General features: G+C 71.0%; 99 protein-coding genes and 1 pseudogene (1 of these 100 only partly in view). 40 read left to right on the plus strand and 60 right to left on the minus strand.

The genetic code is table 11. The features are described 5' to 3' along the window. Positions 1-194: 194 nt before the first annotated feature. The 9 genes from ACIBEI_RS38800 to ACIBEI_RS38840 form a co-directional block, all read right to left on the minus strand. Positions 195-1,298 carry a Zn-dependent alcohol dehydrogenase gene (locus tag ACIBEI_RS38800; RefSeq protein ID WP_398895257.1) on the minus strand — a complete coding sequence of 368 codons (1,104 nt, stop codon included), beginning with the start codon at positions 1,296-1,298 and terminating at the stop codon, positions 195-197. 20 nt (positions 1,299-1,318) lie between these two features. After that, a complete protein-coding gene (locus ACIBEI_RS38805) occupies positions 1,319-2,707 on the minus strand; it encodes an aldehyde dehydrogenase family protein (protein ID WP_398895259.1) in 1,389 nt (462 codons plus the stop codon). 183 nt (positions 2,708-2,890) lie between these two features. Then, positions 2,891-3,388, minus strand: coding sequence for a DUF3574 domain-containing protein (locus tag ACIBEI_RS38810; RefSeq protein ID WP_398895261.1), 498 nt, complete (start codon positions 3,386-3,388; stop codon positions 2,891-2,893). A 20-nt stretch (positions 3,389-3,408) separates the two neighbouring features. Beyond that, positions 3,409-4,755, minus strand: a complete 1,347-nt coding sequence (locus tag ACIBEI_RS38815) for an ABC transporter ATP-binding protein (protein ID WP_398895262.1) — start codon at positions 4,753-4,755, stop codon at positions 3,409-3,411. Between the two features lie 202 nt (positions 4,756-4,957). Continuing rightward, entirely contained in the window at positions 4,958-6,193 is a 1,236-nt protein-coding gene (locus ACIBEI_RS38820; protein WP_398895263.1) for an MFS transporter, read from the minus strand. A gap of 107 nt (positions 6,194-6,300) precedes the next feature. Then, entirely contained in the window at positions 6,301-7,761 is a 1,461-nt protein-coding gene (locus ACIBEI_RS38825; RefSeq protein WP_398895265.1) for a CitMHS family transporter, read from the minus strand. A 122-nt stretch (positions 7,762-7,883) separates the two neighbouring features. Then, positions 7,884-10,139, minus strand: coding sequence for a molybdopterin oxidoreductase family protein (locus ACIBEI_RS38830; RefSeq protein WP_398895267.1), 2,256 nt, complete (start codon positions 10,137-10,139; stop codon positions 7,884-7,886). Between the two features lie 215 nt (positions 10,140-10,354). Next, positions 10,355-10,975 carry a TetR family transcriptional regulator gene (locus tag ACIBEI_RS38835; RefSeq protein WP_398895269.1) on the minus strand — a complete coding sequence of 207 codons (621 nt, stop codon included), beginning with the start codon at positions 10,973-10,975 and terminating at the stop codon, positions 10,355-10,357. Between the two features lie 64 nt (positions 10,976-11,039). Further along, positions 11,040-11,609, minus strand: coding sequence for a hypothetical protein (locus tag ACIBEI_RS38840; RefSeq protein ID WP_398895271.1), 570 nt, complete (start codon positions 11,607-11,609; stop codon positions 11,040-11,042). Positions 11,610-11,787: 178 nt separating this feature from the next. On the opposite strand from ACIBEI_RS38840, the gene hmgA reads away from it, so the two are divergent. The 3 genes from hmgA to ACIBEI_RS38855 all read left to right on the plus strand — a co-directional run bounded on the left by hmgA (position 11,788) and on the right by ACIBEI_RS38855 (position 15,209). Continuing rightward, a complete protein-coding gene (gene hmgA / locus ACIBEI_RS38845; RefSeq protein ID WP_398895273.1) occupies positions 11,788-13,155 on the plus strand; it encodes a homogentisate 1,2-dioxygenase in 1,368 nt (455 codons plus the stop codon). Positions 13,156-13,218: 63 nt separating this feature from the next. Next, positions 13,219-13,968 carry a GntR family transcriptional regulator gene (locus ACIBEI_RS38850; protein WP_398895275.1) on the plus strand — a complete coding sequence of 250 codons (750 nt, stop codon included), beginning with the start codon at positions 13,219-13,221 and terminating at the stop codon, positions 13,966-13,968. Between the two features lie 41 nt (positions 13,969-14,009). Next, positions 14,010-15,209, plus strand: a complete 1,200-nt coding sequence (locus tag ACIBEI_RS38855) for a type ISP restriction/modification enzyme (protein ID WP_398895276.1) — start codon at positions 14,010-14,012, stop codon at positions 15,207-15,209. A 174-nt stretch (positions 15,210-15,383) separates the two neighbouring features. Here ACIBEI_RS38855 and ACIBEI_RS38860 read toward each other — a convergent pair whose 3' ends face one another. After that, positions 15,384-16,103, minus strand: a complete 720-nt coding sequence (locus tag ACIBEI_RS38860) for a TetR/AcrR family transcriptional regulator C-terminal domain-containing protein (RefSeq protein WP_398895420.1) — start codon at positions 16,101-16,103, stop codon at positions 15,384-15,386. A gap of 84 nt (positions 16,104-16,187) precedes the next feature. Here ACIBEI_RS38860 and ACIBEI_RS38865 point away from each other — a divergent pair, with 84 nt between their 5' ends. The 3 genes from ACIBEI_RS38865 (at position 16,188) to ACIBEI_RS38875 (ending at position 19,265) form a co-directional block, all read left to right on the plus strand. Further along, complete coding sequence (locus tag ACIBEI_RS38865) at positions 16,188-17,192, plus strand: ATP-binding cassette domain-containing protein (protein WP_398895278.1); 1,005 nt, start codon at positions 16,188-16,190, stop codon at positions 17,190-17,192. Continuing rightward, positions 17,189-17,971 (plus strand): ABC transporter permease, encoded by a 783-nt coding sequence (locus tag ACIBEI_RS38870; RefSeq protein WP_398895279.1) that lies wholly within the window; start codon positions 17,189-17,191, stop codon positions 17,969-17,971. The genes ACIBEI_RS38865 and ACIBEI_RS38870 overlap by 4 nt, the downstream gene beginning before the upstream one ends. An 85-nt stretch (positions 17,972-18,056) precedes the next feature. Beyond that, entirely contained in the window at positions 18,057-19,265 is a 1,209-nt protein-coding gene (locus ACIBEI_RS38875; protein ID WP_398895281.1) for a CaiB/BaiF CoA transferase family protein, read from the plus strand. A 53-nt stretch (positions 19,266-19,318) separates the two neighbouring features. Here the strand turns inward: ACIBEI_RS38875 and ACIBEI_RS38880 are convergent, their stop codons facing one another. The 3 genes from ACIBEI_RS38880 to ACIBEI_RS38890 form a co-directional block, all read right to left on the minus strand. Then, entirely contained in the window at positions 19,319-19,588 is a 270-nt protein-coding gene (locus ACIBEI_RS38880) for a hypothetical protein (RefSeq protein WP_055616858.1), read from the minus strand. A 115-nt stretch (positions 19,589-19,703) separates the two neighbouring features. Further along, the gene (locus ACIBEI_RS38885) at positions 19,704-20,504 is read right to left on the minus strand and encodes an anti-sigma factor domain-containing protein (RefSeq protein WP_398895282.1); all 801 of its coding nucleotides are present in this window, start codon (positions 20,502-20,504) and stop codon (positions 19,704-19,706) included. Then, positions 20,501-21,043, minus strand: coding sequence for a sigma-70 family RNA polymerase sigma factor (locus ACIBEI_RS38890; protein ID WP_055616860.1), 543 nt, complete (start codon positions 21,041-21,043; stop codon positions 20,501-20,503). The genes ACIBEI_RS38885 and ACIBEI_RS38890 overlap by 4 nt, the downstream gene beginning before the upstream one ends. Before the next feature lie 260 nt (positions 21,044-21,303). On the opposite strand from ACIBEI_RS38890, the gene ACIBEI_RS38895 reads away from it, so the two are divergent. From ACIBEI_RS38895 to ACIBEI_RS38910, 4 genes are all read left to right on the plus strand, one after another. After that, entirely contained in the window at positions 21,304-22,845 is a 1,542-nt protein-coding gene (locus ACIBEI_RS38895) for a DUF4331 domain-containing protein (protein ID WP_398895284.1), read from the plus strand. A 107-nt stretch (positions 22,846-22,952) separates the two neighbouring features. Then, positions 22,953-24,419 (plus strand): tetratricopeptide repeat protein, encoded by a 1,467-nt coding sequence (locus tag ACIBEI_RS38900; protein WP_398895285.1) that lies wholly within the window; start codon positions 22,953-22,955, stop codon positions 24,417-24,419. 44 nt (positions 24,420-24,463) lie between these two features. Continuing rightward, on the plus strand, positions 24,464-26,191 hold the full coding sequence (locus tag ACIBEI_RS38905; protein ID WP_398895421.1) for a sulfite exporter TauE/SafE family protein: 1,728 nt from the start codon (positions 24,464-24,466) through the stop codon (positions 26,189-26,191). Between the two features lie 44 nt (positions 26,192-26,235). Next, positions 26,236-27,936 carry a serine/threonine-protein kinase gene (locus ACIBEI_RS38910; protein WP_398895286.1) on the plus strand — a complete coding sequence of 567 codons (1,701 nt, stop codon included), beginning with the start codon at positions 26,236-26,238 and terminating at the stop codon, positions 27,934-27,936. Here the strand turns inward: ACIBEI_RS38910 and ACIBEI_RS38915 are convergent, their stop codons facing one another. After that, positions 27,937-28,746 carry an SGNH/GDSL hydrolase family protein gene (locus ACIBEI_RS38915; protein ID WP_398895287.1) on the minus strand — a complete coding sequence of 270 codons (810 nt, stop codon included), beginning with the start codon at positions 28,744-28,746 and terminating at the stop codon, positions 27,937-27,939. Positions 28,747-29,061: 315 nt separating this feature from the next. On the opposite strand from ACIBEI_RS38915, the gene ACIBEI_RS38920 reads away from it, so the two are divergent. The 7 genes from ACIBEI_RS38920 to ACIBEI_RS38950 all read left to right on the plus strand — a co-directional run bounded on the left by ACIBEI_RS38920 (position 29,062) and on the right by ACIBEI_RS38950 (position 38,955). Then, positions 29,062-30,270 carry a S8 family peptidase gene (locus ACIBEI_RS38920; protein ID WP_398895288.1) on the plus strand — a complete coding sequence of 403 codons (1,209 nt, stop codon included), beginning with the start codon at positions 29,062-29,064 and terminating at the stop codon, positions 30,268-30,270. Positions 30,271-30,499: 229 nt separating this feature from the next. Then, a complete protein-coding gene (locus tag ACIBEI_RS38925; protein WP_260694999.1) occupies positions 30,500-30,877 on the plus strand; it encodes a hypothetical protein in 378 nt (125 codons plus the stop codon). A gap of 1 nt (position 30,878) precedes the next feature. Then, positions 30,879-31,973, plus strand: a complete 1,095-nt coding sequence (locus tag ACIBEI_RS38930) for a GNAT family N-acetyltransferase (protein ID WP_398895289.1) — start codon at positions 30,879-30,881, stop codon at positions 31,971-31,973. A gap of 365 nt (positions 31,974-32,338) precedes the next feature. Beyond that, positions 32,339-33,157, plus strand: a complete 819-nt coding sequence (locus ACIBEI_RS38935) for a glycosyltransferase family 2 protein (protein WP_398895291.1) — start codon at positions 32,339-32,341, stop codon at positions 33,155-33,157. Then, positions 33,154-34,137, plus strand: coding sequence for a glycosyltransferase family 2 protein (locus tag ACIBEI_RS38940; protein WP_398895293.1), 984 nt, complete (start codon positions 33,154-33,156; stop codon positions 34,135-34,137). The genes ACIBEI_RS38935 and ACIBEI_RS38940 overlap by 4 nt, the downstream gene beginning before the upstream one ends. A gap of 98 nt (positions 34,138-34,235) precedes the next feature. Then, complete coding sequence (locus ACIBEI_RS38945; protein ID WP_398895423.1) at positions 34,236-35,009, plus strand: polysaccharide deacetylase family protein; 774 nt, start codon at positions 34,236-34,238, stop codon at positions 35,007-35,009. Further along, positions 35,002-38,955 (plus strand): lipopolysaccharide biosynthesis protein, encoded by a 3,954-nt coding sequence (locus ACIBEI_RS38950; protein WP_398895295.1) that lies wholly within the window; start codon positions 35,002-35,004, stop codon positions 38,953-38,955. The genes ACIBEI_RS38945 and ACIBEI_RS38950 overlap by 8 nt, the downstream gene beginning before the upstream one ends. A 54-nt stretch (positions 38,956-39,009) precedes the next feature. Here the strand turns inward: ACIBEI_RS38950 and ACIBEI_RS38955 are convergent, their stop codons facing one another. Continuing rightward, the gene (locus ACIBEI_RS38955; protein WP_398895296.1) at positions 39,010-39,711 is read right to left on the minus strand and encodes a response regulator; all 702 of its coding nucleotides are present in this window, start codon (positions 39,709-39,711) and stop codon (positions 39,010-39,012) included. Beyond that, complete coding sequence (locus tag ACIBEI_RS38960) at positions 39,708-40,556, minus strand: sensor histidine kinase (RefSeq protein WP_398895298.1); 849 nt, start codon at positions 40,554-40,556, stop codon at positions 39,708-39,710. Before ACIBEI_RS38960 ends, ACIBEI_RS38955 begins: the two co-directional genes overlap by 4 nt. 136 nt (positions 40,557-40,692) lie before the next feature. On the opposite strand from ACIBEI_RS38960, the gene ACIBEI_RS38965 reads away from it, so the two are divergent. Together ACIBEI_RS38965 and ACIBEI_RS38970 are read left to right on the plus strand one after the other, a co-directional pair. Further along, positions 40,693-41,400 carry an ABC transporter ATP-binding protein gene (locus tag ACIBEI_RS38965; protein ID WP_398895300.1) on the plus strand — a complete coding sequence of 236 codons (708 nt, stop codon included), beginning with the start codon at positions 40,693-40,695 and terminating at the stop codon, positions 41,398-41,400. Beyond that, on the plus strand, positions 41,397-43,739 hold the full coding sequence (locus ACIBEI_RS38970) for an FtsX-like permease family protein (RefSeq protein ID WP_398895302.1): 2,343 nt from the start codon (positions 41,397-41,399) through the stop codon (positions 43,737-43,739). The genes ACIBEI_RS38965 and ACIBEI_RS38970 overlap by 4 nt, the downstream gene beginning before the upstream one ends. Positions 43,740-43,824: 85 nt before the next feature. Here the strand turns inward: ACIBEI_RS38970 and ACIBEI_RS38975 are convergent, their stop codons facing one another. Beyond that, positions 43,825-45,246: a xylan 1,4-beta-xylosidase gene (locus ACIBEI_RS38975; RefSeq protein ID WP_398895303.1), complete on the minus strand. Its 1,422-nt coding sequence runs from the start codon at positions 45,244-45,246 to the stop codon at positions 43,825-43,827. Between the two features lie 248 nt (positions 45,247-45,494). On the opposite strand from ACIBEI_RS38975, the gene ACIBEI_RS38980 reads away from it, so the two are divergent. Next, the gene (locus ACIBEI_RS38980) at positions 45,495-46,589 is read left to right on the plus strand and encodes a DUF5925 domain-containing protein (RefSeq protein WP_398895305.1); all 1,095 of its coding nucleotides are present in this window, start codon (positions 45,495-45,497) and stop codon (positions 46,587-46,589) included. A gap of 358 nt (positions 46,590-46,947) precedes the next feature. On the opposite strand, the gene ACIBEI_RS38985 is transcribed toward ACIBEI_RS38980, so the two are convergent. After that, positions 46,948-47,328: a GntR family transcriptional regulator gene (locus tag ACIBEI_RS38985; RefSeq protein ID WP_398895307.1), complete on the minus strand. Its 381-nt coding sequence runs from the start codon at positions 47,326-47,328 to the stop codon at positions 46,948-46,950. Between the two features lie 70 nt (positions 47,329-47,398). Here ACIBEI_RS38985 and ACIBEI_RS38990 point away from each other — a divergent pair, with 70 nt between their 5' ends. Beyond that, a complete protein-coding gene (locus ACIBEI_RS38990) occupies positions 47,399-48,319 on the plus strand; it encodes a GNAT family N-acetyltransferase (RefSeq protein WP_398895309.1) in 921 nt (306 codons plus the stop codon). After that, positions 48,300-48,800: a DUF402 domain-containing protein gene (locus ACIBEI_RS38995; protein ID WP_398895311.1), complete on the plus strand. Its 501-nt coding sequence runs from the start codon at positions 48,300-48,302 to the stop codon at positions 48,798-48,800. Before ACIBEI_RS38990 ends, ACIBEI_RS38995 begins: the two co-directional genes overlap by 20 nt. A 116-nt stretch (positions 48,801-48,916) precedes the next feature. On the opposite strand, the gene ACIBEI_RS39000 is transcribed toward ACIBEI_RS38995, so the two are convergent. Next, positions 48,917-49,531, minus strand: a complete 615-nt coding sequence (locus ACIBEI_RS39000) for a class I SAM-dependent methyltransferase (protein WP_398895313.1) — start codon at positions 49,529-49,531, stop codon at positions 48,917-48,919. 225 nt (positions 49,532-49,756) lie between these two features. Here ACIBEI_RS39000 and ACIBEI_RS39005 point away from each other — a divergent pair, with 225 nt between their 5' ends. Beyond that, complete coding sequence (locus ACIBEI_RS39005) at positions 49,757-49,891, plus strand: hypothetical protein (protein ID WP_257678067.1); 135 nt, start codon at positions 49,757-49,759, stop codon at positions 49,889-49,891. Positions 49,892-49,964: 73 nt separating this feature from the next. Here the strand turns inward: ACIBEI_RS39005 and ACIBEI_RS39010 are convergent, their stop codons facing one another. Next, a complete protein-coding gene (locus tag ACIBEI_RS39010) occupies positions 49,965-50,453 on the minus strand; it encodes a GNAT family N-acetyltransferase (protein ID WP_398895315.1) in 489 nt (162 codons plus the stop codon). Between the two features lie 200 nt (positions 50,454-50,653). On the opposite strand from ACIBEI_RS39010, the gene ACIBEI_RS39015 reads away from it, so the two are divergent. After that, a complete protein-coding gene (locus tag ACIBEI_RS39015) occupies positions 50,654-51,712 on the plus strand; it encodes a lytic polysaccharide monooxygenase (protein ID WP_398895316.1) in 1,059 nt (352 codons plus the stop codon). A gap of 102 nt (positions 51,713-51,814) precedes the next feature. Here ACIBEI_RS39015 and ACIBEI_RS39020 read toward each other — a convergent pair whose 3' ends face one another. Together ACIBEI_RS39020 and ACIBEI_RS39025 are read right to left on the minus strand one after the other, a co-directional pair. Beyond that, positions 51,815-52,693 carry an esterase/lipase family protein gene (locus tag ACIBEI_RS39020; RefSeq protein ID WP_398895317.1) on the minus strand — a complete coding sequence of 293 codons (879 nt, stop codon included), beginning with the start codon at positions 52,691-52,693 and terminating at the stop codon, positions 51,815-51,817. Positions 52,694-52,864: 171 nt separating this feature from the next. Beyond that, positions 52,865-53,311 carry a MarR family winged helix-turn-helix transcriptional regulator gene (locus tag ACIBEI_RS39025; RefSeq protein ID WP_398895319.1) on the minus strand — a complete coding sequence of 149 codons (447 nt, stop codon included), beginning with the start codon at positions 53,309-53,311 and terminating at the stop codon, positions 52,865-52,867. Positions 53,312-53,418: 107 nt separating this feature from the next. On the opposite strand from ACIBEI_RS39025, the gene ACIBEI_RS39030 reads away from it, so the two are divergent. Continuing rightward, positions 53,419-53,793, plus strand: a complete 375-nt coding sequence (locus tag ACIBEI_RS39030) for a cupin domain-containing protein (RefSeq protein WP_398895424.1) — start codon at positions 53,419-53,421, stop codon at positions 53,791-53,793. A gap of 101 nt (positions 53,794-53,894) precedes the next feature. Here the strand turns inward: ACIBEI_RS39030 and ACIBEI_RS39035 are convergent, their stop codons facing one another. Next, entirely contained in the window at positions 53,895-54,869 is a 975-nt protein-coding gene (locus ACIBEI_RS39035) for a DNA polymerase thumb domain-containing protein (RefSeq protein WP_398895321.1), read from the minus strand. Beyond that, positions 54,866-58,495: a DNA polymerase III subunit alpha gene (locus ACIBEI_RS39040; protein WP_398895322.1), complete on the minus strand. Its 3,630-nt coding sequence runs from the start codon at positions 58,493-58,495 to the stop codon at positions 54,866-54,868. Before ACIBEI_RS39040 ends, ACIBEI_RS39035 begins: the two co-directional genes overlap by 4 nt. Positions 58,496-58,664: 169 nt before the next feature. On the opposite strand from ACIBEI_RS39040, the gene ACIBEI_RS39045 reads away from it, so the two are divergent. Further along, a complete protein-coding gene (locus ACIBEI_RS39045) occupies positions 58,665-59,717 on the plus strand; it encodes a DUF3533 domain-containing protein (RefSeq protein WP_398895323.1) in 1,053 nt (350 codons plus the stop codon). Positions 59,718-60,010: 293 nt separating this feature from the next. After that, on the plus strand, positions 60,011-60,997 hold the full coding sequence (locus ACIBEI_RS39050) for a threonine/serine dehydratase (protein ID WP_398895325.1): 987 nt from the start codon (positions 60,011-60,013) through the stop codon (positions 60,995-60,997). Between the two features lie 77 nt (positions 60,998-61,074). Here ACIBEI_RS39050 and ACIBEI_RS39055 read toward each other — a convergent pair whose 3' ends face one another. Both ACIBEI_RS39055 and ACIBEI_RS39060 read right to left on the minus strand, forming a co-directional pair. Then, positions 61,075-62,157 (minus strand): S1 family peptidase, encoded by a 1,083-nt coding sequence (locus tag ACIBEI_RS39055; protein ID WP_398895326.1) that lies wholly within the window; start codon positions 62,155-62,157, stop codon positions 61,075-61,077. A gap of 285 nt (positions 62,158-62,442) precedes the next feature. After that, positions 62,443-63,435: a slipin family protein gene (locus tag ACIBEI_RS39060; protein WP_398895327.1), complete on the minus strand. Its 993-nt coding sequence runs from the start codon at positions 63,433-63,435 to the stop codon at positions 62,443-62,445. 89 nt (positions 63,436-63,524) lie between these two features. Here ACIBEI_RS39060 and ACIBEI_RS39065 point away from each other — a divergent pair, with 89 nt between their 5' ends. Continuing rightward, on the plus strand, positions 63,525-64,406 hold the full coding sequence (locus tag ACIBEI_RS39065; protein WP_398895329.1) for an alpha/beta fold hydrolase: 882 nt from the start codon (positions 63,525-63,527) through the stop codon (positions 64,404-64,406). Positions 64,407-64,502: 96 nt separating this feature from the next. Here the strand turns inward: ACIBEI_RS39065 and ACIBEI_RS39070 are convergent, their stop codons facing one another. From ACIBEI_RS39070 to ACIBEI_RS39110, 9 genes are all read right to left on the minus strand, one after another. Continuing rightward, positions 64,503-65,201 (minus strand): hypothetical protein, encoded by a 699-nt coding sequence (locus ACIBEI_RS39070; RefSeq protein ID WP_398895331.1) that lies wholly within the window; start codon positions 65,199-65,201, stop codon positions 64,503-64,505. Positions 65,202-65,346: 145 nt separating this feature from the next. Next, on the minus strand, positions 65,347-66,252 hold the full coding sequence (locus tag ACIBEI_RS39075) for a S1 family peptidase (RefSeq protein ID WP_398895332.1): 906 nt from the start codon (positions 66,250-66,252) through the stop codon (positions 65,347-65,349). A 237-nt stretch (positions 66,253-66,489) separates the two neighbouring features. After that, positions 66,490-67,290, minus strand: a complete 801-nt coding sequence (locus tag ACIBEI_RS39080; protein WP_398895334.1) for a DUF1684 domain-containing protein — start codon at positions 67,288-67,290, stop codon at positions 66,490-66,492. Between the two features lie 155 nt (positions 67,291-67,445). Next, on the minus strand, positions 67,446-68,417 hold the full coding sequence (locus ACIBEI_RS39085; protein WP_398895335.1) for an ABC transporter substrate-binding protein: 972 nt from the start codon (positions 68,415-68,417) through the stop codon (positions 67,446-67,448). Between the two features lie 53 nt (positions 68,418-68,470). Then, entirely contained in the window at positions 68,471-69,277 is an 807-nt protein-coding gene (locus ACIBEI_RS39090) for an amino acid ABC transporter ATP-binding protein (protein ID WP_398895337.1), read from the minus strand. Beyond that, on the minus strand, positions 69,274-70,155 hold the full coding sequence (locus ACIBEI_RS39095) for an amino acid ABC transporter permease (RefSeq protein ID WP_398895339.1): 882 nt from the start codon (positions 70,153-70,155) through the stop codon (positions 69,274-69,276). The genes ACIBEI_RS39090 and ACIBEI_RS39095 overlap by 4 nt, the downstream gene beginning before the upstream one ends. Positions 70,156-70,233: 78 nt before the next feature. After that, positions 70,234-72,057, minus strand: a complete 1,824-nt coding sequence (locus ACIBEI_RS39100) for an FAD/NAD(P)-binding protein (protein WP_398895340.1) — start codon at positions 72,055-72,057, stop codon at positions 70,234-70,236. After that, positions 72,054-72,185 (minus strand): hypothetical protein, encoded by a 132-nt coding sequence (locus ACIBEI_RS39105; protein WP_398895341.1) that lies wholly within the window; start codon positions 72,183-72,185, stop codon positions 72,054-72,056. The genes ACIBEI_RS39100 and ACIBEI_RS39105 overlap by 4 nt, the downstream gene beginning before the upstream one ends. A gap of 667 nt (positions 72,186-72,852) precedes the next feature. Beyond that, on the minus strand, positions 72,853-74,025 hold the full coding sequence (locus tag ACIBEI_RS39110; RefSeq protein WP_398895342.1) for a DUF5685 family protein: 1,173 nt from the start codon (positions 74,023-74,025) through the stop codon (positions 72,853-72,855). 289 nt (positions 74,026-74,314) lie between these two features. Between ACIBEI_RS39110 and ACIBEI_RS39115 the strand changes: the two genes are divergently transcribed. Beyond that, positions 74,315-74,758 (plus strand): cell division protein SepF, encoded by a 444-nt coding sequence (locus ACIBEI_RS39115; RefSeq protein WP_143635919.1) that lies wholly within the window; start codon positions 74,315-74,317, stop codon positions 74,756-74,758. 49 nt (positions 74,759-74,807) lie between these two features. Here the strand turns inward: ACIBEI_RS39115 and ACIBEI_RS39120 are convergent, their stop codons facing one another. Both ACIBEI_RS39120 and ACIBEI_RS39125 read right to left on the minus strand, forming a co-directional pair. Beyond that, on the minus strand, positions 74,808-75,980 hold the full coding sequence (locus ACIBEI_RS39120; RefSeq protein ID WP_398895425.1) for an acyl-CoA dehydrogenase family protein: 1,173 nt from the start codon (positions 75,978-75,980) through the stop codon (positions 74,808-74,810). A gap of 295 nt (positions 75,981-76,275) precedes the next feature. After that, positions 76,276-77,889, minus strand: coding sequence for an MFS transporter (locus ACIBEI_RS39125; RefSeq protein ID WP_398895343.1), 1,614 nt, complete (start codon positions 77,887-77,889; stop codon positions 76,276-76,278). Positions 77,890-78,149: 260 nt separating this feature from the next. On the opposite strand from ACIBEI_RS39125, the gene ACIBEI_RS39130 reads away from it, so the two are divergent. Continuing rightward, on the plus strand, positions 78,150-79,319 hold the full coding sequence (locus ACIBEI_RS39130; protein ID WP_398895344.1) for a glycosyltransferase family 39 protein: 1,170 nt from the start codon (positions 78,150-78,152) through the stop codon (positions 79,317-79,319). Between the two features lie 237 nt (positions 79,320-79,556). Then, positions 79,557-80,585 carry a phosphatase PAP2 family protein gene (locus ACIBEI_RS39135; RefSeq protein WP_398895346.1) on the plus strand — a complete coding sequence of 343 codons (1,029 nt, stop codon included), beginning with the start codon at positions 79,557-79,559 and terminating at the stop codon, positions 80,583-80,585. 199 nt (positions 80,586-80,784) lie between these two features. Here ACIBEI_RS39135 and ACIBEI_RS39140 read toward each other — a convergent pair whose 3' ends face one another. Both ACIBEI_RS39140 and ACIBEI_RS39145 read right to left on the minus strand, forming a co-directional pair. Beyond that, positions 80,785-81,000: an I78 family peptidase inhibitor gene (locus ACIBEI_RS39140; RefSeq protein WP_269652154.1), complete on the minus strand. Its 216-nt coding sequence runs from the start codon at positions 80,998-81,000 to the stop codon at positions 80,785-80,787. A gap of 351 nt (positions 81,001-81,351) precedes the next feature. Beyond that, positions 81,352-82,344, minus strand: coding sequence for a helix-turn-helix transcriptional regulator (locus ACIBEI_RS39145; RefSeq protein WP_398895347.1), 993 nt, complete (start codon positions 82,342-82,344; stop codon positions 81,352-81,354). Between the two features lie 63 nt (positions 82,345-82,407). On the opposite strand from ACIBEI_RS39145, the gene ACIBEI_RS39150 reads away from it, so the two are divergent. Beyond that, the gene (locus tag ACIBEI_RS39150; protein ID WP_398895348.1) at positions 82,408-83,583 is read left to right on the plus strand and encodes an epoxide hydrolase family protein; all 1,176 of its coding nucleotides are present in this window, start codon (positions 82,408-82,410) and stop codon (positions 83,581-83,583) included. On the opposite strand, the gene ACIBEI_RS39155 is transcribed toward ACIBEI_RS39150, so the two are convergent. The 4 genes from ACIBEI_RS39155 to ACIBEI_RS39170 all read right to left on the minus strand — a co-directional run bounded on the left by ACIBEI_RS39155 (position 83,572) and on the right by ACIBEI_RS39170 (position 87,668). Further along, positions 83,572-84,420 carry a hypothetical protein gene (locus ACIBEI_RS39155; protein ID WP_398895350.1) on the minus strand — a complete coding sequence of 283 codons (849 nt, stop codon included), beginning with the start codon at positions 84,418-84,420 and terminating at the stop codon, positions 83,572-83,574. The genes ACIBEI_RS39150 and ACIBEI_RS39155 overlap by 12 nt on opposite strands. Beyond that, positions 84,417-85,685, minus strand: a complete 1,269-nt coding sequence (locus ACIBEI_RS39160; RefSeq protein WP_398895351.1) for a glycosyltransferase family 4 protein — start codon at positions 85,683-85,685, stop codon at positions 84,417-84,419. Before ACIBEI_RS39160 ends, ACIBEI_RS39155 begins: the two co-directional genes overlap by 4 nt. 143 nt (positions 85,686-85,828) lie before the next feature. Further along, a complete protein-coding gene (locus ACIBEI_RS39165) occupies positions 85,829-87,139 on the minus strand; it encodes an ABC transporter substrate-binding protein (RefSeq protein ID WP_398895353.1) in 1,311 nt (436 codons plus the stop codon). Continuing rightward, positions 87,114-87,668 carry a hypothetical protein gene (locus ACIBEI_RS39170; RefSeq protein WP_398895354.1) on the minus strand — a complete coding sequence of 185 codons (555 nt, stop codon included), beginning with the start codon at positions 87,666-87,668 and terminating at the stop codon, positions 87,114-87,116. The genes ACIBEI_RS39165 and ACIBEI_RS39170 overlap by 26 nt, the downstream gene beginning before the upstream one ends. A 128-nt stretch (positions 87,669-87,796) precedes the next feature. Here ACIBEI_RS39170 and ACIBEI_RS39175 point away from each other — a divergent pair, with 128 nt between their 5' ends. The 3 genes and pseudogenes from ACIBEI_RS39175 to ACIBEI_RS39185 all read left to right on the plus strand — a co-directional run. Further along, positions 87,797-88,294 carry a hypothetical protein gene (locus ACIBEI_RS39175; RefSeq protein WP_398895356.1) on the plus strand — a complete coding sequence of 166 codons (498 nt, stop codon included), beginning with the start codon at positions 87,797-87,799 and terminating at the stop codon, positions 88,292-88,294. A gap of 62 nt (positions 88,295-88,356) precedes the next feature. Beyond that, the gene (locus tag ACIBEI_RS39180; protein ID WP_398895358.1) at positions 88,357-91,665 is read left to right on the plus strand and encodes an ATP-binding cassette domain-containing protein; all 3,309 of its coding nucleotides are present in this window, start codon (positions 88,357-88,359) and stop codon (positions 91,663-91,665) included. Next, positions 91,662-92,312, plus strand: a pseudogene (locus ACIBEI_RS39185) (ATP-binding cassette domain-containing protein); the annotation flags it as partial. The gene ACIBEI_RS39180 and the pseudogene ACIBEI_RS39185, both read left to right, overlap by 4 nt. On the opposite strand, the gene ACIBEI_RS39190 reads toward ACIBEI_RS39185, so the two are convergent. Both ACIBEI_RS39190 and ACIBEI_RS39195 read right to left on the minus strand, forming a co-directional pair. Then, positions 92,293-93,069 (minus strand): transglycosylase family protein, encoded by a 777-nt coding sequence (locus ACIBEI_RS39190; RefSeq protein WP_398895361.1) that lies wholly within the window; start codon positions 93,067-93,069, stop codon positions 92,293-92,295. The pseudogene ACIBEI_RS39185 and the gene ACIBEI_RS39190 sit on opposite strands and share 20 nt — an antisense overlap. Positions 93,070-93,198: 129 nt before the next feature. Next, positions 93,199-93,819, minus strand: a complete 621-nt coding sequence (locus ACIBEI_RS39195; protein ID WP_398895363.1) for a transglycosylase family protein — start codon at positions 93,817-93,819, stop codon at positions 93,199-93,201. A gap of 579 nt (positions 93,820-94,398) precedes the next feature. Here ACIBEI_RS39195 and ACIBEI_RS39200 point away from each other — a divergent pair. After that, entirely contained in the window at positions 94,399-95,190 is a 792-nt protein-coding gene (locus tag ACIBEI_RS39200) for a hypothetical protein (protein ID WP_398895365.1), read from the plus strand. 101 nt (positions 95,191-95,291) lie between these two features. Beyond that, on the plus strand, positions 95,292-95,753 hold the full coding sequence (locus ACIBEI_RS39205) for a hypothetical protein (protein WP_398895367.1): 462 nt from the start codon (positions 95,292-95,294) through the stop codon (positions 95,751-95,753). Between the two features lie 83 nt (positions 95,754-95,836). On the opposite strand, the gene der is transcribed toward ACIBEI_RS39205, so the two are convergent. From der to ACIBEI_RS39235, 6 genes are all read right to left on the minus strand, one after another. After that, positions 95,837-97,309 (minus strand): ribosome biogenesis GTPase Der, encoded by a 1,473-nt coding sequence (gene der, locus ACIBEI_RS39210; protein WP_398895369.1) that lies wholly within the window; start codon positions 97,307-97,309, stop codon positions 95,837-95,839. 75 nt (positions 97,310-97,384) lie between these two features. Beyond that, on the minus strand, positions 97,385-98,077 hold the full coding sequence (locus tag ACIBEI_RS39215; RefSeq protein WP_398895371.1) for a lysophospholipid acyltransferase family protein: 693 nt from the start codon (positions 98,075-98,077) through the stop codon (positions 97,385-97,387). Next, positions 98,035-98,730 carry a (d)CMP kinase gene (gene cmk / locus ACIBEI_RS39220; RefSeq protein WP_398895373.1) on the minus strand — a complete coding sequence of 232 codons (696 nt, stop codon included), beginning with the start codon at positions 98,728-98,730 and terminating at the stop codon, positions 98,035-98,037. The genes ACIBEI_RS39215 and cmk overlap by 43 nt, the downstream gene beginning before the upstream one ends. Before the next feature lie 214 nt (positions 98,731-98,944). Next, positions 98,945-100,030, minus strand: a complete 1,086-nt coding sequence (locus ACIBEI_RS39225; protein ID WP_398895375.1) for a prephenate dehydrogenase — start codon at positions 100,028-100,030, stop codon at positions 98,945-98,947. Further along, complete coding sequence (aroH, locus tag ACIBEI_RS39230) at positions 100,027-100,389, minus strand: chorismate mutase (RefSeq protein WP_398895377.1); 363 nt, start codon at positions 100,387-100,389, stop codon at positions 100,027-100,029. Before aroH ends, ACIBEI_RS39225 begins: the two co-directional genes overlap by 4 nt. Positions 100,390-100,523: 134 nt before the next feature. Beyond that, the gene (locus ACIBEI_RS39235) at positions 100,524-101,060 is read right to left on the minus strand and encodes a YidB family protein (RefSeq protein ID WP_398895379.1); all 537 of its coding nucleotides are present in this window, start codon (positions 101,058-101,060) and stop codon (positions 100,524-100,526) included. Positions 101,061-101,217: 157 nt separating this feature from the next. On the opposite strand from ACIBEI_RS39235, the gene ACIBEI_RS39240 reads away from it, so the two are divergent. The 3 genes from ACIBEI_RS39240 to ACIBEI_RS39250 all read left to right on the plus strand — a co-directional run bounded on the left by ACIBEI_RS39240 (position 101,218) and on the right by ACIBEI_RS39250 (position 103,043). Beyond that, positions 101,218-101,892 (plus strand): hypothetical protein, encoded by a 675-nt coding sequence (locus ACIBEI_RS39240; protein ID WP_398895381.1) that lies wholly within the window; start codon positions 101,218-101,220, stop codon positions 101,890-101,892. A gap of 123 nt (positions 101,893-102,015) precedes the next feature. After that, positions 102,016-102,600, plus strand: coding sequence for a DUF6529 family protein (locus tag ACIBEI_RS39245; protein WP_398895383.1), 585 nt, complete (start codon positions 102,016-102,018; stop codon positions 102,598-102,600). Beyond that, on the plus strand, positions 102,597-103,043 hold the full coding sequence (locus tag ACIBEI_RS39250; protein ID WP_398895385.1) for a Rieske (2Fe-2S) protein: 447 nt from the start codon (positions 102,597-102,599) through the stop codon (positions 103,041-103,043). The genes ACIBEI_RS39245 and ACIBEI_RS39250 overlap by 4 nt, the downstream gene beginning before the upstream one ends. Positions 103,044-103,185: 142 nt before the next feature. Here ACIBEI_RS39250 and ACIBEI_RS39255 read toward each other — a convergent pair whose 3' ends face one another. The 9 genes from ACIBEI_RS39255 to ACIBEI_RS39295 all read right to left on the minus strand — a co-directional run. Then, a complete protein-coding gene (locus tag ACIBEI_RS39255; protein ID WP_398895387.1) occupies positions 103,186-104,205 on the minus strand; it encodes an ADP-ribosylglycohydrolase family protein in 1,020 nt (339 codons plus the stop codon). Further along, positions 104,202-104,996 (minus strand): NUDIX hydrolase, encoded by a 795-nt coding sequence (locus tag ACIBEI_RS39260; protein ID WP_398895389.1) that lies wholly within the window; start codon positions 104,994-104,996, stop codon positions 104,202-104,204. The genes ACIBEI_RS39255 and ACIBEI_RS39260 overlap by 4 nt, the downstream gene beginning before the upstream one ends. Before the next feature lie 281 nt (positions 104,997-105,277). After that, complete coding sequence (locus ACIBEI_RS39265; protein WP_398895391.1) at positions 105,278-106,504, minus strand: pseudouridine synthase; 1,227 nt, start codon at positions 106,502-106,504, stop codon at positions 105,278-105,280. Beyond that, positions 106,504-107,160, minus strand: coding sequence for an SMC-Scp complex subunit ScpB (gene scpB / locus ACIBEI_RS39270; protein WP_398895393.1), 657 nt, complete (start codon positions 107,158-107,160; stop codon positions 106,504-106,506). The genes ACIBEI_RS39265 and scpB overlap by 1 nt, the downstream gene beginning before the upstream one ends. Continuing rightward, positions 107,157-108,281, minus strand: a complete 1,125-nt coding sequence (locus ACIBEI_RS39275; protein ID WP_398895395.1) for a segregation and condensation protein A — start codon at positions 108,279-108,281, stop codon at positions 107,157-107,159. Before ACIBEI_RS39275 ends, scpB begins: the two co-directional genes overlap by 4 nt. Before the next feature lie 18 nt (positions 108,282-108,299). Next, positions 108,300-108,875 carry a hypothetical protein gene (locus tag ACIBEI_RS39280; RefSeq protein ID WP_398895397.1) on the minus strand — a complete coding sequence of 192 codons (576 nt, stop codon included), beginning with the start codon at positions 108,873-108,875 and terminating at the stop codon, positions 108,300-108,302. Next, complete coding sequence (locus ACIBEI_RS39285; protein ID WP_143635976.1) at positions 108,860-109,996, minus strand: ParA family protein; 1,137 nt, start codon at positions 109,994-109,996, stop codon at positions 108,860-108,862. Before ACIBEI_RS39285 ends, ACIBEI_RS39280 begins: the two co-directional genes overlap by 16 nt. A 422-nt stretch (positions 109,997-110,418) precedes the next feature. Next, on the minus strand, positions 110,419-111,534 hold the full coding sequence (gene ald, locus ACIBEI_RS39290; RefSeq protein WP_269649383.1) for an alanine dehydrogenase: 1,116 nt from the start codon (positions 111,532-111,534) through the stop codon (positions 110,419-110,421). Positions 111,535-111,693: 159 nt separating this feature from the next. Next, a protein-coding gene (locus ACIBEI_RS39295) for a tetratricopeptide repeat protein (RefSeq protein WP_398895400.1) crosses the window boundary here: on the minus strand, positions 111,694-113,538 show its 3' portion. Its footprint extends 246 nt past the window's final position; the window shows 1,845 of its 2,091 coding nt (coding positions 247-2,091); its start codon lies off the right edge, out of view; it ends in the stop codon at positions 111,694-111,696.

The raw sequence follows: 113,538 nt of genomic DNA on the forward strand, positions 1-113,538 counted from the left end.
TCCGCCCCCGAACCCCCAAAAGATTGCGCAGTTCCCCGCGCCCCTAAGGTCTTTGGTCTTTAGGGGCGCGGGGAACTGCGCGACAAGCCCCCACCTACCCGCACCCGACAACAAACCCCACGGGGCCTGGGGCGGAGCCCCAGAAGGACGGGAATGGGTAGGGGCGGCGGGGGCGAAGAAAGGTCTGCGGACGGCTAGAACACCACCACCGCCCGGCCCCCCTTCCCCGCCAGCATGTTCTCGAAGGCCGACGGGATGCCTTCCAAGGCGATCCGTTCGGTTACCAGGGCGCTCAGGTCCAAGCGTCCCCCACGGACGTGGCCGGCAAGGAGCGGCAGGTCACGGGCCGGATCCGAGTTGCCGTAGACGCAGCCGGAGAGGGTGCGACCCCAGTGGAAGAGTTCGAGGGCGTTGAAGGTGACCTGCTGGTCCTTGCCACCGATGCCGACGACCGTCGTACGGCCGCCCCGGCGGGTCGATTCCCAGGCCGCCCGGATCGTGACCGCCCGCCCCACACACTCCACCGCCACATCGACCCCCTGCTTGCCCGTGAGCCCCCGGATCTCCCGCGCGGTGGTGTCGGACGCGACGACGTACTCCGTCGCCCCGGCCGCCCGCGCCAGCGACTCCTTCTCCGGCGACACATCCACCGCCACGATCGTCGAGGCACCCGCGATCCGCGCGGCCTGGATCGCCGCGAGACCGACCCCGCCCACCCCGAACACGGCCACGGTCTCCCCGGTCCGTACCCGCGCCGAGTAGTGGACGGCCCCGTACCCGGTGAGCACGGCGCAGCCGAGCAGCGCCGCGTCCGTCAGCGGAATCCCGGCCGGCGCGGGGAGCACGCACGCGCCCGACACGACCGTCTCCTCGGCGAACGCGGCGACGTTCAGCCCGGGATACAGCTCGGCCCCGTCGGAGGAGCGCCGCGCGTACACCTCCCCCGCGCCCACCAGCGCGTTGGCGCACAGCCACACCTCGCCCAGCGAGCAGGCGTGGCAACTGCCGCAGGAGGGAGCCCAGTTGAGGACCACCCCGTCGCCGGGCGCGACGTGCGTGACCCCGGGTCCGACGGAGACGACGGTCCCCGCCCCCTCGTGGCCGAGCACCGCGGGCACCGGCACCCGCATGGTGCCGTCGGACAGGGAGAGGTCGGAGTGGCAGACCCCGGCCGCGGCCAGCCGGACCCTGACCTGCCCGGGCCCCGGCACCTCCGGCAGCTCGATCTCGGTGATCTCCAAGGGAGAACCGATGGCGGGCAGGACCGCGGCGCGAACCGTGTGCGTCGCACTGGCCATGTCGTACACCCCTCCTGGAACTAGAACTGCAGGGACTTGGTCTGGAGGTACTCGGACAGACCGTGCGAGCCCAGCTCCCGGCCGACCCCCGACTGCTTGTAACCGCCGAAGGGAGCAAGAGGGTTGAAGCGTCCGCCGTTGATGTCCACCTGCCCGGTGTCGAGTTGCCGCGCGAAGGCCACGGCCTCGGTCACCTCGCCGGCCCATACGGCGCCCGCCAGCCCGTACACCGTGCCGTTGGCGATCCGCAGCGCGTCGGCCTCGTCCTCGTAGCGGAGGATCGAGAGGACCGGGCCGAAGATCTCCTCCTGGGCGATCGTCATCTCGGGGGTCACGTCCGCGAAGACGGTCGGGCTGACGAAGTAGCCCTGGTCGCGAGGGGCTTCGGGGCCGCCGGCCACCAGCCTCGCCCCCTCCGCGACGCCCTTCTCGATGTAACTCCGCACGCGCTGCCACTGCTTGGCGTTGACGACGGGTCCCATGCGTTCGCCGTACTTCGCGGCCGCCTCCACCGCCAGCGCGACCGCCTCGTCGTACTGCGAGTCGTGGACCAGCATGCGGGTCCAGGCGCTGCACGTCTGGCCGGAGTTGGACATCACGTTGGCCACGCCGACGTTGACCGCCCTGGCGAGGTCGGCGCTCGGCAGGATGACGTTGGCGGACTTGCCGCCGAGTTCCAGGGCCACGCGCTTGACTGCCGCGCCCGCGGTCGCGCCGATCTGCCTGCCGACGGCCGTCGAGCCGGTGAAGGAGACCAGGTCCACGCCCTCGTGCCCGGCGAGCGCCTGGCCCGCGACCGGGCCGAGGCCGGTGACGAGGTTGAAGACCCCGGCCGGAAGGCCCGCTTCGTGGACCGCCTCCGCGAAGAGCTGGGCGGTCAGCGGGGTGTCCTCGGCGGGCTTCAGCACGACCGTGCAGCCGGCCGCGAGGGCCGGGGCGACCTTGGCGACGACCTGGTGCAGCGGGTAGTTCCAGGGGGTGATCGCGCCGACCACACCGACCGGCTCCAGATGGACGGTCGAGTTCCCCACCTTCTCCTCGAAGGCGTACGAGGCGGCCAGCTCGGCGTACGAACCGGCGACCGCGATGGGCGCTCCGACGTGCACGGCCTGCGAGAGTTTCAGGGGTGAGCCGAGTTCGGCGGTCACCGTCTCGGCGATCTCCTCCTTGCGGGCGACGAGGACGTCCCGGAGTGCGGCGATCCGCGCGGCACGCTCGGCGGGCGGCGTGGCGGCCCAGGCCGGCAGGGCCCCGCGCGCGGCTCGTACGGCGGCGTCCACGTCGTCGGCGGTGCCGGCCGGGACGTGGGCGATGACCTGCTCGTCGGCCGGGTTCACGACGGCGATCGCGTCCGTCCCGGCGGCCGGGCGCCACTCGCCGTCGATGTACATGCCGTCGTGTGCCTTCATGCGTTCCTCCCGGGAGGGGCGTCGTCTCCGCCGCCCAACCTAGCCGTCGTCCGAGACCCCAAACTAGCGGTGTTAGTTTTTGGGCACCAGGGGTCTCAGGACGAGCACCGGGCCCGCCGGGAGGAACACACGAACCGCTGCGAGAATCACCAGGCCACTACGGGGGCACAGGGCCGTACGACCTCAGAAGTCCGCGCGCGTCGGTTCGTCCAGCCGGGCCACGGCCTCCTGGCCGAACTCCTTCTCGTACGCGTCCCGGATCCGCTCGATCCCGGGGTCGGCCGCCTTCGCCCGCCCCACGGGATACAGCAGGATCAGCTCGTACGACCGCTCGCGCTCGATGACGCCGTTCCTGTCGCGCCACTGCCCTCGTCCGTCCTGCACGGTGAGCCCGTCCGGGAAGGCGGGGGTGACCTGCCGGTCGACGAAGTCCATGAACTGCCCGTCGGTGACGGCCGGGCCTCCGTCGGGGCGCTCGGTGCCGAAGAAGAGGCGGGTCTCGACGTACGCAGCGCCCCTGACCGTCGGAGCCGTCAGAGCCGCCGGGGCCGTTGCGGCCGTTGCGGCGGCCGGCCCGGTCCCGGTGTCGGTGAGTGTGGCGTACGCCGCCGGGGCGCCGGCGAAGAGGAGGGCGGAGGCCGTCGCGACGGCGAGGCGGGTACGCACGGTGTTCATGATCATGAACGCATACCTAGTGGGCCTCAGTCCTCCAGGTCGGGCAGGCGCGCCGGGGCCGGGGAGATCCGTACGCCTTCGTGGTCGAAGACGAACAGATGGGCGAGGTCCACGAGGAGAGGGACCTGCATGCCGTGGTGGAGGTCGTGGTCGGGTGTCGTACGGACGATGAGGTCTCCCGGCAACCGGCCTTCGGGGGGCGGCGGTTCGGTCCGGTCGGGTCCGGTGTCCCCGGGGTCCTCCAGGACCACGACGGGTCCGGCCCGCAACGCGCCCGCCCGGTCCCTCAGGCGGCCGAGGACACCGCCCACGGGACGGCGGCGGCGCGGCGGCCGGGGCATGGGGCGCGGTGCCTCCAGGTCGGGTACGACAGCGGGCTGCGAGCCGGTGTTGAAGTGGACGAGGACCTCGTGTCCCTGGAACTCCACGTGCTCGACGAGTCCGCTGATCGCCACCTCGCCGGGCCTGGCCTCCGCCGGCTTGGCGATGCGTACGGCCTCGGAGCGCAGGCCCACGATGACCTCGTGGCCCTGGTGCACGCGGAGCAACCGGTGGTCCAGGCACAGGGGTTCGGGCAGGACGAGGGCCTGGCGGCCGAGGCCGATCGACATGGCGCCGTCGAGCGGGGCGAGGACGATGCCTCGCAGGAGGCTGATGCGCGGGGTGCCGATGAAGGCGGCGACGAATACGTTCTCGGGCAGCGCGTAGACCGTGCGCGGGGTGCCGACCTGCTGGAGGACACCGCCGCGCAGGACGGCGACCCGGTCGCCGAGGGACATCGCCTCGGCCTGGTCGTGGGTGACGTACACCGTGGTGACGCCCAACCCCCTGGTGAGGCGGGCGATTTCGGCGCGCAGCCGGTTGCGGAGCTTGGCGTCCAGGTTGGCGAGCGGCTCGTCCATCAGGAACGCGGAGGGGTGCCGCGCGATGGCCCGGCCCATCGCGACGCGCTGGCGTTCGCCTCCGGACAGCTCGTTGGGAAAGCGGTCGAGGAGGTCCTCGATGCCGAGCATCCGGGCCGTGGCGTCGACGCGCGAGCGCGGGTCCTCGCCGGGCGTCTCGATGCGCAGCGGAAAGCCGATGTTGTCGCGGCCGTTCATGGTCGGATAGAGCGCGAAGTTCTGGAAGATCATCGCCATGTCCCGGTCGGCGGGCTCCAGATGGTTGGCGTAGACGCCGTCGAGCCGCACCTGTCCCTCGGTGGGGTCCGTGAGACCGGCGATCATCCTCAGGACGGTCGACTTGCCGCAGCCGGACGGCCCGAGCAGCACCAGGAACTCGCCGGGTGCGACGTCGAGCGACAACCTCTCCACCACAGAGACACCGCGCGTATGGGACTTGCTGACCTGTCGAAGGGAGATGGCGCGTGACATGGGACGTGACCCCCGGGGATTCACAGGGCGCTGTTGCTCCGCGATCGGAGGTCTCGCGGGTCGTACGAGACCTATGAGTCACGGAAGCTAACGGACCGCACACATCCCGGGGAAGACTTGCGGCGGAATCGGACGGGCCGTGTGGAGGACCCTCTCGGGAAACAGGGGCGTTCGGGCCAACTCCGGTGCGAAAGAGGTCTGTTCAGTGTCTCTCGGGCTCCGGTGCGGATGGCGTACGTCCCCTACGTTCCGCCGGCTCAGGACCGGCGGCGCCCGTACGCCCCTGTCGCAGTCCGAGCCCCGAGGCGATCAGCAGCAGGGCTCCGAGCATGACGAACGGCGCGGCGACGCCGGCGACTCCGGCGACCAGGCCCGCGGCGGCGGGCGCGGCGACCTGACCGAGCCGGTTGCCGGTCAGGCGCAGGGCGAGGGCGGTGGAGCGGGCGTCGTCGGGGGCGGCCTGGACGACGGTGGTCATGGACAGGGGCTGGCCGACGCCCAGGCAGAAGCCGAGCAGGGCGAGGATCACGGCGAGGCCCCAGACCGGTACGGGAAGCGCGATCCCGGCGCACAGGAGGGCACCCAGCAGACAGGTCGTGCTGAGCAGCGCGGCCCTGCCGAGGAGCCGCAGCATGGGAGTCATGACCAGGCGGCAGGCTATGGTCGCCGCCGCGCGCAGGCTGAGCAGCAGGCCGATCACGGAGGGCGCGATACCGCGGTGCTCGCCGACCACCGGCAGATACGCGGTGAGGATGTCCGTCGCGGACAGCACGGCGAGGCTGATGAAGATGCCGGCGGGTACACCCCGGGTGCGCAGTATGCGGTGCACGGGGACGCGATCGGCGCGTCCGGTACGGGACTGGGGCCGGTCGCGGTGCTCTATGCGCCACAGCGATACGAACGAGACCGCGGCGACGGCGCCCGCTACCAGCAGGGCGAGGGCGCTGGTGCCCGCCATGTCGGGGCCGCCGATCAGGGCGCCCGCGGCGATCGGTCCGACGAGCTGGCCGAGCGAGGCGCCGATGGTGAAGTGGCCGAAGTTGCGGTCCTGGTCCTGCGGTGCGGACTGGCGGGCCACGATCGACTGGGCACCGATCACGAAGGAGAGGTGACCGAGGCCCATCACCCCGCTCCAGGCCGCCATCGCGGCAAGGGAGTTCGCCGTACCGCTGAGGGCGCAGCCTCCGGCTATGAGGACGACGCCGACCGGGAGCAGCGGGGCGCACCGGCCGTGGTCGGTCCTGCGGCCGAGCGGTACGGCGGCGAACAGGGGCAGCAATGCGTAGACGCCGGCGATGACACCGATCGCGCGCTCGTCGGCGCCCAGCGCGAGGGCCCGGTAGGAGACGGCGGGCCGTGCCATCGACACCGCCCCCTGCGCGAAGCTGAAGGCGATGACGAGGCGGAGCAGCCAGCCACGGTTCCCACCGGGCCTCACAGTGACACCCTCCGTTGGACGGATGGACGGATGGATGGATCGGACGAACGGACGGATCGGACGAACGGGGTGAGCCCGGCCGGGGCCGGGCTCCCGGGCGCCGACGCTCAGATGATGCCGAACAGGATCCCGGCGCCGAGTACCACGAGGGAAGTGAGGGCGGCCCACTTGACGACGAACTTGGTGTGGTCGCCGAACTCGACCTTGGCCATGCCGACCAGGACGTAGACGGCCGGGACGAGCGGGCTCGACATGTGCAGCGGCTGGCCGACGAGCGAGGCACGGGCGATCTCCAGCGGGGAGACGCCGTGGGCCGCGCCCGCCTCGGCGAGGACCGGCAGGACACCGAAGTAGAAGCCGTCGTTCGACATGAAGTAGGTGAGCGGGAGGCTGAGGACGCCGGTGACGAGGGCCATGTGCGGGCCCATGCCGTCGGGGATGCCGTCGACGAGCCATTTCGCCATGGAGTCGACCATGCCGGTGCCCTGGAGGACGCCGGTGAAGACGGCGGCGGCGAAGACCATGCCGGAGACGTTGAGGACGTTGTCGGCGTGGGCGGCGAGGCGGGCCTTCTGGTCGGGGATGTGCGGGAAGTTGACCGTGAGGGCGAGCGCTGCGGCGAGCACGAACAGGACCGGGATCGGCAGCAGTTCCATGATCATGGCGGTCAGGAGCGTCGCCGTGAGCAGTGCGTTGAACCAGTACAGCTTGGGGCGCAGCGTCGGACGGTTCGGGTCGAGGCCCTGGAGGCGGACGTCGTCCTCCTCGCCATCGTCGTCACCGTCGTCGGAGGCGTCGGTGCCGGAGCCCGCGCCGCCGGTGGTCTTGGTCATGCGCACCTTGCCGTCGCCCGGGCCGCCGGAGGCGGGGGCACCAGCGCCGACCAGCACCGTCTCGGTCTCGGGCTCCTCGACCAGCTGCTTCTCGTCCGTCAGCACGTCGGTGAGGCTCAGCACGCCGAGGCGCTTGCGCTCGCGGAGGCCGAGGACGTACGAGAGGGCGATCACGGCGACGAGGCCGACGGCGAGCGCCGGGATCATCGGGACGAAGATGTCGCCGGCGTCGAGCTTGAGCGCGGTGGCGGCGCGGGCGGTCGGGCCGCCCCAGGGCAGCGTGTTCATGACGCCGTTGGCGGTGGCGGCGACGCCGGTCATCACGACGAGGCTCATCTTGAGGCGCTTGTACAGCGGGTACATCGCCGAGACCGTGATCATGAAGGTCGTCGAGCCGTCGCCGTCGAGGGAGACGATCGCGGCGAGCAGGGCCGTGCCGACGACGATGCGCAGCGGGTCGGCCTTGCAGAACTTGAGGATGCCTCGGACGATCGGGTCGAAGAGGCCGACGTCGATCATGACGCCGAAGTACACGATGGCGAACATGAGCATCGCGGCGGTGGGCGCGAGGGTGCCCACCCCTTCGATGACGTAGTCGCCGAGATGCGCACCCTTTCCGACGAACACGCAGAAGAGTGCCGGGATCAGTACGAGCGCCGCGATCGGCGACATCTTCTTCATCATGATCAGGACCAGGAAGGTCGCGATCATGGTGAAGCCGAGGATGGTCAGCATGAGTGGATACCTAACGTTCGCCCTTGAACTTCCACCAGGGACAGCGGTTCGAGTGACGTTAGGGCGGCCACACAAGGCTTAACAAGATGTTGACACGCGAGCAATAAGCGCAAAACTCCAGGTCAGGGCGTTGTGCCTGTTGGCGCGATATCAATGGGTACGCCATTGAGTACGGCCGTGCCGGACAGCGGGTCGAGCAGGCTGCCGTCGAGGAGCTGGTTGACGTTGACGCCGGGGTCCTCGGCGGCGTGGGTCGTCCGGGTGCCGGGACGGTCGTGTCCCCAGCCGTGCGGCAGGCTCACGACCCCGCGTCGTACGGCGTCGGTGACCTCGGCGGGGGCGACGACCTCTCCCCCGGCGCCCTTCACCCGCACCGGCGCCCCGTCGGTGACACCGAGGCGGTCGGCGTCGTCGGGGTGGATGTGCAGGGTGCAGCGGTTGGTGCCACCGGTGAGGGCGGGGATGTTGTGCATCCAGCTGTTGTTGGAGCGCAGGTGCCGTCGGCCGACGAGGACGAGCCCCTCCGGGCGCCGACGCAGTGCGTCGCGCAGGCGCGGGAGATCATCGGCGAGCGGCTGTGGAAGCAGCTCCACGAGTCCGCTGCGGGTCTTGAGGGGCTGCGGGAGGCGCGGCTGGAGCGGTCCGAGGTCGATGCCGTGGGGCTGGTCGAGCAGCTTCTCCAGGGTCAGCCCTTCGGGGCGTACGCCGAATCCGTCGCCGTACGGGCCCAGGCGCAGCATCATGTCAAGGCGTCGCTCGGGGCCACTCTCGCCGGTGAGCTGTGCGGCGAGCTCGCGCGGGTCGCGGCCGTGCGCCGGGGAGTGGGCCTCCTTGACGGCCTTGCCGAGGGTCTGGCCGATGACCAGGTCGTCGACGGCGGAGGGGTCGGCGCCGTGCATGCCGGTGGCGGCGAGGACGAGCCGGGCCAGGATCTCCGTCTCGGCCATGCGGCCGGGCTCCAGGGGGACGGCGGCGCGGGTGTAGCGGACCTGGTTGCGTACGGCGAGGGTGTTGAAGGCGAAGTCGTGGTGCGGGCTCTGCGAGGGCGGGGGCGGGGGCAGCACGACGTGGGCGTGCCGGGAGGTCTCGTTGAGGTAGGGGTCGACGCTGACCATGAAGTCGAGCGAGCCGAGGGCCTTGTCGAGGCGGTCGCCGTCGGGCGCGGACAGGACAGGGTTGGCGGCGATGACGACGAGGGCGCGGATGGGCTCGCCCTCGGCGGTCGCGGTGTCGATCTCCTCGGCGAGCGCGGCCATCGGCAGTTCACCCTTGGCCTCGGGGTGGCGGCTCACGCGGCTGTGCCAGCGGCCGAGCGCGAAGCCGTGGCCGGGTCCGGCGGGCCGGGGTGTCCGGTCGGTGGCGGCCTGCGGGAAGAGGGCACCGCCGGGCCGGTCGAGGTTGCCGGTGAGGATGTTCAGGATGTCGACCAACCAGCTGGCCAGGGTGCCGTGCGGGACGGTGCAGCTTCCGATGCGGCCGTATACGGCGGCGGTGGGCGCGGCGGCCAGTTCGCGGGCGAGCGCGCGGATGGTGTCGGCGTCGACGTCGCAGGCCTCGGCGGCGGCTTCCGGAGTGAAGTCCCTTACCGCCTCGCGCAGTTCGTCGGTCCCCTGCACCAGCTCGGTGAGTTCCCCGAGGTCGGTGAGCCGCTCCTCGAAGAGGACGTACGCCATGGCGGCGAGCAGCAGCGCGTCGGTGCCGGGGCGGATGGCCACGTGCCGGTCGGCCAGCTTGGCGGTGCGGGTGCGGCGCGGGTCGATGACGGTCAGGGTGCCGCCGCGCGCCTTGAGGGCCTTGAGCTTGCCGGGGAAGTCGGGGGCGGTGCACAGGCTGCCGTTGGATTCGAGGGGGTTGGCGCCGATCAGCAGCAGGTGGTCGGTGCGGTCGAGGTCGGGCACGGGGATCGCGTTGGCGTCGCCGTAGAGCAGTCCGCTGGAGACGTGCTTGGGCATCTGGTCGAGGGTGGACGCGGTGAAGAGGCTGTGGGTGCCGAGGCCTCCGAGCAGCACGGTCGGGTAGAGGGCGCCGGCCATGGTGTGCACGTTCGGGTTGCCGAGGACGGCTCCGACTGCGTGTGGCCCGTACCGCTCGACGACCGGCCGCAGACCGGCCGCGACGGCGTCGAAGGCCTCTTCCCAGGTGGCCTCGCGCAGTTCGCCGTCCTTGCGCACCAGCGGCGTCCGCAGCCGGTCGGGGTCGCCGTCGGCCGCTCCGAACGAGGCGCCCTTCGGGCAGATGAACCCCTGGCTGAACACGTCGTCGCGGTCTCCGCGCGCGCTCGTCACCCGGGTCCCCTCGATGGTGAGCGTGAGCCCGCAGGTCGCCTCGCAGAGGGGACAGATGCGCAGAGCTGTTCGGGAGTCGGCGGTGGTGGACACGGGTCCTCCCGGAGGGGGTGGCGGCAACGGCGACGCACTGACCCGGCCGAGCATACCGACCGGTATGGACGGTGGGGAGGGGGTGCGGGGGTCACGTCGGAAATTCGCGCGCCGTTCGGGCGTCCGCGCCGGGTGGAGCGGGGCGGGTGGGGCGAGGCGGGGCCGGGCGGGGGGCGTGCGGCGGCCGGGCGAACGCCCCCCGCCCGGCCTCTCCGTCAGTCGAGCGACCGTGCCAGATACGCCCGCAGCAGTTCCCGGGTCTCCTCTATGACCCGTTCGTCGCCGGAGGGGGCGAGGCGGAAGGCGAGTTGGACGAGGGTGTCGGCGGCCTCGACGGCGATGAGGAAGGTGCGGCGCAGGTCCTCGTCGGGTTCGCGGTTCAGGACGGAGGAGAGCAGGTCGGTGAGACGGTCGGCGACGCGGGTGTTGGGTTCGGCGTCGCGGGTGCCGACGGGTATCTGGTTGCCGAAGTCGACTAGGGAGAAGCCGGGCGCGGTGCGTTTCATCGCGAGGTACTCGTCGAGGACCGCGTCCATGGCCGCGCGCCAGCCACCCGTACCGGCGGCCTCCCGGAGGCGGAGTGTGACGCGCTCGGTGAAGACGTCGAGGTTGCGCTGGGCCAGCGCGTCGGCCATGGCGCGCTTGTTGCCGAAGAAGCGGTAGACGGAGCCTATGGGGACGCCGGCGCGCAGGGCGACCGCGCGGGTGCTGAGGGCGTCGTAGCCGACCTCGTCGAGGAGATCGGCGCAGGCGTCGAGGATTCGGGTGAGTCTTTCGGCGCTACGGCGTTGAACGGGCGCGCGGCGCAGCGAGGTCGCAGGGGGCACGGGCTTCATGATGCCTTTCCGCCGGGGTCCGGTGAACCTTGCCCTTCGGTACGAATTTCGGTGCTGATGCCACTCATTTGTGCGTGCCCTGGCCATTCGTCGCCGACGCCGTGGCGGACTCCGTGCCCGTCGGTCCGGGATCGGACACGGTGATGTCCGCCGTGCTGCCGACGGGCTCGCCGTCCACGGCCCACACCGTGTCGTCGTCGGCGTGCAGGCGCACGCTCACCTGGTGGGTGCCGCGCGGCACGAGGCCGCTCGCGATGTGGTGGTCCGGGCCGCGGAGGAAGGACAGGGGGCGGCCGTCGAGGCGGAGGAGGGCGTGCCCGCGGCCGGGTTCGGCCGCCTTCCCCGTACCGGCCGGCGAGAAGCGGAAGTCGTGGACGGTCAGGCGTACGTCCCAGCCGTCGCTGTCGGCGTCGGGCTGTATCTCGATCGCGACCCACGGTGCGTCCTTCTTGTCGATCTCACGGTAGTGCCGCCCTTCCTCGTCCGTGTCCTCCAGCACCTTGCCCACCGGCGACGGCTTCACGCCGTCGTTCTCGCGCGCTTCGTCGGACCCGCAGCCCGTCGCTCCGACGAGCAGAGCGCCGAACAGGACACAGGCCGCGAGCGCGGTGAGGAATACGCGCGTCCACGACATGCCGGGGAGATTAGAGCACCGCTCTGACAGTCGGATCCCCCTGAAGTCTGGTTCTCGGTACTCCAGTGGTCTTGGCGCGATCCCGCGGTCGCCTCCGTGGGCACGGGCATCTCCCTCTTGCGCACGGATTTCGCGAATCCTACGGTGATGCATAGGAATCAGGAACGAGGGAGCGATCATGAGCGGGGACGGGCGGATCACCGCCGAGTCACGGCGGAAGACCGTCGAGGCGCTGACGTATCTCACCGGGTTCGGCAACGAGCACAGTTCGGAGGCGGTGCCGGGCGCCCTGCCGCACGGCCGCAACTCTCCGCAGCGGGCCCCGCTCGGGCTCTACGCGGAGCAGCTGAGCGGTACGGCGTTCACCGAGCCGAGGGCGCACAACCGCCGGTCGTGGCTGTACCGGATCCACCCGTCGGCCGCGCACCCGGCCTTCACCCGCACCGACAACGGCGCCGTCCGCACCGCGCCCTTCACGGAGACGGTGCCCGACCCGAACCGGCTGCGCTGGAACCCGCTGCCCGAGCCCTCCCCGGGCACCGACTTCCTGGCGGGCCTGTGGACGCTCGGCGGCAACGGCGACGCGACACAGCGCACCGGCATGGCCGTGCACCTCTACCACGCCAACGCCTCGATGGAGCGGGTGTTCAGCGACGCCGACGGCGAGCTGCTGATCGTGCCGGAGCGCGGCGGGCTGCTGCTGCGCACCGAGTTCGGGCTGCTGCATGTGGAGCCGGGACATGTGGCGCTGATCCCTCGTGGGGTGCGCTTCCGTGTGGAGCTGCTGGAAGCCGCGTCCGACGACGGCCCGGGCCCGACGGCCCGGGGCTATGTGTGCGAGAACTACGGGGCGCCCTTCCAGCTCCCCGACCTCGGCCCGATCGGCGCCAACGGTCTCGCGAACGCCCGCGACTTCCGGGCGCCTGTCGCCGCGTACGAGGATGTCGAGGGGCCGGTGGAGGTGGTGAACAAGTTCTGCGGCAACCTCTGGTCGGCGACCTACGACCACTCCCCGCTGGATGTCGTCGCCTGGCACGGCAACCATGTGCCGTACGCCTATGATCTGCGCGCGTTCAATGTGATCGGCACCATCAGCTACGACCACCCGGACCCGTCGATCTTCACGGTGCTGACCTCGCCGTCGGACACCCCGGGCCTTGCCGGCGTCGACTTCGTCGTCTTCGCGCCGCGCTGGCTGGTGGGCGAGGACACGTTCCGGCCGCCGTACTTCCACCGGAACGTGATGAGCGAGTACATGGGGCTCATCGAGGGCGCGTACGACGCGAAGGCGGAGGGTTTCGTGCCGGGGGGCGGGTCGTTGCACAACATGATGTCGGCGCACGGTCCCGACCGGGAGACGTTCGACCGGGCGAGCGCCGCCGAGCTGCGGCCGCAGAAGGTCGACGACGGTCTGGCCTTCATGTTCGAGACGCGCTGGCCGGTCACGGCCACCGCGCAGGCCGCCGGGGCGGAGCATCTGCAGCGCGCGTACGACGACGTGTGGCGGGGCCTCCAGCGGCACTTCGGGCCGGTGCGACGCCCATGACCGGCCGGGACGGATCGTGACCGCCCGTTGCACCTGGCGCCCGCGAACGGTACGGATACCCTCGTGACCTCCTTCGCCCCGGACTCGATCGTCCTGAACCGCAAGCTGCCGCTCTGGTATCAGGTGTCGCAGTCCCTGCGCGCCTCGATACTCGGGCGGTCCGCGCAGGATCCTCTGCGCCTGCCCACCGAGGAACAGTTGGCGGAGCACTACGGGGTGAGCGTGCTGACCATGCGGCAGGCGCTCAAGGAACTGGAGGACGAGGGGCTGATCACCCGCCATCGCAGGCGCGGCACGTTCATCGAGCCGAGCGCCGCGCGGGGCGCCCCGGTCCGGCTGCTCGGCTCGGTGGACGCGATCGTGGCCCAGCAGTCGGGCATGACGACCCGGCTCCTTGACCACGGCACCGAACCCGTGTCGGCGGAACTCTCCGAGCACTTCCCGGACCTGACGGAGGTCGCGACCTACCACCGACTGCGCAGCGACGAGAAGACCGGGGAGCCGACCAACCACGCGCGCAACTACGTACGGCCCGAACTGGCCGCCCTGATCGACCCCGAGGACCTGCTCCGCTGGCCCATGACCAAGGTGCTGCGGGATGTCGCGGGGGCGAGGATCAGCCAGATCACCGACACCGTGGAGGCACGGCTCGCGGACCCGGAGACCGCGCGGCTGCTCCAGGTCCCGCTGCTGAGCCCGATCCTGCACTACACGGGCGTCGTGCACGGCGAGGACGGCCGGGCGCTGGACGTGGCCCGCATCCAGTACCGCGGCGACCGCTTCTCCTTCACCGTCACCCTCGACGCCCACTGAGCATGCGGGACCAAGTCGCCTCCCACGGCCCACGTCGTACGATGCCGAGCGTGACGCACGACGACGCTCCGCTGCTCGCGGACCTCATGCCGTGGTCCGTCGCACCGCCCCGGCTGGGCCGCGGGTGGCCGACGGCGCCCGACCCGGCGTCCCTGAAAGCACGGTGGGACGCCTTCGTGAAGGCCGAAGGGCCCGACCGCGAGGCGTTGTTCGGCGTCACGCGCGCGCGGACGCTCCACTCGGCGGTGGGTCAACTGCCGGGCCAGTCCTCCGGAACGGTCCGGCTGGCCCGCGCGTCGGGCCGCTGCGCGGAGCCGGTACGGGTGCTGCACGGGCCGTTCGACGAACAGTGGCTGATCCCCGACCACCGGCTGATCGACGCGGCGCGGCCGGAGTTGTGGCGCGTGACGGACGAGCGGCAGCTGTTCGCGGTCGAGCAGGCCCCCGCACCCGACGGGCCGCCCCTCCTGGTCACGTCGACGCTCCCGGTGGTCCTCCCCCAGTCGAAGGCCGCGCCCACCGCGCGGCCGGGCCGGATCCGCCCCTTGTACCGGCGCCCCGAGGGCCGCGAACCCAACCTGGCACCGGGCCTGTTGGACCTCCTGGCCAAGCGCCTGGGCCACGCCCCCACTCCCCTGGACGTCCTCGCCTGGACGCTGGCGGTCGCCCGCCCGGGCCCACGCGGCTGCACGGTTCCCCTCACATCGGACCCCGAACTCTGGGCGCGCGGCACCGAGTTGGGCCACCGCATGCTGTGGCTGATGCGCCGCGACGGCGAACGCCCCAAACTCCCCGGCGGCCGCCGCCCGTACGTACGGGCCCCACTCCCCGCCCGTCCCCTCGAACTCCGCTACGACCGCGACGAGGAGACCCTCCACCTCGACGAGGGCCGCATCTCCCCCGTCCCGCCCGCCGCCTGGGACTTCGAGGTCGGCGGCGTCCGAGTCCTTGACCAGTGGTTCACCACCCGAACCACCCAGCCGCCCCCCGGCACCCTGGAAGCCATCCGCCCCACCACCTGGCCCCAGCCCTGGACCTCCGACCTCCTGGAGGTCATCACGGTCCTGTCGCTACTGGCGGAACTACGCCCGCAACAGGCCGAGTTGACGATCGAGTCCCCCATCACGCCGGACGCGCTCCGCGAGGCAGGCGTACTCCCACCGCCGGACACGTCCCGCAAGCCGGCCTCAGTACTGGACCACCACGAGGAGGGCCCAGAGGGCCAGGTCGCCCTGATCTGAGGGATACGGGGGACTTCTAGGGGCGCGGGGAACTGCGCAATCTTTTGGCTTTTAGGGGCGCGGGGAACGGCGCATCTTTTAGGGGCGCGGGGAACTGCGCAATCTTTTAAGGGGCGCGGGGAACTGCGCGACCAGCCACGACGCACCCGCAGCCGACAACCCCCGCACGCCCCCCTACCCCTCCCCCCGCGGCGCGAACCCATCAAGCACCCTCACCAACGCCCGCTCGAACACAGCCCCCATATCAATCGGCCCCGAATCCTCCATGAACGCCGCCGCCATCCGCGGATAAGCCCCGGTGGCAACCTGCGCACCCAAATAAGCCCCACGCACCGCGTGCTCCCGCTCCTCGGACCACGGCAACGCCCGCACCCGCTCAACCGTGGCCAGCTCATTCCCCACGTACGTCGTCACCACCCCGTTGACCATCGCGATCAGCTCGAACTTCGTGCCGTACGTCCCCTCGAAGGAGTCGAGGCACGTGAGGCAGTGCTCCAGATAGCGCAGGGCGTTGGGGCTGAACCCGTACACCGGCGACATCAGCGTCGGCAGCCACGGATGCCGGAGCATGAGCGCCCGGGTCTCATGGGCGACCCGGAGCATGTCGGCACGCCAGTCCCCCGCCGGCTCCCACAGCTCGTGCTCACCACTGACGGCGTCGACCATCAGCTCGTACAGGTCCTCCTTGCGAGGCACGTAGTTGTAGAGCGACATCGTGCCGCAGCCCAGCTCGGCCGCGACGTGCCGCATCGAGACCGCGTCCAGCCCCCGCGCGTCCGCGATCCGCACCGCGGCGGCCGCGATGTCGGCCCGGGTGAACGCGGGCCGCGGCCCGCGTCCCGTGCGCTCGGGTCGGGCCCAGATCACTTCGGGTACGTCGGCGCGTCCTGCCATCGGTGTCGTCAGTCCTGCCATCGGTGGATCCTGTCGCCCCCATCGTAGTTACGTACAGCGTACGTAGTGAGGTATGGTCGCACCATGACGACTACGTACGCTGTACTTAGTGAAGGTCTGGAGAAGAGTTTCAAGGAAGTCCGGGCGCTGCGCGGGCTGGACCTGGCCGTGGCGGAGGGCACGGTCTGCGGACTGCTCGGGCCGAACGGCGCGGGCAAGACGACGGCGGTGCGGCTGCTCACCACGCTGCTGCGACCGGACGCGGGGTCCGCGCGTGTCGCGGGGCACGACCTCGTCCGGGAGCCGGACGCCGTGCGCCGCGCGATCGGCGTCACCGGGCAGTACGCGTCGGTGGACGGCGATCTCACCGGGCGGGAGAACCTGCGGCTGTTCGCGAAGCTGCGCCGCCTCCCGAAGGCGGCGGCCCGCGCCGACGAACTCCTCGACCGCTTCGAACTCGCCGACGCGGCGGACCGCCCCGCGTCCACCTACTCCGGCGGTATGCGGCGCCGCCTCGACCTGGCCGCGAGCTTGATCACCCGGCCCGCGGTGCTGTTCCTCGACGAGCCGACGACCGGTCTCGACCCGCACAGCCGCAACCAGATCTGGGAGACCGTGCGCGCGCTGAAGGCGGAGGGTACGACGGTCCTGCTCACCACGCAGTATCTGGAGGAGGCCGACCAACTCGCCGACGACATCGCCCTCGTGGACCGCGGCAGGGTCGCACACTCCGGCACGCCCGCCGAACTCAAGGCGCTCATCGGCTCGTACGCGGAAGCGGTCGTCGCCGACGCGGACGCCATGGCCGCAGCGGCGGCCGTCCTGGACCAACTGACGGGCTCCCGCCCCGACTTCGACCGGGAGCGGCACGCCGTCGGAGCGGTCACCACCGACCCGACGCTCACCCTCCCCCGCCTCGTACGCGAACTCGACGCCGCCGGGGTGCCGTTGCTCGACGTGAACCTGCGCCCGCCGACGCTCGACGACGTCTTCCTCCGCCTGACCGACGGCTCGGCCGGAGCCGGGACCGACAACCGGGCCGACAGGCGGTCCGGTGACCGCACCGACAGCAAGGAGCTTGTGACATGAGCGCGTTGGCGTACGACGGCACCGCGATGCTGGGCCGTCAGCTGCGGCGGATCCGGCACAACATGGGGCTGCTGATCCTCACCCAGACCATGCCGATCACGATGCTGCTGTTCTTCGGCTATGTCTTCGGCAGCGCGCTGGCGATGCCCGGCGAGGAGTACCGGGCCTTCCTGGTGCCGGGACTGCTGGTCGCGACGGCGGCCAACGGGATCATGACCGGGATGTTCCAGGCCGCCCAGGACTCGCACCGAGGCGTGATGGACCGCTTCCGCACACTGCCGATCAGCCGGGCCGCCGTTCCGCTCGGGCAGGCCGTCGGGGACCTGGTCGTCACGGCCGTGGGCACGGTGCCGGTACTGCTGGTGGGGCTCGCGGTGGGCTGGCGGATGGAGGGTTCCGCGCTGGAAGCGGCCGGCGCCGTGGGTCTGCTGCTGCTCTTCCGGTTCGCGACCACGTGGATCGGGATCCTGCTGGGCCTGGCCTCGCAGAGCGAGGAGGCGGCCGGGCAGCTGGGCGGTGCGACGTTCATCCTGCCGCTGCTGTCGAACGCGTACATCCCGACGGACAATCTGCCGGGCTGGCTGCGCACGATCGCCGAGTGGAACCCGATCAGCGCGGTGACCACGGCCCTGCGCGACCTGTTCGGGAACGCGCCGGTGCCGACGGACGGGGCCTGGCCGGTGACGCACCCCGTCGCGGGGTCGCTGGTCTGGTGCGCGGTCCTCATCGCGGTGTTCATGCCGCTCGCCGTCCGCCGGTACACGAACGGCGGCCGCTGACCGCTCGCCCCGGGGCCGCGACCGACCGTCCGACCTGCCGACCGGCCTCCCCGCCGCCGCATGACAAAGCCCTCGCGTCCGGGACATGATCCCTCGCATGGAGCCGCTTCCCCTGCCCCTTGAGGGCATCACCGTCGTCGCCGTCGAGCAGGCCGTCGCGGCCCCCTTCGCCACCCGGCAGCTCGCCGATCTCGGGGCCCGGGTCGTCAAGGTCGAACGGATCGACGGCGGTGATTTCGCGCGCGGCTACGACACCGCGGCCGCCGGTCTCGCCTCGCACTTCGTGTGGTGCAACCGCGGCAAGGAGTCCATCGCCCTCGACCTGAAGGACCCGCGCGGCCTGGACGTCGTACGCCGTCTCGTCGCGGACGCGGACGTCTTCGTGCAGAACCTCGCCCAGGGCGCCGCCGCGCGGCTCGGCCTGGACGCGGCGACGCTGTGCGCGGCCGACCCCCGGCTGATCGCCGTGGACATCTCGGGCTACGGGGCCTTCGGTCCGTACGCCGGCAAGCGCGCGTACGACATGCTCGTGCAGTGCGAGGCGGGGCTGGTGTCCGTGACGGGGACGGCCGACCAGCCGGTGAAGGCGGGGATCCCGGCGGCCGACATCGCGGCGGCGATGTACGCGTTCTCGGGAGTGCTGGCGGCGCTGGTGCGGCGTGGCACGACAGGGCGCGGCGGGCCGGTGGAGGTGTCGATGCTGGAGGCGCTGGCCGAGTGGATGGGGCATCCGCTGCACCATGCGATGCACGGCGGAACTTCCCCGGCGCGCACCGGTCTGGCGCACGCCGTCATCGCCCCGTACGACGCCTATCCGACGGCGGACGGCGGGCGGGTGCTGCTGTCGGTGCAGAACGACCGGGAGTGGCGGCGACTGGCCGAACAGGTGCTTGGGCGGCCGGAGTTGGCGCACGACCCGGCGTACGCGACGAACGCGGCGCGAGTGCAACACCGGGAGCACACCGACGAGTTGGTCGGCAAGGCGCTGGCGGCGCTGGTCACGGACGAGGCGGTCGCGCAGCTTGAGGCGGCCGGGATCGCGTGTGCGCGACTGCGGGACGTACGGGAGGTGGCGGAGCATCCTCAGCTGGCGGCGCGGGACCGGTGGCGGGAAGTGGGTTCGCCGGTCGGGCCGTTGAGGGCGCTGTTGCCGCCGATCACGCTGCCGGGCGGGGACTCGGCGCGGATGGGGCCCGTACCCGCGCTCGGGGAACACACCGGGGCGCTGCTGCGTGCCGTGGGGATGACGGACGATGAGATCGCAGCACTGCGCCGGGACGGTGTGACCGCCTGAGCGCGGGTCGGGGTCCTGCTCGGGTTCGGCCGCCTGTCAGCGGCCGAGGCCGCTCAGCGGCCGCCGAACAGGGAACGGCGCAGTCGGCGCAGCGGTGCGAAGAGCGAGACCCGCCTCACTCGCGCGCCCCTGGCGGTGCGGTTGTGCGCGGTGTCACGTGCGGTGAGCTCGCGCATCAGGTCCGTCGCCTCTGCCGCCTCGCGCTGAGGGATGGCGGGGCCACCCATCACCGAGAGATGGCGGTCGAGGCGCGAGCTGGTCGCGCTGCTGCCACACGTGATCGCAGGGACTCGCGCCCTGCCACGCACTGTTATCTGTTCCATGTCACTCCCCACCCATACGAGGGCACCCGGCCCGGGCAGGTTAACCCTATCGCTCCCTCTCCACACCCGTGTATCCCGGGCGCGGGATTCACCTTTCCGGTAAGGGTGTTGACGGTTACTCTCCGAATCCAACTGATTCCAGGGCGAGTTGGACAACCGGGGCGGTTGTTGGCTGCGCTGAGCCGCCCGACGGCTCGACGGTGACAGCGAGTGATGTCGCGTTCGTGTTCAGCCCGGTGGCAATCAAGGGCGTGTCGCCGTCCAGGAGCCCCAGGGATCGCGGTTTCTCCTCCGGTCGCATGAGCCACAGTTGGTGAACCCTTCCGTTCGAAGGTGTACCCAGTCCGGCCGCGGTCACTACAGCGGTGCGCTGCGAGGCGGACGCGACGACGCTCATGCCCTGTCCGTTCGCGTCGCGTCCGGCGCTCGCGCGGGCGTCCGGCGCGGCGAGAACGTGTGCGATCTCACGTGCCTGGGCGCGCTCCTGGGCGAGCTGGTCCTGGGTGCGGGCCGCCTGCATGCCGAACAGCGCGGCGACGACGAGGGCGGCCGCGGCCGTGGTGGACGCGAGCGGGATGAGGAACGGCGAGAAGCCCGAGCGACGGCCACGCGACGGCGCCCGCTCCCCGTACCGGTCCGTGATCGACCGAGCTGGTGGCTGGGCGAAGGCCGCCGGTTCCTGAGGGGTCGTCCGTACGGCCATCAGGACCCGGTCGCGCATGGCGGCCGGTGCCGGGGCGGCCGTGGACCAGGCGAGGCGGACCGCGTCCTCGCGCAGCGCGCGCACTTCGGCGGCGCAGTTGTCGCAGCGCCTCAGGTGTTTCTCGAATCGCTTGTGCTCATGGGGTTCCAGGGCGTCCAGGGCGTAGGGGGCGGCCAGGGAGTGCAGATCACTCCGCCGGAAGAGGCTGGTCATGCGACACCTCCCAGGCAGTCGCGCAACCGCGTGAGTCCGTCGCGCATGCGCGTCTTGACCGTGCCGAGCGGCAGGGAGAGCCGCTCGGCCACTTCACGGTACGTGTAGCCGTCGTAGTAGGCGAGGGTGACGGACTGTCGTTGCAGGGCGGTGAGCCGGTCCAGACAGCGGCGCACCCATTCTCGTTCGAGGCCGGCCTCGACCTCCTCGGCGACCTGGTCGAAGGCGGGGCCGTTCGAGCGCCGGGCCATGCGCAGTTCGCGCTCCCCGGCGGCGCGGGCACTGCGGACCCGGTCGACCGCCCGGCGGTGCGCGAGGGTGAGGACCCAGGACAGTGCGCTGCCACGGCCCGGGTCGTAGCGTCCGGCGGACCTCCAGAGTTCGAGGAGCACCTCCTGGGCCACCTCCTCGGACTGGGCCGGATCCCGCACCACGCGGCGTACCAGCCCGAACACCGGCCCGGACACCAGACCGTACAAATCCTCGAAGGCCTTCTGGTCTCCTCCGGCCACGAGCACCAGAAGTTCGTCCGCCTCCACTCGTTTCCCCCTCTCCGGCCATTGAACGGCCCGTCTCATCCTCACGTATTCGGCGCCGGAACGCCTTCGGATGGGGTTACGGATCAACTGCTTGAAAACGCGGGTGAATCCCGAACCAATCCTTCCGAGCCCCGGCTCCGAATGGCGTGCATCAGGCAACACCAACCGACGCGGAACGAGAGCAGGAGCAGATCAGTCGACGGGTCGCTTCTCGCGGACATCACCGCCGGAACACAGCTTTGGGACAGAGGACGGACGGCATGACACCTTTCACCAGCGGGTTCGTGGGACGCAGGAGCCTTGCGGCCCTTGTCTGCGGTGCGTTGGCCACCGGCGGGCTCGCGGCCGTCGGCGTGACCGCGCTCGGACCGGGGACGGCGAGCGCGTCCAGCCACCGGGAGGCTCCGCTCATCTCGGGGCAGCCGCAGTTCGACAACACGGACGTGTACGCGTTCGTCAGCCCGGACCATCCGGACACCACGACGCTCGTCGCCAACTGGATCCCGTTCGAGGAACCGGCGGGCGGGCCCAACTTCTTCACGTTCGCCGAGGACGCCCAGTACGACCTGCACATCGACAACAACGGTGACGCACAGGGCGAGCTGGTCTTCCGGTACACGTTCAAGACGCACGTGAAGAACGACAAGACGTTCCTGTACAACACGGGCCCGGTCGAGAGCCTCGACGACCCGGACCTCAACATCACGCAGACCTACGACATCGACCTGCTGCAGCTCAAGGACCAGCACCTGGTCAAGAAGACGAAGTACGCGGACGACGTGCCGGTCGCCCCGTCGAACGTCGGCAAGGCGTCCATGCCGGACTACGCCAAGCTCCGCGAGCAGGCCGTGCACGAACTCCCGGGCGGGGCCAAGACGTTCGCCGGTCAGGCGGACGACCCGTTCTTCCTGGACCTGCGCGTCTTCGACCTGCTGTACGGCGGGAACCTGTCCGAGGTCGGCAATGACACGCTGAAGGAATACAACGTCAACTCCGTTGCTCTGCAGGTCCCGACGGACATGATCCAGGAGTCGGCCGACCAGCCGATCGTGGGCATCTGGTCGACGACGCAGCGCAGGAGCGCGAGCGGCGAGTACCGGCAGGTCTCGCGCCTCGGCATGCCGCTGGTGAACGAGGTCGTCAACCCGATCAAGGACAAGGACAAGTTCAACGCGTCCTCGCCCTGGAACGACGGCGACTTCCTGGAGAACGTCACCAACCCCGAACTGCCGAAGCTCATCGAGGCGATCTACAAGATCCCGGCCCCGAAGGAGCCCAGGAACGACCTGGTCGACGTGTTCCTCAAGGGTGTCGAGGGCCTCAACCAGCCCCCGCACGTGCGTGCTTCGGAGATGCTGCGCCTGAACACCTCGATCAAGCCGGCGGCCAAGGAGAAGCGGCTCGGCGTGCTGGACGGCGACAACGCGGGCTTCCCGAACGGCCGCCGTCTCGGCGACGACGTGCTGGACATCGCGCTGCAGGTCGTCGAGGGCGAACTCGTGGGCGCCAAGAACGACTTGGGTGACGCGGTCGACAAGAACGACCAGAAGTTCGAGAAGGCGTTCCCGTACGTCGCGCTGCCGACCTCCGGTTCGCGCGGTCCGCTCGCCAAGGGCACCACGGGCACGAACGACGTCCGCAACCAGATCGGTGACGCCCTGCAGCCCGCGGGCACCACGAGCGGTGTGGCCGGTATGGACGACACCACTCTGATCGCCGTCTCGGCGGCTTCGGGCGCGGCCGGGTTCCTGCTTATCGGCACGGGTCTCCTGTGGTGGCGTGGCCGCCGCCGGTCCTACTGACCCGCACTCCGACTGGCGCGGCCCGTGCGTATCCGTCCCCCACGGCGCGCGGGCCGCGCCGCTCACCCCCGAACCACCGCTTCCGCCAAGGAGATTGAGGAGAGGGCATGGCCCCGGGTACGAACGAGGACGCGCAGGAGAAGGATCGCGCGGACGTGACCCCGCCGCCCGAGGGCGAGAACGGGCCCGACCGGTCCGGTCGGTCGGACCGGTCCGACCGGCCGAAGGAGAGTCCGGAGTCCCCGCGGGCACGGATGCTGCGGCTCGGCGCGTGCGCCGTCGCCGTCGCCATCGCCATGACCGCGGGAGCGGTGGTTCTGGGCAACAAGGACGACGCCGGCGTGCGTACGGTGGCGTCCGCGCCCGGCGTCGCTCCCGAACTGCTGGCCACCGGCAGCCTCGCCTCCAGCATCTCCGCACTGCAGACCCACCTCAAGGCACAGCCCAAGGACTACAACGGCTGGTCCACGCTCGGCGTCGCCTACATCGAGCAGGCACGCACGAACGGCGACCCGTCCCGCTATCCGCAGGCGGAGCGCGCGCTGGACCGGTCGCTGAAGCTCAAGCCGGACAACGACCCGGCGCTCGCGGGCCGTTCGGCGCTGGCCGCGGCCCGGCACGACTTCCCCGGCGCGCTGCGGTACGCCGACAAGGCGCTGGACGAGAACGCGTACAACGAGCGCGCGCTGTCGACCCGCATCGACGCCCTGGTCGAACTCGGCCGCTACAAGGAGGCGTCCAAGGCCGCCGACCAGGCCGATGAGCGTCGCCCCGGCATCCCGGTCTTCACCCGCTACGCCTACGTACGGGAGTTGCGCGGGGACGTCACCACGACGCGGCGCGTCCTGAAGCAGGCGCTCGCCGGTTCCTCCACCCCCGGCGACATCGCGTACGTGGCAACGGCGCTCGGCCAACTCTCGTGGCGCGAGGGCGAGTACAAGACGGCGCTGACGTACTACGAGCAGGCCCTGCGGGCCGACAAGGCGTACCTCCCGGCGCTGGAGGGCCGGGCCAGGGCGCAGGCCGCGGACGGCGACAGCAAGGCCGCGATCGCCGGCATGGAGGACGTCGTGGCCCGCTTCCCGCTGCCCGGCCCGCTGGTCGTGCTCGGCGAGCTGTACGAGGCCCGCGGCGGCGAGGAGGACAAGGCGAAGGCCCGTGCCCAGTACGCCCTGGTGAACGCCTGGACCGCGCTGGCCCGGGCGAACGGCGTCAACGCCGACCTCGACACGGCCCTCGCGGCGGCGGACCACGGCGACCGCAAGGCCGCCCTGCGCGCCGCGCGCGCCGAGTGGGAGCGCCGGGAGACCGTCCACACCGCGGACGCGCTCGCCTGGGCCCTGCACGTCAACGGCCGCGACGACGAGGCCCTCCCCTACGCCCGTCGCGCCACGGCCACCGGCTACCGCGACGCGACGTTCCTCTACCACCGCGGCATGATCGAACAGGCCACCGGCAACAAGAAGGAAGCCCGCGGCAGCCTTTCGGCGGCGCTGAAGCTCAACCCGGGCTTCTCGCCGGTGGGCGCGAAGCTGGCCCAGAAGACGCTCAAGGCGCTGGGCGGTGCCGAGTGAGCACCGTCCCCGCGCGTGGCCTCCGGGTCCGGCTGGCCCGCCAAGTGGCCGTGCGCCGACGGGCGTTCGCCTCCGGTGCGGCCGTCCTGGTGGCGGCCTGCGCGCTCGTGCTGGTCCCCTCCGGAACCGCGTCCGCGCATCCGCTCGGGAACTTCACCGTCAACCGGTACGACGGACTCGTCATCGGTCCCGGGCAGCTGCGGGTCGACCACGTGGAGGACCTCGCGGAGATCCCGGCGACGCAGGCCAAGCCCGCCATCGACAAGGCGGGCATGGAGAGTTGGGCCCGGGAGCGGTGCGAGACGGCGGCCGGGAAGAGCCGGGTGACCGTGGACGGGGAGGCCGTCGCGCTGAGCGTCGGCGAGAGCCTCGCCCGGGTGCGGCCCGGCCAGGCGGGGCTCAACACCCTTCGGGTGGAGTGCCGTTGGACGGCCCCGCTGCCGGAGAACGCCGAGAAGAACCTGTCCGTGCGCTTCCGCGCCTCCGTGGACGACGGCCCCGGCTGGCGCGAGGTCACCGCGCGCGGAGACCGGATGACCCTCACCGCCTCGGACGTACCGACGAAGTCCGTCTCGCGCGAACTGACCAAGTACCCCGCCGAGTTGCTTTCGTCACCGGCGGACACGGCGACGGCCTCGCTGCGCGTCCGCCCCGGCGGTCCCGCGCTCGTCGAGGAGAACTCCGACGCGCCCGGCTCCTCCATCCTGCCGCGCGGCGCCGACCGGTTCACCCGCGCGCTGGACGACCTGGTGTCCCGCCAGGACCTGACCCTCGGCTTCGCGGCGCTCGCCCTCGGCATCGCCGTGCTGCTCGGCGCGATGCACGCCCTGGCGCCCGGCCACGGCAAGACGATCATGGCCGCCACGGCCGCCGCCCGCGGCAACGCCACGATGCGTGACGTGATGCCGCTCGCCATCTCCGTCACCGTCACCCACACGCTGGGCGTGGTCGCCCTCGGCATCCTGGTGACCGCCGGCTCGGCCGCCGCGCCCTCGGTGATCGCCTGGCTTGGCGTGGCGAGCGGCGTCATCGTCATGCTGGCCGGCGCGACCCTCGCACGCCGGGCCTGGCGGCAGCGCGGACACGGGCACAGCCACTCGCACGGCCATGGACACAGCCACAGTCATGGGCACAGCCACAGCCACGCTCACGGGCACGTTCACGCCCACAGCCATGATCGCGAGCTTGTCCTTGCGCATGCGCAGGGGCACGAGGACGGCCCCAAGGGCGACCACACACACGGGGACGACCACGGACACGGTGACAAGCAGACGCACGACCACGGCCCGTCCCACACCCACGACCACGGCCCCGCTCACACCCACGACGACTCCCACTCCCACGACCACGACGCTCCCCACGACCACGGTCACGGCGACCACTCACACCCCCACCCGCACACCCACTCTCACTCCCCCTCCCCCTCTCTCAAGCTCAAGGACACCCTTCTTCTCGGCTTCGCCGGCGGGCTCGTACCGAGTCCCTCCGCGGTCGTCGTGCTCGTCGGTGCCGCGGCGCTCGGCAAGGCCTGGTTCGGGCTGCTGCTCGTGCTCGCCTTCGGGGCGGGGCTCGCGCTCACGCTCACGGCGGCCGGGTTCGCCGTGGTCAAGATCGGCAGCCGGGTCGCGAAGGCCATCGAGAACGGCGCCCGGTGGTCGGGCGGCCGGACCGCAGCACTCCTCCGGCGGACCGTGCCGATCGGATCCGCGTTCGTCGTGGTGGCCCTTGGGGCTGGATTGGTGTTCAGGGGGGCGGCAACCGTACTCGGTTGAGCTACTTTTGTTCAGAATCGTGCGGATGCTAATGGGGGGCGCCCGTGTCTGAGGAACCTGGTAGTGAACGAGTGATCGCGGGGCGCTACCGTCTGCTCTCTCCGCTGGGCGAGGGCGGAATGGGGACGGTCTGGCGCGCCCGTGACGAGGTGCTGCACCGCGAGGTCGCCGTCAAGGAGGTACGGGCCCCGGGCGGACTGCCGGGCCCCGACACCGAGCGGATGTACGCCAGGCTGGAACGCGAGGCATGGGCGGCCGCCCGGGTCGCGAACCGCAATGTGGTGACGGTCTACGACGTGGCGACGGAGGACGGGCGCCCGTGGATCGTGATGGAGCTGATCCGCGGGATCGCGCTCTCCGATCAGCTGGACGCCGAGGGCCCGTTGTCGCCGCAGCGCGCCGCGCACATCGGCGCGGAGGTGCTCGCCGCACTGCGGGCCGCGCACGAGGCGGGGGTCCTGCACCGGGACGTGAAGCCGGGCAACGTACTGCTGTCGAACGACGACCGTGTGGTCCTCACCGACTTCGGTATCGCGACGGTGGAGGGCAGTTCGGCGCTCACGATGACCGGTGAGGTCATCGGTTCGCCCGAATTCCTCGCCCCGGAGCGGGCGTTGGGGCGTACGCCGGGACCCGAGTCCGACCTGTGGTCGCTCGGTGTGCTCCTGTACGCGGCGGTGGAGGGCAACTCGCCGTTCCGCCAGAACACCCCGCTGAGCACCCTGCGGGCGGTCGTCGACGAGGAGTTGCCTGCGCCGCAGCGCGCGGGCCCTCTGGCACCTGTGATCGAGGGCCTGCTGCGCAAGGACCCGGCGGACCGTATGTCGGCCGAGGACGCCGAGCGGGATCTCCGGCTCGTCGCGGCGGGCGGCACACCCCATACGGGCAGCGCCGCCTACGCGCCGACGATCGCGGCGCTGCCACAGCCCGCCCCGACCCCGCCGGCTCCCACCCCCGCGTACACACCACCCGCCTACACCCAGCCCGCCTACTCGCCGCAGCAGGCACCGTCCGCGACGACCACCACCACGGGACCCGCCCATCCGCGGCGCGCGACGATCGTGATGATCGCGGGTCTGGCCGCACTCGCGATCGCGCTCGGGGGACTGACGTACGCCCTGGTCAACCGGGGCGACGGAGGCGGCGGGGACGACACCTCCAACAGCGGGTCGAGCACGGGCGGCTCGACGGGCGGCGGTGACGACGGCGGGAGCGACGGGAGCAGCGGGGGCGGCACGGACGGCGGCTCGACCACGGAGAGCTCCGGCTCGAACGGGAGCGACGGCGGTTCGACCACCGGCGGCGGCGAGACGACCAAGCCGCCCACCCAGTCCGTGAAGGTCACGGTCTCGGGCTCGCACACGGACTACACCGGTGCCTGCCCGCCGCCCGACGCGGAGGCTCCGACCTTCACGGCGACGTTCACGGTGACGGTCGTGCCGGCGGACGTGGAGTACCGCTGGGTGACGGAGTCGGGTGAGGTGTCCGACCCCGGCTGGAAGACGCTGTCGTTCCCCGCGAACGGCGGGAAGACCAAGCAGAACACGGTCATCGTGACGACGTACGACGCGTCAGGAACGTACAAGAACAAGATCGGTGTGGAGGTCCGCAGTCCCGAGGAGGCGAAGTCGGAACAGGTGCCCTTCTCGGTGACGTGCGAGACGGAGGCCCCGACGGGCGGGGCCTCCTCCTCCGACGATCCGCAGGCGCTCGCGCCGAACGGAGCGATCAGGCCTCGGCAGTGATCAGTCCGAGGCGTTGAGGACGGGCAGATAGCCACCCGACTGGCCCGAGGCCGTCGGGTGGTACGACTCGCCGATGTTCAGCCAGTTGACGCTGTGCAGCCAGGCGCTGCCGGAGCAGATCTCGTGACCGGTGAACGTGGGGCGTACGTCGCCGAAGGTGAAGCCGTGGTCGGCCGCACGCTTGGCGATGGCGCTGTCCAGGTGGTCGGCGGCGCTGTTGATGGCGGCCCGCTCGGTCTCGGTGAGGCCGGCCAGGCAGCTGCCGCCCAGCTTGTAGAACCGTGGGTAGCCCAGGACGACCACATGGGCGGCCGGGGCCTTCGCGCTGATCGCCGAGTAGACCGAGTCGAGCTTGCCGGGCAGTGTCGAGTCGACGTACGCCTTCGCGGTGTTGATGCGGGCGACGCAGGCGCTCTCGGACTGCAGGACACAGGTCGTCATGACGTCGGAGAAGCCCGCGTCGTTGCCGCCGATGCTGATCGAGACGAGGCCGGTGCCAGTGCCGAGCGGGCCCAGCTGGTTCGCCAGAACATCACCCGTACGAGCGCCCGAGCAGGCCGTGAAACTGAACGACGAGGGTGAATGGGCTGCCGCCCAGAGGTAGGGGTAGGCCTTCGTGCTGCGCTTGCAGTCGCCGCTTGAGCTGATGTAGCTGCCGGCGCCGACACCGGACGAGTAGGAGTCGCCGAGGGCCACATAGCCCGTGGCGGCGGCTTGCTGGGACGCCTGCGCCGTCGTTGCCCCGGTGAGGGCGAAGGCGGTGGCGAGGAGGAGCGAGGTCACGTATGCCGTAAGTCGGGAACGTCTCATGGAACCTCCCTTTAGCAGGATCTCTGCCGTAACTTTCGTAGCAGCTACGCGTGTTGACAGGAAGTGTCCATGCCAAGACTTTTCCGGACCTACCGGGTCCTCCGCTTTGCGTTCACTGTGCGTTCGATTGCGTGTTCATGACAGACACGTGACAAAGCGTCAACTCCCTTGAGCTACCCCCGTAGATCGATCACGCTGATGTCTCAACCGGTAGCGGAACGCAACGCTCCTGGTTGTGCGTGCGATCACGCCCGCACCCCCCACAGACGTGCGCCCCACCCAGGCGCACGCCGCCTATGAGGAGGACTCCCTCGCATGGCACAGCTGCGTAGCAAGAAGATCCGGATCGCCGCGATAACCTCCGTGGCGACCGCCGCTCTGCTCGGCGCCGTCACCGCGCTTCCCGCCCAGGCCGCGCCGGCCGAGGGCCGGATCCTCGCGGCGGACTCCCCCACCGCCGTCAAGGACAGCTACATCGTCACGCTGAAGAAGGGCGTGGACTTCAAGGCCTCGTCGGCCGAGGGCAAGGGTCTGATCAAGGAGTACGGCGGCACGGTCAAGAAGACGTTCGGCGCCGCGCTGAACGGCTACACGGCGACCCTGTCCGCGACCGAGGCCAAGAGACTGGCGGCCGACCCGTCGGTGGCCGTGGTCGAGCAGAACCAGACGGTGCACGTCACCGACACCACCCAGTCCAACGCCCCCTGGGGCCTGGACCGCTCCGACCAGACGTCGCTGCCGCTCTCCGGCACGTACACCTACCCGGACACGGCGGGCAGCGGGGTGACCGCGTACGTCATCGACACCGGCGTGCGCATCACGCACTCGCAGATCAGCGGCCGGGCCAGCTACGGCTACGACGCCGTGGACGGCGACACCGTCGCCTCGGACGGCAACGGTCACGGCACGCACGTCGCCACGACCATCGCCGGCTCGACCTACGGCATCGCCAAGAAGGCGAACATCGTGGCGGTCCGCGTGCTCGACAACGCGGGCTCCGGCACCACCGCGGGTGTCATCGCGGGCATCAACTGGGTGACCCAGAACCACAGCGGTCCCTCGGTCGCCAACATGTCGCTCGGCGGCGGCGCGTCCACCACGCTGGACACCGCGGTGGCCAACTCCATCGCGAGCGGCGTGACCTACGCGGTCGCGGCGGGCAACAGCAGCGCCAACGCCTCCTCGTACTCCCCGGCCCGCGTCGCCTCCGCGATCACGGTCGGCGCCACCACCAGCACGGACGCCAAGGCCAGCTACTCCAACTTCGGCTCGATCCTCGACATCTTCGCCCCCGGTTCGTCGATCACGGCGGGCTGGTACACCAGCGACACCGCGACGAACACCATCTCCGGTACGTCGATGGCCACCCCGCACGTCGCCGGCGCGGCCGCCGTCTACCTGGCGAGCCACACCTCGGCCACCCCGGCCCAGGTATCCACGGCCCTGGTGAACGGCGCCACCACCGGCGTGGTCACCAGCCCCGGCACAGGCTCCCCGAACCGCCTCCTGAAGATCGTCCCGTAATGACGTGCGCAGTTCCCCGCGCCCCTTAAGAGGGGCGCGGGGAACTGCGCGACCAGCCACACGCAGCCCGCACCCGAACTACGACGCCTTCCGCATCTTGACGCCCCGGCCCGCGCTGGGCCACATTGAAGCCCGGCATCCGGCGCGTCGGGGGGCAAAGTCGCCAATGCAGACCTTACGTATCAAGCCATCTCCATCGGACCCATCCCCATCGGGTGGTGAAGAGCGGTTGGACCAGGATCCGGGGAGGGACCTGCTCCCCCTGCTCGCGGGCGCCGCCGCGGCCATCGCCGGCGTCGGAGCCGTGCTGGCCCTGACCGACGTGGACTCGCCACTGCGCGCCCCGTTCGCGCTCTTCTTCCTGCTGGCCGCTCCGGGAACCGCGGTAGGAATCGCCCTGCGCGGCATGGAACCGTTCGGCCGCACCATCGCGTCCTTGTCAGCAGCAGTAGCTCTCAACCTCCTGGTCGCCCAAGGCATGCTCGCGGTGCACCGGTGGTCGGTCCGTGGCGGAATCGCGGCCGTGGCCGCGCTCAGCTCCCTCATTCTCCTGCTGGTCCTGGTACGGCGGTTCCGTGGCCGTACGGTGAGAAGACGGGCATCCTGACGTGAACATCAGCGTGTACCGCCCCGGCGAACTCACCGCCGCCGACCGGGCGGCGTGGTCCGCCCTTCAGTCGAAGGCCCATCTGCACGGCGCGCCGGAACTCGCCAACCCGTTCCTGTCACCGGAGTTCACCCTCGCCGTCGGACGCTGCCGACGCGGCGTACGGATCGCCGTGGTCAGAGAGAGCGGCGAACCGGTGGCCTTCTTCCCGTTCCAGAGAACCACCACCGGCGTCGGCCGGGCCGTCGGCCTGGGCGTCTCCGACTGCCAGGGCCTCGTTCACGGGCCCGGCTTCACCTGGGACGCAAGGGAACTGCTGCGGGCCTGCGGGCTCGCGGTGTGGGAGTTCGACCACCTGGTGGAAGGCCAGGAGCCGTTCGAGGCCGAGGCCTCCGGCACCTTCCCCTCGCCGGTCATGGACGTCGACCGGGGTTACGAGACGTATCTCGCCGAACTGCGGGCCCGCTCACCGAAGTTCACCCGGACCACGCTCGCCAAGGACCGCAAGCTCGGCCGCGATCACGGCGAGGTCCGCTATGTGCACGACGAGCGTGATCCCGAGGCGCTGCTCACACTGATGGGGTGGAAGTCGGCGCAGTACCGCAGGACCGGTCGCAGTGACCGCTTCGCGCAGCCGTGGATCACCCGGCTGACGCACCAGCTCTTCCACACCCGTTCCGAGCCGTTCGCCGGCATCCTGTCGGTGCTCTACGCGGGCGGCAAGCCGATCGCCGCACACTTCGGGCTGCGCTCCGGACGCGTCCTGGCGTGCTGGTTCCCCGCGTACGACCCGGCGTTCTCCAAATACTCCCCGGGCCTGGTCCTGCATTTGCGCATGGCCGAGGCGGCTGCCGCCGACGGCATCGCCTATCTGGATCTCGGCCGGGGGCAGAAGGAATACAAGGATTCCCTGAAGACACGCGAACTCGCCGTGTCCGAGGGGTTGGTCACGCGCCGCCATCCCGTGGCGCTCGGACACCGGGCGCGGCGCGCCCCGGTCCGGGCACTGCGGAACGCGGTGCTGTCGCGGCCGGAGCTGTTCGAGCCGGCCGACAAAGCCCTCAAGCGGATGGGAAAAATCCGCTCGGGCCGTTAGGTAACGTCCAAACCAACAAAAACGTGAGGCCACGTTCCAGGTCTTGCCATACCGTCTCAATCATCAATACCGTCGTACATCCACCCGCATCGGACCATCATGCACATGCGATTCAGGGGAGGGCTCAGGATCGCGAAGAGGGCCCGGCGCGGGGCGCGGTAGGGGGGTGCCGTGCTCGGTGACCGCTTTTGTGCCGAGTGCCGCCGCGCGACCGACCCAGCCAGTCGGCCAGCTTTGCCAGCTCACCCGGCTTGCACGGAGATCGATTTCGGCATGCCGTAAGTGACAAAACCCCCCTTTCGAACCGGACAAAATGCCGGACCGCCCAGGGGCGGGCGGTCCACCGGACGAGAGGGACCAGACTCATGAGTTCTGTTGTGCGCCCGGCCGTGTCGGACCAGGATCCGCTCACAGCCGGCAAGTACCGGCCCATATCGACTCACCTGGCCATAGCGCCTCCGGTGAGCGTCGTGATTCCCGCCATGAACGAGGCGGAGAATCTCCCGTACGTCTTCAAGACATTGCCGGGATGGATCCACGAAGTGGTTCTCGTCGACGGCAATTCCACCGACAACACCGTCGAGGTCGCCCGCGAACTGTGGCCCGACGTCAAGGTCGTCGAGCAGGTGGGCAAGGGCAAGGGGGATGCCCTGATCACCGGGTTCGCGGCCGCCACCGGCGACATCATCGTCATGGTCGACGCGGACGGCTCGGCCGACGGCCACGAGATCGTCAGCTATGTCTCCGCGCTGGTCTCCGGGGCGGACTTCGCGAAGGGGTCGCGGTTCGCCAACGGCGGCGGCACGGACGACATGACGCCGATCCGCAAGCTCGGCAACTGGGCGCTGTGCACCGCCGTCAACCGCAAGTTCGGCGCCCGCTACACCGACCTCTGCTACGGCTACAACGCCTTCTGGCGGCACTGCCTGGACAAGATCGACCTCGACTGCACCGGCTTCGAGGTGGAGACCCTGATGAACATCCGGGTGGTCAAGGCGGGGCTCAAGGTCCAGGAGATACCGAGCCACGAGTACCTCCGGATCCACGGCTCCAGCAATCTGCGGGCCGTGCGGGACGGGCTGCGGGTGCTCAAGGTGATCCTCAAGGAGCGTTCCAACCGGCGCTCGCTGCGCCGCCGTCCGCACGCCGGGGCGCTCAACTCCAGGCCGGGAGAGGTGTCTTGAGAACCCTGGACATCTCCGTGGTGGTCTGCGTCTACACCGAGGACCGCTGGGAGGACATCCTCGCGGCGGTCGACTCGGTGCGGGCGCAGTCCCGGCCGGCCCTGGAGACGCTCCTGGTGGTGGACCACAACCAGGCGCTCCTGGACCGGCTTTCGAAGGAGTACAAGGAGACCGAAGGGGTGCGGGTGCTCGCCAACGCGGGCCCCCGAGGCCTCTCCGCGGGCCGCAACACCGGCATCGCCGCCTCGTACGGCGACGTCATCGCCTTCCTCGACGACGACGCGGTGGCCGAGCGCGACTGGCTGCGCCACTTCGCCGAGGGGTACGAGGATCCGCTGGTCATGGCCGTCGGTGGCCGCACGATGCCGATCTGGGCGTCGGGCCGCCGGCCGGCCTGGTTCCCCGAGGAGTTCGACTGGGTCGTGGGCTGCACGTACAAGGGTCTGCCGCCAGGCCGGGTCCAGGTGCGCAACGTGCTCGGCGGCAACGCGTCGTTCCGGCGCAGCGCCTTCGACGCGGCGGGCGGCTTCGCGACCGGCATCGGGCGCGACGGCGACAAACGGCCGCTGGGATGTGAGGAGACGGAGCTGTGCATCCGGCTCACCCACGCCCGGCCGGACGCGGTCCTGCTGATCGACGACCGTGCGGTGATCCACCACCGGGTGCCCGAGGCGCGCGAGCACTTCGCGTACTTCCGTACGCGTACGTATGCCGAGGGTCTGTCGAAGGCGCTGGTCGCGCGGAGTGTGGGCGCCGACAAGGGCCTTGAGTCCGAGCGCCGCTACACCACGCGCGTGCTGCCCGCCGGAGTCGCGCGCGGGCTGCGCGACGCGTTGCTCGCCCGCCCCGGCGGCGCGGGCCGGGCGGCGGCCATCGTGACCGGAGTGGTGACGGCGGCGGGCGGGTACGTTCTCGGCAGCGTCCGGGCACGCAGGGGTGGGGCCACGTTCTCGGTCGTGCAGATCGAGGGGGCTGAATGATGAGTGATGCGCGTGATCCGCGTATTTCGCGTGACCCGCATGATCAGCATGACCTGCGTGATGCGCGTGATCCGGGTGATGCGCGCGTGCCGATTCTCATGTACCACGCCGTCGCGACCGCGCCGAACGACGCGACCCGGGAGCTGTCCGTGGCGCCCGAGGCGTTCACCGAACAGATGGCGCTCCTCGGTGACCTGGGGTTCACGCCCCTCAACACCGCCGCGCTGGCGGAGTGCTGGCGTGCGTCGAAGCCGCTGCCCAAGCGTCCCGTGCTGATCACCTTCGACGACGGCTACGAGGGCGTGCACCGGCACGCGCTGCCCGTGCTCGCCGAGCACGGCTTCGCGTCCACGCTGTTCGTGTCGACGGGCTGGCTGCGCGGCGCGTACGACACCGGGGGCGCCCTCGACGAGATGCTCGACTGGGACCAGGTGCGCGAACTCGCGGGCGCGGACGTCGAGATCGGCGGCCACAGCCATACGCATCCGCAGCTGGACCAGCTGACCGACGAGGCGCTCTGGTTCGAGCTGCTGCGCTGCCGGGAGATCGTCGCCGACGAACTGGGCGCGCGCCCGGCGTCGTTCGCGTACCCGTACGGCTACTCCAGCGGCCGGGTGCGCCGGATCGTGCGCGAGGCCGGGTTCGCCCAGGCGCTCGCCGTCGGCAACGGCCTCGCCCGGCGCCGCCAGGGGCCGTACGCGCTGCGGCGGGTCACCGTGCGCCGCAGCACCGGTATCGAGGAGTTCGGGCGGCTCGTGGAGGGCCGCGCGATCGCCCGTACCTTCGCCAGGGACCGCGCCCTCACCAAGGGGTACGCCGTGGTCCGCAGAGCACGACAGGTTCGCCGGAAGGCCATCCGTTCCCGTGTCTGACACGACCACGGCCCAGGCCGACACTCCCACGCCCCAGGCACCCGAGCGGTCCGGGCGCCGCCTTCGCCTGCCCGGACTGGGCGGCAGGTCCTCCGGAGGCAGCCCGCTGTTCCGGAACGCCTACGCCCTGATGCTGAACACCGGGATCTCCGCCGTGCTGGGGCTGGGCTTCTGGCTGGCCGCCGCCCGGTACTACTCCGAGTCCGCGGTCGGCCAGGGCTCCGCCGCGATCGCCGCGATGAAGCTCCTCGCGGGGCTCACCGCGGTGACGCTGACGGGCGCCCTCGCCCGCTTCATCCCGGTCGCGGGGCGGGGCACCGGACGACTGATCTTCCGTACGTACGCGGGCAGTTCGGTGGTCGTGGCGCTGGCCGCGGGCGTCTTCCTGCTCACGCTGAGCCTCTGGGGTTCCTCGTACCGCTTCCTGCACAGCCCGCTGATCGCCGTCGGTTTCGTGGGGGCCGTCGTCGCCTGGTCGGTGCTGACGCTCCAGGACGGGGTGCTGACCGGGCTGCGCAGCGCGCTGTGGGTGCCGGTCGGCAACACCGTGTTCTCGGCGGTGAAGCTGGTGCTGCTGGTGGCGTTCGCAGCGGCGATCCCGACCATGGGTGTCTTCGTGTCATGGGTCGCGGCCATCGCGGTGTCCGTGCTGCCGCTGGGCTGGCTGGTGTTCCGCCGCCTGGTGCCGCGGCATGTGAAGGCGACCGCTGAGCACGCCGAGCCGCCCACCACCAGGGAGATCGGGCGGTTCCTGGCGGGCGACTACACCGGCTCGCTGTTCTCGCTGGCCGTGGTGTACCTCGTGCCGGTGATCGTGGCCGCGCAGGTCAGTTCGGCCGACAACGCGTACTTCTACATCACCACGACCATCGGCGGCACGGTCAACCTGCTCGCCATCAACATGGGCGCCTCGCTGACCGTCGAGGGCTCGCACGACCCTGCGCGGCTGGCCGCGAACACCCGGGCCGCGCTGCGCCGAATGGCGCGGATCATGCTGCCGGTGGCCGCGGTGCTGTTCTTCGGGGCGCCGTGGATCCTCGGCGTGTTCGGCCAGGGATACGCGGACGCGGCGACGCCGCTGCTGCGCTGGTTCGCGGTCGGCGCGGTGCTGCGGGTCGTCATGGAGACGTACTTCGCGGTGTTGCGCGCCCAGAGCCGCACGTCCGGACTCGCCTGGCTGCAGGGCCTGTTGTGTCTGCTGGTGCTCGGGCTGACGGTGATCCTGCTCCCCCGTATGGGCCTGACCGGCGCGGGCGTGGCGGAGATCTCCAGCCTCGCGGTGATCGTGGCGCTCGCCGCTCCCAAGCTGTACCGGATCGTCAGGACCGCGCCGGCCGACGCCGTGCCCGAGGACGCGGCGCCCGACGGCGACCTGGCGGACCTGGGCGCCCGCGAGGTACCCGCGTCGCAGCAGGACAAGCCGAAGAAGGGGCGCGGCCCGGCCTGGGCGCAGCGGCTCGACACGGACACGCTGGCGCTCGGTGTGCAGCTCGACTTCGACCACCTGGAGCGGCGGCCTGACGTACGGCCCGGTCCAGGGACACCGCCCGTCGGGACGCCGAAGGTCGAACGGCCGGAGCGGCGCGGCGAGCCGCGTCCTGACCACCGGCCGACCTGGGCGCTCAAGGCGCCCCTCCAACTGCCCCCCGCCCGCGTGGAGGTAGGCCTGCCCGTCGAGGAACGGGAGCCTGGCTCCGAGACCTCCCTCGGCCCGTCCGAAGTCGAGGTGGACGCTCCCTTCGAGCCGTCGGAGGGCAGGTCCGGCGAGGAGTCGGAGGGCGTACGCGAACGCAGCACGTCCGGCTCGTCGGGGGCCGTACGCAGGAAGGGGTCTTCGCCGCTCGCGCTTGAGGCAGGTGGATCCTCCAGTCCGTCCGATCCGTCCGATCCGTCCGGTCCGTCCGCGCCGCCGGTGTCCTGGTGGGAGCGGCTGCGGCCGACCCGGCTCGGGGTGGTGCTCGGCTGTCTGCTGACGGCCGCGCTGGTCCTGTACTGGGTGCCCGCGGCCGGACTCGGGGAGCGCGATCTCGACCGGATGGGCGGGCTCGGCCTGGTCTCCGTGCTGCCGACGCCGACGCTGGTCGGGGCCGGTCTGCTGGTCACGGTCTTCGCCTCGCTGCTCTGGCTGGGCCGTGAGCACCGGGCCCTGCTGCTGGTCACGCTGCTGGCCACCGTGGTGTCGCTGCACGCGCTGCCCGCGGTCATCGAGACCGAGCCGCGGTTCGCGACGGCCTGGCAGCACCTCGGCTTCATCGACTACATCGACCGGACCGGGTCCGCCGTGCCCGACCTGGACGCGCGCTGGAGCTGGCCGGGCTTCTTCGCGGGGGCCGCGTTCATCGCGAAGGCCTGCGGGGTCACCGACCTCACCGAGGTCATCCGCTGGTGGCCGATGACCATGCAACTCCTCTATCTGGCCCCGCTGTTCCTGCTCGTACGCCATATGCGCGCGAGCTGGCGGGCCAAGTGGACCGGCATCTGGATCTTCGTGCTCAGCGGCTGGGTGGGCCAGGACTACTTCTCCCCTCAAGGCTTCACATATCTCCTCTATCTCGTCTTCGTGGCGATCCTGCTCGTGTGGTTCCGGGCACCACGGGTGCTGTGGACGAAGGCGCGGCCCGGCGAGCTGGAGGTCGAGCCGACGGACCGGCGCCAACGGGCCGTACTGCTCATGGTGTTGATCGGGCTGTTCATGGCGACCGTTCCGGCGCACCAGCTCACGCCGTTCGTGATGCTGGGCGTCCTCGCGGTCCTGGTCCTGATCGGCCGCTCCGAACTGCGCGGCCTGCCCATCCTGTTCGCCGTCGTGGTCTCCGTGTGGATCGGATTCCTCGCCGAGCCGTACTGGTCGGGGCACTTCGACGAGCTGTTCGGCGGCGTCGGCGGGGTGGGCAGCAATGTGTCCTCGTCGGTCTCCGGCCGTATCGGGGAAGGCAGTTCGAGCCACAAGCTCGTCCTGTACGCGCGTGTGGCACTGGCCGGCGGTGTGATGGCGCTGGCCTGCTGGGGCTGGTGGCGGCGGCGCGACCACAAGTACCGCGAGCGGTCGCTGCTGGTCCTCACGTTCGTCCCGTTCCTGGGCTTCGGCATGCAGTCGTACGGCGGCGAAATGGCCCTGCGCGTCTTCATGTTCGCCCTCCCGGGGGCGGCCCTGCTCGCCGCACTGGCGCTCTTCCCGCGCACCGGCGTCACCGCGAAGGAACGGGACAAGGACCGGGTGAGCCTCGCCCCGCTCGCCGCGCTGATGGCGGGCCTCGTCCTGATGGGCGGCTTCCTGGTGGCCCGCTGGGGCAACGAGCCCTTCGAGCGGATCCGGCCGGGCGAGGTCGCCGGCATGGAGTACGTGTACGCGCACGACAAGCCGACCGTACGGCTGCTGTGGCTCAGCGACGACACGGTGAACAACGTGACGCCCGCGATGCCCTGGGGCGCCCGGGACATGGAGAAGGTGGAGTACCTGCCGACGCTGGCGCCGCCCGATCCGGTCCTGGTGTCGGGCCTGGTCAAGTCCCTCAAGGACGCCGGGCCGAACTCGTTCCTCATGGTCAACCGCAGCCAGGTGACCTATCTCCAGCTGGACGTGGGCTACTCCAAGACCTGGGACACCCGGCTCGTCCACAACCTCGACGCCCGGCCGGAGCTCCGCAAGACGTTCGCCAACGACGACGTGACGATCTACGCGCTCCGCAAACAGCCGGACGGCAAGGTCCCCGAGCCCGACCCCGGTCCGATCGGCCCCCAGGTCACCTGGACCCCCTGGTCGGTCGTCGGAGGCCTCGCGGCGATCGCCCTGATCGTGCTGCTGACGACCCGCGAGCTGGTACGGGTGGCCGTCCGGCCCAGCGTGCGGCAACTGCAGTGGCTCCAGGGCAGCTTCTGGTTCTCACTGCCGTTGCTGGCGGTGCTGCTGGCTTCGCTGATCCAGAGATTCCTGACGATGGCTTGAGGTGACGAGGGCTTGAGGTGACGGGCTCGTGGCGACGAAGGCTTGTGGCGGGGCTCAGCCGTCGGACCCGCCCGGGGCGACCAGCCCCGTCTCGTAGGCGAGGACGACGGCCTGGGCCCGGTCGCGCAGGGCGAGCTTGGCGAAGACGTGCGCGACGTGGGTCTTCACCGTGGCTTCGCTGAGCCCCAGTTCACGGGCCAGTTCCGCGTTGGACAGACCGCGCCCCATGAGAGTCAGCACCTCGCGCTCGCGGGGCGTGAGCGCGGTGAGGTCGCGGTGGACGGCGGGGGCACGGGCGGCCCCGCCGGCGAAACGCTCCACGAGCCGCCGTGTGATCGAGGGCGCGAGGAGGGCGTCGCCGGTGTCGACGAGGCGGACGGCGGCGGCGAGGTGCTGCGGGGTGACGTCCTTGAGCAGGAAGCCGCTGGCGCCGAGGGACAGGGCCTCGTAGACGTAACGGTCGAGATCGAAGGTGGTCAGCATGATCACCCGGCAGTCCCGGTCCCGGTCCTGCTCCAGGACGCGCCGGGCGGCTTCCAGACCGTCCATGTGCGGCATGCGGATGTCCATGAGGACGACGTCCGGTTTCAGCCTCCGCGCCGCCGACACCGCCTCGCCACCGTCGGCGGCCTCCCCGACCACCTCGATGCCTCTCGTGGTCAGGATGAGACGGAGGCCGGTACGGACCAGGGCCTGGTCGTCGGCGATGAGGACCCGCGGGGCCGACCGCGAAGGGCCCGCCGCCCCGGTCGTCATGGCCGGTCCAGCGGGATGCGGGCCCGTACGCGGTAGCCGCCGCCGAGACGGCGACGGGCGTCGAGGTCGCCGCCGTAGAGAGCGACCCGTTCCTTCAGGCCCAGCAGGCCGCGGCCCTCTCCGTCCCGGCGGTCCGGGTCCCGCTCCCCCGCCGCGCGCCCGCCGCCGGACAGCACGCTGGGCCCGCTGTTCAGCACCTCCACCCGCAGACTGCGTTCCGCGTATCGCACCATCACCTCGGTCTCCGCCCCGCCGCCGTGCTTGAGCACGTTCGTCAGGGCCTCCCGCACGACCCGGTACGCGGTGACGTCGATCCCGGCCGGCAATGGACGCGGCTCCCCGGAGACACGTACCTCCACGGGCAGCCCGGCGAAGGCGAACCGGTCGATCAGCGAGCTGAGCCGGCTCAGACCGGGCTGGGGCGACAGCTCCGTAAGGTCGCCCGTGCCGTCCGGATCGTCCTCGCCGCTCTGGGACGGTGCCAGCACGCCGAGCAGATGCCGCAGCTCGGTCATCGCGCTCCGTCCCGCCTCCTCGACCACCCTCAATGCCGTCTCTGTCTCCTCGGGCATGGAGGCGAGCACCTCGCGGGCGGCGCCGGCCTGGATCACCATCAGGCTCACGTTGTGGCTGACGATGTCGTGCAACTCCCGGGCTATCCGGGCCCGCTCCGCGTCCACGGCGGCACCGGCCGCGCTCGCGCGTTCCCGTTCCAGGAGCCAGCCCCGGTCCTCCAGGGCCTTGCGATGCAGGCGCCTCGCCCGGACGAGGGCCAGGCCCAGCCACCCCCCGGCGGCGCACGCGCAGGCCAGGGCCGCCATCAGCCAACTCGTCCCGGTCCCCACGGACTTACCCTCGCAGACCGCATCGCCGTCCGCATCACTCCGCGGAACCAGCGCCCTACATCCCCGGGATGAGCCGCCCTGCGGATTGCCTCCGGAGAGGGATGACCCGGCGGCCCCGCGCGCCTAACTTCCTGCCATGACCACTGAGGACCTCACGGGGCAGGTCGTCGTCCAACTGGACGGCGTACGCAAGGAGTACGGCGAGAGTGCCGCCCTCGACGGCGTGACACTGGCCGTCCGCGGCGGCGAGGCGGTGGCGGTGATGGGCCCGTCGGGGTGCGGCAAGAGCACCCTGCTCAACATGATCGCCGGTCTCGCCCGGCCGACGTCCGGGCAGGTCGTCGTACACGGGGAGAACCTGGGGCAGCTCGACGAGAAGGGGCTGGCGCTCTTCCGGCGCCGCCGCATCGGCATGATCTTCCAGTTCTTCAACCTGCTCGACGATCTGTCCGCGCTGGACAACGTGGCGCTGGCCGCGCAGCTGACCGGCGCCCCGGCGGGGCAGGCCCGCAGGCGCGCCCTGGAGCTGCTGGACGAGCTCGGCGTGGCCGACCGGCGCAACGCCTATCCGTCGGTGCTCAGCGGTGGCGAGCGTCAACGGGTCGCCGCCGCCCGGGCGTTGATGAACCGCCCGGCGCTGGTGCTGGCCGACGAGCCGACCGGTGCCCTGGACAGCCGGGCCGGCGAGCAGGTGATGGACCTGCTGCTCGACCTCAACCAGATAGGCCAGACACTGCTGTTGGTGACGCACGACCCGCGGATGGCCGAGCGGTGCGCGAGCCGGGTCGTCGAACTCGCCGACGGCCGGGTGTCCGGCGAGCGCAGCCTGGAGCGGACCGCATGAGGGCCACATGGCGGGCGGCGCGCGCGGCCGTACGGCGGCGGAAGCTGCAGACGACCGTCATCGGCCTCGTCGTCATGACCTCGGCCATGACGCTCGTGATCGCGCTGGGGCTGCTGCACTCCGTCTCGGCGCCCTTCGACAACGCCTTCAGCGAGCAGCGCGGCGCACACGCCGTCGCGGTGTTCGACACCGGCAGGTCCTCGGACGCTCAACTTAAGGCGGCGGCCGGGCTGCCGGGTGTCGAGGCGGCGGCCGGACCGTTCGGCCAGGCCGTCGTCGAGATGAGGCAGGACCCGGAGGTCAGGCTGCTGGCCAGTCCCGACGGCGGCCCCGTCACGGTGGTGGGCCGCGCCGACCCGGTCGGCCCGGTGGACCGCGTGAACCTCTGGGCAGGCCGCTGGGCCGAACGGGCCGACGAGATCGTCGTCAACCTGCCCGACGAGGGCCTGCCGCCCGGCGCGGGCTCCCCCGTGGGCTCCGAACTCACCACCGCCGACGGTTCGACGTTCACCGTGGTCGGCCTCGCGTCCAGCGTGAGCGGCACGGCCGATGCCTGGGTCTCACCGGCCCGTATGGCGGAGCTGAAGCCGACGGCCGCCCAGATGCTCTTCCGGTTCACCGGCTCGGCGACCGGCGACGACATCCGTGACGCCCTGGCCGGGGTCGAGCGGTACCTGCCGAAGGGTGCGCTGACCGCCTCCCACTCGTACCTCGACATCAAGGCCGAGATCGCCCGCCAACCCGCCGCCTACGCACCCTTCCTGACCACTTTCGGCGTCCTCTCCCTCCTGGTGGCGGTGCTGATCGTCGCCAACGTGGTCAGCGGCGCGGTCGTCGCGGGCTTCCGGCACATCGGGATCCTCAAGTCCCTGGGCTTCACTCCGAACCAGGTGACCGGGGTCTATCTCACGATGGTCGGCGTCCCGGCGGTCGTCGGCTGTGTGCTGGGCACCGTGCTCGGCGGGCTGCTGGCGGACCCGTTGCTGCACCGGGTGTTCCAGGGCCCCGAGGTGGCGATCGTCCAGGACGGAGTCGGCATCGGCCCCTGGGCGCAGCCGGTCACCCTGCTGGGCATGCTCACGGTGGTCCTCCTCGCCGCGCTGGTGCCCGCGCTGCGAGCGCGCCGGCTCTCGCCCGCGGTGGCTGTCAGCGCGGGCAGCGCGCAGCGCACCGGGCGCGCCCTGCGCATCCAGCGCAGGCTCACCGGCAGCCGCCTGCCGCGTTCCGTCAGTCTCGGCGCGGGTCTGCCGTTCGCGCGTCCCGGCCGCAGCGCCATGACGCTGGCGGCGATCGTCCTCGGGGTGACCACGGTGACGTTCGCGACCGGACTGTCCACGACGGTGACCAGGTACTCGGAGGCCTCGCAGGGCGGCGGCGCGGTCCAGGCCGTCGTGTACGCGGGCATCCCCACGCCCGATGAACCCGCGCCGGACCACGACGACCCGGCGATCCAGCGGCTGCTGGCCTCCCTGCCGGGCGCCGAGCAGGTGACCGCGCTGGGCTACAGCGATGTCCGCCTGGACGGATACACCCGGGGCGTGACCCTCGGCGCCTACCGCGGGGAGTCGTCGAACCTCGGTGACGTGGTCGTGGCGGGCCGCTGGATGCGGGGAGCCGACGAGGCCGTCGCCTCGGGGTCGTTCCTGAACGAACGCGACCTCGTGGTCGGCGACCGCCTGACCCTGGTCAAGGGTGACAGGCGCGAGCGGGTACGGATCGTCGGCGAGACCATGGACGGCGAGGCCGACCGGCTGTACGCGGGCTGGCCGGTGATGAGCGCCCTCGCGCCGGACCAGAAGGCCAACCAGTACCACGTACGGCTCACCGACGGCACCGGCCCGGACACCTACCTGGCGGCGGTCCGGAAGGCCGACGCTGGGCTCGATCCGACGAAGACGTCACCGGTGAACGCGACGGCCGTGACCGTCGTCGGCGCCTCCACGCTCCTCACCCTGCTTCTGGGCACCGTCGCGGCGCTCGGCGTCTTCAACACCGTCGTCCTCAACACCCGTGAGCGCCGCCGCGACCTGGGCATGCTCAAGGCGATCGGTATGACGCCCCGCCAGGTGACGGTGATGATGGTGACGTCGATGGCGACGCTCGGAGCCGTCGGTAGTCTGGTCGGCATCCCTCTCGGCGTCCTCGGCCACCACTTCGTCGTACCGCGGAGCTTCCGGGCGGCGGACATCGCCATCCCGGACTCGATGATGGCCGTCTGGCAGGCCCCCGCCCTCGCCGCCCTGGCCCTGGCGGGCGTCACGATCGCGGCCGTCGGAGCACTGGTCCCGTCCCGGGCGGCGGCACGGCTCACCGTCGCGGAGGTGCTGCACAACGAATGACCGGGGTGACGGGCCGCCGGCTCGGCCACTCACCGGCGCCGGCTCAGTCACTGCCGCCGGTTCGGTCGCCCACCCGCCAACTGCCTCAGCGGCTCAGCCACTTCACCTCGTACGCCCCCATCTCGAACTGTTTCCCGTCGACCTTCGCGCTGATCTTCCGGTCGAGGGTGTTCACGACGAGGACGGCCTTGTCGTCGGCGAGGACCCGTACGTTGGGCTTGTCGTCCGCGGCGACCGAGACCTCCTCGTACTTGGTGCCCGGCGGGAACTCCCTGCCGAAGCGGGAGATGAGGTCGAGCATCGACAAGGCCTTGCCGCCGCCCGCGCGGTCGGTCGGGGTCCACAGACAGCCGGGGCAGGTGGCGCCCTTCTCGGTCTCCGGGTTCCAGTAGAAGGCGGAGGTAGTGCCGCCGCGGGCCATCGCGATCAGGCCGGAGGCCTGGACGGCGACGCGGTGCGGCTCGGACCAGCCGTCGCGGATGTCGTCGCCGTCGGCGGGCTCCACGTAGTACTCGGCCCACCACAGCGGCAGGTCATCGGTCTGCTCACGCACCCAGCGGCTGACGGCCGTGAACTTGTCGGTGGCCCCGAACTCGTCCGGCAGCAGGTCGTCGTCCTTGGTGTAGCTGGATCCGTCGACGACGACGAAATCCGCGCCTGCCTTGTTCTTGTTCCAGTAGTCGAAGGCGTCGAGGATCCGCTGGTCCATCGTGCCCCAGCTGCCCTTCAGCGTCGTCGACGCGTTCTCCTTCTGACGCGGGTCGAGGCTGTCCATCACCAGATAGGGCCCGCCGACCTCGATGTCCTTGTCGACCTTCTTGAGCGCCTTGTAGACGAGGTTGTACAGCTCGGTGTAGCCCTCGTAGTCCCAGCGGGCCTCGGCGTCGTTCCAGAAACCCTTGAACTCGTTCCAGACGATGAAGTGGCGTACGTCCGGGTAGCGCTTGGCGACGGTCGCGGCGAGGGCGGCGTAGTCCTTGTAGTGGGCGCGGTCCGGTGCCGTCTCCAGTGCCGCCTGGCTCCAGTCGGTCTTGTCGGAGCCGGGTTTGCCGCCCTTCATCCAGTCCGGGGCGCAGCACAGCGTGACGACCGGCGTGCCGCCCGTCTCCCGGACGAAGTCGATCCGGCGGTCCATGTCCTCGAAGTCGTACCGCCCCTTGACCGGCTCGGGGTTGTCCGCGCCCCAGCCCATGATGTGCTGGATCTGCGGGAGGGGCTGCTCGCCGAGGCGCTTCTCCACCCGCTTCGTGGCGGCGCCGCTGCCCTCGTCCGCGCTGAACTGGGTGTGGGTGAAGCCCCAGCCCACCTCGGGCCTCGGCTCCGACGGGGGAACGGCAGGCGTGCCGTGCACCTTGTCACCGTCGCGGGTCGTACCGGCCTCGCTTCCCGCGTCGCCGGGAAGTGTGTTGATCAGGGTCAGCACCAGGGCCAGAGCGGCCACGCCCACACCGAGCAGAGCGGTGAACCGCCACCGCCGAGCCCCCGAATTCCACCCATGACGTCCCATCAAGGGCAACAGTAACTGCGGGGGTCAGCGGTAGAACAGGTTCCGTCGACCACAGCCCTGTAACAGGACGGAGGGGATACACAGGGGATGCACAGGGCCCTCGGGGACCGGCCGGCACGCTGTGACACCTTCCCCTCCGGCGCGCCCTCCCGTATGCCCCCTCCGATATGCGCCCTCCGAAATGCCCCCTTCGATGCGCAACGCGGAAACCGGATGCACGGGTCGCCCACGTGACAGATCATGGCGGCATGTCTGCGAACCCACACGACGCTCTGCCGATCCGGCTCAACGTCGACGACAGCGACTCACCGTCGGACGTCGTCGACGCGCTGTTCCTCGGCCGCTTCGCGACGGGCGAGCAGCCGCACTCGCACTCGGCGAACATCGACCGCGTACGGTCCGGGGCCACGCTGCTCCCTCCCGACGCGCAGGTGCTGCGGTCCGCGCGCGACGACGACCGCAGCGCCACCCTCGCCGAGGGAGAGGGCTGGACGGTGCTGGTGTCGCGCTGGAACCGGGGCGCCGACATCACCGTCACCGCGACCAGCGCCGAGCTCGCCGAAAAGGTGCTCGGCCAGGCCACGGACGGCGCGGCCGACGAGCCCGAACCCCAGCCGGAGAACGTGACGATGGGGTTCTGGTACGTGTCGCCCCGGCGCGGACCGCACCGCACGACCCGCCAGATCTCGGCCGGTACGTGGGAAGAGGTCCGCGCCAACTACACCGCGCCCGTGGCGGACGCGATGGACGGCCTGATGAAGACGACGCCCGAGGACATCGCGGGCCGTCTGCTGTTGCTGCACGGTCCGCCGGGTACGGGCAAGACGTCGGCGCTGCGGACGCTGGCGCGCTCGTGGCGGGACTGGTGCCAGGTGGACTGTGTACTGGACCCGGAGCGGCTCTTCTCCGACGTCGGCTATCTGATGGACATCGCCATCGGTGAGGAGGACGGCACGGGCAAGGGCCGCTGGCGGCTGCTGTTGCTGGAGGACTGCGACGAACTGATCCGCGGCGAGGCCAAGCACACGGCGGGCCAGGCGCTCTCCCGCCTGCTGAACCTCACGGACGGTCTGCTGGGCCAGGGCCGCAACGTCCTGGTGGGCGTCACCACCAACGAGGACCTGGAGCGCCTGCACCCCGCCGTGGTCCGCCCCGGCCGCTGCCTCGCCCGTATCGAGGTCGGCCCGCTCACCCGCCGCGAGTCCGCCGCCTGGCTGGGCACGGAGGAGGGCCTGGGCCGCGAGGGCGCCACCCTCGCCGAGCTCTACGCCCTGCGCCGGGGCACCACCCCGACCTCGGTCCCGGACCAACGAGAGGGCGCGGACGCGGGTTTGTATCTGTAGGACGCGCGACCCAACACTCCGCCGCGACGGCAAAACCCGGCGCGACGAATCCGGACGCTCCCGAACTCGCCACACGAGGGAGCCACCTGGCCCGTTGCCCGCGCCGCCGACCGGCCGACCCGCACCCCTCCGAACGGCTGACCGCTGGGCGCCCCGTCAGGGGCGCGGGGAACTGCGCGACCAGCCACGACGGGTCCCGCAGACAGCAAAGAACCGGCAGCATTCCAGGACGGCTCCACGCCAACGCCATCGTCAGCCACAGCCACAGCCACAGCCACTAACGCCAAGCCGGCGCCAACCGTCAGCCGCCATCCACCAGTCGCCATCCACCGACCGCGCCACCGCCGACCGCCAGCTGTCAGCCGGACGCCCCGTACGCCGCGCGCAGCGCATCCCGGGCCGCGGCGAGGGCGGCGGCCTCGGACAACCCGAGCCGCCGCACCCGATCGGCATAGACCTGCGCGGCGGACGCCGCTTCCCGCTCCGCCGCCGAGCCCGCGGCAGCGACGAACGTTCCGTTGCGCCCCCGCGTCTCGATGACCCCGTCCGACTCAAGAGCCCGGTACGCCTTGGCGACCGTGTTGGCGGCGAGGCCGAGCTCCTCGGCCAGCCCCCGCACGGTCGGCAGCCGGTACCCCACCGGCAGCGCCCCGGCCCGCGCCTGTTCGGAAATCTGGGCGCGCACCTGCTCGTAGGGCGCGATCCCCGCGTCGTCCTCGATGTCGATCTTCAGCGTCACGCAGTGATTGTCCCGCACCGGCGGGAAAATGAGAGGCACCCGGCCTCACCGCCCACTACCGTGCGACGTCATGACTGTGATCGTCCGCGACTTCCGCGCGGGAGACGCCGAGGGCTTCGCCCACATCCGGCACCTGGCGCTCCCCTTCATGCTCTCCACCCCCGAGGGCATCACGTACGACGCCGCGCACATGCACCCCGACGCCCACTACCAGCCACTGGTCGCCGAGGAGGACGGCGAACTGATAGGCACGGCACAGATCGGCATCGTGCACGACAGTGCGCAGCCCGGCCAGGGCTATGTGAACGTGTACGTGCACCCGGACCGACCGGGACGCGGCGCGGGCTCCCTGCTTGTGAAGACCGCCGAGGAGCGCCTCACCGCGCTCAACGCGAAGACGCTCTTCTCCTGGGTCCTGGACGCCCCGGCCAACCGCGCTTTCGCAGAGAAGCGCGGCTACCACGCGAGCCGCTCCGCGCATTTCCTCCGTCTCGACCTGGCGAACGGCCCGCTGCCGCCGCTCGAGGAGCCGCCCACGGGCGTCGAACTGCGCAGCGCCGCGGACTTCGCGGACGACCCCCGCCCGCTGTTCGACCTCGACGCGGAGGCGTCCGGGGACGAGCCGAGCGACGTCGACTACGAGTTCACGAACTATGAGGCATGGCTGGAGGAGACCTGGCGCCACCCGCTCTTCAGCCGCGAGCTGACCTCGGTCACCGTCGTCGACGGCCGCCCCGCCGCGTTCAGTGCCGCCCGCACCGACGGCGGCACCCGCTACGGGACCGTGATGACCGGCACCGCCCGCTCCCACCGCGGTCGGGGCTTCGCCAAGCTCGCCAAGAACGACTCCCTGCACCGCGCCCGCGCCGCCGGCTTCACAGAGGCGTTCACTGGCAACGACTCCGGGAACGGCCCGATGCTCGCGATCAACAAGTGGTTCGGCTACGAGATCTGCGCGACCGAGGTGCGCCATGTCCGCGAACTCGGCTGATCCCGCACGCCGGTTGGACATCGTCCTGGTCAAAGCGGGCCGTACGAAGATCCGTTACCCGGCCGAGCTGCTGCACGACGACGGCACCCACGTCACCGTCCGAGCGGCCTGGGCCGGTGCCGGTGTCCGCGACTTCGGCTTCGTACGCTTCGAACCGGGCGACGTCTTCACCGAGCACTACTGGCGCGACCGCTGGTACGCGGTGAAGGAGGTCCGTGGTCCCGAGGGCGTGCTGAAGGGCTGGTACTGCGACATCACCCGACCCGCCTCCGTCTCCGAGGGCGAACTGGTCGTCGAGGACCTCGACCTCGACCTGTGGCGCTCCGCCGACGGCACGGCCGTACTGCGGCTGGACGAGGACGAGTTCGCGGAGAGCGGTCTGGAGACCACCGATCCGCAGGCCGCGACCGCCGCCCGGTCCGCCCTGGACGAGCTCGAACTCCGCGCTCGCGAGGGCGACTTCGAGGCACTCCTGGCCTAGGCGCCGCCCACTCCCGGCAGGCCGGCCCGGGATCCTCCGGCCTCCGGAATCCCCCAGCCTCCGGGATCCCTCAACCTACGGCACCCCTCCACCCCGGGCAGCCCCGTCGGCATCCCTCAGGGCACGGCCACCACCGCGTACCGCTCGTCCTCCACCTCTCGTCCCCACAGCAGCGGGTCGTCCGACAGCGACTCCAGGCGGACGTCCTCCGCGAGGGGTGCGAGCAGTCCGGTCAGCCGGTCGGCGGATATGCCGACCGGGCTCACCGTCCCCCAGACGCCCTCTATGAGCACGAGCCGCCCGCCGGGGCGGAGCAGTCCGCGCCAGTGCCGCAGGACGCGGCCGGGATCGGGCAGCGTCCACAGCACATGGCGGACGAGGACGACGTCGAAACGCTGCTCCCCAACCGGCGGGGCGGCCGCGTCCCCGACCAGGAACGCCGCGTCCCGCCCGGCCAGCTTGGCGCGGGCGAGGTCGACCATGCGCGGCGAGGAGTCGACACCCGTGACCCGGTGCCGCTGCTCGGACGCGAGGAGCGACAGACTGCCGGTGCCGCAGCCCAGATCGAGCACGTCGGCCGGGCCGCGCGGCAGCCAGCCGCGCAGCCTGGCCGCCCAGGCCTCACGCACCACGGGATCCCGCAGTCCGTGGTCGGGCTCGTCGTCGAACGTCACGGACTCGGCGTCCCAGTCGACACCGGACCGCTCTTCACTGGCGCTGTTACTCGTCATGTGCCCAGAGTGACACCCGCCACTGACAACGGTCCGGCGCCCGGCCCACGACAGAACTGCGGCGGACCTGCGTCAGAACCGCGCGGAACCCCCAGTTGTCCGGCATGTGGACTCACAGGTGAAACGTGACTACCGCCACTGACAAGCGGGCACCGATGAGTCACTCTCCCCGGAACGGTCTACCTCCGTACAAACGCGGAACCCGGTAGATGCAAGGAGGCAGCCATGCGCCGTGTAACCGTGCAGAAGCCCCTGAGGAAGTCGGACTCCCGTCGCGTGCGGGACGACGCAGACGAGCGCCCCGCCGAGCGCCCCGAGGTCCGAAAGGACATCGCACGCACGTGGTGGCCGGACGGCTGAGCCGTCACGACACGAGGAATCGTCACGGCGCCAGTCGTGACGGCGCGAGGAGCCATTGAGGCGCCAGGAGCCGTCACGGCTCCAACCGCTTGCGGTAGTGGAGGCGGTCGTACGGCCCGTCCACGCGGCGCTCCACGAGTTCGTACCCGTACTTCGGGTAGATCTTCTGGTTCTCCCACATCAGCGCGTTCGTGTAGAGCCTGACCTCGGGCAGTCCGAGCGCACGCGCGCGTGTGTCCACGAAGGCCAGGAGCCGGCGCCCCACGCCCTGCCCATGGGCGTCCGGGTGGACGGCGATGCTGGCGAGGAACAGATGGTCCTCGTGTGCCTCGATCACCATGAGCCCGGTCACGGGCTCCCCCGTGACGAACACCCGCCCCGCCGCGATGTCTGCCGCGTGGTCCGCCTCCATGGGCCGCGGGACCACGCCGATGCGCTCGATGTAGGGACGGTAGGCCGCGTCGGTCACGGCCTTCACGGCAGCCGTGTCGGCGGCGACGGCGGGGCGGATCCGAGCCTCGTACGGAGTGTCCGCCGGGCCGCCTTCCGGGGTCTTCGTCATGGCCGGAACGGTACCTACCTGATCGCAGTCTCAGCACCCCCTTAAGCGGACCATAAGGATCGCCCTCACCCCCTCCCAGCAGGCGATTTCGCGGATTCGAGGGGCTAGCTTGCTGATCGCCCCCCCCAGGCATCACAAGCACCCCGCAACCCCACATCCACGCAACCCCGCATCCGCGCATCCGCTTCGAGGAGTTCCCCATGTCCGCTCGCCGCATGGCCACCCGCACCCGCCTCGCAACGGTCGCCGCCGTCGGCGTCGCCCCGCTCGCGCTGACCGGTCTTGCCGCCGCCCCGGCGGTCGCGCACGGCTCGATGACCGACCCGGTGAGCAGGGTCGCGGGCTGCTTCGCGGAGGGGCCGGAGAACCCGAGGTCCGCCGCATGCAAGGCGGCGGTCGCGGCCGGCGGCACGCAGGCCCTCTACGACTGGAACGGCGTCAACATCGCGAACGCGGCCGGGAAGTCGAAGGAGATCATCCCCGACGGAAAGCTGTGCAGCGCGGGCAACGACAAGTTCAAGGGCCTCGACCTGGCCCGCGCCGACTGGCCGGCCACCCGGCTGACCTCGGGCAACCGCACCTTCCGCTACAAGGGGACCGCCCCGCACAAGGGCTCGTTCGAGCTGTACGTCACCAAGGACGGCTACGACCCGACGAAGCCCCTGAAGTGGTCGGACCTGGAGTCGAAGCCGTTCCTCAAGGTCACCGACCCGCGGATGGAGAGCGGCGACTACGTCTTCGACGGCGTCGTCCCGGTCAAGTCGGGCCGCCACCTCATCTATTCGATCTGGCAGCGCTCGGACTCCCCGGAGGCGTTCTACACCTGCTCGGACGTCGTGTTCGGGGAGGGCGGGAGTGGAAGTGGGGGCGGCGCCGAGGCCTCCACCGCCCCGACCGCGTCGGCACCGTCCGACCAGGAGATCGCGGACGGCACCGACGAGTCGTCCGTGGAGCACGGCGGTCACGGCGACGACGACCCGAAGACCCAGGCCACGGCCACGACGGCCGCGGACACCACCTCGGACTCCGACGCCGACTCCGACGCCGGTTCCGCTGCCTCAGCGGCACCCTCCGAGGCAGCGGACGACTCCGCGAGCGACGCCGAACCCGCCGGCGGTTCGGAGAACCTCGCCGAGACCGGCGGTTCGAGCACCACTCCGTACGCGATCGGTGGGGCGGCCGCGCTGGCCATCGGCGCGGCGGCACTGTTCGCGTCGGTCCGCCGCCGTGCGGTGGGTGGCGGCCGCCACAGCCGATAAGGCCTGCGGCCTGCGGCCTGCGGACGGTACGGAATCCGCGGGCCGCCTGTGGCTGGTCGCGCAGTTCCCCGCGCCCCTGAAGGGGCGCGGTTCGCCGGTCTGCTAGCCGATCGCCGACAGGCAGGTCGTCGGGGTGGCACGCGCCGGATCCAAGGCGTTCGCCACCTCGTGGAAGGCGATCCGGTCGATGAGCCCGATCGCCGCGTGCTCGGAGAGGTCGACCGCGCACAGGTCCTGGACCAGGACGTTGCGTACGTTCGGGCCGTCGAGGTACTGCGAGCGGTAGGGCGTGACGACCTCGTCGTACTTGGTGGCGATGACCGTGTAGCGGACACCGGGGACGGTGTCGCCGCCCGCGTTGAGCTTGGTCAGGAAGGCGGATCCGGCCACCTGGTCGGCCAGGGCGGGGGTGGCGGTGGAGAGCAGGTCGGCCGCGCCCGGGAAATGGTCGAGCAGTTGGGCGAGTCCGTTCAGGGTGGTGCCGTGGTTGTCGGGGGCGATCCCGACGAGGGCGTTCACCTTGGCGGCTCCGCCGAGGAACTTCAGATAGTGGCGGGGCATCATGCCGCCCTGCGAGTGGCCGACGAGGTCGGCCTTGGCCGCACCGGTCGCGGCGAGCACTTTGTCGACGAAGGTCTTGAGCTGCTCGGCCGACTTGTCGATGGGACCGAGGCCGTTGAAGAGCGGCACGCCGGGCAACTGGCCGTAGTCGAGGGCGAAGACGCAGTAGTCGCGGTTCACGAGATAGGGCGCGAGGCCCAGCCAGTTGTCGACGGAGTTGGCGAAGGTGCCGTGGACGAGGACGACGGGGCGCGGGTGGGCGGCGGACGGCTTGCAGGAGTAGTCGTTCCAGCCTCGGCTCGGCGCGGACTCGGCCTGAGCGGTGGCGGCGGTAGCGGAGGCGGTGGTGGGGACGACGGTGACCGCGGCGGTCAGCAGCAGCACGGCCAGGGGTCTGAGCAGGCGTTTCCAGGGCAGCATCGAGTGATCTCCTTGCGGCTCAAGGGAGTTGCGATGGCGTACGCCCTGTGATCCGGATCACGAGGATGCTGTTCTTTTGCCAAGTTACGAGTGAGTAGTAGAAGTGTGAAGTTACGCGTCAGTAAAAACTTCCGGTGCTGGCCGGGAGTACTGACACGTGCCGTGGAACCGTCACCAGGCGGGCCTGATGGGACCGTAGGGCGCAATGCGCAGCAAACGGTCACGCAACGCCCGGACTTCACTCTCACCGAGTAGTTCGACCCAGGGGCCGACGGCCTCCGCGGCCGACTCCTCCGCGGCCCGAGTACAGGCCCAGCCCCGCTCGGTCAGTACGACCAGCCGGGCGCGCGCGTCGTCGGGGTGCGGGCGCCGCTCGGCGTACCCCTTGCGGACGATCTCGTCGACAAGTTGACTCGCGGCCTGCTTGGTCACGCCCAGATGGGCGGCCAGCTCCGTGACCGTCGCGCCGCCGGGCGCGAGCCGCGCGAACGCGAACCCGTGCGCGGGCCGAACCCCCTCGAACCCACGGGCGACGACACCCTCATGGATGCGCTGGGTGAGCTCACCGGCGACGGCGAGCAGGGCGGCGGACAGGGCCATTGCCTCGGAGTTCTGCACGCACGCATTGAAACACCCTTGACGAATTGGTCAAGGAGCTTGACCATGGACCCACATGGTCAAGGAGCTTGACCATTCACCGCTACCCGTCACCACCGGAGGCAGCCGTGCCCGTAGTCCGCTCGTCCGAAGCCGTCGTCCACGAGATCCACGGCGCGCGCTTCGTCTCGTACGCCACTCCCCTCAGCGGGAGCAAGGAACTGTGCGCCTGGCGGGGCGAGATCCCCGCGGGCACGAAGGCGCCCGCGCACACCGTCAACAGGGAGGAGATCTTCCATCTGCTGTCCGGCGAACTGCTGATGACCCTCGACGGCCGCACCGAGCGGATCGCCGCGGGCGACACGGTGATCATCAACCCCGGCGCGACGCTCGCCGTGGAGAACCCGACCGAGGAGACCGCGATCTCCTGGGTCACCACGTCGATCGGCCTCCAGGCGGAACTGGCGGACGGCACGGTCATCACTCCGCCGTGGGCCAACTGACCGCGGGGGGGCAGGGTTGTCGGAAGCCCCGCAGGTCCGTCGTGGCTGGTCGCGCAGTTTCCCGCGCCCCTTGCGGGGGCGCACCCCTGTCCGGGAAACGGTTACGCCACCAACGACCCCGGCATCACCGCCCGCGGCCCGAACTTCGCCCGGACCCGGTCCGCCACCTCCTCCATCCGCCGGACCTTCTCGTCCACCGGGTCGAAGGTCAGCTGGTAGGAGGCCCGTTCGGCAGGATCGAGCCCCTCGGCCCGCAGGGCGATGCCACGGACCCGGGCCCGCTGCAGCCCGAGCGCCTCGTACATCCGGTACGCGGCGTCGGTGAGCGCCGAGGAGTGGGCGGTCGGCTCGGGGAGGGTGCGACTGCGGGTCGTGGAAGAGCGGTCGGCGTAGCGGACGGTGAGGGTGAGCGTGCGGCACACCTTCTCGAGGGCGCGCAGCCGGGAGCCCAGTTCCTCGGCGGCGGAGAGCAGGGCGCGCCGGTGCAGGTCCGGGTCCAACTCGTCGCGCGGGAAGGGGCGTTCGGCGGCGAGTGAGCGGGAGACGGCGTTCGGTACGACCCGGCCGCGGTCGATGCCCTGGGCCATCTCGTGCAGTTCGCGGCCGGTGCGGGCGCTGGTGAGCCGTTGCAGTGTGGACAGGGGCGCGGCGGCGACCTTGCCGACGCTGTCCAGGCCGTACTCGCACAGGGTGCGGGCGGTGGCGGTGCCGACTCCGGGCAGGGCACGCACGGGCTGTTCCGCCAGGAACTCCGCGAGGGCGCAGGGGTCTTCGGGGACCACACGGGTCGTTCCGGGGGCGGCTTCCCGCAGGGCCATCCGGGCGAACATCGGCCCGGGGCCGGCCCCGATCACACAGTCGACGCCGTGCCAGGCGAGCGCCCGTACCCGGATCAGCGCGGCCAGTTCGGCGACGTCCCGCTTGAAGTACCGTTCGGCGCCCCGCAGATCGGCCAGCGCTCCGTCGGGCGGCAGCGCCTCGACGACGGGGGTGAACTCCTCCAGCGTGCCGAGGAGCCCGGACAGGGCGGCCTCGCTCGTCGGAGGCAGCTGGAAACGTACGCAGAGGATGGTCATCCCGCACTCCCCGGGCTCTGGTGCCACAACTTCTTTCCACCGGCGGGCCCTTCGCCCGCCGGGCGCAGATCGGCCCACGGATGCATTTCGTATCCCGTGGGCAGCTGGATTCGACGGCCGCCCGTCGGATCTCCCGTGTCCCGCGAGCCGCCCTCGGCCCCGTCCTCGGCCCCGCCCTGCCCCTGCGGCTCGGCCAGTCGCAGGGCCACTCCGTCCAGGCCTTCCTCGCGCCGCAGTTCCACCAGGTCGGCGAGGTTCCAGGCGGCCGCGCCGACCACGCTGAGGCTGCGCGGGCCGCGCCGCTGCACCACTCCGCGTACGAGCAGGAGCCAGGAGTGGAAGACGGTGTGGGCGCACGCGTCGTGGGAGTCGTCGAAGAAGGCGAGGTCGACCAGGCCCGTGCCGTCGTCCAGGGTGGTGAAGATGACCCGCTTGCCGGAGCGGATCGGCGGGGTCTGGGTGGCCGCCTTGGCGCCCGCGACCAGGACCGTCTCACCGTGCCGTGCCGCCCGCAGCCGGCGAGCGGTGACCACGCCCAGCTCGTCCAGGAACTCCCGGTGATCGTCCATCAGATTGCGTGAGGCGTCCATGGAGAGCACACCCAGCTCGGCGCTGAGCCGCTCCGCCGAGGAGAGGTCGGGCAGCCCGGCCGACGCGGTCTTCTGCCCACCGGCCAGCGGGAGTTGGTTCCCGCGACCGCCCCGCGCGCCCCGGTGCAGCTCGGTCAAGTGCAGTTGCAGATCACGGCGGTTGGCCCCGAAGGCATCCAACGCGCCGACCTGCGCGAGTCGTTGGGCCAACGGCTTGCTGGGCCGGGCCCGTTCCCAGAAGTCGAGCAGCGAGGCGTACGGCTGCCCGTCCGCGACCCGCGCCGCCTCGGCCTCGCTGATGCCGTGCACGTCGGAGAGGGCGAGCCGCACACCCCAGGCCTTCCCGGACCCCCCGGGAATCTTCCCGGCTGCCCCAGGGATCTTCCCGGCTGTCCCGCCGAACACCTCAGATTCAGACACCAGTTCGATACAGTGTGCGACCGCCGACCGGTTCACGTCCAACGGCAGGATCGGCACCCCCCGCCGCCGCGCGTCCGCGAGCAGCAGCCGCTTCGGGTACATCCCGGGATCGTGGGTGAGCAGCCCGGCGTAGAAGGCGGCCGGGTGATGCGCCTTCAGCCAGGCCGACTGGTACGTCGGCACGGCGAAGGCGACGGCGTGCGCCTTGCAGAAGCCGTACGACCCGAAGGCCTCGACGATCTCCCAGGTCCGGGCGATCGTCTCCGCGTCGTACCCCCGGGCGGCCGCGTGCTGCGCGAACCAGAAGCGGATCCGCCCCTGCGACTCGGGGTCGGACAGTCCGCGCCGCACCCGGTCCGCCTCGTCGCGTCCGCAGCCGGTCATGATGTCGACGATGTCGATGATCTGCTCGTGGAAGACCACGACCCCGTACGTGCTCCTCAGCGGCTCCTCCAGGTCCGGGTGCGGGAAGCGGACCGGCGCCCGGCCGTGCCGCGCCTCGATGAACGGCCGCACCATGTCGGCCGCGACCGGCCCCGGCCGGAAGAGGGAGATGTCGACGACGAGATCGTGGAAGGTCGCGGGCTGCAGCCTGCCCACCAGGTCCCGCTGGCCCGGCGACTCGATCTGGAAGCAGCCCAACGTCTCGGCAGACCGGATGAGTTGATACGTGGCGGGGTCGCCCTCCTCGACGGCGTCCAGGTCGACCCGGTCCCCCGTGGCCCGCTCCACCTCGGCCACCGCGTGCGCCATCGCGGACTGCATGCGTACACCCAGCACGTCCAGCTTGAGCAGCCCGAGGTCCTCGACGTCCTCCTTGTCGAACTGCGACATGGGGAACCCCTCGCCGCTGGTCGGCATGACGGGCGTACGGGCGAGGAGTGAGGCGTCGGAGAGGAGCACCCCGCACGGGTGCATGGCGACTCCGCGCGGCAGGGCGTCCAGTGCCTCCACCAGTTCCCACAGCCGCCCGTACCTGGCACCTTCCTGCTGGACCTCCTTTGCCAGGGACCGGAGTTCGGGCAGTTCCTCCAGTGCCGCGCGGGCGTCGCGGGCCCGGATGTGCGGGAAGGACTTGGCGATGCGGTCGATGTCGGCCGGGTCCATGGAGAGGGCCGCGCCGACGTCCCGTACCGCATGACGCACCCGGTAGGTCTCCGGCATCGCCACGGTCGCGACCCGCTCGGTGCCGAACCGGCCGATGATCGCGCGGTAGACCTCGAGCCGGCGTGCGGACTCCACGTCGATGTCGATGTCGGGCAGGACCGGGCGGCGCTTGGACAGGAAGCGTTCCATCAGCAGCCCGTGTGCGACGGGGTCGGCGTGCGCGATGCCGAGGAGGTGGTTGACGAGCGAGCCCGCGCCGGAGCCGCGCGCGGCGACCCGGATGCCCATCTCCCTTACGTCGTCCACCACCTGAGCGACCGTCAGGAAGTAGGAGGCGAAGTTGTGGTGGGCGATGATGTCCAGCTCGCGGTGCATCCGCTCCCAGTAGCCACGCGCTTCGGGGGAACGGTCGTAGCCGCGCCGCACCATCCCCGCCGCCGCCCGCGAGGCCAGCACCCGCTGCGCGGTACGGCGTCCGGCGCCGACGAGGTGCGGCTCGGGGAAGTGCACGGCACCGAGGCCGAGGTCGTCCTCCGGGTCGACGAGGCACTCGGCGGCGGTGGCCCGCGTCTGTTCGAGCAGGCGGTAGGCGGTGTCGCGGCGAAAGCCCGCGGCCTCGACGATCCGTTCGGCGGCGCCGAGCATGGCGTCCGCGTCCTTGAGCCAGGCCTCTCCGCTGTCCAGCTCCTTGCGGGGGTCGACCGGCACGAGCCGGCGGGCGGCGTCCAGGACGTCGGCGACCGGGCCCATGCCCGGGTCGGCGTACCGGACGGCGTTGCTGAGCACCGGCCGCACCCGCTGCTCGGCGGCGAAGCCGACGGTACGGGCGGCCAGCCGCAGCGAGCCGGGACCGGTGCCCTCACGCCCGTGCCAGACCGCTTCGAGGCGCAGGGCGTCGCCGTAGACCTCCCGCCAGGGCGCGAGCAGTTTCGCGGCCCGGTCGGGGCGCCCGGCGACGAGCGCCCGGCCGACGTCGGAGGCGGGCCCGAGCAGGACGGTCAGGCCGTCGGCGTGGTTGTCCGCCCAGGGCAGCTGCGGCCCGCCCGTGCCGCCCTCGTCGCCCGCATGCGCCGCAGTAACGATTCTGCAGAGCTCGGCCCAGCCCTTCGCGCCGTCCCGGGCAAGGAAGGTCACCCGAGGCGTCGACTCATCGATGAAGGCACCGCCCCGCACGGGAGCCCGCCGCCGCTCCCCTCTTACGGACCCACCGGCCCGTACGGACTCGCCATCCCGTACGGCCCCTCGGGCTCGCGTGGACCCCTGGGCCCGTGCGGACTCCCGGACCCGTACGGGCTCCTCGACCGCGAGGTCCACCCCGAACAGTGGACGCACCCCCTGGGCGGCGCAGGCCTTGGCGAAGCGGACCGTACCCGCGAGGGTGTCCCGGTCGGTGAGGGCGAGCGCGTCCATGCCCCGCTCGGAGGCGCGCTCGGCGAGGCGCTCCGGGTGCGAGGCCCCGTACCGCAGGGAAAACCCGGAAACGGTGTGCAGATGCGTGAAACCCGGCACGCGCACCTCCACCACTCCCAGGGGCTCCCATGCCGGCCCTGCCAGCTCTCGAACGCTTGTTCCCTACTCCCTCACACCCCCACCATAGACCAATTCCCGAACATGTGTGCGACATCCGTTCGGACCCGTCCCACCTGCGCAAACACCGGGCGGCTCGGACCGTGGGGGCATGACACAGACAGCCGGGGCCCCTCACCGGTCCTTCCTCGAAGAGGTGAAGGACGGCGTCACTCCGCGGGCCACGCTGCTGGTCATCGGCGTGCTCGCCCTGCAGCTGCTCTTCATCGCCTCCTATGTGGGGGCGCTGCACAACCCGAAGCCGAAGGACGTGGCGTTCGGAGTGGTCGCCCCGGGAGCCGCCGCGGACCAGGCGGTGGCCCGTCTGAAGCAGCTGCCCGGTGAACCTCTGGACCCTCGCGCGCTCCCCGACCGGGCGACGGCACGCGAGCAGATCGTGAGCCGTGACATCGACGGCGCCCTGGTGATCGACCCGGCCGGCACCACCGACACCCTGCTGGTCGCGTCCGGCGGCGGCCGGGTCCTGGCCAACGCGCTGACCGCGCTCACCACCGAGGTGGAGAAGGCCGAGGGGCGCACGGTGAGAACCGTCGACGTGATCCCGGCCGACGCACAGGATGCCAACGGGCTCACCACCTTCTATCTGGTCGTCGGCTGGTGCGTGGGCGGTTATCTGTGCGCGTCGGCGCTGGCGATCAGCGCGGGCGCGCGGCCGGCCAACCCCCGGCGCGCGGCGATCCGGCTCGCCGCCATGGCCGCGGTCGCGATCGTCGGCGGACTCGGCGGCGCGGTCATCGTCGGGCCGGTCCTGGGAGCCCTGCCCGGGAGCGTGGCGGCCCTCTGGGGGCTCGGCGCGCTGATCACCTTCGCGGTGGGGGCGGCCACGCTCGCGTTCCAGTGCCTCTTCGGGGTCGTCGGCATCGGAGTGGCCGTACTGCTCGTGGTGATCCTGGGCAATCCGAGCGCGGGCGGCGCCCTCCCGCCCCCGATGCTGCCCCCGTTCTGGAGGGCGATCGGCCCCGCCCTGCCCCCGGGCGCCGGCACCTGGGCGGCCCGCTCGATCGCCTACTTCAAGGGCAACGACACCACTGCCTCACTCCTGGTCCTCTCGGCCTGGGCGGCCGTCGGCAGCGCGGTCACACTCCTGGCGGGCTCACTGCACAAACCCGCACAACCGGACTCCGCTCCACAAGGGCGCACCTGACAACGGCTGACGCAATGAGGGGGGTCGGTCCTGACTGCCGCGTGAGGGGCGGGAGTTGAATGTTCGGTCCGGCTCGACCGAGTCCGGCTCCTCCTGACCGACGAGATCGTCCGCTGGGACGCCCGGCGGATGCTCGCGACCTCGTCGCCCTCGTCCGCGCGGGCACCGCGTTCGAGAACAGCCTCCTGGTCGAGCGCGCAGAGGCCGCTGCCGCCTGATCATGCGTCACCCGCACCACCGTTCACGACAGAGCACTCAATGGAACATCGCCGACGGCGCTAGGCTCCTGTGCCGTGCAGGAGACGCGTCTCGACACCGCTCGGATCCGGGCGGCCCGCCGGGTGATCGACCCGATCTTCCTCGACACCCCGCTGTATCGCTGCGAGGCGCTGGAGCCCCACCTCGGGTGCGCGGTGAGCGTCAAGCTCGAAACGGCGAACCCGGTCCGCAGCTTCAAGGCCCGCGGCACCGAGGTCATCGCGAGCCGGCTCGCCGACCACGGCCCGCGAGCCGTGGTGTGCGCCAGTGCGGGCAATCTCGGCCAGGCCCTCGCCTGGTCCGGTCGCGGCCGGGATCTCGACGTCACCGTCGTCGCGTCCCGCTCCGCGACGGTGGCCAAGCTCGATCGCATCCGCGCGCTGGACGCCAGGCTGGAACTGGTGGACGGCGACCACGAGCTGGCTCGCGAGCGTGCGGCGGCCATCGCCCGGCACGACGGCATCCGGCTGGTCGAGGACAGCCTGGACATCGAGACCTGCGAGGGCGCGGCGACCATCGGCCTGGAACTGGTGGGCCCCGTACCGGAGTTCGACACCGTCCTGATCGCGCTCGGCGGCGGGGCACTGGCCACCGGTGTGGGTCATGTGGTGAAGGCCCTGGCGCCCGAGGTCGAGGTGATCTGCGTCCAGCCGCTGGGCGCACCGGCGTTGACGCTCTCGTGGCGCGGGCGGCGCGTCGTCACCACCGACTCGACCGACACCATCGCCGACGGCGTCGCCGGCCGACGTCCCATCCCGGCCGTCCTGGACGATCTCCTCCTGGTCGCCGACGACGCCGTCCTGGTCCAGGAGTCGTCGATCACCGCCGGTATGCGGATGCTCCTCCACCACGCCGGCCTCGTCGTCGAACCGTCGGCCGCCCTCGGCATCGCGGCGGTCCTCGAAGACCGTGACCGCTTCGCCGGCCGGCACGTGGTCACCATCGTGTGTGGCAGCAACGTCGATGTGGACGCCTATCACCGCTGGGTCGGTGCCGCTCCCGTCCACAGACCCTGGCCCTGACAACCGCAACGCAAGAGCCCCGCCCCCACCCGGAAGGCGGGAACGGGGCTCCAAGCCCAACGGAACCGAACCGACCGTCAGCCGATCTGGGTCCCCGTGGCGGACAGCGCCTCGGTCACCGGCTGGAAGAACGTCTCCCCACCGGAGGTGCAGTCCCCGCTGCCGCCGGACGTGAGTCCGATCGCGCTGCTGCCCGAGAACAGCGACCCACCGCTGTCACCCGGCTCCGCGCAGACGTCGGTCTGGATGAGCCCGTTCACGATGTCGCCGTTGCCGTAGTTCACGGTGGCGTCAAGACCGGTCACCGACCCGTCGTGCACCTGGGTGGTGGACCCGCTGCGGGTGACCTCCATCCCGACGGTCGCCTCCGCCGCACCCGTGATCTCCTGCGCGGAACCGTTGTAGAGGTTCACCTCGCTCGGGTGGTCCACGTCCGCGGTGTACTTCACCAGGCCGTAGTCGTTGTCGGGGAAGCTGGAGTCGGCGTTCTCGCCGATCTCGGTGCCGGACGAGTCGGACCAGTTGGTGATGCCCTCGGTGCAGTGCCCGGCGGTGAGGAAGAACGGCTCGCCGCCCTTGACCACGTTGAAGCCGAGCGAGCAGCGGCCGCTGCCACCGGTGATGGCGTCACCGCCGGCGATGAAGGGCCTGAACTCCCCCTTCGTGGTCTTGAGTTCGGCCTTGGCGCCGAGCCCCTCGACGACCTTGGTCAGCTGCGCCATCTTCGCGCCCTTGACCGTACGGTCCGCGGTGACGACGACCTTGTTCGTCGCCGGGTCGACCGCCCACGAGGTGCCGGGGATGGTCGCGTCCTGCTTCAGCGTCGTACGGGCGCCCTTCAGTTCGGCGAGGGAGTTCTCGACGATTCTGGCCTTGGCGCCTGCCGACTCGACGGTCTCGGCCGCGGCCTCGTCGAGGACGTTCACGACGAGGCTCTTCGCCTTCGCGTCGTAATACGTTCCCGCCGCGTCCGCGCCGAGGTCCTTGCCGAGCGTCGAGGCGAGCTTTCCGGCCGCCGTGACCGAGAGGATCTTCAACTCGGGAGCAGGCGCGTTCTCACTCGCGTTCGCACTCTGCAAGGTGACTCCCGCGGCGACCAGTGCGGCGATGCCCGCACCTGCCACGGCCGCCCGCCGCTTGGGTATGCGTCGGTGCTTCAACTTGTGTCCTCCTGTGGGGGGTCGGAAACGGCGGCTGTGGGGGCCGCCGAGACCGAAAGGTGTACGGACATGGGCCCGACTCGCAATAAAAGCCGCGTCCATGCCAACGGACGCCGACCACTATTCCGAGGCCGTACGGGAGCACACAAGGTCGACTTCAGGACGCGCGTGCCGCAACGGGCGCGCGCCCCCGCATGGTTGACGCGCGTTGACAAGGGGCCGTCTCACCACGTCGATTCCCATAGCAAACACTACGAGCGAGTAACTAACGCCAGTCTGTGAGGTCTAGTCCTGTCCGGATTTCGACCCTCCGAAGTCCGGATCCAACGGTGTCTCGACGGGCGGGAGTTGCTCCTGCATCGATTGCTGCCACTGCGCCAACAGCTGTTGCGCCTGCGTCGAGAGCTCCTGCGGCTGGATCGGACGCTGCTGCGCCTCGGGCAACGACGGCTGTGTCCGAGCCGTCTCCTCCGACGGCTGCCGCACCTGGGCCGCGGGAGGCGCCGCCTGTTGCGCAGGCTGCTGTGCCCGCTCCAGGAACCGCAGCAACTCGACGGGGAAGGGGAGGACGAGCGTGGAGTTCTTCTCGGCCGCGACCGCCACCACGGTCTGCAGCAGCCGGAGTTGGAGCGCGGCGGGCTGCTCGGACATCACCCCGGCGGCCTCCGCCAGCTTCTTGGAGGCCTGGAGTTCGGCGTCCGCGTTGATGACCCGGGCCCGCCGCTCACGGTCGGCCTCCGCCTGCCGGGCCATGGACCGCTTCATCGTCTCCGGCAGCGACACGTCCTTGATCTCGACGCGGTCGATCGAGACGCCCCACTCCACGGCCGGGCTGTCGATCATCAGCTCCAGGCCCTGGTTGAGCTTCTCGCGGTCGGCGAGCAGATCGTCCAGTTCGCTCTTGCCGATGATCGAGCGCAGTGACGTCTGCGCCATCTGCGAGACCGCGAAGCGGTAGTCCTCGACCCGGATGACCGCGTCCGCGGCGGACACCACCTTGAAGTAGACGACCGCGTCCACCCGCACCGTGACGTTGTCCCGCGTGATGCCCTCCTGCGCGGGTACCGGCATCGTCACGATCTGCATGTTGACCTTCTGGAGCCGGTCCACGAAGGGCACGATCATGGTGAACCCCGGACCACGCACCCCGGATCGCAGCCTGCCGAGGCGGAGCACCACGCCCCGTTCGTACTGTTTGACGACGCGGGCCGCCGCCATCGCGTACACCGTTCCGACGGACGCGAGAGCCACTCCCGCCGTCACCAGCTCCTCGACCATTACGACCCCCAGGGTCCGTATCGAGCGCAAAAGGTGTGTACTTCGACGGTAACTCCGGTGCACACGCGAAGGGGAGATGGAGGACCGAGGTGCCGAACGGGATACGGATGCGGGACGGACGACTGCTGGCGTTCGAGGAGTGGGGGGACCCGGACGGCAGCCCGGTGATACTGCTGCACGGCACACCGGGCTGCCGCCACGGGGCGGTGCCGCCGGAGCTGATGGCCGAGCGTCCCGGGGTGCGGTTCATCGCGTACGACCGGCCTGGGTACGGGGATTCGGACCGCGGCCCCGGACGCCGGGTGGCGCAGGCCGCGCGGGACGTGGCGGCGCTGGCCGACGGTCTCGGGCTCGGGAGGTTCGCGGTGCTCGGCCGCTCGGGAGGTGCCCCGCACGCGCTGGCCTGCGCCGCGCTGCTGCCCTCGCGGGTGCGGCGGGCGGCGGCGATGGCGAGTCTCGCGCCGCCGGTCGCCGAGGGGCTGAACTGGTTCGACGGGATGGCGAGGTCCAACGTCGAGGAGTTCACGCAGGCGCTCACCGACCCCCTGGAGTTCGCGGACCGGCTCGCCGGCCGGGCCGCCGCGATCCGCGCGGACCCGGCACAGCTGCTCACGTCGATCAAGGACGGCCTCACCGACGCCGACCGCCGGATCGTCTCCACCCCGGCCGTGAGCGAGATGCTGCTGCGCAACTACCGTGAGGCGCTGCGCGATTCGGCCTACGGCTGGCTCGACGACACCCTGGCGCTGCTGAGCCACTGGGGCTTCGACCCCGCGCAGATCACCCGCCCCGTGCTGCTGTGGCACGGCGCCGAGGACACCTTCTCCCCGGTGGGCCACTTCGAGTGGCTGGCCGGGCGCATCCCCCGCGCCCGACCGGTCCTGGACCCGAAGGGCAGCCACTTCTCAGCCCTGGAGGCCCTCCCGGACGTACTGGACTGGCTGTGCGCGACCCCACGGACCGACGCCTGACCCGGGCCACCACGTCACGCCCGGGTCGTCTCACGCCGAAGCGCCTCACACCCGGAGTACCCGGAGTACCCGGAGTGCCTCACGCCCAGGTCCGCCTCACACCCCGGGCCCCACTATGAGCCCGCTCCCCGCCGCCCCCGGCCGCTCCAGCCGTGCCCCGCGCATCAGGTCCATCACCCGCTCATGGCTGTCGCCCACGGCGTCCGTCACTCGCAGCCGGAGCCGCAACTCGTCGACCTCGTCGACGAACCGCTGGGTGTACGCGCCGTGGGGCGCGGTCTCGTACCCGGTGGCGCCCGGCAGCGGGAAACCCGCGCCGACGAGCATCTGCCGGTAGTGCTTGCCGTGCACGAGCCCCATCGCGGCAAGTTCCCGCAGCAGCCCCGCATGGTCGGTCCAGTCCCCGGAAGCCCCGTCGTGCGGTACGAGTCGGTACTCCACCCGCTCCACGACGGCGTGCTGCGGACCGCCGTTCAGGACGCCCACCTCCCAGGCGGGCTCGTCCGGGGCGAAGGTGCCGGGTACCCAGGACGAACGCCAGCCCAGCGCGGGCCGTACCGTACGCGCGTACTGCGCCCGGCCGAGTACCGCGGCGAGGGCGACCGCCAGCAGGCTGCCCAGCGCGTCCGTGTCCATCAGCCGCAGCCGCCAGGGCCACTGGCGACTCAGCTCCCCCGTCACGTTGCCGCGCGTGATCTCCCACAGGAGCACCAGTGCCAGCACCACGAGCAGCACCAGCGGTGTCGTGAACAGCAGCGGACTGCGGCGTACATGGCGCTGCTGGTCGGAAGCCACTTCCCTGTTCCCCCGGATCTTTCTCGTGCACACCGGCGAGCCACCACGGCCAAGGACGAGCCCCCGCACCGCGAACGGCGGTGCGGGGGCTCGTCTGCTGCTGGCTGCAGTCAGGTCACGCGGGTGTCGATTTGGCGCGTACCGATCAGAATACGTTGACGCCGTAGGCGCTCAGCGCCTCGGTGACCGGCTGGAAGAACGTGGTGCCGCCGGAGGTGCAGTTGCCGCTGCCGCCCGAGGTCAGACCGTAGGCGACACCGTTGCTGCCGTACATGGCGCCACCGGAGTCGCCGGGCTCGGCACAGACGTTGGTCTGGATCATGCCGTAGACGATGTCGCCGCCGCCGTAGTTGACGGTCGCGTTCAGCGCGGTGACTCGTCCGGTGCGGGTGCCGGTGGTGGAACCGGTGCGGATGACGTTCGTGCCCACGGCCGGGGTGGCGGCGCTGGTGATGTTCACGCTGCCCGCGGTGCCTTCCTTGGCGACCGTGGTGTTGGTGTAGCGCACCAGCCCGTAGTCGTTGGTCGGGAAGCTGGAGCCGGCCGTCGAGCCGAGCGTGGTGGTGTGCCCGGAGTTCGACCACCAGGTGCCGGCGCCGTCGGTGCAGTGACCGGCGGTCACGAAGTAGTCGGCTCCCGCGCTGTTCTTGACGTTGAAGCCGAGGGAGCAGCGCCAGCTACTCGCATAGATGGCGTCGCCGCCCTTGATCAGCTTGTTTATCTTGCCCGGGGTGCTCTTGATCTGCAGGGCGCCGGCGTTGGTGCCCGCGGCCCGCTTGATCTTCGCGATCTCCGCCTTGGAGACGGTGCTGTCGACCGTGACCACGACCTTGCCGGTCTTGGCGTCGGTCGCCCAGGCGGTGCCCGGCACATCGGCCTTGAGCACCGAAGAGCTGGCGCTCTTCAGCTGGGAGGCGCTGAACGTCTGCGCGTCGCTCGCGTTCGCGGAAGGGATGGTGAATGCGGCTGCGGCCACGAGTCCGGAGGTGACGGCGATCAGCCGGGTCCGTCTCGCTATTCCGCTGCGGGGGGTGGTGCGCTTGGTCCTCACTGTTCGTTCCCTCCAAAGGGAAGTCGGGGGCCCGCGTGGGGTCGGGGCCCGTGAGGCGCACGCCAGAGGAAGAATGCCCGGATTCCGGACAAGCCGTGCCCCTGACAAGGCGCTGGGGGGAGTATTTGGCCGCACACCCGACGGGCGCAAGGGCGCCTTTCGGCCGTGCGGTGTTCAACTTACGTATGTCCCACGGGAGTTGATCTCATCGACGGCAGTGTGTGGATTACGTGCGGATTATCGGAGCAGATTGCGTTCCCCGGCGGCAATCGCCGCGCTCAGGGTATTCCCCGGCGGTGGGAATGGGCAGATGAAGTGGTCCGCGAATGCGCAGGGCGGGAGCAGGGCACGGTTGAAGTCCACCGTCGCGCGCCCCTCGGTGTCAGGAGCCGCCGGGCGCAGGAACCGGAAGCGGTAACTGCCGTTCCCACTCGTCACATCGCCGAAAACAGCCCACAGCGATCCGTCTCCCTGAACCGCCACCTGAAGCGTCAGATCCTGCCCGCCGAGCGTGAAGGCGAGTTCACCACCGAGCCCGAGCCCGCGCTCCCGCCCGTCGGCGTTCGCCACACGTACGGTCCGGTCCTCCCCGTACGGCGTGAAGCGACCCGGCACCGACCAGCGCGGATCGTACGGCGTGGCCTCGATGCCCCGGAAGGCCCGCCGGGCCGGGGAGGCGGGGTCGAAGTCGCGTACACCCAGGGCCCCTTCGCGTACGAGGACGACGAACCGGCGCTCGCCGTGCGCGACCCGGGCCGTGGCGGCCGGACCAGGGTCGGCCCCGAGCCGGACCTCACCGGCGAAGGGCTCACCGTCCACGAGCAGGCCGTCGGCAGCGTCGGCCGTCAGCACGACCGCGTCACCGTCCACGGACCACCGGCCGGGCATGTCCGGAAGTAGCCCCTCCGGATAGTCCTCGATCCAGTGGGTGCCGCTGAGCGCGAGCGGGCCGTGGGGCGCGGACACCGTCTCGGTGCGGTGCTCGTGCCAGTGCCTCCACTCCTCGGACGCGTCCGCCGCCCCCTGTTCCGTCGTCATGTGATCAACCCTTCCACACGGGCTCCGCCGGCCCGGGGTGTGAGCGCGGCGTCGCGCCGGTGTATTCCGTCCGTCCGGGACGCGCCACACTCCTGGAGCAGTGGCGCGTCCCGGTCCGCCCGCCGAGTGCCACGACCGTCGCGGCGGCGGATCCCCTAGATCTTCGGCAGGCCGGGCGGGTTGATCTCCGACTTCGGCACGGCCTCGCTCAACAGGCCCCAGCGCTTGAGCACGCGCCCGTAACTGCCGTCCTCGATCACGTGGTTGAGGGCGGCCGCGTACGCGTCGACGAGCCCGCTCCCCTTCTTCGTGGTGGCGGCGATCTTGCCCTGGAGGTCGTCGCCGGCGCCGGAGAGCGTGCCGATGACCTGCGACTGCCCTGCCGTGGCCACGTGGTAGGCGGCGGACGGGCTGGGGCCCAGGTAGGCGTCGATACGGCCCGACTGGAGGGCGAGGTAGTAGTCCGTGTCCTTCTGGAAGTACTTGATGGTGACGGCCTTGCGGCCCGCCTTCTCGTTCTGCTTGCTCCAGTCGACGAGGATCTTCTCCTGGTTGGTGCCGGAGGCGACGGCGATCGTCTTGCCCGCCACGTCCTCGGGACCGTCGATCTTCCAGTCGGTGCCCTTCTTCGCCTCGAACGAGATGTTGTCGAGGCGGTAGGTCGCGAAGTCGTACTTCTCCTTGCGCTCCTCCGTGACGGTCACGTTCGAGAAGACGGCGTCGAACTTGCCGCTGTCGAGACTGACGAAGAGGTTCTCCCAGGAGACCTCGTCGTTGTCGAGCTTCAGCCCGAGGGTGTCGGCGACGAGGGTAGCGAGGTCGATCTCGGAGCCGATTCTGGTCTTGTCGTCGGTCGCGTAGAAGCCGAGCGGCGGCGAGGCGTCGGCGCTCTGGCCGAGCTTCAGCGTGCCGCGCTCGCGGATCGCCGCCGGGACGAGCGCGGCGATCTCCTCGACCTTCTTGCCGCGGATCCGGTTCTGGTCGGGGCCGATGTTGACGCCGCCGGCCTTCTGCGCCCCGGACGTGCCCGTCCCGGTCGCCGCGTCGCTGTCACCGCCGCAGGCGCTGAGCAGGGGGGCGACGACGAGAGCGGCGACGGAGGCGGCGAGGGTGCGTCGGGATATCACGGGTGAACTCCTGGTGTGGGAAGAGAGGTTGGAACGATTGGACAGCGGCAGGTTCAGAGGACCTTGGAGAGGAAGGCGCGGGTGCGCTCGTGCCTCGGCCGGTCGAGTACGTCGCCGGGGGCGCCCTGTTCGACGATCCGGCCGTCGTCCATGAAGACGACCGTGTCGGCGACCTCGCGGGCGAAGCCGATCTCGTGCGTGACGACGATCATCGTGGTGCCCTGATGCGCCAGGTCCTTGATGACGTCGAGGACCTCACCGACCAGCTCGGGGTCGAGCGCGGACGTCGGCTCGTCGAAGAGCAGCAGTTTCGGCTCCAGGGCGAGCGCGCGGGCGATGGCCACGCGCTGCTGCTGTCCGCCGGAGAGCTGCTTCGGGTAGGCGTCGGCCTTGTCGGCGAGCCCGACCCGGTCGAGCAGCCCGCGCGCGGCCTCGGTGACGTCCTTGCGGGGCCGCTTCAGCGCGGAGACCGGGGCCTCGACGATGTTCTCCAGCACCGTGAGATGCGGGAAGAGGTTGAAGTTCTGGAAGACGAACCCGATCCGGGTGCGCTGCCTGAGGATCTCCCGCTCGCGCAGCTCGTACAGCTTGTCGCCGGAGCGCCGGTAGCCGACCAGCGAACCGTCCACGCTGATCCAGCCCTGGTCGACCTTCTCCAGGTGGTTGATGGTCCGCAGCAGTGTGGACTTGCCGGATCCTGACGGGCCGAGGACGACGGTGACCTCACCGGTCCGTACCTCCAGGTCGACGCCCTTGAGGACTTCGAGCGAACCGAAGCTCTTGTGCACGGACTTGATGTCGACCATGGGGGCGGCGGCCGCCCCGTCCTCGGTCGGATCCTTGGTCAGCGGCGCGCTCATCGCGTGCTTCCCTTCGCGAAGTGTCGTTCGACGTAGTACTGGAGGACCGAGAGCGCGGTGGTCAGGAGGATGTACCAGGCCGTCGCGACCATGAGCAGCGGTACGACCCGGCCGTTGCGTCCGTAGATGACCTGCACCTGGTAGAAGAGTTCGCCGATCGCCATGACGGAGACGATCGAGGTGCCCTTGAAGAGGGAGATCACCTCGTTGGCGGCGTTCGGCAGGATGGAACGCATCGCCTGCGGCAGCACGATCCGCCGGATCTGCCGCAGCCTGGGGATGCCGAGCGCGGCGGCCGCCTCCAACTGCCCGCTGTCGACGGACAGTACGCCGCCGCGCACGATCTCCGCGGCATACGCGGCCTGGTGCAGGGCCAGCCCCAGCACGGCCGCACTCATCGCGCCGACCAGGCCCATCGTGTCGAAGGAGAAGAAGCCGGGCCCGAAGGGGATACCGAACTCCAACTCCTTGTAGAGGTAGGCGAGGTTGAACCAGAAGAGCAGCTGCACGATCAGCGGGATCGACCGGAACGCCCAGATGTACGCGAAGGAGACGGCCTTCAGGAACGGGCTGGCCGACAGCCGCATGAACGCCAGGACGATGCCGAGCGCGAAGCCCAACACCGTTCCGTAGAAGGTGAGTTGAAGGGTCACCCAGACCGCCTTGAGGATCACCTCCGCGGTGAAGAACTCGGCGAACACCTCCCACTCCCAGCCGGAGTTGGTGGCGAGCCCGTGGACGAACTGGGCGAGCAGCACGGCGGTCACGGTCACCGCCACCCAGCGCCAGGGATGGCGCACGGGCACGACCTTGAGCGCGCCGTAGTCCTCGGGTTCGGCGGACGTTCTGGTAAGGGGTGGATCACTGGTCAGCGACATGGGAGTCCTCTGGTGAAGGCAGTGAGCGGGGGCGCCCGGCGGTGCCGGAGGGGGCGGGAGCGTGCCGGAGGTCGGTGGTTACGCGGCGGCGCTACAGGACAGCGCGCATAGAAAAGCCAGCGCCGCGCGCGCCGTCGCGTCGTTCTGCCGGAAGGCGGGCCCTCCGGTGCGCGGCCGGGTGAACGCGCCGGAGCCCCGGGCGTCGGTGTGCGGTCCGAGCGCGAACCGCCGTGGATGCGGGGTGCCGGAGCGGTCGAGGACACGCCCGTCGGCGGGGTCCACGGCGAGCAGGCCCTCGGGCGTCGCCGCGGCCCCCTCGGCGTACAGCTCACGCAGCAGGGGGTCGCGGGTGCGCTCGACCGTGGGATGCGGCAGCCGCGCCTCGACGAGCGCCCGGGCCTCGACGTACTCCCCCGGCACGCCTGCACTCCCGGCCCGGAAGACACCGTCCGAGGCCGATACGGTCATGCCGGCGCCCAGGAACCTGAGCACCCCCGCCCGGGACAGGGCGAGCATCTGCCGCAGCCGCGGTCCGGGCGGCCCCGACGCCAGATAGCTGAAGAACCCGTGCCACCAGGGCCCGATGTCACCGAGCCGCACCAACTGCCCGTAGACGGACAGGAGTCCGAGGAAGACCGCCATGTCCGAGCTGTGCGAGGGATCGTGACGCCGGGTCAGGTCTCCTTCGATGTAGGCCCGCAGCCCGTCCTGAAGTTCGTCGTACGAGGCATGGCGCACCCCGTCCAGCGGATGGTCGAGTGCGGCCGGGTCGAACCGGTCGGCGGTGTCGGGCACGGCCGAGGCGACCAGGGTCCGGATCTCGGCGCTGTCACCGGCCGCGTACTTCTCCTCGAAGTCCGTCCAGGCCATGTCCGTGCGCTCGGGGTGTGCCGTGAACAGCCGGTGGTAGTGCGCGAAGCCCAGTTCCTTCTCGACGAGCGGCCACACGTCCCGCCGGAAGTCGAAGCCGCCGGGACGCGCGAGCAAGGCGTCGACCTCACCCGGCCCGAAGAACCGAGGCAGCGGCGGCCGTTCGCCGGTCCAGTCGTAACCGATCTTCGAGTGGTACGGGACTCCGCGCCGCGAACCTACGTGCAGCACGGGCTCGCGCCCGGACGCCCGGTACGTCAACTCCCCGTCCGCGCCCGTCTCGTAGCGCCCACCACGCCCTTCGGTGAGCAGCACCATCAGGTCGACGAAGGCGAGCCCGAAGCCCCGGACGAGCACCGGTTCGCCCGGCGCGAGGGCGGACAGATCGCTGTCGGCGGTGAAATCCGGCGGCAGGTGGACCAGACCGTGGGCGCGGGCATACGCGGCCAACCCGCGCTGCTCCTCGTCCAGTTCGGCGTCGAGATGGCCGAGCGTGAGGACGACCAGGTCGGCGAGGAGCGGGCGCGGCCGGCCCTCCAGCCACACCTGCTGGCGCCCCTCGCGCGGGCCGACGACCCGCAGGGCGCGGCGGGCGTGATGGTGGACGCGGATGCCCGGCGGGAGCGCGGCGACGGTCTGCTCGTAGACCCATCGCATGTACGTGCCCTGCCGTTGCCGGTCCGCGAAGACGCGTCCGTCGAGTGCGGCCCACTCGTGCAGCGTGGGGCCCTCACGCACCGGTCCGGCCATGTCGACCGTCTCGTCGGTGAACATCGTGACGTCCTGCGCCTCGGAGTTCATCCACAGCAGCGGTGACTGAGCCTCGCGCCAGATACGGCCGCCCCCCGGCGGATAGGGGTCGACGAGATGGATGTCGAGCCCGTCCGAGCCGTCCCGGCCGCCGCCCGGACCACCTGAACCATCACCCGAACTGCCGTACAGCTCAGGCGCGTTGGCGGCGATCCGCTCCAGGAGTCCGGTCCCCCGCGGCCCGGCTCCCACGATCACCAACGAAGGGCGTGCCGGGCTCATCGCGTGCGCTCCGAACCGCGTGCGTAGTGCCGCTCGACGTAGTACTGGCCGAAGCGGCGGCGCGGGACTGTGCGCGGAGGCACCGCGTCTTCGGGCGCGGCCACCTTGACAAGGGGGTGCGAGGACATGCGAAGGCTCCGTGATACATCGAGTCGAACACGGGTGGTGCCTTCACACAGGTCACGCGGAACGCGCGGACGCCCACCAGGGCGTCGTACGGCGTGCACGGCCGAGCCCCTCAGCAGGGCCGTCCACCGAGAGTACGGGGGCGTTTCCCCTCGTTGTCAAGGCCGTCCACACTGTGAGCCGTACGTCTCACGCCAGTTGACGCCGAACCGGATGCCTGTTCCACTTGCTCCCATGCATCCGCAGCAGTGGCTGGTCAAGCGCTCCCACATCGACTTCGGTCGAGTGTGGTCCTCTTCCTGTTGAGCTGACCCCCTGCGCGCCCGAGCCCTTCACGGGCGGGCGCCTTCTGCGTTTCCCACCTTTCTCCACCTTCCTCGACGCCTTCACACGCGCTCCCTTCCCCTCGCGCTTCCCAGCTCCTTTCCGCGTTTCCTGCCTCGTTCGCCCAGGAGATCCGCATGCCATGAGTACGTCCTCACGGCCCCGCCGTGCCCTTTTCATCCCCTTGGCCCTGATCACTTCGGCGGCACTGCTGCTCACCGCATGCGGATCCGGCTCCGCGAGCTCAAGCGCGAGGCCACGAGCTTCGAGGCGATCCTCCCGGCGCTCGACAGCGGCAAGTACGACGTCGGCTTCGCCTTCGAGAAGGGCACGAAACTGGCCGGGTCAGCAATTGCAGCCGCAATCGCATCCGCACCCGTCGCAGCAGTTCCCGCAGCAGTCACAGCCGTCGCAGCAGTCGTCGCAGTTGTCGCACCGCCGGCAGAGCCCCTCCTTGCGTTCCCCGCTCCACGGGTCGTCGTACTCGCAGCAGCACATCTGGCACGTACAGGCCAGGCCCATCCACACGGCGCAGCCCGCGAGGAGTCCGCGCCGGTCACGGCGTGGCGGCTCGGGAGGGGGCGGCGGAGCGCCGGGGCCGGAGGGCGCGTACGGGTTGCCCGGCGGCGGCCCGTACAGCTCGGCCCCCTGGTGCGAGCAGGAGGAGGTTCCGAAGGCGCGGTCCACCGAGTTGCGCAGCTCGTGGGCGAGCAGCGTGTGCGCCAGCTTCGCGTCAGTGAACTCCGCTTCCTTGAGTGCGAGCCGTATCCCGTGCAGCGCGTCGTCGGCGAGCCGCCGGGCTTCCTCCAGGGACGTACCGGTGGCGGTCAGCGGGTTCCAGGCGCCCGACGCGGCGTCAGTTTCCCTGTCCTCCACGGCGTCCAGGAGGTGCGCGAGCCGTCCGAAAAGCCGGCCGGCCTCGGCGAGCGGCTCCGCGTTGCCGGGCCGCCCGGCCAGGATCGCAGTGTGTGCGAAGGCCGCGGCGGTCGCGGTCTCGGTCGGCTCGGTGACGGTCAGCAGCGGGGTGCCGAGCCCGGCGAGCGCCTCGATGCCCACCTGCCGGTCCACGGCGTCGACCAGCACGGCGGTGTCGAAGCCGACGTCCGAACCCGTACGGGCACCCGCCCGCCCCCAGTTCACGGCGACCCGTCGGGCCGCGAGCGCCACCGGCCGACGAGCCAACAATCCGTCCCCGTCGGCCATGTGATCGCGCACCTTCGCGGAGGCGAGCACCAGCGAGACGGCGGCGGCGAGCCGGGCTCCCTCACCCTGGGCGACCGAAGCGCTCCGCATTCCGCGCAATGGACAGGGCCCCGCCGTGCGCCTCCATCCACTGGCGCGCTCGGCCTGAGCCTCCGTCAGAACCGATATCAGCAAGCCGTCGTAGTTCGTGACGACCCTTGCGAACTGTCCGTGATCCCCCCGAAGTGCGAGACACAGCCCGCACAAATGCGCCATCCATTGGGTTTTGAGGCTTTCCCCGAGCCGATGAGTGCAGGGTCTGACGATTCCGAACACGACGATCCCCCGTGGTGTGTACGACGTTGAGCTGCGGCATCGTACCGACCACCGTTCACCCGTACGCTCCAGCCGTCACCCGTCCGCCGTGAAGAATCATATTTCACTCTCAGTCAGCAGCGGTGTACGGCACGACCCTTGGGGTACGCGGCCTCTCGACGAATTCGCTGTGCACCAGTACCGTCACGAAACCCCCGCGCGGCGTCTATCCCCTTGGCGCGACATCCGCATCATGCACGACCATGGGGATGCGGAGAAAAGAAAGACCGCTGTGAGAGGAGGCGTCCACATGGGATCGGTGCGCAAGGCGAGTGCCTGGCTTGGCCTCGTCGACGACAACGATGACGAGCGTTACTACGACGACGACTACGCCGAAGGGTCCGAGACCGGAGCCAGGGATGCCTGGGTGACGGACCCGCGTGTGAAGGTGGCGTCGGAAGCGGCCGAGGAGAAGGGCCGCCGGATCGGCACGGTCACCCCGGACAGTTTCCGGGACGCCCGTGGCATCGGCGAGCTCTTCCGCGACGGCGTTCCCGTCATCATGAACCTCACGGCCATGGAGGCGGCCGACGCCAAGCGCGTCGTCGACTTCGCGGCCGGCCTGATCTTCGGCCTGCGCGGCTCCATCGAGCGTGTGTCGAACCGGGTTTTCCTGCTGACCCCCGCCGACACCGAAATCGTCAGCGGGGAGCCCGCCGGCCGCCGCGCGGACGGCTTCTTCAACCAGAGCTGAGCAGGGCCGCTCACCGGACCCGCCTCTCGGCGCCGCGGTAGGAACTCGCCTACCGGAACGCGTCGAGACCGGTGAGCGCCTTGCCCAGTACCAACTGGTGCATCTCGACGGTGCCTTCGTACGTCAGCACCGACTCGAGATTCGTGGCGTGGCGCATCACGGGGTATTCGAGCGAGATTCCGTTGGCGCCGAGAATCGTCCGCGCCGTACGGCAGATGTCGATCGCTTCTCGTACGTTGTTGAGCTTGCCGAAGCTGACCTGCTCGGGACGGAGCCGTCCCGCGTCCATCCGCCGCCCCAGATGATGGGCGAGCAGAATTCCCTTGTGCAGTTCGACCGCCATGTCGGCGAGTTTGGCCTGGGTGAGCTGGAAACCGCCGATGGGCCGTCCGAACTGCTCACGCGTCTTCGCGTACTCGACCGCCGCCTCGAAACTCGACCGCGCGGCACCCATCGCGCCCCACACGATCCCGTACCGGGCGTGCGACAGACAGCTGAGCGGCCCCTTGAGCCCGGTGACGTCGGGCAGTACGGCGTCCGCGGGAAGCCGCACTTCATCAAGGACCAGTTCACTGGTGACCGAGGCGCGCAGCGACCACTTGTGCTTGATCTCGGGCGCGGAGAACCCGGGACGGTCGGTGGGCACGACGAACCCACGGATCCCGTCATCGGTCTGGGCCCACACCACGGCAACGCCCGCCACGGACCCGTTGGTGATCCACATCTTCCGCCCGGTCAGCACCCAGTCCGAGCCGTCCCGCTTGGCGTACGTGCGCATGGCCCCGGGATCGGATCCATGATCGGGCTCGGTGAGCCCGAAGCACCCGATGACCTCGCCGGCGGCCATCCTCGGCAGCCAAGCCTGCTTCTGCTCCTCGCTCCCGAAGCGGTGGATGGCGTACATCGCGAGCGATCCCTGCACGGAGACGAGCGACCGGATCCCGGAGTCGGCGGCCTCCAGCTCCAGACAGGCGAGCCCATACTGCACGGCGGAGGCCCCGGCACACCCGTACCCGTCGAGCGACATCCCCAGCGCGCCGATCTCCCCCAACTCCCGCGCCAGCTCCCGGATCCCGGGCAACTCACCCTTCTCGTACCACTCGGCCACATACGGCAGCACCCGATCCGCCGCCCAGGCCCGCACGGTCCCCCGGACCGCCAGATCCTCCGCGCTCAACAGGTCGTCGACGCCGAGGGGATCGGCGGCGTCGAAGGGCGGCAGCTTCGGCGAAGAGGAATCAGACGAAGAGGAAGAAGAGGAAGCAGACACGACAGAGGCCTCCGGCACGAAAAACTAGCACTGTTAACCACGGGCGAGGCCCGACGTTACGACGCAGTGTCGCGCACGTCCAGGGCAACTTCACGCGACGCGGGGCGGGGAGCCCGGAGGGCCCTCACCCCGTACGGACCCGCGGCCGCCGACGGCGAGTCGCCCCACGGGAAACCCGCACAGGACTGGCGCCCTTAACGGGCGGTGCGGGCGGGAAAGGCATGAAAGCGCAACCACACCCAAACAGTCAGCCGACAGACTCCACCCGCAACGAAGACTCCGCCTCCCGAGGCCCAGGCACCTCAACCTCAGCCGCCGCCGCCCCACACTCCATGGCCCGAGGCAACCGCAGCGCCATCACCGCCCCCAACAACAACAACCCCGCACTCACCAGCAACGTCACATGCAGCCCATGCACAAACGCATGCCGGGCAGCATGCCGCAACGCCTCCCCGGGCCCCCCACCCAACTGCCCCGCGACCTCATACGCCTCCCCCAGGGAATGCCGAGCCGCATCCGACTCCCTGCCAGAGACCCCCGGAACGGACGCCAGTCCGGGCGCGTACGCGGCGTTCATCACGCTCCCCAGAAGCGCGATCCCGATCCCGGCCCCGAGCTGGTACGATGTCTCCCCGATCGCCGCGGCCCCACCGGCCTGCTCCTGCGGAGCCTCGCTCAGCATCGACTCGTACGCCCCGAAGAGCGTCACCTCCAGCCCGAACCCGAGCAGCACGAACCCGGTCAGCAGCAGCGGAGCGTTGTCGTGGCTCCCCATCCCCGTCAGCATGATCACCGCCGCGGCGGTGAGACAGAACCCGGCACAGACCATGGTCCGCGGCCCGAACCGCTGCAGCAGCTTCGCCCCGAAGAGCCCCGCGGCCATCGCGGCGATCGTGAGTGGCAGCAGCCGCAGCCCGGTCTCCAGCGGAGAGAGCTTCAGCACGAGCTGGAGATACTGCGCGGCGATCAGCTCGAGACCGACGAGCGCGAGCATCGCGAGCACGATGCACCCCACGGACGTACTGAAGGCTGGCCGCGAGAACATCTTCAGGTCGACCAGCGGATGCCGGCGCCGCCGCTGCCGCCGTACGAAGGCGACGAGCAGCCCGGCGCCGACGAGGAGCGGTACCGCCGTGAAGGGGCTCAGCGGGGCCTCTCCGCCGCCGAGCCGCTTCACGCCGAGAACGACGCCGAAGAGCCCGGCCGCGGCCATCAGCGCGCCGACGACGTCCCACGGCCCGTCGCCGTCACCGGTCGACTCGGGCAGCAGCAGCCGTCCGACGGGCAGGCTGACGAGCATCAGCGGGATGTTGATGAGGAAGACCGAGCCCCACCAGAAGTGTTCGAGGAGGAACCCGCCGAGCAGGGGTCCGACGGCAGCGCCGACCGCGGCGACGGCGCTCCAGACACCGATCGCGAGCGCCCGCTCGCGCCGGTCGGGAAAGACCTGCCGCAGGATCGACAGCGTCGCGGGCATGATCATCGCGCCGCCGACGCCGAGCAGGGCGCGCGCCGCGATCAGCACCTGCGCGCTGTCGGCGAGGGCCGCTATGGCGGATGCGACGCCGAAGAGCGCGTACCCGAGGAGAAGGACACGTCTGCGGCCGACGCGGTCACCCAGCGTGCCGAAGAGAATCAGCAGCGAGGCGCAGACGAGCGGGTAGATGTCGACGATCCAGAGCAGCTCTATCGCGCCGGGTGTGAGGTCCTCGGTGACGGCGGGCACCGCGACGTGCAGCACGGTGGCGTCCACGGCGACCAGCAGCAGGCTGACGCAGAGGACGATGAGGACGACCCAGCGGTTTGCACCGGCCCCGGTCTCCCGACGGCAACGCGCAGCGGCCGTGGTCGTCCCGGACATGTACGTACCTCCCAGATGTTCCCTCGCGTTCGGCGGATCCGCTGGGTGGGGACTCCCTGCGGCTGCGGCCCAGGAGGAGCGGTGTCCCGGACCCACGCAACAAAGGCGAGTGAGTGGTCAGGGTACGCGAGTTCCCGTCGAGGACAGGTGGCGGACCTCTCACGTTCCTTTCAGACACGTGTGGCATGCGCCACGCTCCCCCGTGGGCAAGCACGCCCCGGCGGGGTCCCCGGTTCCGGGCGGCGTCGATAATCGAGCCCGTGACCGATCTTGAAACGCCCGTCGCGCCGGCCGGTGCGGGACCCGCCTGGCGCCGTGCCGCGCCCGCTCTCCTCGGATACGCGGCGGTGCGCGCGCTGGGCCTGGTGACGCTGGCCGTGTGGAGCGCCGCGCGGGACAAGAGCCCGCACCAGCTGCTCTCCGCCCGCTGGGACTCCCTCTGGTACACACGGGTCGCAGAGCTGGGCTACGGCTATGAGGTGCGGCTGCCCAACGGGGACGTGCACTCGAACCTGGCGTTCTTCCCGCTGCTGCCCTGGCTGGAGCGTGCCTTCGCAGCGGTCACCCCTCTCTCCCACGCGGACGCGGGCCTGCTGGTCAGCGCGCTGGCCTCGCTCGCCGCGGCCTGGGGGATCTTCGCGGTCGCGGACCATGCGTACGGGAGCCGGGCCGGGATCTGCGCGGTGCTGCTGTGGGCGGTCCTGCCCGTCGGCATCGTGCAGTCGATGGCGTACAGCGAGTCGCTGTTCACGGCGCTCGCCGCCTGGTCGCTGTACGCGGTCCTGACCGGACGCTGGCTGACCGCCGGCCTGCTCGCGTCGCTGGCCGGCCTGACCCGCCCGGTGGGCGCGGCGGTGGTCGCGGCCGTCTGGGTGGCGGCGATCGCCTCGTTCGTACGGGAGCGGAGTGTTCCGGCGCAGACCGGCGCGCCGAGATGGCCGCGCGCCCTGGCCATGCTGATCGCGCCCCTCGGCGCCGCCGGCTACGTCCTGTGGGTCGGCCGTCACACGGGGAAGGGCCCGCTGGGCTATCTCGACGTCCAGGCGGGCTGGCGCAACGGCTTCGACGGCGGCTACGCCTTCGCCCGCTTCGTCGCCGACAAGTTCACGTCGTTCCCGTCGGCCCTCGCCGGACTCGCGCTGATCATCGGGGTCGGCCTGCTCGTCTGGCTGTACGTGATCTGCGTACGGCAGCGGCAGCCGCTGCCGTTTCTGGTGTACGCGGGGGTCGTCACCGTGCTCGCCCTGTGCGCGTCGAGCTACTTCGGCTCGAAACCACGCCTTCTGCTGCCCGCCTTCCCTCTGCTGCTGCCTCCCGCCCTGGCCCTCGCCAGGCTGCGAACCTCCAGGTCGGCGTGGGTGCTGGGCGGTGTGGCGGCGGCCTCGGCGGTGTACGGCGCCTTCTGGCTGAACGGCTCCGGCCCGCCGTGATCACCCAGGGTGGCGGGTGAGCGGCCGGAGAAGTGCGTGCGAGCATTCGGTGAACGAATTCAAAAGCGTCCCAAAACTTCACATTGGAATGATCAATCGAATGGAAGGAAGAGCGCACGAGGGATTCCATAATCCAAGGAAATAAACGCCCTCCTGAGAGCAATCCCACATCACATCGTCATCACAAAGAGGGTGCTTCGGCCTGGAACACAGCTCACTCGCTGTAACGTCGATTGAGTGCGTACCGAACGAAAGCTGACTCGTCTGGACCGGGTCTTCGCCCGGCTGGACCGTGAGCCGGAACGACCGGCCCACATCGACGTGCCCAGGATGAGCCGGCACCGAGTGGTCCTCTTCGCGTCCACGCTCGCCTTCTACGTCGCCATCGTGTGGGCCATCGTGATCACGTCGTGGCTGGTCCGGTTCGACTGGCAGGTCATGTTCTTCCGGCCGTACCAGCAGTGGCCGGAGATCCACGCGTTCCTCGACTACTACGTGGTGCTGGGCCAGCGCGGCCCCACCGCCGTGATGATCGCGGCCTGGCTGGGCTGGCGTTCCTGGCGGCAGCACACCCTGCGCCCGCTGCTCGTCCTGGGCGCCTCGCTGCTGCTGCTGAACATCACGGTGGGCGCCGCGAAGCTGAGCATGGGCCGTCTCGGTCCGCACTACGCCACCAACGTCGGCTCGAACGAGATGTGGCTGGGCGGCGACATATTCCCTTCGGGCCACACCGCCAACGCCGTCGTGACCTGGGGCATCCTCGCCTATCTGGCCTCGACGCCGCGCGCCCGCCGCTGGCTGTCGGCCGTCTCCGCCGTGGTCTCCCTGGGCGTCGGCCTCACCACCGTCTACCTCGGTACGCACTGGTTGAGCGACGTGGTGCTCGGCTGGGCCGCCGGCCTGCTGATCCTCCTCGCGCTGCCCTGGTGCGAGCCGCTGATCGCACGCGCCGAGACCGCGATCTTCGACCTGCGCGACACCTGGCGCAACCGCCGTCGCGGCACCGCGCCCGCTCCGGCCGCCCCGGTGGGCGCTCCCGTGGCGCTCTCCCCGCTCGACAGCCCGGCCGGCGACGAGGAGCCCGTGGTGCGCGAGCCGGTGGCCGCCTCCCGGCCGCCCCGGCCGCAGGGCGGCTACCTGGCGCCGGGCCCGCATCTGGCCCGCTCGGAGCGCACGCCGGTCACGCCCGTCGGAAGCCGCAGACCTCCGCAGTCGGACCGAGTGACACGTGGCACCGCCTCGGCCCGCCCGCTGACGGGCGGCTGAGCAAGGACCGCGGGGCCCGGTACGCACACACCACGCCCCGCGCATGGCGAAGGCCCCGGCTCCTGGAGCCGGGGCCTTCGCCGTACTTGCCATGCTCCACGAAGCGCGCTCTCACGATGTGCACGCCTCACGGTGTGCGGACGCGGGCGGTCAGCCCTTCCGGACGTGGGGCGGGTCAGCCCTTCCGGACGGGGGCGGGTCAGCCCTTCCAGCAGCGCGTCACCCGGCCGTCGGCGACCTCGAAGTTCAGCCGACCCGAGAGGTACTCCATCGTGATGATCGCGCCCGGTGGCAGCGACCGCACCGTGGACCAGCCGCGTTCACGGGCCAGCCGCTCGGCGCCGCTCGCCTCCAGTCCGACGTACGCGTCCGGAGTGTCCGAGGGCTCTGCGGGAGGAGTGGGAATCGGTGCCATGCCGCCACGTTAGGCGGCGGAATGCGGCGACGGAAGCCCGGACCCGCCACCATCAGTCACCGGTCCCTCTCCGGTCACGCTTCTGTCACAGGACAACGACACCCGTTTCGACCCCCGCGACATGAACTGCTGCACATCGGGCCATCACACGTACGAGGGGTTCCGTACGTGTTCCGCCCACCTTCGAACGTAATTCGGGAGTACCCGGGACTACCGCGACCGCGACCCGAATAGCCGGCCGGAAAACGTGATGCCGACCCGGCGTTCCTGCCTTTCTTTTCCGATTCCGGGGTGTGTTCCAGAAGCTGACACACCATAGGAAATACATGGCTCAAGTACAGGACCCACGCTTCAGGAGGCCGTACGCCGTCCCTCCGGTGCGGCCCGCTCCAGCGTCCGGGTCAGCCGGTCCCGCGCCGTCCTGATCGCCTCGATGAGCTCGACTGGTTCCAGCACCTCGAACTCGACGCCCATCAGCATCACGTGGATCACCATCACGTCGAGGCTCGCGGCCCCGGTCCGCAGGATGCAGGTGCCGTCGCTCTCCGCCTCCAGTGTCCCGGCCGAGGGGGAGATCCGCTGGGCCGCCTCCTCCTTCGGCACGAGCAGCCGGACGACGGCGTGAGTGGCGTACGCGCGGACGGACACGCCCTTGGACACATAGGCGGCCAGGTCGTCGGCGGGCGCCTGCCTGGGCGTGAAGCGCGGCCCGTGGGGCGGCTTCGGAGTGACACGGTCGGCCCGGAACGTACGCCAGTCGTCGCGGTCGACGTCCCAGGCGACCAGGTACCAGCGGCGCTCGGTGCACACCAGCCGGTGCGGTTCGACCGTGCGGCGGGTCGAGGAGCCGCCGTGGTCGCGGTACTCGAAGCGCAGCCGCTCCGAGTCGCGGCATGCGGCGGCCAGGTCGGTCAGGACGGCCGGGTCGACTCCGGAGGGCTGGGGGCCGCGCAGCATCGGCACGGTGAAGGCGTTGAGGGCGCCGACCCGGCGGCGCAGCCGGTGCGGCAGCACCTGTTCGAGCTTGGTGAGGGCGCGTACGGAGGTCTCGCCGATGCCTTCGATGCCCTGTCCGGCGGCGGTGCGCAGGCCGACGGCCACGGCGACCGCCTCGTCGTCGTCCAGCAAGAGCGGCGGCAGTTCGGCGCCCACGCCCAGTTGGTAGCCGCCGCCGGTGCCGGGGCTGGCGTTCACCGGATAGCCGAGTTCGCGCAGCCGGTCCACATCACGGCGGACCGTGCGCGGGGTGACGCCGAGGCGGTCGGCCAGGGCGGCGCCCGACCATTCGCGGTGCGCCTGCAGCAGCGAGAGCAGACGCAGGAGTCGTGCCGAGGTCTCCAACATGAATCCGAGTCTGCCAGGCATTGCGGACAGCAGTTGTCCGCAAGGGTGCGTACCTTTCGAGACATGGCAGACAACAGCGCAAGCGAAGAGATCCGCCCCTTCCGGATCGACATCCCGCAGGCTCAGCTCGACGATCTGCGTACCCGCCTGGACCTGACCCGCTGGCCCGACCAGCTCCCGGGCGTGGGCTGGGAGTACGGAGCCTCGCTGCCGTATCTCCGTGAGCTGGCCGACCACTGGCGCGGCGCGTACGACTGGCGCAAGCACGAGGCGGCCCTGAACGAGATCCCGCAGTTCGTGACGGAGATCGACGGCGCGCAGGTGCACTTCCTGCACGTCCGCTCGCCCGAGCCGGACGCGGTGCCGCTGATCCTGACGCACGGGTGGCCCGGCTCGATCGTGGAGTTCCTCGGCCTGATCGGCCCGCTGAGCGACCCGCGCGCCCACGGCCACGACCCGTCGGACGCCTACCACCTGGTGATCCCGGCCATCCCCGGATTCGGCTTCTCCGGGCCCACGAAGGACCGCGGCTGGAACGTCGGCCGTACGGCCCGGGCGTGGGCCGAGCTGATGCGCCGGCTCGGCTACGAGCGGTACGGCGCGCAGGGCGGCGACCTGGGCGCGCTGATCTCGCCCGCGCTCGGCCGGGTCGCGCCCGAGTCGGTGATCGGGGTCCATGTGAACGCGGCGTCCGTCGGCTTCATCCCGCTGGGTCCCGTGCCCGAGGACGTCCAGGCCGAACTGACGGACCGGGAGCGGCAGAGCCTCGCGGCCATCGGCCGGTTCACCAGCGACGGCTTCGGCTACAACGTCCTTCAGTCGACCCGCCCGCAGACTCTCGCATACGGCCTGACCGACTCCCCCGTCGGCCAACTCGCCTGGATCATGGAGAAGTTCAAGGAGTGGACGCACTCCTCGGCCGAGCTGCCGGAGGACGCGGTCGACCGGGACACGCTGCTCACCAACGTGATGCTGTACTGGCTGACCGGGACGGCCGGTTCGGCGGCGCGGATGTACTACGAGAACGGCCACAGCGGTGACTGGTTCCCCGTCACGCGCTCCGAAGTGCCCACCGCTGTCGCGAACTTCGGCGAGGACGTGGCGATCCGGCGCTGGACCGAGGAGACCAACACCGTTGTCCGCTGGACGGAGTTCGACCGCGGCGGGCACTTCGCGGCCCTGGAGGTACCGGAGCTGCTGACCGGCGACATCAGGGAGTTCTTCGGCTCACTGCGATGAGGTCACCGGGGTGACGGTCACCGACAGGTCGTTGTCGCTCGTGTAGTACGGCCCGGCCTCCGCCGGGCCGTACGCCGTCTCCAGCGTGACCTTCGGGTAGCTGAAGATCGGCTTCTTGTCGGCGATGTCGTCGAGCAGCCGGGCGATCCGTACCCGCGGCCCGGTCTCCCCCGCCGGACGCAGCCACAGATCCCAGACGCCCTCCGTCAGCCCGGAGTAGGCCACCGTGAGACCGAACCGGGCCTGGTCCCGGGAGACTTCGGCCCGCACCACGGTCTCCGGCTCCTCACGGACACGCAGTTCGGCGAAGGCGTCGGGGGTGAGCTCGACGCCGTACACCTGACCCCGTACGTCCAACTCCTCCTTTCCGATGCGCAGTTCGCCCGCCTCCGCGTGCGGGGCGCGCAGCCAGCTGCGGACGGAGAGGTTGCCGTGCTTGGTGCCGTACGGGATGCGGACCGCGACATGGCCGCGGGCGCCGCTCGGCACCCGGTCGACGAGCGAGCGCAGGTCGTTGAGGCCGGGTGCCAGGCGCCGCGGCTCGCCGTCGGCGGTCTGGGCGTAGGCGTCCCAGCGGCCCTCGGGCAGCTCGACGCTGCTGGGCAGCGCGGCACGCAGCCGGCCGTCGGCGGCCGGGGTGAGCGGCAGCCGGACCTCCTGAATGCCGTCCCGGTGGCGGAGCACCAGATGCGTGTCGCCGGCCGCGGCGCCCGGACCGGGGTCGGCGATGTCGAAGGTGAGCCCGCCCGCGGAGTCGGCGATGCAGTCGGCGCCCGTAGACATGCTCACGTCCTTGTCGGAGTGCCGGTGCGAGGCCTGCGGAGCCACCGTCATCATGCGGAGCTCTCCTTCCCGAGTACGGTCCGTCCGGCATCCCGAACTGCATACGCGCCGCCGAGCAGAGCGCCCCGCGTGCGATGCAGTGAGCCGCGCATCCGGCCGATCCTCGAGGCTCCGCCGCGCGGGACGAGACCCGTGAAGATCGACTCGTAGCGTTCGGCGATCCGGGCGGGGTCGAAGCGCGCGGAGTCCTTGAGCGCGGCGTGCGCCATCCGCTGCCGCAGCTCGTCGTTGTTGATCAGTTCGAGCAGTCCGTCGGCGATGGCCTCGACGTTGCCGACGGGCACGAGACGTCCGTCGACACCGTTGTCGATGATCTCCCCTGGGCCGTGCGGGCAGTCCGTGGAGACGACGGGCAGGCCGCAGCGCATGGCCTCGACGATCGTCATGCCGAAGGACTCCAGGCTGGAGGTGACGGCGGCGATGGATCCCTTGGCCCACTCCGGCTCGATGGGATGCGCCGGTCCCATCAGCAACACGTGGTTGTAGAGGCCGAGTTCGTCGATGAGCCTGCGCAGCTTGTCCTTCTGCTTGCCGCCGCCGTAGATCCGCAGCCGCCAGTCGGGCCGCTGCCGGCGCACCCGGTCGAAGGCCTTGATCAGCAGGTCGTACCGCTTGACCGGGGCGAGCCGCCCGGCCGCCACGACCCACTTGCCGGAACCGTCCGCGGGCTCGATGCCGGGGGCGGGCACCGGGTTGGGCACGGCCTCGACGTGCACGCCGGGCAGCCGCATCTTCTTGCGGTACGCCCCCGCGTCCGCCTCCGTGGTCGTGGTGAGCGCGTCAAGCCGCGGGTAGGCGCCACGCAGCTCCGTGCGCAGGGACTCCGAGTGGGTGTCGAGCGTGAGGTGCTCCTGGCCGACGCGGAGCGGGCCGCGTCTGGTCTCGCGGGCCAGATGCACGTTCAGCCCCGGACGGGTGCCGATCACCACGTCGGAGTCGACCTTCGAGAGGTGGTCCGCGATACGGCGGTCGGTCAGGGCGCTGTACTGGTCGTAGCGGACCTCCCCTCGTGGGAAGACGCGGGCCGGGGTCTGGTAGGCGGGGTCGTCGCCCTCGTATCCCGGGCTGTTCGTGCGGATGTCGACGAGGTGGCGCATGCGCACCCGTGGATCCAGTGCGAAGACCGGCTCGTCGCGGTGGCGCAGCACGGAGACGATCTCGACGTCGTGCTGCTCGGCGAGGGTGTTCGCAAGGTTGTACGTCGTCCGGATCGTCCCCCCGATTCCGTAGGCGTTGTGTATCAGGAAAGAGATCTGCATGCGTCCCCGTATCTCCGGCTCATCCAGCTACCTGTGGGTTAGACCGGGGAGTTGGGGGGATGGTTGGGCTTGCTTACCATCCTGTTCCCGAACAGTTGCGCCATCGGTAGCCGGATGGGGGAACCTTTTGGCGCCGGGACGCATCAGGGCTCATAGGGCAGTTGCGGCACGTCGAAGCATTCGTCGTTCATGTCGCCCTGGCTCACCCAGCCGCGGGCGTCCTCCCAGCGGGCCACCGAGAGACAGGTCCTGCGGGTTTTCGGCGGTTCGGGCAGCCGCTCGTACCGGACGGGCAGCAGTAGACCGTCGGCCGTGTACGGCTTCCCCGTGTCCATGAAACGGTCGACGCACGCGCGCGTGACGCCCGTTTTCGCGCAGGACCTGGCCGCGTCGGTGAACCACATCGCGGCGGCCCAGCCCTCCAGTTGCCACTGGGAGTGGCTCTTCAGGTTCTTCGTGCCGTCCCGGAACTCCCGTAGGGCCTCGTGGTCCGTGGCCGCGGCCGCGGCCGTCTCGTCGTAGTTGCGGCTCGCGCCCGTCGCCCACAGGGCGTTGCGGCAGCGGGGCGCGTCCTTGTAGTCCTCGCGGACGGTGGACGTCCAGTTCTGCACGTTGGTGACCTTGGCGAGGACGTCGGCGCCGACGTCGTCCATCGCCTTGCACAGCTGCGCGTTGCCGTAGGTGTCGATGGCGTCGAAGACCACGTCGGCGCCCTGTTCCTTCAGATCGGCCGCCGCGGCACGGAAGTTGGGCAGCGCGAAGTCGACCTGCTCGGTGACCACCTTGTAGCCCTCGGCCTTCAGCCCCTGGGTGACGAGCCGGGCGTAGGCGGCGGACGCGGACTGATTGTACGAGACGACGGCCGCCGTCCGGGCGCCCTGCTCGCGCTTGAAGTAGCGGTAGATCTCGGTGCCGCCGTACAGCTTCCCGTCCCAGCCCGGCTTTCCGTTCCGGGGGGCGAGGCTGCCGTAGATCCCGTAGAGGTGCGGATAGGTGTCGTACGCCGCGCCGATGGGCTGTCCGCCGATGTCGGGCACGCGCGCGCGTGACACCCGGGAGGCGCCCGCGTAGTCGAGCGCGCTGGTGGCGACGAGGGCGACCACCTTGTCCTCGTCGACGAGCTTGTGCACGCATTCGTTGTTGCCGACACCGCTGCCGCCGTCGTCACAGGTACGGACGTCGACCCGGCGGCCGTCGATGCCTCCGCGCGCGTTCAGCCGGTCGAAGTAGGCCTTGGCGCCGTCGCGCGGCCCGGTGAAGGTGTTGCCGCCGACCGGGCTGGTGGCGCTCGTGATGATGCCTACGCGCAGGGGTTCCGCGGTGCCGCTCCGCGTGGGGGTACGGCCCGGCCGATCCTCGAAGTCGCTCTCCGGGAGACGGCTGCCGCAGGCCGTGCCCAACAGGAGCAGCAGGCCCGCGACAGCGCATTCAGCAACCCGGACCCGGCGACGCATTGCCGCTCAGCCCGACCAGACCGCACAGCGTCTTGACGGACACCTTCCACGTGTCGTCCTGCTCGACGGCGGTCCCCGCGGCGTTCGGCATGACCGTGGCGCCCTTCAGGGTGAGCGTGTACGTCACGTTCGCCGCCGTCGGCGCGGTGAACTCGACCTGGTCGACGGTCGCCTCCACCTGCCCGCCGCGCTCGTCGCCGCTGAAGCTCTCCAGGACCTGGGCCATGTTGTCGCCGTTCTCCAGGACGGCCTGCTTGTCCTTCAGGGGGACGTCGGGGTCGAAGAACTTCTTCCAGTTCGCCTTGATCTCCTTCTCGGCCGCCGCCGGATCGTCCGGAGCGCTCGCGCTCGGACTCGGCTCGGTCGTCGTGGGCTGCTCCGTCGTGGGCTGCTCCACGGAGGGCGAGGGCGGAGTCGTGTCGTCGCCGCCGCTGTCGTCGCCGCAGGCCGTGAGAGCGGAGGCGAGGACGAGTACCGCCACCGCCAGCCCGCGGCCTGTCCCCCGCCTGAGGTCACTCCCGAGAACCATCTGGCTCACCACCGGGTGTCGGTCCGGGCCAAGTGCACCCGGAGCTTTCAGGGTCAGCTTGCAGAAGGCATAGTGCAAGTCCATCGGCGGACTTGGAAGACAGCCGGACACATGACATGGGAGCCCCCATGCGAACAGCTCGACTGCGGACCGTGCACCCCGTCCTCTGGGCCGGGTGGGCCGCGCTCGCCGCGGGAGCGGTGCTGTGCGTCCTCGGCTGGTACGGGATCTCCGGCGAGCGGTTCGCCGAGCGCCAGCTGCCCTACCTCGCGTCCTGCACGGTGCCGGGTGCCGCGCTGATCATCGCGGGCGCGGTGCTCCTCACCCACGGCAGGAACGCCCTCGCGGCAGCCCGCGTGGAGGAGCTGTACGGGCTCCTGGTGGCCGCCGACCCGGCCGACGCCGACGAGTCCCGGCAGGCGGCTTCCGCGCCCGTGGCCGTCAGCGGAGACCTGCTGATGGTGCCCGGCGGCACGCTGTGGCACCGCGCGGACTGCCCACTGGTCTCCGGGAAGACGGAGGCCCTGCCGGTCGACTCACGGGTTCTCGCGAGCGGGGAACTGGACCCCTGCCCGATCTGCGAGCCCGCCGCCTCGGACGCCAGTTCGTCCGGGGCGGACGGCTGATGGCTGGGGACTGTGAACTGATGGCTGATAGCTGTGGGCTGTGAACTGATGGCTGGGGACTGATGGCGTCGCTGACGTACGACCTCACGCTCGCCGGGCTCTCCGTCGGCAGCGCGGCCGCGCTCACCGGGATCGGTCTGGTCGTGACCCACCGGGCGACCGGCGTCCTCAACTTCGCGCACGGCGCCATCGCCATGGTGTGCGCCTATCTGCTGTGGCAGCTCACGATCGAGTGGGACTGGCCGCTGCCGCTCGCCGCCGCGCTCACGCTGCTCGTGGTGGCCCCGGGCATCGGCATAGCGCTGGAACGGTTCGTCTTCCGTCCCCTGTCCGTCCTCGGCAGCGACCCGGCCCAGACCCTCGTCGCGTCCATCGGCGTGTTCGTGCTGCTCGTCGGTGGCGCGGCCCTGATCTGGGGTCCCGGCGCGCGCTCCGACGCGCCGACGCTCGTCTCGGCGGACCCCTGGGGACAGCTGGCCGTGACCCTCGTGCTGGCCGTCGGCGTCGGCGCGGTGATCCGCTGGACACGCTTCGGCCGCGAGCTGCGGGCCGTCGTCGACGACCGGTCGCTCGCCGTCCTGGGCGGCATCGACGCGGACCGGGTGGCCGCGGCCGGCTGGTCCTTCGGCTCGTTCACGGCGGGCCTGACGGGCGTACTGCTGGCCCCGTACGTACGTCTGGACCCATATGGCATGCCGCTTCTGGTGATGGAGGTGGTGGCGGTCGCGGTGGCGGCCCGGATGCGGAGCCTGCCGGTGGCCGTGGTCGTGGCCCTCGGCATCGGGGTCGCCCAGAGCCAGCTGACGAGGCTGCACCCGACGGGCTGGCGCGAGCCGCTGCTCCAGGCGGTGGGCGCGAACCTCTTCGTCGTCGCCCTGCTGATCACGGCTCTGGTCCTGCCGGGCATCGGCACCCGGGACGCGCTTCCGCGCACGGCGACGGCCCGGGTGGCGACCCCGCCGGGCGCGTGGATCGTGGCCGTGGTCCTGTTCCTGCTCCCCCTGGGCTTCGCGGGCTCGGACCTGCACACGTCCGTCCAGGTACCGGCCCTCGGCGTCATCCTCCTGTCCCTGGTCGTGGTGACGGGCCGCGGCGGCCAGATCTCCCTGGGGCAGGCGGCGTACGCGGGTCTGGGCGCCCTCTTCACCGCGCTGCTGGCGGCGGGCCGCTTCCCGGGCCTGCCGCAGCTCCCGGAACTGGCCGCGCTCGCGGTCGCCGTCCTGCTGGTGGCGCCCCTGGGCCTGCTGACCGGCTGGCCCGCCATCGGCCGCCACGGCCTCGCCCTCGCCCTGGCCACCTTCGCGGTGGGCGTCGGCGTCAGCCGCTTCGTCTTCGCCCAGCCGTACGCGACCTCGGGCCTGACCCTGGGCCGCCCGGCGGGCTTCGACGGCGACCGCGCCTACTACGCCCTCGAACTCGTCCTCCTCGCGGGCGCGTTGCTGGCCGCCCACGCGCTGCGCCGGGGCCGTACGGGCCGGGCCCTGGCGGCGATGCGCGACCACGAGGCGGGCGCGTCGGCGGCGGGCGTCCGCGTGCCGGCGCTCAAGCTGACGGCCTTCGTGGCGGGCGCCGCGCTGGCCGCGCTCGGCGGCGGCATGCTGGGCATGGGCCTGCGCGCCTTCGACCCCGCCGCGTACGACCCCGTCCGCGGCCTGCTGTGGTTCGCCGCGATCGTCGTCCTCGGCGCCGACAGCGTCCTCGGCGCGCTGCTCGCGGCGGCCCTCCTGGTCGGCCTGGACGCGGGGACACGCGGCGGGGTCGCGGCGGCCCTGATCGGCCTCCTGGCGGTCCTCGTGGGCCGCTTCCCGGGCGGCCCGTACGAGGCCCTGCGCCTGACGGCCGAACGCCTGCGGCTGCGCCGCGAGGCAGCGCTGACCCCACTGGGCGCCGGGGTGAGACGGAGACTGCGGGCGACACTCGCAGGGCCCGGCACACACCCCCGCACGGTGGCCGCGGCGGGCGCGACCGCGGTGACCGGCCCGTACACCGACACGGCCACCGGGACAAGGCCCACCGGCGGCCGCCCGCTGGTGACACGCCCGGTCCCACGCCCGGCTCCGACGGCCGGTGAGCCCACCCCTTCCTGGGCCCCCGACACGACGGCCCATGCCCTCGGCCCCGGAACCGAGGTTTCCGGCACCCCTCCGACGCCCGGTGAGGACCGGGCCGACGACCCGACTCGAACCGCCCCCGTCCCCGGGACGACGGTTTCGGGTTCCGCCGAGACCCGAAACCGTCCGGGCACGCCAGAACCCGGCGCACCCTCCGGCCCGCGCACCAACGGTGACGAACCCGACGCCCCTCGGACTCCGGACCGCGCCCGGCGACCTGACGCGGCACCGCTGCCCGGCGCGGGTCCGGCCGGGAACCTCGGCGAACCCGCGTCACCCGGGCCCGGCGCACCAACCGGCCCTCGAACCAACCATGACGAACCCGACACTCCTCGGACTCCGGACCACGTCCGGCAATCCACCTCGGCACCGCTACCCGGCGCGGGTCCCGCCGGGAACCTCGGCGGACCCGCCTCGCCCGGGCCCGGCCCGGCGCCCGGTGCGACTCGCGCCGGTGGCGGACCCGGTGCGCCACAGCCGACGTCGCCCGCCGGACCCGGAGCCCGCCCCACAGGACCTGCCTCGCCCACCCGCCCCCGCACGGCCCGCGGCACGCCGGTCCACCCCGTGCTCCGCGCCCGTGCCCTCCGGGTCGCCTACGACGGGTTCACCGCTCTGGACGGCGTGGACCTCGATCTGGCCCCGGGCCGGATCACCGCCGTCGTCGGGCCCAACGGGGCAGGGAAAAGCACCCTGTTCCACTGTCTCGCCGGGACCGTGCGGCCGGATTCCGGGCGGATCGGGCTCGGGGAACGGGACATCACCCGGCTGCCCGCCCACGCCCGGACCCGGCTCGGTATCGCCCGCACCTTTCAGCAACTCGCCGTCTTCCCGACCCTGACGGTGGCCGAGAACGTACGCGTGGGGGCCGAACAGGGCCGAGTCGTGGACGCGGACGCCGTGGAACGCGTCCTGCGACTGCTCGGGCTCGACGGAGCCGTACGGGCGCTCCCGGCGGCGGGCCTGCCGACCGGCACCCTGCGGCGGGTCGAACTCGCGCGGGCCCTGGCGGGAAGCCCCCGTGTCCTGCTCCTCGACGAGCCCGCGGCGGGGCTGGACACGGGCGAGGTGGCGGCGCTGGCCCGCGTGCTGGGGGCGCTGGCCGCGGACGGTACGGCCCTTCTCGTCGTCGAGCACGACCTGGACCTCGTGGCCGACCTGGCCGACACCGTGCACGTCATGACGGCGGGCCGCGTCGTCGCCTCCGGCCCCGCCGACCACGTACTCGGCCAAGGAGTCGGAACGGCGGTCGACGAATGAGCCCGCTGAGCCCGCCCGGGATTTCCCTGCGCCACGCGCGCGTGCGGTACGGCCCGCTGGAGGCGCTGCACGGGGTGACGCTGTACGCGCCCGCCCCCGGCGTCACCGTCCTGCTCGGCCGCAACGGCTCCGGCCGTACGACCGCGCTGCGCGCCCTCGCCGGAACCGTGCCCCTGTCCCGCGGGGCCGTGGTCTGGGACGGCACCGACATCACGGGGATGCCCGCGTACGAACGGGCCCGCCGCGGTCTGTGCCTCGTCCCGGACCGCCGGGCCGTCTTCGGCTCGCTCACCGTGCGCGAGAACCTCGGACTCGCCGCCCCCGACCGGGACTTCACGCCCGCCCTGGACGCGTATCCCCAACTGGGCCCCCTGCTCGCCAGACGGGCGGGGACCCTCTCCGGCGGCGAGCAGCGCATGCTCGCCCTCTCCCGCGCCCTCCTGGCACGCGCGCGCGTGGTCCTCGTCGACGAACCCGCACAGGGCATGTCCCCGACGGTCGCCGCCCGCACCTACGAGCTGCTGAGCGGCCTCGACGCGTGCGTGATCGTGGCCGAACAGCGCCTGCCGCCCGGCCTGCACGGCAGAACGGCGATCGTGTACGAACTCCGGCGCGGCGCGGTCGTGTTCAGCGGCGAGGCGACGGAGACGGCGGAGACGGCTGCCTCGGCAGCGGCGGGCCCATCAGGACCGGCCGAGGCGTCGAGGCGGACCGGGCCCGCGAGTCCGCCGGGTCCGACCCGCCCGGGAGACTCGGGGAGCCGGTGGCCGCGTCCTCCGCAGGAACCGCCGGAGAAGTCACCGGAGGAAGCACCGGAGTGACCAGCCGTCCCGGTCCCGCCCCCTTCGGCAGCTTCAGCACGGTGCCGACGTTCAGCCGCTCCGGGCGCTCTCCGACCATCTTCCGGTTGAGCTTGTGGAGCGCCTTCCAGCCGCCCTTGACGCGGTACCGGCGGGCGATCGACGCGAGTGACTCACCGCGCTTCACGAAGTGGGCCCGGCCCTTGAGTTTGTACCTCTTGGCACAGACGGGCCACGCCTCCCAGCCCTGGACGCTCACCACCTCCTCCGCGACCCGGATCTGCTCGGCCCGCGTGGCGAGGTCCGCGCGCGGCGCGTAGGCCAGTCCGCCGAACGCCTTCCAGGTGGGCTGCCAGAACTGCAGTCCTCCGTAGAACCTGTTCCCGGTGTTCGCGTCCCAGCGGCCACTGCTCTCGCACTCAGCGAGACAGCCCCACGGCCACTGGTCCTTGGCGCAGTCGTAGGGCACCCGGCCCGGCACCGGCGGACCTGGTGCCGTGGGCGGTGGTCCCGCGGGCGGTGGTGCCGCGACCGCCACCGCGGGGGCGAGTACGGCCAGGACGACGGCCACGACAGCCGCGTACCGCATGCGCTTGATCGACATCGGGCCACGCTAGGCAGGGCGGTGACGGCCCATCGGCGAGCCGCGCAGGCACCCGACGGGGCCCCACCCGGTCGGAGGACCGGGTGGGGCCCATGCCCGAAGGCAGGAGTCCGGCTCAGTGCCCCTGGCTCACAGCTCCAGTCGCTGGCCGGGGACGATCACGTCGGGGTCCCCGCCGATGGCGGCCTTGTTGGCGGCGTAGATCCGCTGCCAGGTGGTTCCGTGCCGGGCGGCGATGGCGCTGAGCGTGTCGCCGCTGCGGACGGTGTAGTCGCCGCGGGACGAGCCGCGGCCGGTGTGGCCCGTCGAACGGTCCGGCGCCTTCGCCGGCTTCGCCGGAGCGGCCTTGGTGGTGGGGGTGGTGGGCGCGGACGCCGCGGGCGCACCGCCGGACGCGCCCGCGCGTGACGAACAGGTGGGCCAGGCGCCCCATCCCTGCCCACGCTGCACCTTGGTGGCGACAGCGATCTGCTGCGCCTTGGAGGCCTTGTCGGCCGTGGACGCGTAGGCCGAGCCGCCGTACGCGCGCCAGGTGCCGGCGGAGAACTGGAGTCCTCCGTAGTAGCCGTTCCCGGTGTTGATGTGCCAGTCGCCGCCGCTCTCGCACTGGGCGATGCGGTCCCACACTCCGCTGTCCGCCGCCGCGGCGTTGCCGGTGGCGGCGAGCAGTCCGAGCGGGGCGAGCAGTGCCGCCCCTGCGAGGACCGCCGTGGTACGAGTCTTGCGAGTGGTATCGGCACATTCGGACATGTGGTTCCCTCTCCAAGGACCCGGGCTCCCCCAAGGCGGCACGGAAGGTCCCGCGTGTCGACGCGGCCCTTCCCGTTTCGCCCCGTCCGCCGGAGATGGTGCTGGTGGTACTGGTGGCGCTTGTGGTGGTGCAGGTCGTACTTCTGGCTGACGTGCTGTGCGGTCGGCGGACGTACCCGAGCGGTGCTCGTTGCACACGGCGGAGCAATGTAGAGAGCCGGGAGGCCCGGTAACAACCAACTCGTTGTCATTCCAGGCCAGTTCACCGTTACCGGGAGTATCGTCGAATTTGAGACACCCGCTTCATTCGCTGATTTCCGGATTTATCGACCAACGGACCTGACGATCTGTGACTCACCTCACCGGATCAACTTCCTTGGATCCCCGAGAAGTTGGCGTGGAGTAACAGATTCCGCAGCCGGGTTCACCCTGTGCGCAGGATGGTTCGATTCCGTTCGCTCTCGGGCGTGACTCCGGCCACAGATCGCCCGTTGTCTTCTTCATGAGCCGGGAACCCATCCGGTTCATGGGCCGGGGGCCACCCGGCCGCACCACGCACCGCATCCCGAGGAGCCACCCGTGCCGCGCATGCTCGACGTCAGCGACGACGTACGCGCCGAGATCGGCGACGAAGAAGCCGACCGGCTGCTCGCCGGAGAGAACGCCCCGGGCAGTTACGACTGCACGTCCTGCCGCACCCAGGGCGACTCCGAACAGGAGCGCACCAGCACCGTCCTGTTCATCGGCGACGAGACCGCCGTACTCGCCTTCGCCCACGCCACCTGCCTGCCCTCGCAGGTCGTCCAGGTGACCGAGGAGCAACTGCAGGGCGCCGTCCGTTCCATCACCGGCGATTCCATCACGGGGGACGAGCGCCCCGCCGAGGCCCTGCCCGAGCAGGCCGTCCTCGGTGTCACCAGCGGGCTCGTCCTGCTCGGCGGCGAGCTGCACCCCGCGCTCGTCGTCGAGCCGACCGGCCGCATCGCCCGGCCCGGCACGACGGGAGGAGCGGGCGACGACTTCCTGCCGCTCCTCATCGAGCAGGGCTTCATGCCGCTGAGCCAGGTCACGGAAGTGCCGCCCGTGCTGCACGGCTGGTCCGTGCTGCTCGCCATGGGCCAGCTGCACGCGGTCCTGCAGCCCGGCACCGGCGGCGGCTCCCCCGTCGCCTGGTGGCAGGCCCACCAGCCGCTCCAGGTCACCGACAGCTGGCGGGCGGCCGCCAACAAGCACCAGCAGGTGCTGCTGTTCGCGGCCCCGGTCGGCTCGATCGGCCGCCAGCCCCGCGAGGACCTGCTGCGCCAGGCCCTCGACAAGGCCGCCGCGGGCGGCCAGCTGGTGGCGAGCGCGATGCCCCTGGCCGGCACCTGAGCGCGGGCCCCGGTCCCCGAATGCGCCGGAAACACTCCCGGTGACCGGCCAATACGGACCGGCGGCCGCATCCGAAGGGCGGCGGGGTCGTTGGCACAGACGTGCACACCTACGACTCCCCCCGCCGCCTGCCGTACACGTCCCCGATCCCGGCCATGCGGCCGGTTCAGGACACCGCGGGCAGCCATTCGGCCACGCCGATCTATGACGCGCTCTTCGCGGAGTTCCGCAAGGCCTTCCGGACCCTGCCGGGCGACCGCAGTGGCGAGGAGGAGCTCGGCTTCACGGCTTTCGGGACCGGGCCGCACGGCGGAGGCCTGTACGGCTCGGGTCTGCAGGGTTCTGGCCTGCACGGGACGGGGCTGCTCAGCACTGGCTCGTACAACTCGGGTGCGTACACGCCGACCGCGTACGGCATGCGGCACGTCGGGCAGCACCAGACGGGGCAGGTGTCCACGCACCAGAGCCAGACCGTCACGTCCATCTGGCAGCCGGTGGCGCGGCAGCACGCCACCGGTCTGATCCCGGCGGCGCTCCCGCCAGGACCGCGCCGGGAACGCTGAGGCACCGGGAAGACTGAGGCACATGGGTGAGGGCCCCGCGGTTGTGCGGGGCCCTCACCCATGTGCGTACACGTCCCGTGCGGCTACTTCTTCCTGCCGCGCTTCTCGCGCACCCGCACCGAGATGTGGATCGGCGTGCCCTCGAAGGAGAACTCCTCGCGCAGCCGGCGCTCCACGAAGCGGCGGTAGCCGTGCTCGATGAAGCCCGAGGAGAACAGCACGAACCGCGGCGGCTTGGTGCCCGCCTGGGTGCCGAAGAGGATGCGGGGCTGCTTGCCGCCCCGGACCGGGTGCGGGTGGGCGGCGACCAGCTCACCCAGGAAGGCGTTCAGCCGGCCCGTGGGAACGCGCGCCTCCCAGCCCTCGATCGCGGTCTCGATCGCCGGGACGAGCTTCTCCATGTGGCGGCCCGTACGCGCCGAGACGTTGACCCGGGGCGCCCAGGAGACCTGGGCCAGCTCGGTCTCGATCTCGCGCTCCAGGTAGTAGCGGCGCTCCTCGTCGAGGGTGTCCCACTTGTTGAAGGCGAGGACGATGGCGCGCCCGGCCTCGACGGCCATCGTGACGATGCGCTGGTCCTGGACCGAGATGGTCTCGGAGGCGTCGATCAGGATGACGGCGACTTCGGCCTTCTCCACCGCGGCGGCCGTGCGCAGCGAGGCGTAGTAGTCGGCGCCCTGCTGGAGGTGGACGCGCTTGCGGATGCCCGCCGTGTCGACGAACTTCCAGGTGACACCGCCGAGTTCGATCAGCTCGTCGACCGGGTCACGGGTGGTGCCCGCGATCTCGTTGACGACCACGCGGTCCTCGTTGGCCACCTTGTTCAGCAACGACGACTTGCCGACGTTCGGGCGGCCGATGAGGGCGATGCGGCGCGGGCCGCCGATCGCGGTACCGAAGGTCTGCGCCGGGGCCTCGGGCAGCGCCTCCAGGACGGCGTCCAGCATGTCGCCGGTGCCGCGGCCGTGCAGCGCGGAGACGGGGTGCGGCTCGCCGAGGCCCAGGGCCCACAGGTACGAGGCGTCGGCCTCGCCGCTCAGGCCGTCGACCTTGTTCGCGCACAGGACGACGGGCTTGCCGGCCTTGCGCAGCAGTCGTACGACCGCCTCGTCGGTGTCGGTGGCGCCGACCTTGGCGTCGACGACGAAGACGACCGCGTCGGCGGCCTCGATCGCGTACTCGGCCTGAGCGGCCACGGAGGCGTCGATGCCGAGGACGTCCTGCTCCCAGCCGCCGGTGTCGACGAGCTTGAAGCGGCGGCCCGCCCACTCGGCCTCGTACGTGACACGGTCGCGGGTGACGCCCGGCTTGTCCTCGACGACGGCCTCTCGGCGGCCGATGATCCGGTTCACCAGGGTCGACTTGCCGACGTTCGGACGGCCGACGACGGCGAGGACCGGGAGCGGGCCGTGGCCGGCCGCCTCGATCGCGCCCTCGATGTCCTCGACGTCGAAGCCCTCTTCCGCGGCGAGCTCCATGAACTCCGCGTACTCGGCATCGCCAAGCGCCCCGTGCTCGTGCTCGGTCGAGCCGTCGGGCTGGATGTGGTCGTTCATGAAGTCCGTACCTCGTAGTTCATCGTGGTGATCGGTGGACCGCCCGTATCGGACGATCCACTACTGGAGTGTCTCTTAACGCCCCGTGAGGTGCCTGGCGTTTTCCAGGTGCGCGGTGAGCTGCTTCTGGATCCGCACGGTCGCCTCGTCGAGCGCCTGCCGCGTACGCCGTCCGCTGCCGTCGCCCGCCTCGAAGGGGTCGCCGAAGACGACGTCCACCCGGCTGCGCAGCGGGGGCAGCCCCTTTATCAACCGTCCGCGCCTCTCCGTGCTTCCCAGAACGGCGACCGGGACGATCGGGGCCCCGCTGCGGACGGCGAAGTAGGAGAGCCCGGCGCGCAGCGCGGCGAAGTCGCCCTCGCCTCGGGAGCCCTCCGGGAAGATCCCGAGGACCCCGCCGTTCTCCAGCACGCCCAGCGCGCGCATGACGGCCGTCCGGTCGGTCGTGTCACGGTCGACCTTGATCTGGCCGACGCGGGTCATGAACGGGCCGAGCGGGCCGACGAACGCCTCCTTCTTGACCAGGAAGTGCGAGGCTCGGGGCGCCACACCGATGACCATCGGGCCGTCGATGTTGTGGGAGTGGTTGACCGCGAAGATCACCGGACCGGTCGCGGGGACCTTCCAGGCACCCAGCACCCGCGGCTTCCACAGGCCGTACATCAGGCCGACGCCGATGCGCCGCCCGACCTCGGCGCCCTTGACCGAGGGCACGGACGCAACACTCACCTCGCGGCCCGCTTCTCCTCGACGAGGGTGACGACGCACTCGATGACCTGCTGGAGCGTGAGGTCGGAGGTGTCCACCTCGACCGCGTCGTCCGCCTTGGCGAGCGGCGAGGCCTTGCGGCTGGAGTCGGCCGCGTCCCGCTTGATCAGGGCCTCGCGGGTGGCGTTGACGTCAGCGCCCTTGAGCTCACCGCTGCGGCGGGCCGCGCGGGCCTCCGGGGAGGCGGTGAGGAAGATCTTCAGGTCGGCGTCGGGCAGCACGGTCGTGCCGATGTCCCGGCCCTCGACGACGATGCCCTTCCCGGCCGCCGAGGCGATCGAGCGCTGCAGCTCGGTGATCCGGGCCCGCACCTCGGGCACGGCGCTGACCGCGCTGACCTTGGAGGTGACCTCCTGGGTGCGGATCGGGCCCGCGACATCCGTGCCGTCGACAGTGATCGTCGGCGCCGAGGGGTCCGTACCGGACACGATCTCGGGCATGCCGGCCGCGTCCGCGATCGAGGAGGGGTCGGTGATGTCGATGCCGTTGGTCACCATCCACCAGGTGATCGCCCGGTACTGGGCACCCGTGTCCAGGTAGCTCAGGCCGAGCTTGGCGGCGACGGCCTTGGAGGTGCTCGACTTGCCCGTGCCGGAGGGACCGTCGATGGCGACAATCACGGCCGGAGCGGTCCGGGCGGCGGTGGTTTCCACGGGTGCGGGCACCTTCCTGGTACGGGGTGGTGGGCTGGTTCGGGCGCGATCGTGCCCCGAACAAGGTTACTGGCTTCCCGGACCCCGTTTTACGGACCCCGCGATGCCCCCGCCACAGCCCCTGGGCCACCGCCGCAACGATCACCAGGGCCGATCATCGGGACGACCACCTGAACCAGGTTCACGGCGTCGCGTCGCGCGTCGTCGCCCGGCGCTACTGCCGGATCGACCAGCCCCGCTCCCGCAGCGACGCCGTCAGTACGGGTGCCGCCGAGGGCTTCACCATCAGCTCGACCAGGCCCGCCTGCTGCCCGGTCGCGTGCTCGATGCGGACGTCCTCGATGTTGACGCCCGCGCGGCCCGCGTCGGCGAAGATACGGGCCAGCTGGCCCGGCTGGTCGTCGATGAGGACGACGACGCTCTCGTACACGGTCGGGGCGGCGCCGTGCTTGCCGGGGACGCGGATCTGGCCGGCGTTGCCTCGGCGCAGGACGTCCTCGATGCCGGTGAAACCCTCGCTGCGCTTGGCCTCGTCGGAGGACTGGAGGGCGCGCAGGGCCTGCACGGTCTCGTCCAGGTCGGCCGAGACGTCCGCGAGGAGGTCGGCGACCGGGCCCGGGTTCGCGGAGAGGATGTCGATCCACATCCGCGGGTCGGAGGCGGCGATCCGGGTCACGTCGCGGATGCCCTGACCGCAGAGGCGTACGGCCGCCTCCTCGGCGTTCTCCAGCCGTGCGGCGACCATGCTCGACACCAGGTGGGGCATGTGGGAGACGAGGGCGACCGCGCGGTCGTGGGCGTCGGCGTCCATGACGACCGGTACGGCACGGCAGTGCGAGACGAGTTCCAGCGCGAGGTTGAGGACCTCGGTGTCCGTGTCCCTGGTCGGCGTCAGCACCCAGGGTCGCCCCTCGAAGAGGTCGCCGGTGGCGGCCAGCGGGCCCGACTTCTCGCGGCCCGACATGGGATGCGTACCGATGTACGCGGACAGGTCGAGGCCCAGCGACTCCAGCTCGCGGCGCGGGCCGCCCTTCACGCTGGCCACGTCGAGGTAGCCCCGCGCGACCCCGCGCCGCATCGCGTCGGCGAGCGCCGCGGCCACATGGGCGGGCGGTGCCGCGATGATCGCGAGGTCGACGGGCCCCACCGGTGCCTCGTCGGTGCCGGCGCCGAGCGCGGCCGCCGTACGGGCCTGCTCCGGGTCGTGGTCGGCGAGGTGCACGACGACGCCGCGCCCGGCCAGGGCCAGCGCGGCGGACGTACCGATCAGTCCGGTGCCGATGACGAGTGCGGTTCTCACTGGGCGATGTCCTTGCGGAGCGCGCCCGCGGCACCCAGGTAGACGTGCGCGATCCCGGAGCGGGGCAGATCGGACTCGATGTGCGCGAGGACCCGCACGACCCGGGGCATCGCGCCCTCGATGTCCAGCTCCTGCGCGCAGATCAGCGGTACGTCGACGATGCCGAGCTTGCGTGCCGCGGCCGCCGGGAAGTCGCTGTGCAGGTCGGGCGTCGCCGTGAACCAGATGCTGATCAGGTCCTCGGTGGTCAGCGCGTTCCGCTCAAGTATGGCGGTGAGCAGCTCGCTGACCTGCTCGTCCATGTGGCCGACCTCGTCCCGCTCCAGTTGGACGGCGCCCCGGACCGCTCGTACCGCCACGGTGATGCTCCTTGCTGATGTACGGCTCTTGGTCCATCCAGCCTAGTCAGCCCTCGGTGGCCGGGCGCCGGGCGCCCGCCTGCCGAGACGCCCGCCGCGCTGTCCTGGAAGGGCTCGCGGGGACGTCGAGAGCCTCAGAACCGCTGCTGCTTGACGAGGTCTTCGAGCGAGGCGTCCGGCAGGTGTCCGTCGGGGCTCAGCCGGTCGACCACCTTGGGCAGGCTCTGGGCGATCTCGGTGGCGGCCTGGTCGGTGGTGACGCCCGCCTCGTCGGCGACCTGCTTGAGCGTCTCGTCGGGCAGCGCCTGCTGGATCTGCGCGCCGGTCACGGACTGGTTCTGGCCGGTGCCGACCCAGGAGTCCTTCTGCTCCCCGAGGCCGGACCGGGTGAGCAGGTCCATCAGGCCGCCGAGCGGATTGCCACCGCTCCCGGTGCCGCCGCTCCCGCTCCGGCCGTTCATGAGCGCCTGGAGCAGCGAGCCCAGAATGGCGGCCCCACCGGCCCCGCCCGCCCCTCCGCCGGTGCCGCTCCGAGCGCCTCCGCCGAGAACTCTGCCGAGCAGACTGCCCAGATCGTTACCCGCCATGGTCGTGCCCTTTCGTGGAGGTGGCCGATCCGTTCCGTGGGGCGCGTCCCGCGAGCGGCTCGACCCGGATTGCACCAATGTCACCCGAACAACTACTTGGCACCACTTGGAGTGAGGTTATCCTCTACGGTGTGATCGTCCGTTGATTTCCGCGAAGTCGCTCCTGTGCGCCTCTGGACGCAGGGGCCGCGGGTCCGCTTGCATGGTGAGGCTGTCCGCGCCACGCCTCGGGGGAGGCTCGATGAAGCGTTCCGGACCACTTTTCACGCTCCTCGCGGGACTACTGCTCGCCCTGTTCATGCTGTCGCTCAACGTGACGTCAGGGACGCGCAGTACGTCGACCGGGAGCGAGTCCTCGGGTGATGTCGTGTCGGCGAGCCCGACGCCCACGGCCTCGCCCCCGTCGGGCAAGCCGTCACCTTCACCCTCGCCCAGCCCGTCGAAGACCGCCGTGCCCAACGCCGACTACGCGGGCCGCACGGACGACGACTCCTCCGCGGTCGCGGTCACCCTGCGCGACGGCAAGGCGGTCGCGTACTTCTGCGACGGCAAGGACCAGGAGTCGTGGCTGAAGGGCGACGTCGAGGCCGACGGCAGCATGCGGCTCACCGGCCGGAACGGCAACGTCCTCACCGGCGAGCTGAAGGGCAAGCGGATCCGCGGCACGGTCGACATGGGACAGCGGGACTACGGCTTCACGGCCGACAAGGCCGTCAAACCCTCCGGGCTCTACCGCGCGACCGCCACCGTGCGCGGCGCCGAGGTCGACGGCGGCTGGATCGTCCTGCCGAGCGGCCGGCAGGTCGGCATCCTCAACCGCGCGGGCAAGCCGAGCCCCGCACCCCGAATCGACCCCGAGACCGGCGTCGTGACGGTCGACGGGCAGAAGCTCACGGCCAAGCCCGTGACCCCGTGACCCCGTGATCCGCCCGCCCGCTCCTCCGCTCCACCCCGCACTCCGCTCTTCGACTCCGCATTCCGCACTCCGCTCTTCGCTCCGCCCCTTGCCCCATGACCCCGTGACCGCAGGGAGCCGACCATGACCGTGGACCCGAACGCCGCCACCCAGGGCTTTCCGTCGCCCACCCCCACCCCCCGCCGAGCGGGAGCCGCCACCTACCTCGTACCGGCCCTGGTCGCGGGCGCGGTCGCGGTCGGTCTCGGCGTCTACGGCAATGTGCACGACCCGGAGGGCACCGCCTTCAACCTCGCGGGCTTCAGCAGCACGAGCGCGGTCAAGTCGTGGCTCGCCACGGCCGCGATGGGCTTCGCGGTCGTGCAGCTCGTGTCGGCACTCATGGTGTACGGGCGCATTCCGGGCCCGAGCTGGTCCGGTGTGCTGCACCGCTGGTCGGGTCGAATTGCGTTCCTTGTTGCTGTCCCGGTCGCTGTGCACTGTCTGTACGCCTTGGGCTATCAGACGTACGAACCGCGCGTTTTGTGGCACTCGGTCCTGGGTTGCTTCTTCTTCGGTGCATTCAGTGCCAAGATGCTGCTGCTCCGCTCGGAGCGTCTGCCCGGCTGGGTGCTGCCCATCGTCGGCGGACTTGTCTTCTCGGCCCTGACGGTGGTCTGGCTGACCTCCGCCCTCTGGTTCTTCCGCACGTTCGGAGTGACGACATGACCCACCCCTCCACGCGGCGCGCGGTTCTCGCGACGGGCACGGCCGCGCTGATCGCCGGCTGCAGCAACTACGGGGACGAGAACGGCGGGGGCAGTGAGGAGGGGGCATCGTCCGTCGCCCCCGAGGAGAGCGGTACCGGGGGCGAGGCGCCCGCCGGTGAGGAACTCACCAAGACCGCCGACGTCCCGGTCGGCGGCGGCAAGATCTTCAAGGACGAGAAGGTCGTCGTCACCCAGCCCGAGGAGGGCGGCTTCAAGGCCTTCTCCGCGGTCTGCACGCACCAGGGCTGCATCGTCGCAACCGTCTCGAACGGCACGATCAACTGCGCCTGCCACGGCAGCGAGTTCCGCATCGCCGACGGCTCGGTGGCCAAGGGCCCGGCCCAGAAGCCGCTCCCCGCGAAGCAGATCACGGTCACGGGCGACTCGATCAGCCTCTCCTGACCCACCGCGCACGACTCGCAGGACCCGTGGACCGCAGAACCGCAGAACCGGTGGACCGGTGGACCGGTGGACCGGTGGACCGGTGGACCGGTGGACCGGTGGACCGGTGGACCGGTGGACCGGTCGGTCGCCCATCGACCGGTCAGTCGTCCCAGAGCGCCCCCAACGCCATCAGGTCCCCCTGGTACTCGATCCTGTCGGCCCACTCCGTAGGCCATGCATCGGCACCGAGGTACGCCCCTGCGAAAGCGCCGGCGAGGCAGGCGATCGAGTCCGAGTCCCCCGAGGTGCAGGCGGCCCGGCGCAGGGCCGTCACCGGCTCGTCCACGAAGAGCAGGAAGCACAGCAGGCCGGTGGCGAGGGCCTCCTCGGCGATCCACCCGGCCCCCGTGGCCAGACAGGGGTCCGTCTCGGGCGACGGCGACCGCAGGGCTCGCTGAAGCCGCTCCAGGACCTCCAGGCACTCGTCCCAGCCGCGCGAGATGAAGTGCGTCGGCGTCGGGTCCTGGGAACGCGTCCACAGGTCGCCGAGCCAGCGTTCGTTGTAGTGCGTGCGGTTCTCGTACGCGTACGAGCGCAGCAGGCCGACCAGTCCGGTCGGCTCGGCGCCCTGCGCGAGCAGGCGCACCGCGTGCGCGGTGAGGTCTGACGCGGCGAGCGCGGTCGGATGCCCATGAGTGAGCGCGGCCTGCAACTGGGCGGCGCCCGCGCGCTGTTCGTCGCTGAGCCCGGAGATGAGACCGAGGGGCGCGACACGCATGTTGGCACCGCAGCCCTTGGAGTGGATCTGGCTGGCGTCCTGCCAGGGCAGACCCTCGCGCTTCAGCTTCTCGCAGGCGACCAGGCACGTACGTCCGGGTGCGCGGTTGTTCTGCGGCGACTGGTACCAGTCCACGAACTCCTCGCGTACGGGCCGTTCCATCCGCTTGGGCCCCAGCAGACCTCTGTCCATGGCCGTCCGCAGCCCCCGCCCCAGTGCCAGCGTCATCTGCGTGTCGTCCGTGACGTACGCGGGTTTCGGCAGCTCCATCTCCCGCCAGGGCCCGCACTTGGCGAGGATCGACGGCACGTCGTTGAACTCGGTCGGGAAGCCGAGCGCGTCCCCGAGGGCGAGTCCGACCAACGCCCCGGTGGCGGCGCGCTTCCTGACGGTCGTGGTCATGAGGATCGTCCTTCCGACGACGATGACTGTGACGGTGACGGTGATTCCTGGGGCGCCGACGGTGCGGACGCCGACCCCGGAGGGGGCGCCGATGGCGGTCGCAGCAGTGGTGGGTGCAGCGCGGTGGCGTCGCCCGCGCGATACAGCGCGGCAGGCTTCCCTCGGCCTCCGGTCAGCCGGGCCGCACCGGGGATCTGCTCGACGAACCCGGGCGTGGCGAGAACCTTTCGCCGGAAGTTGGGCCGGTCGAGCGCGGTCCCCCACACGGTCTCGTAGACCTGCTGGAGTTCCCCGAGCGTGAACTCCGGCGGGCAGAACGCCGTGGCCAGGCAGGTGTATTCGAGCTTGGCGCCGACCCGTTCATGGGCGTCGGCGAGGATCCGATCGTGGTCGAAGGCGAGCGGCCCGAGCCCGTCGTACGCCAGCCAGCGCGCGCTCGCCGCGTCGCCGCCGCCCCGCGGTTCGGGCGGATCGGGCAGCAGCGCGGTGTACGCCACGGAGACGACCCGCATCCGGGGATCGCGGTCCGGCTCGCTGTACGTGCGCAACTGCTCCAGATGCAGCCCCGAGACGTCCGCAAGCCCGGTCTCCTCGGCGAGTTCGCGCCTGGCGGCCGTCCCGGCGGACTCCTCGGGCAGCACGAACCCTCCGGGCAGCGCCCAGTGGCCCGCGAAAGGCTCCTGTCCGCGCTCGATCAGCAGCGCTTGCAGTACGCCCGCCCGGACCGTGAACACCGCGAGATCCACGGTGACGGCGAAGGGCTCGAAGGCGTATTTGTCGTAGCCCTCCATTGTCCGCTCCTCGTGGCCTGCTGGACGCACGGCCGTCCTGCACCTCGCCGGGCGACAGTCTCTGGACCGGGACCACCCCCGTGGGCCCTGCTCCAACGGCCGCGCCCGGCGAGGGCGTTCCCTTAATGGTCAGTACGACTATAAATAGCGGAACGGGCCGCCACAACCCCCGAACGCACATCGGCCGGCCCCGGGAGATCCCGGAACCGGCCGATGCCGTACAAAACAGGTCTCTAGGAAGGAGACGCTTTTCTCTGGAGGTTCTCCAGAAGCCCAGAGGCCTAGAGGCCGACTTCCTGCATCAGCATCCCGACCTCGGTGTTCGACAGCCGCCGCAGCCAGCCCGACTTCTGGTCGCCCAGGGTGATCGGTCCGAAGGACACGCGCACGAGCTTGTCGACCGGGAAGCCCGCCTCGGCGAGCATGCGCCGCACGATGTGCTTGCGGCCCTCGTGGAGGGTCACCTCTACGAGGTAGTTCTTGCCGGTCTGCTCGACGACCCTGAAGTGGTCCGCCTTCGCGTACCCGTCCTCCAGCTGGATGCCGTCCTTGAGCTGCTTGCCCAGGTCGCGCGGGATCGGGCCCACGATGTGCGCGAGATAGACCTTCTTCACGCCGTACTTGGGGTGCGTGAGGCGGTGTGCCAGCTCACCGTGGTTGGTGAGCAGGATGACGCCCTCGGTCTCGGTGTCGAGCCGCCCGACGTGGAAGAGCCGCGTCTCACGGTTCGTCACGTAGTCACCGAGGCACTGGCGGCCCTCGTTGTCCTCCATGGTGGACACCACGCCAGCGGGCTTGTTCAGCGAGAAGAACTGGTACGACTGCGTGGCGACGGTCAGTCCGTCGACCTTGATCTCGTCGTTCTCCGGGTCGACACGCATGCCCTGCTCGACGACGATCTCGCCGTTGACCTCGACCCGGGACTGCTCGACCAGCTCCTCGCAGGCACGCCGCGAACCGTAGCCCGCGCGCGCGAGCACCTTCTGCAGGCGCTCGCCCTCCTGCTCGGCGCCGGGGAAGGTCTTGGGCGTCTTGACCTCGGGCCTGCCCGCGTACCGGTCGCGGTTGCGCTCCTCGGTACGTGTCTCGTACTCACGGGAGCGCGCGTTCTCCGTACGGCCGCCGCGCTGCTGGCCCTGTTTGGGGCCGCCCTTGGCGCCGCCGCGGGCCGCGCTGCCGCGCCCCGACTTCGGGCCCTCGTGGGTGGCGCCGGGACCTACGTCGTAACGGCGCTCCTCCGGGCGGGGCTTGCCGGCGCGCTTCGGCCTGTCGTCGCGCCCTCCCGCGCTCCGCTGCGGGGAGCCGCCTCCACCGGTTCCCCGGGAATTGCCGCCTCCGCCGGATCCGCGGGGGGCGCCACCTCCGCCGGACCCGCGAGGGGCACCGCCCCCACCGGAACCGCGGGGGCCACCGCCTCCACCGGAGCCGCGAGGGTTACCGCCCCCGCCGGTCCCGCGGGGATTGCCGCGCCCGTTGTTCCTGCCACTGCCGCTGCCACTGCTTCGCATCAAAGTTCCGTCGTCGTCGTGTCGTCTGCATCTGCGTCCGGCGCATCCGGATCGAACGACGGGACCCCTTCCAGCGTCTCTGCTTCGATCGCGTCCGCCTCCGGAAGGAAGGGCGCGAGCTCCGGGAGCTCGTCCAGGCCGCGCAGGCCCATTCGCTCCAGGAAGTAGTTCGTCGTCGTGTACAGGATCGCACCTGTTTCGGGTTCCGCGCCCGCCTCCTCGACCAGACCCCTCTGCAGGAGGGTGCGCATCACGCCGTCGCAGTTCACTCCTCGGACCGCCGAGACCCTGCTGCGGCTGACCGGCTGGCGGTACGCGACGACCGCCAGGGTCTCCAGCGCGGCCTGCGTGAGCCGGGCCTGCTGCCCGTCGAGGACGAAGCGCTCGACGGCGGCCGCGTACTCGGGCCGGCTGTAGAAACGCCAGCCGCCGGCGATGAGCCGCAGCTCGAAGCCGCGTCCCTGGATGGTGTACTCGTCGGCCAGCTCGCGCAGAGCAGCCGCGATCCGCCGCTTCGGCCGCTCCAGGATCTTCGAGAGGTGCTCCACGGTCGCGGGTTCGTCCACGACCATGAGGACGGCCTCCAGGGCGGGCTTGAGGTCGAGATCGGCGACGCCGGGCGGACCCGCCGGGGCCTCGGTGGTGTCCTCGCTCACGCCTTCTCCTCCTTGACCGGTTCCGGCGGCCTGTCGAACTCGTCGGTCACCGTCGGCTGCGCATCCCCGTCCCCGCCCGTCCAGCGCACCACCAGGTCCCCCAGAGCCTCCTCCTGGTCCAGGGAGACCGCCTTCTCCCGATAGAGCTCCAGAAGGGCCAGGAAACGCGCCACGACGGTGAGGGTGTCGTCGGTGTCCTCGACGAGCGAGCGGAAACTGGCCTCTCCGAGTTCCCGCAGCCGGGCCACCACGATCGCGGCCTGCTCCTGCACGCTCACGAGCGGCGCGTGGATGTGGTCGACGTACACCTGCGGCTTCGGCTTGGGCTGCATCGCCTTCACGGCGAGCCTGGCGAATCCTTCCGCCCCGATGCTGATGACGACCTCGGGCAGCAGCTCTGCGTGGTGCGCCTCCAGCCCGACGGTACGGGGGTAGCGGCGCGCCTCCTCGTCGAGGCGCCGGTTGAAGATCTCGGCGATCTGTTTGTACGCCCGGTACTGCAGCAGCCGCGCGAAGAGCAGGTCCCTGGCCTCCAGCAGCGCCAGATCCGCCTCGTCCTCCACCTCGGCGGACGGCAGCAGCCGGGCGGCCTTCAGATCGAGCAGCGTCGCCGCGACCACCAGGAACTCGGTCGTCTGATCGAGATCCCAGTCCGGCCCCATCGCCCTGATGTGCGCCATGAACTCATCGGTGACCTTGGAGAGCGCCACTTCGGTGACATCCATCTTGTGCTTCGAAATCAACTGAAGCAGCAGATCGAACGGCCCTTCGAAGTTGGCAAGCCGAACTTTGAAGACCCCGTCGTCGGGTTCGGCGGGCTCGTGCTCACTGTCCGGCTCGCCCTCGTTGTGGGCAGGCGTTCCGCAGGGCGATGGGGGTCCCCCCGCTCGAGCGAAGTCGAGAGTGGGGGAGGGTGGGCACAACGCCCCACGGTCCGCAGCCGAAGTACCGTCCTCAACCACGGACGGGCTCTCCGCCGAAGGCGGCTCAGGCTCCACCGCAGGCGGCAACACCTCGCCCGGGGGCTCAGGCGGGGCCGCACCCCCAGGCCCCCGCCCCAGCACACGCCGACGGCCACCGGAACCGCCGGAGGCCGTGGCAGGGACGTCGTTCGAGGTCATAGCCGTCGCAGGCTACCGCTACCGCCCGCGCAACCGTCGTACGAGGATGCTCGCGTCCCCACGGGATTCGAGATCCGCGAGCACCACGGCGACAGCCTCCCGCACGATCCGCCCACGGTCGACGGCCAGCCCGTGCTCCCCGCGGAGCACCAGCCGGGCGTGCTCGAGGTCCATGAGCTCCTCGGCGGACACGTACACCGTGATCTTCTCGTCGTGCCGCTCACGCCCGCTCGGGCGCCGCCCGGAGCCACGCCCGCGCTTGCGCGGCTGCGCGCCCGCGGAGGGCCCGGCAGAACCTTCCTGCACCCCCTGACGCCGCCCGGAACGGTCCCCGGCGGCGCCCCGACTCCGGGACTCACCGTCGGGGGACTCGGCGTCGGCGGCGACATGTTCGTCGCCCTCGCCGTCGCCGCCCCGCACAGGTACGGCTTGCGGGGCGTCCTCCCCGGCGGCAGCGGCGTCGCTCTCGCCCGCCGGAGCCGGTACCCGGGCCTCGCCGTTGGCCTGGCGCCTGGGGCTGGACGCCTGAAGCGCCATTCCCCCGGTCGTACGGAACAGTTCGTCGGCCCCCGGCAGACTCACTCGGCGTGACACCGGGCGAGCACCTCCCTGGCGAGCTGGCGATAGGCGGCGGCACCGACGGAGTTGGAGGCGTACGTCGTGATCGGCTCACCGGCGACCGTGGTCTCCGGGAAGCGGACGGTCCGGCCGATCACCGTGTGGTAGACGTGATCGTCGAACGCCTCGACCACGCGCGCGAGCACCTCACGGCTGTGCACGGTCCGCGAGTCGTACATCGTGGCGAGGATGCCGTCGAGTTCCAGCTCGGGGTTGAGCCGCTCCTGGACCTTCTCGATGGTCTCGGTGAGCAGCGCGACACCACGGAGGGCGAAGAACTCGCACTCGAGCGGCACGATCACCTTGTGCGCCGCCGTGAGGGCGTTGACGGTGAGCAGACCGAGCGAGGGCTGACAGTCGATCACGATGTAGTCGTAGTCGGCCATCAGCGGCTTCAGGGCCCGCTGCAGTGTGGACTCGCGCGCGACCTCGGACACCAGCTGGACCTCGGCGGCCGACAGGTCGATGTTGCTGGGCAGCAGGTCCATGTTCGGAACCGCTGTCTTCAGGAGCACCTCGTCGGCCGCCATGCCCCGCTCCATGAGCAGGTTGTAGACCGTGAGGTCGAGCTCCATCGGGTTGACGCCGAGGCCCACGGACAGTGCGCCCTGCGGGTCGAAGTCGACGAGCAGGACCCGGCGTCCGTACTCCGCGAGTGCCGCGCCCAGGTTGATGGTCGACGTCGTCTTGCCGACGCCGCCCTTCTGGTTGCACATCGCGATGATCTTCGCGGGGCCGTGATCGGTCAGCGGGCCCGGGATCGGGAAGTACGGCAGCGGGCGCCCGGTCGGGCCGATGCGCTCACGCCGCTGGCGCGCCGCGTCGGGCGCGAGCGTGGCCGCGTACTCCGGATCGGGCTCGTATTCGGCGTCGGGGTCGTAGAAGTGCCCCTCGGGCAGGTCGTCGTAGTCGGCGAAGTGGGTGCGGTTCTCGCCACTTCCGTTGCCGGCCATGGCGTTCACGTGATGGCCATCCATGCTCTGGTGTGCGGGCTGAGTCGTCCGCGAGGGGTGGAGACTCTGGTGGGCTGCGAAGGTGCGCACAGCAACGGAGCCGACAGCCTCGAGCCCCGTGGGCCTTGAGCCCTGCGCAGGCATTCCTGGTTGACCACCCCCGGGAGTAAATGTCGACTCATTCACAAGTCGTCTTACCTCCTTGGTGACCAGGAAACTTCTAGATAGGTCAGCGTGGCACCATGCCGACGGTTGGCGACTCTATGGCGTGTCACCGGTCCGCAGCAACACAATCCGCCGGACCCGGCCCGATGTGTCGGCAACGGAACACCCCGCTGTCAAGGGCGTAAGGGCGTCGCACGGCAGGTTTCACGGGTGTGCGAAACGGTTCAAGGGTTACGTTCGAGGCGAGTTGAACGAGTCTCGCAAAGTGACTCGACACACATCCGGCCGGACCTTGTGGGACAAGGTCCGGCCGTACGCGCCATGTTGACGACCTGTGTTGACGAATCGCCTTTTATCGGTAGAGAGATCATCCGACGGGTCGGGACAGATCGGTCGTATCGTCAGCCGAGCAGGGTCTCCAGCTCGACGTGCTCCAGCCCGTGCGCCTCCGCGACCTCGCGGTAAACGACCTTGCCGTCATGCGTGTTGAGGCCCTTGGCGAGAGCCGGGTCGCGGCGCAGCGACTCGACCCAGCCGCGGTTCGCCAACTCCACGATGTAAGGCAGCGTGGCGTTCGTCAGGGCATAAGTCGACGTGTTGGGCACGGCGCCCGGCATGTTGGCGACGCAGTAGAAGACCGAGCCGTGGACCGGGAAGGTCGGCTCCGCGTGGGTCGTCGGACGCGAGTCCTCGAAGCAGCCGCCCTGGTCGATGGCGATGTCGACAAGAACACTTCCGGGCTTCATTCGCGACACGAGCTCGTTGGTGACCAGCTTCGGCGCCTTGGCTCCCGGGATGAGCACGGCACCGATGACGAGGTCGGCCTCCAGAACGGCCTTCTCCAGCTCGAAGGAGTTGGACATGATCGCCCGGACCTTGGTGCCGAAGACCTTGTCGGCCTCGCGGAGCTTGTTGATGTCGCGGTCGAGCAACGTGACGTGGAAACCCATGCCGACGGCGATCTGCGTGGCGTTCCAGCCGGAGACACCGCCGCCGATGACGACGGCCCGCGCGGGCTGTGTGCCGGGGACGCCACCGGGGAGCACACCGCGGCCGCCGACCGAGCGCATCAGGTGGTACGCGCCGACCTGCGGGGCGAGACGGCCCGCGACCTCGGACATCGGGGCGAGGAGCGGGAGCGCGCGGCTGGGCAGCTCGACGGTCTCGTAGGCGATCGCCGTGGTGCCGGACTCGACGAGCGCGTCCGTGCACTCCTTGGACGCGGCCAGGTGCAGGTAGGTGAAGAGCGTCTGGTCCTTGCGGAGGCGGTGGTACTCCTCGGCGATGGGCTCCTTGACCTTGAGCAGCAGGTCGGCGGTGGCCCAGACCTCGTCGGCGGTGGCGATGATCCGCGCACCGGCGGCCACGTACTCCTCGTCCGGGATCGACGAGCCGACTCCGGCGTTCTGCTCGATGAGGACCTGGTGGCCGTGGCGCACCAGCTCGTGCACGCCGGCGGGGGTGATGGCCACCCGGAACTCGTTGTTCTTGACCTCGCGGGGGATGCCGACCTTCACGTCGATCACGGTCCTTGGCTCAGAAGGGGTCTGGGGTCATGCATGCCAGGACATGGCCCGACATACCGGCACGCACGGGAGCACACCGGGAGACACCACGAAAAGACGCGGCGGAGCCAGTCTAATGAAGGGATTCCCTCTGTCTAGCCTTTCAATGCATCAATCTTCTTCGGATGTACTACGGATTTCGCAGGCGTTAGCGTCGTGTTCCCTGGTTGACGCGTCCTCTGGGAGCTCGTCACCCAGCATGCGCTCGGCCGCGCCGCGGTGCAGCCCGGCGGCCGCGGGGTCCCCCAGCCGGTCCAGCGTGTCGGCGAGCCGGAGGTGCAGCGCGGCCTGCAGCCGGGTGTCCTCGGCGCGGCGCGCCCACTCGACCGCCTCCTGGCAGGTGGCGAGGGATTCCTCGGGCCGGCCCGCGTACTCCTGCACCCGTCCCATCTCGCTCAACGCCCTTGCCTGACCGGCCACATCGCCGCTCTTGCGGTAGCCGGTGATCGCCGAGCGCCAGTTGCGCAGCGCCTCGCCGTAGCGGCCCGCGTAGGTGTGCGCGGTGGCGATGCGGCCGTGCAGCCGGGCCACGTCCTCGCGCTCGTCGCGCGCGAGCCGCTGCGCGAGGGCGCGCCCGAACCAGTCGGCGGCCCGGTCGTGGTCCCCGAGCTCCTGGTGCGCGCCCCCTACGGATTCCATCGCGCGGCCGGTCGCATACGGGTCGTTCGCCTCGCGTCCGGCGTCCAGAGCGGCCCGGTAGCGGGCCAGCGCACTCCTCGTACGGCCGGTCTGGGCGTCCAGGTCGGCGAGGTTGAGCAGCGCGGCGGCCTTCTCGCGGGGCAGGTCCCGGCGCTCGGCCACGTCCAGGACGAGCCGGTGGATGCCGTACAGCTCGGGCGCCGCCGCCTGCGTACCGAAGTGCGCGACCATCGCTCTGACCAGCGCGGCCATGAGGCGGCGTGCCAGCGTGTCCAGCTCCCCGTCGGCGACCGCGAGCCGGGCCGCGGCGAGCAGCGCGGGCTGCCGGATGCGCAGCCAGTCGGCGGCCGCGCGGGGGTTCGGGAAGCGCAGCGCGCGGGGCATCCCGGCGAGTTTCTCGCGGGCCGGGGAGCTGTCGGTCTCGGTGATGGCGCGGCAGGAGACCAGCAGCCGGACGGTCCGTTCCAGCATCCGGGCGCGCGCCAGCTGGAGTTCGGCCGGTCGGTCCTGGGTCTCGGTGAGCGAGCGCAGCAGCGGCAGCAGACAGCCCGGCACCTCGTACTGCGGCAGGGGCGACTCGACGGACCGGACGAGGCCGAGCTTGGTGAAGTCGTCCAGGGTGGTGCGGGCGGCGCCGACCGAACAGCCGGCCAGCGCGGACGCGGTGTGCGGGTCCACGAGGCCCGCGGGGGCGAGCGAGAGCAGTCGCAGTATCCGCGCGGCGGCCGAGGGCAGGGCCGCGTACGAGAGGCGGAAGACGCGTTCGAGAACGTCGAGAAGACGGCCTTCGTCACCCTCGGTGCGCAGTTGCTTGGCCAGGTCGGCCACGGCCGCCTTGGGCCGGTGGGCCAGCCAGGCGCCGGCGAGGACGAGCGCGGCGGGCTGGGACGCGCAGATCCGCACGAGTCCCTCGGCCGCCAGCGGGTCGACGGTGATGCGTACCGAGCCCGTGTACCGGTCGAGAAGTTCGAGGGCGGACTTGGTGTCGAGGCCGCCGAGGGTGCAGGGCCGGACGTCGGAGATCCCGGTCAGGGGTCCGCCGGAGACGGCGACGACGAGACAGTCCGGGGTCTCCGGGAGGAGCACGTCGACCTGCTCGGCGTCCGCCGCGTCGTCCAGCAGGAGCAGTACACGGCGAGTGGCGAGCCCCTCGCGCAGCCGCTCGGCCAGCTCGTCCTCGCCGGCCCCTGCCGGGGCGGTCAGTTCGAGAGCGGTGAGCAGGTCACGGGCGGTTCGTTCGGTCGCCACGGGTGTGCCGTCGGGCTCGGTGAGCCGGGCCCTCAGGACGCCGTCCGGGTAACTGTCCGCGACCTGCCG

Source organism: Streptomyces sp. NPDC050988, from assembly GCF_044456225.1.
Classification (GTDB): domain Bacteria; phylum Actinomycetota; class Actinomycetes; order Streptomycetales; family Streptomycetaceae; genus Streptomyces.

Excerpts from the sequence above, each read along its gene's own strand:
- ACIBEI_RS39165 (WP_398895353.1), bottom strand. The coding sequence starts at position 87,139 with ATGCGTCGCCGGGTCCGGGTTGCTGAATGCGCTGTCGCGGGCCTGCTG.
- ACIBEI_RS38835 (WP_398895269.1), bottom strand. The coding sequence starts at position 10,975 with ATGAAGCCCGTGCCCCCTGCGACCTCGCTGCGCCGCGCGCCCGTTCAA.
- ACIBEI_RS39170 (WP_398895354.1), bottom strand. The coding sequence starts at position 87,668 with ATGGTTCTCGGGAGTGACCTCAGGCGGGGGACAGGCCGCGGGCTGGCG.
- ACIBEI_RS38895 (WP_398895284.1), top strand. The coding sequence starts at position 21,304 with ATGACACCTTTCACCAGCGGGTTCGTGGGACGCAGGAGCCTTGCGGCC.
- ACIBEI_RS38975 (WP_398895303.1), bottom strand. The coding sequence starts at position 45,246 with ATGGGACGTCATGGGTGGAATTCGGGGGCTCGGCGGTGGCGGTTCACC.
- ACIBEI_RS38915 (WP_398895287.1), bottom strand. The coding sequence starts at position 28,746 with ATGAGACGTTCCCGACTTACGGCATACGTGACCTCGCTCCTCCTCGCC.
- ACIBEI_RS39240 (WP_398895381.1), top strand. The coding sequence starts at position 101,218 with ATGAAGCGTTCCGGACCACTTTTCACGCTCCTCGCGGGACTACTGCTC.
- ACIBEI_RS38990 (WP_398895309.1), top strand. The coding sequence starts at position 47,399 with ATGACTGTGATCGTCCGCGACTTCCGCGCGGGAGACGCCGAGGGCTTC.
- ACIBEI_RS39035 (WP_398895321.1), bottom strand. The coding sequence starts at position 54,869 with ATGACCATCCTCTGCGTACGTTTCCAGCTGCCTCCGACGAGCGAGGCC.
- ACIBEI_RS38885 (WP_398895282.1), bottom strand. The coding sequence starts at position 20,504 with ATGACCAGCCTCTTCCGGCGGAGTGATCTGCACTCCCTGGCCGCCCCC.
- ACIBEI_RS39175 (WP_398895356.1), top strand. The coding sequence starts at position 87,797 with ATGCGAACAGCTCGACTGCGGACCGTGCACCCCGTCCTCTGGGCCGGG.
- ACIBEI_RS39195 (WP_398895363.1), bottom strand. The coding sequence starts at position 93,819 with ATGTCCGAATGTGCCGATACCACTCGCAAGACTCGTACCACGGCGGTC.
- ACIBEI_RS39125 (WP_398895343.1), bottom strand. The coding sequence starts at position 77,889 with ATGTCCGGGACGACCACGGCCGCTGCGCGTTGCCGTCGGGAGACCGGG.
- ACIBEI_RS39260 (WP_398895389.1), bottom strand. The coding sequence starts at position 104,996 with ATGGAGGGCTACGACAAATACGCCTTCGAGCCCTTCGCCGTCACCGTG.
- ACIBEI_RS39000 (WP_398895313.1), bottom strand. The coding sequence starts at position 49,531 with ATGACGAGTAACAGCGCCAGTGAAGAGCGGTCCGGTGTCGACTGGGAC.
- ACIBEI_RS39150 (WP_398895348.1), top strand. The coding sequence starts at position 82,408 with ATGGCAGACAACAGCGCAAGCGAAGAGATCCGCCCCTTCCGGATCGAC.
- ACIBEI_RS39140 (WP_269652154.1), bottom strand. The coding sequence starts at position 81,000 with ATGGCACCGATTCCCACTCCTCCCGCAGAGCCCTCGGACACTCCGGAC.
- ACIBEI_RS39060 (WP_398895327.1), bottom strand. The coding sequence starts at position 63,435 with ATGGTCGAGGAGCTGGTGACGGCGGGAGTGGCTCTCGCGTCCGTCGGA.
- ACIBEI_RS39095 (WP_398895339.1), bottom strand. The coding sequence starts at position 70,155 with ATGTCGCTGACCAGTGATCCACCCCTTACCAGAACGTCCGCCGAACCC.
- ACIBEI_RS38955 (WP_398895296.1), bottom strand. The coding sequence starts at position 39,711 with ATGACGACCGGGGCGGCGGGCCCTTCGCGGTCGGCCCCGCGGGTCCTC.
- ACIBEI_RS38855 (WP_398895276.1), top strand. The coding sequence starts at position 14,010 with ATGCCGAGCGTGACGCACGACGACGCTCCGCTGCTCGCGGACCTCATG.
- ACIBEI_RS38945 (WP_398895423.1), top strand. The coding sequence starts at position 34,236 with ATGTACCACGCCGTCGCGACCGCGCCGAACGACGCGACCCGGGAGCTG.
- ACIBEI_RS38965 (WP_398895300.1), top strand. The coding sequence starts at position 40,693 with ATGACCACTGAGGACCTCACGGGGCAGGTCGTCGTCCAACTGGACGGC.
- ACIBEI_RS39115 (WP_143635919.1), top strand. The coding sequence starts at position 74,315 with ATGGGATCGGTGCGCAAGGCGAGTGCCTGGCTTGGCCTCGTCGACGAC.
- ACIBEI_RS38865 (WP_398895278.1), top strand. The coding sequence starts at position 16,188 with ATGACGACTACGTACGCTGTACTTAGTGAAGGTCTGGAGAAGAGTTTC.
- ACIBEI_RS39265 (WP_398895391.1), bottom strand. The coding sequence starts at position 106,504 with ATGCGAAGCAGTGGCAGCGGCAGTGGCAGGAACAACGGGCGCGGCAAT.
- ACIBEI_RS39020 (WP_398895317.1), bottom strand. The coding sequence starts at position 52,693 with ATGCTGCCCTGGAAACGCCTGCTCAGACCCCTGGCCGTGCTGCTGCTG.
- ACIBEI_RS38825 (WP_398895265.1), bottom strand. The coding sequence starts at position 7,761 with ATGCTGACCATCCTCGGCTTCACCATGATCGCGACCTTCCTGGTCCTG.
- ACIBEI_RS39180 (WP_398895358.1), top strand. The coding sequence starts at position 88,357 with ATGGCGTCGCTGACGTACGACCTCACGCTCGCCGGGCTCTCCGTCGGC.
- ACIBEI_RS38815 (WP_398895262.1), bottom strand. The coding sequence starts at position 4,755 with ATGTCACGCGCCATCTCCCTTCGACAGGTCAGCAAGTCCCATACGCGC.
- ACIBEI_RS39245 (WP_398895383.1), top strand. The coding sequence starts at position 102,016 with ATGACCGTGGACCCGAACGCCGCCACCCAGGGCTTTCCGTCGCCCACC.
- ACIBEI_RS39045 (WP_398895323.1), top strand. The coding sequence starts at position 58,665 with ATGACACAGACAGCCGGGGCCCCTCACCGGTCCTTCCTCGAAGAGGTG.
- ACIBEI_RS39250 (WP_398895385.1), top strand. The coding sequence starts at position 102,597 with ATGACCCACCCCTCCACGCGGCGCGCGGTTCTCGCGACGGGCACGGCC.
- ACIBEI_RS39190 (WP_398895361.1), bottom strand. The coding sequence starts at position 93,069 with ATGTCGATCAAGCGCATGCGGTACGCGGCTGTCGTGGCCGTCGTCCTG.
- ACIBEI_RS39080 (WP_398895334.1), bottom strand. The coding sequence starts at position 67,290 with ATGACGACGGAACAGGGGGCGGCGGACGCGTCCGAGGAGTGGAGGCAC.
- ACIBEI_RS38880 (WP_055616858.1), bottom strand. The coding sequence starts at position 19,588 with ATGGAACAGATAACAGTGCGTGGCAGGGCGCGAGTCCCTGCGATCACG.
- hmgA (WP_398895273.1), top strand. The coding sequence starts at position 11,788 with ATGAGCGGGGACGGGCGGATCACCGCCGAGTCACGGCGGAAGACCGTC.
- ACIBEI_RS38920 (WP_398895288.1), top strand. The coding sequence starts at position 29,062 with ATGGCACAGCTGCGTAGCAAGAAGATCCGGATCGCCGCGATAACCTCC.
- ACIBEI_RS38840 (WP_398895271.1), bottom strand. The coding sequence starts at position 11,609 with ATGTCGTGGACGCGCGTATTCCTCACCGCGCTCGCGGCCTGTGTCCTG.
- ACIBEI_RS39100 (WP_398895340.1), bottom strand. The coding sequence starts at position 72,057 with ATGAGCCCGGCACGCCCTTCGTTGGTGATCGTGGGAGCCGGGCCGCGG.
- ACIBEI_RS38935 (WP_398895291.1), top strand. The coding sequence starts at position 32,339 with ATGAGTTCTGTTGTGCGCCCGGCCGTGTCGGACCAGGATCCGCTCACA.
- ACIBEI_RS38810 (WP_398895261.1), bottom strand. The coding sequence starts at position 3,388 with ATGATCATGAACACCGTGCGTACCCGCCTCGCCGTCGCGACGGCCTCC.
- ACIBEI_RS38980 (WP_398895305.1), top strand. The coding sequence starts at position 45,495 with ATGTCTGCGAACCCACACGACGCTCTGCCGATCCGGCTCAACGTCGAC.
- ACIBEI_RS39105 (WP_398895341.1), bottom strand. The coding sequence starts at position 72,185 with ATGTCCTCGCACCCCCTTGTCAAGGTGGCCGCGCCCGAAGACGCGGTG.
- ACIBEI_RS38860 (WP_398895420.1), bottom strand. The coding sequence starts at position 16,103 with ATGGCAGGACGCGCCGACGTACCCGAAGTGATCTGGGCCCGACCCGAG.
- ACIBEI_RS39275 (WP_398895395.1), bottom strand. The coding sequence starts at position 108,281 with ATGACCTCGAACGACGTCCCTGCCACGGCCTCCGGCGGTTCCGGTGGC.
- ACIBEI_RS38805 (WP_398895259.1), bottom strand. The coding sequence starts at position 2,707 with ATGAAGGCACACGACGGCATGTACATCGACGGCGAGTGGCGCCCGGCC.
- ACIBEI_RS39145 (WP_398895347.1), bottom strand. The coding sequence starts at position 82,344 with ATGTTGGAGACCTCGGCACGACTCCTGCGTCTGCTCTCGCTGCTGCAG.
- ACIBEI_RS39015 (WP_398895316.1), top strand. The coding sequence starts at position 50,654 with ATGTCCGCTCGCCGCATGGCCACCCGCACCCGCCTCGCAACGGTCGCC.
- ACIBEI_RS38800 (WP_398895257.1), bottom strand. The coding sequence starts at position 1,298 with ATGGCCAGTGCGACGCACACGGTTCGCGCCGCGGTCCTGCCCGCCATC.
- ACIBEI_RS39155 (WP_398895350.1), bottom strand. The coding sequence starts at position 84,420 with ATGATGACGGTGGCTCCGCAGGCCTCGCACCGGCACTCCGACAAGGAC.
- ACIBEI_RS39090 (WP_398895337.1), bottom strand. The coding sequence starts at position 69,277 with ATGAGCGCGCCGCTGACCAAGGATCCGACCGAGGACGGGGCGGCCGCC.
- ACIBEI_RS38870 (WP_398895279.1), top strand. The coding sequence starts at position 17,189 with ATGAGCGCGTTGGCGTACGACGGCACCGCGATGCTGGGCCGTCAGCTG.
- der (WP_398895369.1), bottom strand. The coding sequence starts at position 97,309 with ATGAACGACCACATCCAGCCCGACGGCTCGACCGAGCACGAGCACGGG.
- ACIBEI_RS39255 (WP_398895387.1), bottom strand. The coding sequence starts at position 104,205 with ATGACCACGACCGTCAGGAAGCGCGCCGCCACCGGGGCGTTGGTCGGA.
- ACIBEI_RS39160 (WP_398895351.1), bottom strand. The coding sequence starts at position 85,685 with ATGCAGATCTCTTTCCTGATACACAACGCCTACGGAATCGGGGGGACG.
- ACIBEI_RS39285 (WP_143635976.1), bottom strand. The coding sequence starts at position 109,996 with ATGCCTGCGCAGGGCTCAAGGCCCACGGGGCTCGAGGCTGTCGGCTCC.
- ACIBEI_RS38970 (WP_398895302.1), top strand. The coding sequence starts at position 41,397 with ATGAGGGCCACATGGCGGGCGGCGCGCGCGGCCGTACGGCGGCGGAAG.
- ACIBEI_RS38875 (WP_398895281.1), top strand. The coding sequence starts at position 18,057 with ATGATCCCTCGCATGGAGCCGCTTCCCCTGCCCCTTGAGGGCATCACC.
- ACIBEI_RS39005 (WP_257678067.1), top strand. The coding sequence starts at position 49,757 with ATGCGCCGTGTAACCGTGCAGAAGCCCCTGAGGAAGTCGGACTCCCGT.
- ACIBEI_RS38900 (WP_398895285.1), top strand. The coding sequence starts at position 22,953 with ATGGCCCCGGGTACGAACGAGGACGCGCAGGAGAAGGATCGCGCGGAC.
- ACIBEI_RS39010 (WP_398895315.1), bottom strand. The coding sequence starts at position 50,453 with ATGACGAAGACCCCGGAAGGCGGCCCGGCGGACACTCCGTACGAGGCT.
- ACIBEI_RS38995 (WP_398895311.1), top strand. The coding sequence starts at position 48,300 with ATGTCCGCGAACTCGGCTGATCCCGCACGCCGGTTGGACATCGTCCTG.